The organism is Flavobacterium sp. CYK-55 (genome assembly GCF_018413465.1).
In the GTDB taxonomy this organism is placed as follows: domain Bacteria; phylum Bacteroidota; class Bacteroidia; order Flavobacteriales; family Flavobacteriaceae; genus Flavobacterium.
On the sequence record NZ_JAHCDK010000005.1, the window covers coordinates 57672 to 173014 of the forward strand.

At 40.0% G+C, this 115343-nt stretch carries 87 protein-coding genes, 2 tRNA genes and 1 pseudogene (2 of these 90 cut by a window edge); 55 read left to right on the top strand and 35 right to left on the bottom strand.

Translation table 11 applies throughout. The annotated features are described in order from the left end of the window. The 3 genes from KIH23_RS07530 to KIH23_RS07540 form a co-directional block, all read right to left on the bottom strand. A protein-coding gene (locus KIH23_RS07530) for a LytR/AlgR family response regulator transcription factor (RefSeq protein WP_213212650.1) crosses the window boundary here: on the bottom strand, nucleotides 1-99 show its start. It extends 600 nt beyond the left edge of the window; only the first 99 of its 699 coding nucleotides appear in the window; its start codon is at nucleotides 97-99; its stop codon lies beyond the left edge, outside the window. Further along, nucleotides 96-1127, bottom strand: a complete 1032-nt coding sequence (locus KIH23_RS07535) for a sensor histidine kinase (RefSeq protein WP_213212652.1) — start codon at nucleotides 1125-1127, stop codon at nucleotides 96-98. Before KIH23_RS07535 ends, KIH23_RS07530 begins: the two co-directional genes overlap by 4 nt. A gap of 440 nt (nucleotides 1128-1567) precedes the next feature. Further along, nucleotides 1568-2746 (bottom strand): acyl-CoA dehydrogenase family protein, encoded by a 1179-nt coding sequence (locus KIH23_RS07540; protein WP_213212653.1) that lies wholly within the window; start codon nucleotides 2744-2746, stop codon nucleotides 1568-1570. Between the two features lie 252 nt (nucleotides 2747-2998). On the opposite strand from KIH23_RS07540, the gene KIH23_RS07545 reads away from it, so the two are divergent. Next, nucleotides 2999-3340, top strand: coding sequence for a PadR family transcriptional regulator (locus KIH23_RS07545; RefSeq protein WP_249684842.1), 342 nt, complete (start codon nucleotides 2999-3001; stop codon nucleotides 3338-3340). Nucleotides 3341-3355: 15 nt separating this feature from the next. Here KIH23_RS07545 and KIH23_RS07550 read toward each other — a convergent pair whose 3' ends face one another. Next, the gene (locus tag KIH23_RS07550; RefSeq protein WP_213212655.1) at nucleotides 3356-3517 is read right to left on the bottom strand and encodes a hypothetical protein; all 162 of its coding nucleotides are present in this window, start codon (nucleotides 3515-3517) and stop codon (nucleotides 3356-3358) included. 72 nt (nucleotides 3518-3589) lie between these two features. Between KIH23_RS07550 and KIH23_RS07555 the strand changes: the two genes are divergently transcribed. From KIH23_RS07555 to KIH23_RS07570, 4 genes are all read left to right on the top strand, one after another. Then, the gene (locus KIH23_RS07555; protein WP_213212657.1) at nucleotides 3590-4471 is read left to right on the top strand and encodes a hypothetical protein; all 882 of its coding nucleotides are present in this window, start codon (nucleotides 3590-3592) and stop codon (nucleotides 4469-4471) included. 130 nt (nucleotides 4472-4601) lie between these two features. Continuing rightward, complete coding sequence (locus KIH23_RS07560) at nucleotides 4602-5228, top strand: response regulator (protein WP_213212660.1); 627 nt, start codon at nucleotides 4602-4604, stop codon at nucleotides 5226-5228. Next, a complete protein-coding gene (locus KIH23_RS07565; protein WP_213212662.1) occupies nucleotides 5229-6941 on the top strand; it encodes a sensor histidine kinase in 1713 nt (570 codons plus the stop codon). Between the two features lie 156 nt (nucleotides 6942-7097). Continuing rightward, nucleotides 7098-10097, top strand: coding sequence for a tail fiber domain-containing protein (locus KIH23_RS07570; RefSeq protein WP_213212664.1), 3000 nt, complete (start codon nucleotides 7098-7100; stop codon nucleotides 10095-10097). Nucleotides 10098-10101: 4 nt separating this feature from the next. On the opposite strand, the gene KIH23_RS07575 is transcribed toward KIH23_RS07570, so the two are convergent. The 3 genes from KIH23_RS07575 to KIH23_RS07585 all read right to left on the bottom strand — a co-directional run bounded on the left by KIH23_RS07575 (nucleotide 10102) and on the right by KIH23_RS07585 (nucleotide 12330). Further along, nucleotides 10102-10818, bottom strand: coding sequence for a tRNA1(Val) (adenine(37)-N6)-methyltransferase (locus tag KIH23_RS07575; protein WP_213212666.1), 717 nt, complete (start codon nucleotides 10816-10818; stop codon nucleotides 10102-10104). A gap of 376 nt (nucleotides 10819-11194) precedes the next feature. Continuing rightward, entirely contained in the window at nucleotides 11195-11719 is a 525-nt protein-coding gene (rimM, locus tag KIH23_RS07580) for a ribosome maturation factor RimM (RefSeq protein WP_213212668.1), read from the bottom strand. A 14-nt stretch (nucleotides 11720-11733) separates the two neighbouring features. Then, a complete protein-coding gene (locus tag KIH23_RS07585; protein ID WP_213212670.1) occupies nucleotides 11734-12330 on the bottom strand; it encodes a 30S ribosomal protein S16 in 597 nt (198 codons plus the stop codon). Between the two features lie 217 nt (nucleotides 12331-12547). Here KIH23_RS07585 and KIH23_RS07590 point away from each other — a divergent pair, with 217 nt between their 5' ends. The 3 genes and pseudogenes from KIH23_RS07590 to dnaE all read left to right on the top strand — a co-directional run bounded on the left by KIH23_RS07590 (nucleotide 12548) and on the right by dnaE (nucleotide 18098). Beyond that, complete coding sequence (locus KIH23_RS07590) at nucleotides 12548-13042, top strand: DUF6252 family protein (protein ID WP_213212671.1); 495 nt, start codon at nucleotides 12548-12550, stop codon at nucleotides 13040-13042. A gap of 118 nt (nucleotides 13043-13160) precedes the next feature. Continuing rightward, nucleotides 13161-13400 (top strand): annotated as a pseudogene (locus KIH23_RS07595) (RNA recognition motif domain-containing protein); the annotation flags it as partial. A gap of 147 nt (nucleotides 13401-13547) precedes the next feature. Continuing rightward, nucleotides 13548-18098: a DNA polymerase III subunit alpha gene (gene dnaE, locus KIH23_RS07600; protein WP_213212675.1), complete on the top strand. Its 4551-nt coding sequence runs from the start codon at nucleotides 13548-13550 to the stop codon at nucleotides 18096-18098. Between the two features lie 21 nt (nucleotides 18099-18119). Here dnaE and KIH23_RS07605 read toward each other — a convergent pair whose 3' ends face one another. Beyond that, complete coding sequence (locus KIH23_RS07605) at nucleotides 18120-19487, bottom strand: O-antigen ligase family protein (RefSeq protein WP_213212677.1); 1368 nt, start codon at nucleotides 19485-19487, stop codon at nucleotides 18120-18122. A gap of 135 nt (nucleotides 19488-19622) precedes the next feature. Continuing rightward, nucleotides 19623-20603, bottom strand: a complete 981-nt coding sequence (locus KIH23_RS07610) for a hypothetical protein (RefSeq protein ID WP_213212679.1) — start codon at nucleotides 20601-20603, stop codon at nucleotides 19623-19625. 248 nt (nucleotides 20604-20851) lie between these two features. Between KIH23_RS07610 and trxA the strand changes: the two genes are divergently transcribed. Continuing rightward, nucleotides 20852-21169: a thioredoxin gene (gene trxA, locus KIH23_RS07615; RefSeq protein WP_213212680.1), complete on the top strand. Its 318-nt coding sequence runs from the start codon at nucleotides 20852-20854 to the stop codon at nucleotides 21167-21169. Nucleotides 21170-21211: 42 nt separating this feature from the next. Here trxA and KIH23_RS07620 read toward each other — a convergent pair whose 3' ends face one another. After that, nucleotides 21212-23077, bottom strand: coding sequence for a tetratricopeptide repeat protein (locus KIH23_RS07620; RefSeq protein ID WP_213212682.1), 1866 nt, complete (start codon nucleotides 23075-23077; stop codon nucleotides 21212-21214). Between the two features lie 101 nt (nucleotides 23078-23178). Then, a complete protein-coding gene (locus tag KIH23_RS07625) occupies nucleotides 23179-23883 on the bottom strand; it encodes a LytR/AlgR family response regulator transcription factor (protein ID WP_213212690.1) in 705 nt (234 codons plus the stop codon). Between the two features lie 147 nt (nucleotides 23884-24030). Between KIH23_RS07625 and KIH23_RS07630 the strand changes: the two genes are divergently transcribed. Beyond that, a complete protein-coding gene (locus tag KIH23_RS07630) occupies nucleotides 24031-26013 on the top strand; it encodes a hypothetical protein (RefSeq protein ID WP_213212692.1) in 1983 nt (660 codons plus the stop codon). 3 nt (nucleotides 26014-26016) lie between these two features. Here the strand turns inward: KIH23_RS07630 and KIH23_RS07635 are convergent, their stop codons facing one another. Both KIH23_RS07635 and KIH23_RS07640 read right to left on the bottom strand, forming a co-directional pair. Then, nucleotides 26017-28005 carry a tetratricopeptide repeat-containing sensor histidine kinase gene (locus KIH23_RS07635; protein ID WP_213212694.1) on the bottom strand — a complete coding sequence of 663 codons (1989 nt, stop codon included), beginning with the start codon at nucleotides 28003-28005 and terminating at the stop codon, nucleotides 26017-26019. After that, nucleotides 28002-28706, bottom strand: coding sequence for a LytR/AlgR family response regulator transcription factor (locus KIH23_RS07640; protein ID WP_213212696.1), 705 nt, complete (start codon nucleotides 28704-28706; stop codon nucleotides 28002-28004). The genes KIH23_RS07635 and KIH23_RS07640 overlap by 4 nt, the downstream gene beginning before the upstream one ends. Before the next feature lie 144 nt (nucleotides 28707-28850). Here KIH23_RS07640 and KIH23_RS07645 point away from each other — a divergent pair, with 144 nt between their 5' ends. Continuing rightward, nucleotides 28851-32942 (top strand): tail fiber domain-containing protein, encoded by a 4092-nt coding sequence (locus KIH23_RS07645; protein WP_213212698.1) that lies wholly within the window; start codon nucleotides 28851-28853, stop codon nucleotides 32940-32942. Here the strand turns inward: KIH23_RS07645 and KIH23_RS07650 are convergent. Together KIH23_RS07650 and KIH23_RS07655 are read right to left on the bottom strand one after the other, a co-directional pair. Further along, nucleotides 32929-34878: a sensor histidine kinase gene (locus tag KIH23_RS07650; RefSeq protein WP_213212700.1), complete on the bottom strand. Its 1950-nt coding sequence runs from the start codon at nucleotides 34876-34878 to the stop codon at nucleotides 32929-32931. The two genes, KIH23_RS07645 and KIH23_RS07650, sit on opposite strands and share 14 nt — an antisense overlap. A gap of 3 nt (nucleotides 34879-34881) precedes the next feature. Continuing rightward, the gene (locus KIH23_RS07655) at nucleotides 34882-35583 is read right to left on the bottom strand and encodes a LytR/AlgR family response regulator transcription factor (protein WP_213212702.1); all 702 of its coding nucleotides are present in this window, start codon (nucleotides 35581-35583) and stop codon (nucleotides 34882-34884) included. Between the two features lie 144 nt (nucleotides 35584-35727). Between KIH23_RS07655 and KIH23_RS07660 the strand changes: the two genes are divergently transcribed. The 6 genes from KIH23_RS07660 to KIH23_RS07685 all read left to right on the top strand — a co-directional run bounded on the left by KIH23_RS07660 (nucleotide 35728) and on the right by KIH23_RS07685 (nucleotide 42603). After that, nucleotides 35728-37404: a T9SS type A sorting domain-containing protein gene (locus KIH23_RS07660; RefSeq protein ID WP_213212704.1), complete on the top strand. Its 1677-nt coding sequence runs from the start codon at nucleotides 35728-35730 to the stop codon at nucleotides 37402-37404. Nucleotides 37405-37478: 74 nt separating this feature from the next. Then, a complete protein-coding gene (locus KIH23_RS07665; protein WP_213212706.1) occupies nucleotides 37479-38174 on the top strand; it encodes a hypothetical protein in 696 nt (231 codons plus the stop codon). 6 nt (nucleotides 38175-38180) lie between these two features. Next, nucleotides 38181-40700: a tail fiber domain-containing protein gene (locus KIH23_RS07670; RefSeq protein ID WP_213212708.1), complete on the top strand. Its 2520-nt coding sequence runs from the start codon at nucleotides 38181-38183 to the stop codon at nucleotides 40698-40700. 52 nt (nucleotides 40701-40752) lie between these two features. Further along, the gene (locus KIH23_RS07675; RefSeq protein WP_213212709.1) at nucleotides 40753-41682 is read left to right on the top strand and encodes a DUF58 domain-containing protein; all 930 of its coding nucleotides are present in this window, start codon (nucleotides 40753-40755) and stop codon (nucleotides 41680-41682) included. An 84-nt stretch (nucleotides 41683-41766) separates the two neighbouring features. Further along, nucleotides 41767-41840, top strand: a tRNA-Asp gene (locus KIH23_RS07680). 277 nt (nucleotides 41841-42117) lie between these two features. After that, complete coding sequence (locus KIH23_RS07685; protein ID WP_213212711.1) at nucleotides 42118-42603, top strand: hypothetical protein; 486 nt, start codon at nucleotides 42118-42120, stop codon at nucleotides 42601-42603. 98 nt (nucleotides 42604-42701) lie between these two features. On the opposite strand, the gene KIH23_RS07690 is transcribed toward KIH23_RS07685, so the two are convergent. Both KIH23_RS07690 and KIH23_RS07695 read right to left on the bottom strand, forming a co-directional pair. Continuing rightward, nucleotides 42702-43826 (bottom strand): glycosyltransferase family 2 protein, encoded by a 1125-nt coding sequence (locus KIH23_RS07690; protein ID WP_213212713.1) that lies wholly within the window; start codon nucleotides 43824-43826, stop codon nucleotides 42702-42704. Next, nucleotides 43823-44761: a hypothetical protein gene (locus KIH23_RS07695; RefSeq protein WP_213212715.1), complete on the bottom strand. Its 939-nt coding sequence runs from the start codon at nucleotides 44759-44761 to the stop codon at nucleotides 43823-43825. The genes KIH23_RS07690 and KIH23_RS07695 overlap by 4 nt, the downstream gene beginning before the upstream one ends. A gap of 51 nt (nucleotides 44762-44812) precedes the next feature. Between KIH23_RS07695 and ruvC the strand changes: the two genes are divergently transcribed. The 13 genes from ruvC (at nucleotide 44813) to KIH23_RS07760 (ending at nucleotide 54837) form a co-directional block, all read left to right on the top strand. Next, nucleotides 44813-45367 (top strand): crossover junction endodeoxyribonuclease RuvC, encoded by a 555-nt coding sequence (gene ruvC, locus KIH23_RS07700; RefSeq protein WP_213212859.1) that lies wholly within the window; start codon nucleotides 44813-44815, stop codon nucleotides 45365-45367. A gap of 44 nt (nucleotides 45368-45411) precedes the next feature. Further along, nucleotides 45412-46272, top strand: a complete 861-nt coding sequence (locus tag KIH23_RS07705; RefSeq protein WP_213212717.1) for a hypothetical protein — start codon at nucleotides 45412-45414, stop codon at nucleotides 46270-46272. Nucleotides 46273-46309: 37 nt separating this feature from the next. Then, entirely contained in the window at nucleotides 46310-47443 is a 1134-nt protein-coding gene (hemW, locus tag KIH23_RS07710) for a radical SAM family heme chaperone HemW (protein WP_213212719.1), read from the top strand. Nucleotides 47444-47451: 8 nt separating this feature from the next. Next, the gene (locus tag KIH23_RS07715; RefSeq protein ID WP_213212721.1) at nucleotides 47452-48222 is read left to right on the top strand and encodes a cyclase family protein; all 771 of its coding nucleotides are present in this window, start codon (nucleotides 47452-47454) and stop codon (nucleotides 48220-48222) included. Between the two features lie 12 nt (nucleotides 48223-48234). After that, a complete protein-coding gene (locus KIH23_RS07720; protein ID WP_213212723.1) occupies nucleotides 48235-48636 on the top strand; it encodes a GNAT family N-acetyltransferase in 402 nt (133 codons plus the stop codon). Between the two features lie 14 nt (nucleotides 48637-48650). After that, nucleotides 48651-49022, top strand: a complete 372-nt coding sequence (locus KIH23_RS07725; protein ID WP_213212725.1) for an MmcQ/YjbR family DNA-binding protein — start codon at nucleotides 48651-48653, stop codon at nucleotides 49020-49022. A 173-nt stretch (nucleotides 49023-49195) separates the two neighbouring features. Further along, a complete protein-coding gene (locus KIH23_RS07730; RefSeq protein WP_213212733.1) occupies nucleotides 49196-49606 on the top strand; it encodes a response regulator in 411 nt (136 codons plus the stop codon). A 6-nt stretch (nucleotides 49607-49612) separates the two neighbouring features. After that, entirely contained in the window at nucleotides 49613-50155 is a 543-nt protein-coding gene (locus KIH23_RS07735; protein ID WP_213212735.1) for a heme NO-binding domain-containing protein, read from the top strand. A 1-nt stretch (nucleotide 50156) separates the two neighbouring features. Then, the gene (locus KIH23_RS07740; RefSeq protein ID WP_213212737.1) at nucleotides 50157-52478 is read left to right on the top strand and encodes a PAS domain S-box protein; all 2322 of its coding nucleotides are present in this window, start codon (nucleotides 50157-50159) and stop codon (nucleotides 52476-52478) included. Continuing rightward, complete coding sequence (locus KIH23_RS07745) at nucleotides 52475-52795, top strand: Hpt domain-containing protein (RefSeq protein WP_213212739.1); 321 nt, start codon at nucleotides 52475-52477, stop codon at nucleotides 52793-52795. The genes KIH23_RS07740 and KIH23_RS07745 overlap by 4 nt, the downstream gene beginning before the upstream one ends. 11 nt (nucleotides 52796-52806) lie before the next feature. Continuing rightward, nucleotides 52807-53508 (top strand): LytR/AlgR family response regulator transcription factor, encoded by a 702-nt coding sequence (locus KIH23_RS07750; RefSeq protein ID WP_213212742.1) that lies wholly within the window; start codon nucleotides 52807-52809, stop codon nucleotides 53506-53508. Nucleotides 53509-53637: 129 nt separating this feature from the next. Beyond that, on the top strand, nucleotides 53638-54057 hold the full coding sequence (locus KIH23_RS07755) for a hypothetical protein (protein ID WP_213212744.1): 420 nt from the start codon (nucleotides 53638-53640) through the stop codon (nucleotides 54055-54057). 423 nt (nucleotides 54058-54480) lie between these two features. Then, nucleotides 54481-54837, top strand: a complete 357-nt coding sequence (locus KIH23_RS07760) for a hypothetical protein (protein WP_213212746.1) — start codon at nucleotides 54481-54483, stop codon at nucleotides 54835-54837. A 225-nt stretch (nucleotides 54838-55062) separates the two neighbouring features. Here the strand turns inward: KIH23_RS07760 and KIH23_RS07765 are convergent, their stop codons facing one another. Further along, nucleotides 55063-56163, bottom strand: a complete 1101-nt coding sequence (locus tag KIH23_RS07765) for a DUF4407 domain-containing protein (protein ID WP_213212748.1) — start codon at nucleotides 56161-56163, stop codon at nucleotides 55063-55065. A 136-nt stretch (nucleotides 56164-56299) separates the two neighbouring features. Here KIH23_RS07765 and KIH23_RS07770 point away from each other — a divergent pair, with 136 nt between their 5' ends. Further along, nucleotides 56300-57544 (top strand): glycosyltransferase family 4 protein, encoded by a 1245-nt coding sequence (locus tag KIH23_RS07770; protein WP_213212750.1) that lies wholly within the window; start codon nucleotides 56300-56302, stop codon nucleotides 57542-57544. Between the two features lie 168 nt (nucleotides 57545-57712). On the opposite strand, the gene KIH23_RS07775 is transcribed toward KIH23_RS07770, so the two are convergent. Continuing rightward, the gene (locus KIH23_RS07775) at nucleotides 57713-59101 is read right to left on the bottom strand and encodes a dipeptidase (RefSeq protein ID WP_213212751.1); all 1389 of its coding nucleotides are present in this window, start codon (nucleotides 59099-59101) and stop codon (nucleotides 57713-57715) included. A gap of 163 nt (nucleotides 59102-59264) precedes the next feature. On the opposite strand from KIH23_RS07775, the gene KIH23_RS07780 reads away from it, so the two are divergent. Then, nucleotides 59265-59346: transfer RNA gene (locus KIH23_RS07780), tRNA-Leu, on the top strand. Between the two features lie 28 nt (nucleotides 59347-59374). Here KIH23_RS07780 and KIH23_RS07785 read toward each other — a convergent pair. The 5 genes from KIH23_RS07785 to KIH23_RS07805 form a co-directional block, all read right to left on the bottom strand. After that, a complete protein-coding gene (locus KIH23_RS07785) occupies nucleotides 59375-59734 on the bottom strand; it encodes a nuclear transport factor 2 family protein (protein ID WP_213212753.1) in 360 nt (119 codons plus the stop codon). Further along, a complete protein-coding gene (locus KIH23_RS07790) occupies nucleotides 59735-60595 on the bottom strand; it encodes a pseudouridine synthase (protein ID WP_213212755.1) in 861 nt (286 codons plus the stop codon). It lies immediately after the preceding gene. A 47-nt stretch (nucleotides 60596-60642) separates the two neighbouring features. Beyond that, nucleotides 60643-61599 (bottom strand): geranylgeranylglycerol-phosphate geranylgeranyltransferase, encoded by a 957-nt coding sequence (locus KIH23_RS07795; protein ID WP_213212757.1) that lies wholly within the window; start codon nucleotides 61597-61599, stop codon nucleotides 60643-60645. A gap of 24 nt (nucleotides 61600-61623) precedes the next feature. Then, nucleotides 61624-62562: a mevalonate kinase gene (locus KIH23_RS07800; protein ID WP_213212759.1), complete on the bottom strand. Its 939-nt coding sequence runs from the start codon at nucleotides 62560-62562 to the stop codon at nucleotides 61624-61626. Between the two features lie 88 nt (nucleotides 62563-62650). After that, entirely contained in the window at nucleotides 62651-63766 is a 1116-nt protein-coding gene (locus tag KIH23_RS07805) for a diphosphomevalonate/mevalonate 3,5-bisphosphate decarboxylase family protein (protein ID WP_213212761.1), read from the bottom strand. 92 nt (nucleotides 63767-63858) lie between these two features. Here KIH23_RS07805 and KIH23_RS07810 point away from each other — a divergent pair, with 92 nt between their 5' ends. Beyond that, a complete protein-coding gene (locus tag KIH23_RS07810) occupies nucleotides 63859-64335 on the top strand; it encodes a TspO/MBR family protein (RefSeq protein WP_213212763.1) in 477 nt (158 codons plus the stop codon). 37 nt (nucleotides 64336-64372) lie between these two features. Here KIH23_RS07810 and KIH23_RS07815 read toward each other — a convergent pair whose 3' ends face one another. From KIH23_RS07815 to KIH23_RS07860, 10 genes are all read right to left on the bottom strand, one after another. Continuing rightward, nucleotides 64373-67039, bottom strand: a complete 2667-nt coding sequence (locus KIH23_RS07815; RefSeq protein WP_213212765.1) for a T9SS type A sorting domain-containing protein — start codon at nucleotides 67037-67039, stop codon at nucleotides 64373-64375. A gap of 48 nt (nucleotides 67040-67087) precedes the next feature. Then, nucleotides 67088-68326 carry an NAD(P)/FAD-dependent oxidoreductase gene (locus KIH23_RS07820; protein WP_213212767.1) on the bottom strand — a complete coding sequence of 413 codons (1239 nt, stop codon included), beginning with the start codon at nucleotides 68324-68326 and terminating at the stop codon, nucleotides 67088-67090. Beyond that, the gene (locus tag KIH23_RS07825; protein ID WP_213212769.1) at nucleotides 68323-69006 is read right to left on the bottom strand and encodes a glycerophosphodiester phosphodiesterase; all 684 of its coding nucleotides are present in this window, start codon (nucleotides 69004-69006) and stop codon (nucleotides 68323-68325) included. The genes KIH23_RS07820 and KIH23_RS07825 overlap by 4 nt, the downstream gene beginning before the upstream one ends. 60 nt (nucleotides 69007-69066) lie before the next feature. Continuing rightward, nucleotides 69067-70752 carry an alpha-amylase family glycosyl hydrolase gene (locus KIH23_RS07830; RefSeq protein ID WP_410505129.1) on the bottom strand — a complete coding sequence of 562 codons (1686 nt, stop codon included), beginning with the start codon at nucleotides 70750-70752 and terminating at the stop codon, nucleotides 69067-69069. A gap of 1 nt (nucleotide 70753) precedes the next feature. Continuing rightward, nucleotides 70754-73141, bottom strand: coding sequence for a TIM-barrel domain-containing protein (locus KIH23_RS07835; protein ID WP_213212771.1), 2388 nt, complete (start codon nucleotides 73139-73141; stop codon nucleotides 70754-70756). A 6-nt stretch (nucleotides 73142-73147) separates the two neighbouring features. Continuing rightward, nucleotides 73148-74986, bottom strand: coding sequence for a glycoside hydrolase family 13 protein (locus KIH23_RS07840; protein ID WP_213212773.1), 1839 nt, complete (start codon nucleotides 74984-74986; stop codon nucleotides 73148-73150). Nucleotides 74987-75125: 139 nt separating this feature from the next. Then, on the bottom strand, nucleotides 75126-77429 hold the full coding sequence (locus KIH23_RS07845; protein WP_213212774.1) for a glycoside hydrolase family 65 protein: 2304 nt from the start codon (nucleotides 77427-77429) through the stop codon (nucleotides 75126-75128). Between the two features lie 65 nt (nucleotides 77430-77494). Beyond that, nucleotides 77495-78151, bottom strand: a complete 657-nt coding sequence (gene pgmB, locus KIH23_RS07850; protein WP_213212777.1) for a beta-phosphoglucomutase — start codon at nucleotides 78149-78151, stop codon at nucleotides 77495-77497. A 10-nt stretch (nucleotides 78152-78161) separates the two neighbouring features. After that, nucleotides 78162-79520, bottom strand: coding sequence for an MFS transporter (locus KIH23_RS07855; RefSeq protein WP_213212779.1), 1359 nt, complete (start codon nucleotides 79518-79520; stop codon nucleotides 78162-78164). 165 nt (nucleotides 79521-79685) lie between these two features. Next, a complete protein-coding gene (locus KIH23_RS07860) occupies nucleotides 79686-80711 on the bottom strand; it encodes a LacI family DNA-binding transcriptional regulator (RefSeq protein ID WP_213212781.1) in 1026 nt (341 codons plus the stop codon). 230 nt (nucleotides 80712-80941) lie between these two features. On the opposite strand from KIH23_RS07860, the gene KIH23_RS07865 reads away from it, so the two are divergent. The 20 genes from KIH23_RS07865 (at nucleotide 80942) to KIH23_RS07960 (ending at nucleotide 112071) form a co-directional block, all read left to right on the top strand. Beyond that, nucleotides 80942-84043: a SusC/RagA family TonB-linked outer membrane protein gene (locus tag KIH23_RS07865; RefSeq protein WP_213212782.1), complete on the top strand. Its 3102-nt coding sequence runs from the start codon at nucleotides 80942-80944 to the stop codon at nucleotides 84041-84043. A gap of 21 nt (nucleotides 84044-84064) precedes the next feature. Continuing rightward, nucleotides 84065-85618, top strand: coding sequence for a RagB/SusD family nutrient uptake outer membrane protein (locus tag KIH23_RS07870; RefSeq protein ID WP_317197028.1), 1554 nt, complete (start codon nucleotides 84065-84067; stop codon nucleotides 85616-85618). A 17-nt stretch (nucleotides 85619-85635) separates the two neighbouring features. After that, the gene (locus tag KIH23_RS07875; protein ID WP_213212785.1) at nucleotides 85636-86820 is read left to right on the top strand and encodes a hypothetical protein; all 1185 of its coding nucleotides are present in this window, start codon (nucleotides 85636-85638) and stop codon (nucleotides 86818-86820) included. Between the two features lie 52 nt (nucleotides 86821-86872). Beyond that, entirely contained in the window at nucleotides 86873-89764 is a 2892-nt protein-coding gene (locus tag KIH23_RS07880) for an alpha-amylase family glycosyl hydrolase (RefSeq protein WP_213212787.1), read from the top strand. Between the two features lie 112 nt (nucleotides 89765-89876). Next, on the top strand, nucleotides 89877-92696 hold the full coding sequence (locus KIH23_RS07885) for an AsmA family protein (protein ID WP_213212789.1): 2820 nt from the start codon (nucleotides 89877-89879) through the stop codon (nucleotides 92694-92696). 106 nt (nucleotides 92697-92802) lie between these two features. Next, nucleotides 92803-95100, top strand: coding sequence for an NADP-dependent malic enzyme (locus KIH23_RS07890; RefSeq protein ID WP_213212791.1), 2298 nt, complete (start codon nucleotides 92803-92805; stop codon nucleotides 95098-95100). A 61-nt stretch (nucleotides 95101-95161) separates the two neighbouring features. Then, on the top strand, nucleotides 95162-95743 hold the full coding sequence (gene ruvA / locus KIH23_RS07895) for a Holliday junction branch migration protein RuvA (RefSeq protein ID WP_213212793.1): 582 nt from the start codon (nucleotides 95162-95164) through the stop codon (nucleotides 95741-95743). Nucleotides 95744-95800: 57 nt separating this feature from the next. Then, nucleotides 95801-103075, top strand: coding sequence for a cell surface protein SprA (gene sprA / locus KIH23_RS07900; protein ID WP_213212863.1), 7275 nt, complete (start codon nucleotides 95801-95803; stop codon nucleotides 103073-103075). Between the two features lie 49 nt (nucleotides 103076-103124). Beyond that, nucleotides 103125-103505, top strand: coding sequence for a glycine cleavage system protein GcvH (gcvH, locus tag KIH23_RS07905; RefSeq protein ID WP_213212794.1), 381 nt, complete (start codon nucleotides 103125-103127; stop codon nucleotides 103503-103505). Next, entirely contained in the window at nucleotides 103474-103872 is a 399-nt protein-coding gene (locus KIH23_RS07910; protein WP_213212796.1) for a VanZ family protein, read from the top strand. Before gcvH ends, KIH23_RS07910 begins: the two co-directional genes overlap by 32 nt. A gap of 78 nt (nucleotides 103873-103950) precedes the next feature. Next, entirely contained in the window at nucleotides 103951-104694 is a 744-nt protein-coding gene (deoC, locus tag KIH23_RS07915) for a deoxyribose-phosphate aldolase (RefSeq protein WP_213212802.1), read from the top strand. Between the two features lies 1 nt (nucleotide 104695). Beyond that, nucleotides 104696-106813 carry a gliding motility protein RemB gene (locus tag KIH23_RS07920; protein WP_213212804.1) on the top strand — a complete coding sequence of 706 codons (2118 nt, stop codon included), beginning with the start codon at nucleotides 104696-104698 and terminating at the stop codon, nucleotides 106811-106813. A 98-nt stretch (nucleotides 106814-106911) separates the two neighbouring features. Continuing rightward, nucleotides 106912-107814, top strand: coding sequence for a heme o synthase (gene cyoE / locus KIH23_RS07925; RefSeq protein WP_213212813.1), 903 nt, complete (start codon nucleotides 106912-106914; stop codon nucleotides 107812-107814). A gap of 1 nt (nucleotide 107815) precedes the next feature. After that, entirely contained in the window at nucleotides 107816-108403 is a 588-nt protein-coding gene (locus tag KIH23_RS07930; protein ID WP_213212816.1) for a heme-copper oxidase subunit III, read from the top strand. Between the two features lie 43 nt (nucleotides 108404-108446). Next, entirely contained in the window at nucleotides 108447-109472 is a 1026-nt protein-coding gene (locus KIH23_RS07935) for a cytochrome c oxidase subunit 3 (RefSeq protein WP_213212818.1), read from the top strand. Nucleotides 109473-109493: 21 nt separating this feature from the next. Beyond that, entirely contained in the window at nucleotides 109494-109844 is a 351-nt protein-coding gene (locus KIH23_RS07940) for a cytochrome C oxidase subunit IV family protein (protein WP_213212820.1), read from the top strand. Nucleotides 109845-109925: 81 nt separating this feature from the next. Further along, nucleotides 109926-110564 (top strand): hypothetical protein, encoded by a 639-nt coding sequence (locus tag KIH23_RS07945; RefSeq protein WP_213212822.1) that lies wholly within the window; start codon nucleotides 109926-109928, stop codon nucleotides 110562-110564. A 4-nt stretch (nucleotides 110565-110568) separates the two neighbouring features. Continuing rightward, nucleotides 110569-111255 carry an SCO family protein gene (locus KIH23_RS07950; RefSeq protein WP_213212824.1) on the top strand — a complete coding sequence of 229 codons (687 nt, stop codon included), beginning with the start codon at nucleotides 110569-110571 and terminating at the stop codon, nucleotides 111253-111255. Then, on the top strand, nucleotides 111255-111833 hold the full coding sequence (locus KIH23_RS07955) for a DUF420 domain-containing protein (RefSeq protein ID WP_249684845.1): 579 nt from the start codon (nucleotides 111255-111257) through the stop codon (nucleotides 111831-111833). Before KIH23_RS07950 ends, KIH23_RS07955 begins: the two co-directional genes overlap by 1 nt. A 10-nt stretch (nucleotides 111834-111843) precedes the next feature. After that, a complete protein-coding gene (locus KIH23_RS07960) occupies nucleotides 111844-112071 on the top strand; it encodes a hypothetical protein (RefSeq protein WP_213212826.1) in 228 nt (75 codons plus the stop codon). Here KIH23_RS07960 and KIH23_RS07965 read toward each other — a convergent pair whose 3' ends face one another. Then, nucleotides 112072-113463, bottom strand: a complete 1392-nt coding sequence (locus KIH23_RS07965) for a DUF4403 family protein (protein WP_213212828.1) — start codon at nucleotides 113461-113463, stop codon at nucleotides 112072-112074. It abuts the gene before it with no gap. Nucleotides 113464-113652: 189 nt separating this feature from the next. Between KIH23_RS07965 and KIH23_RS07970 the strand changes: the two genes are divergently transcribed. Both KIH23_RS07970 and KIH23_RS07975 read left to right on the top strand, forming a co-directional pair. After that, entirely contained in the window at nucleotides 113653-115095 is a 1443-nt protein-coding gene (locus KIH23_RS07970; RefSeq protein ID WP_213212830.1) for a TolC family protein, read from the top strand. 9 nt (nucleotides 115096-115104) lie between these two features. Then, nucleotides 115105-115343, top strand: partial view of an efflux RND transporter periplasmic adaptor subunit gene (locus KIH23_RS07975; protein WP_213212832.1) — the start only. It continues 1060 nt past the right edge of the window; 239 of the gene's 1299 nt are visible here — the first part of the coding sequence; the start codon lies at nucleotides 115105-115107; its stop codon lies off the right edge, out of view.

Sequence of the window (115343 nt, forward strand, 5' to 3'; positions counted from 1 at the left end):
AAACGTTTTCTCGAGCTGAATATAATCTAGTCGCGCACAAAAACTTTCAATGACTTGAAGCGCCAAAGGCTCGTCATCTATGGCAATAGCTCTAATCATGACCAGTGAATTTTTAAATCAACTTCATAACGGTCGGGCAAGTCGGCTAGTTGTAGGCTGTGTTTGTTGGGATAAATCAAGTCGAGTCGTTTTGATGTGTTTTCAATGCCTTGTTCGGTGCTTCCGTCTTCATGAATGGGTATGGACACTTTTTGATTGCCCACAAACATGCTGAAATCATCGTCGGTAATCTTAATGCGGATGTCAATATGCCAATTTTGCTCGCTGTTCACGCCGTATTTAAAGGCATTTTCAATAAACGGAATCAGCAGTAAAGGCGCGATGAATTTATCAGAGGTATTGCCGGTTACTTCAAAAATCAAGTTGTTGGGTTCTGAAATTCTGAGGCGTTGCAGTGCGATGTAATCGGCGATATAATCAATTTCACTTTGCAGCGGAACACGATCAGAATCACTGTGCGTGACCACATAACGCATCATGTTTGAGAGTTTGATGACAGCATCGGGCGCGGCGTCAGATTTTTGTATCGTCAGCGCATACAAACTGTTGAGTGTATTGAACAAAAAATGAGGATTGATTTGTGCTTTAAGATACGATACTTCGGCTTTGAGTTTTTCTTCATAAATATCGGTGAGTCGGTTGTTGATGCGAAACAAAAATGACAGTAAAAACACCAAAAGAAATTTAAAGAAGTCGCTACCGATGGGCATGTTCAGCGGTTGATGTCGAAACGGGAAATGGCTGTGCGGCGAATGTATTGGTAAATGATGTGGCTCGAAGCTAAAAAACAAAAGTTTGTTGATTCCGCTCAAAGCCAGGTAAGACAAAACAACACACAAGAAATACATTTTTTTTCGGTCGGTAAAGTATAATCGCGGAATAAGCTGGTAGTAATTGACATAAAAAAAGAGCACAAACAAAACATAACTCGTAAAATCTCTTTGAAAACCTCGGATGTGCAAAAAGTCAAAAGCCCAGCTAAAATCAGGTGAAGAGAAAATCGGAATGCATAAAAAGGCCAAAATGCCAAAAAAATGCAACAGTATAGTTAGGGTTTTCTGATTCATATTTGTTTTAAGTTGGTCAAAGCTAATTATAATATAATTGCTTCTGAAAAAATTGCGGCCATTCCAGCGTTTTTATCGGTAAAAGCGATGCTATTCTTGTGAAAATCAGCTAAATGTTTACCTACAAAATCAAGTTAAATACCGCAATAATTTTCAAGAAAACAAGCGAATATATAGTTTTGAATCAGAAAATAATCGTTCTTAAAATTTTGCTGTAAGCCTCGGTTCAAGGAATTAATTTGGGACATAAAACCAGAGCCTGCTTACAGCATACATACTCAATCTTTTTAGGTTCTGTATCGCAGGCTAAAACGATTAAACGATAGTTCTATTTGTTATGGGGAAAAAGGGGAGTTGCTTTTTACAGGCGCTCCCTTTTTTATTGGGTACAAAAAAAGCTTCCCGTTGTGAGAAGCTTTCTTTTTGAATATTTGTTTGTATTATTTGAATGCCGGATAACCCGTAATATCTGCTCCGGTAATGAGCAAGTGAATATCGTGGGTTCCTTCATAAGTAATGACCGATTCAAGGTTCATACTGTGACGCATGATAGAGTATTCACCGGTAATGCCCATTCCGCCTAAAATTTGACGCGCTTCACGTGCGATGTTGATGGCCATATCTACGTTGTTGCGTTTGGCCATTGAAATCTGAGCGGTAGTGGCTTTACCTTCGTTTCTTAGAACTCCTAATCTCCAAGTAAGCAATTGTGCTTTGGTGATTTCGGTGATCATTTCGGCTAATTTTTTCTGTTGCAATTGTGTGGCAGCAATCGGTTTTCCGAATTGTGTGCGCTCTTTGGCATAACGAAGCGCCGTGTCATAACAATCCATCGCAGCACCAATCGCGCCCCAAGCAATACCAAAACGAGCTGAATCTAAACAACCCAGTGGAGCGCCCAAACCTGATTTGTTCGGCAGCAAGTTTTCTTTAGGAACTTTTACGTTGTCAAAAATAAGTTCACCGGTAGCCGAAGCACGTAATGACCATTTGTTGTGCGTTTCAGGTGTGGTAAAACCTTCCATACCGCGTTCTACGATTAATCCGTGAATACGACCTTCTTCGTTTTTAGCCCAAACAACGGCTACTTGTGCAAACGGAGCGTTCGAAATCCACATTTTGGCACCATTCAATAAGTAATGATCGCCCATGTCTTTAAAGTTGGTAATCATACTGCCCGGATCAGAACCGTGGTTGGGTTCGGTCAGTCCGAAACAGCCCATCCATTCGCCAGAAGCCAATTTCGGGAGGTATTTTTTGCGTTGCTCTTCGTTTCCGTATTTCCAGATTGGGTACATGACTAATGACGATTGTACCGAAGCTGTTGAACGAACGCCTGAATCGCCACGCTCAATTTCTTGCATGATGAGTCCGTATGAAATTTGATCTAAACCGGCACCGCCATATTCTTCGGGAATATATGGTCCGAAGGCTCCAATCTCGGCCAATCCGCCAATAATTTGGGTTGGGAATTCGGCGCGTTGTGCATAATCTTCAATGATTGGAGAAACATCTCTTTTGACCCATTCGCGGGCTGCATCGCGCACCAATTTGTGTTCTTCGGTAAGCAATTCATCTAAAAGATAATAATCTGGAGCTTGAAATAAATCTGGTTTCATATCGGTTGATATTTATTTTTTATCGGCGCAAATGTACGCAGAAAAATACTTTCTGCAAGGCTACGAAAGCGATTTCGCTATAACTTTTTCAGGTTTTATCAACGGATTTAAAAAATTTATAAACTGTTTAAGATGTTGATTTGCAGGTTTGTAAATAATATTTTACTTTTTTATCGAATAAAAATTTATGCATAAATGTTTAATGCATAATATTCTTATGTATATTTGCGTTGTACAAAACAAATGCCCGTTATGATATTTTCTTCAGAACTCATTAAAGGAACCTTAAAAACCATTGTGCTCAAGCAGCTCGAAGCCAACCATCGGATGTATGGCTACGAGATTACCCAACGTGTAAAAGAGCTTACTTCGGATAGAATTCAAATTACCGAAGGCGCGCTTTATCCGACTTTACACGCCCTGGAAGCTGAAGGCCTGGTCACCGTAGAAACTGAATTTGTTGGCAAACGCATCCGAAAGTATTACAGTTTGAGCCCAAAAGGGAAATCTAAAATCGATGAAAAAATCAGCGAAATGGCTGAGTTCATTGAAACGATGAAATTTCTTTTAGACCTCAGACCACAAACGCTTTAAGCTATGTACTTATTGTCAGACGATCAAATTGAGTTTGTTCGGCGGGATATCCTGGCGCAAGGAATCCGGAACGAAGGTTTGCAGCAAGATCTGCTCGATCACATTTGTTGTGTGGTTGAGCACGAACTTGCCGCAGAGGATGATTTTGAAGCTTTTTATCAGCAGCGGATCAAGCATTTTTACAAACGGGAACTTAAGGAGATTGAAGAAGAAACAATCGCCCTGCTCACCTTTAAAAATTTTTATGTCATGAAAAAAATAATGTTGCTCTCAGGCGGAGTGCTCACCGCATTGTTGGTGGTTGGACTCACACTAAAATTTATGCATTTACCCGGTGCAGCTGTTATGTTGGTCTTGGGTGTTGCTTTGCTGAATTTTGTTTTTCTGCCGTTGCTTTTCACGCTTAAAATCAAAGAAAACAAAACGCTGCGCGAAAAGGCTATTTCCGGAATTGCTACCCTTTGCGGGATGCTCATGAGTATTGGGCTCATCTTTAAAGTCATGCATTGGCCGGGTGCCAACATGCTCATTATAACCGGATTTGGCGCTTTGTTGCTGGTTTTTTTACCGGTGTATTTCTTTACCGGAATTCGTCAGGCCGAAACCAAAGTCAATACCATTGTTTCATCGGTGATTATCTTAAGTGCGGCCTCGCTGATTCTGATATTGGTACGTTCGCCTAAAGCTTCACAAGATGTTTATGCTGCCACCACCGAATCTATTTTGCGCAGCGAACAAATTCTGCAAACACAAAAACAGCAAAATCAAAAATGGGTCATCAGCGATACGGCCGATGTTACCGGTAATGAAATTTACGATGTGTGTCAAGACCTTAAAAAATACCTGATTGAATGTGAAACCGGAGGCGCCGAGTTAGATACAGCCCAAGGGAAATACATTACAGAAGGTTCGGCTGAAGATTATTTTGGCGCTGAATCAAAAGCAGCGCTCAATTTGCAAAAAGTACAAAAGGCCATTGCTCAATACAATGCTACAGCGCCTAGTGGAAGTCTAAAACTCGACGATTTATCAGAGGTTCAAAAACAACGCTTACCGGATGTGCTCAATCGCTTGATTCAAACGCAGATCATGGTTTTGCAAAACAAAATACTTCAGCAAAAAGTGCAGTAAACAAGGGTTGATAAAGCTTTTTTAATGCCGATTGAATATAGCCTCTCTGAAGTGGGAGGCTATTTTATTACGCGCAATGGCGTATTTCACAATAAAAAATCTATCTTTAATATTGCTGAAAAATAAACAAATGAAACGTCCGATTGCTCTGGTTGAAGATGACCGCGATTTACGCGAAGCTTTGTCGCTCATGATTCAGTATACCGATCACTATGAATTAATTGCTGCTTTTCAAAATGCTGAAGAGGCAATTCAAGGCATTCCTGACTTAGCCATTGATGCTGTTTTGATGGATATTAATTTGCCCGGTAGCAGCGGAATTGAATGCGTGCGCAAACTCAAATTTGATCATCCGAAACTTTTGTTTTTGATGTGTACCTCGTTTGAAGAAGACGAAGTGATTTTTCAGAGCCTTAAAGCCGGTGCCAGCGGATATATTCTCAAAACCGACGGTCCGGCCAAAATCATTAAAGCTTTAGACGAACTTTTTGATGGCGGAAGCCCGATGACTGGGAGCATCGCCCGAAAAGTAGTGGCCAGTTTCTCGCAGTCGGCAGCCAAAAACTTATCGGTGGAAGAACTCACCCGCCGTGAGAAAGAAATTCTCGATTCTTTGGCCCAAGGCAAAATGAACAAAGAAGTCGCTCGCGAAATGGACATCAGTTTAGGAACTGTGCGCAAACACATACAACATATTTATGAAAAACTCCATGTCAATACGCGGGTTGAAGCAGTTAATCTATATCTGAAACGATAAATGAAAAGTTTTTTTGCGTGTTTATTGAGCTTGTTTTTTCTGTCACTTTGGAGTCAGAAGACAAACCATACACAGCAGCAAAAAATCAAAGAAGCGTTTTTAAAAGCCGAACTTTTTTTAGAAAAAGATGAGATGGATGTGGCGCAGAAATGGCTTAATCATTCCCAAGATTTGATTGATTTTCAAGCAACCGATACCATGACTTGTTACATCAGCAGCCTGCAATCGGAAGTTTTTTATTATACCGGATTGTATGAGTTCGGAAAAAGTCAAGCGCAAAAAAGCATTGATGCCGCGCGCAAAATCAACGATCCTTTACTCATGGCTGATGGTTATTTCTTTAGAGCCATTAATCAAATTGAATTAAAAGAATACACCCGGGCAGAACACAGTTTGCATTTGGCCAAAAACAATTATCCGAATCAGCCGCGCAAAGTACTCAAAACAATCATTAAACCCGATCATATTGCCAATAATTTAGCACAGGTAAAACTCAAAATTCACCAATCTGATTCGGCGTTATATTATAATCAGAAAGCCTATTTATACGCGCAAAAAACCAACAGCCGTCGCGGAATTCCTAATTGTGAACAAACCTTTGGCGAGATTTATTTACACCAAAATAAGCCCGATAGCGCTCGATATTATTTTAGCAAAAGTATAGCTTCGGCACGCAACAGCGCCTATTTTGACATTGAACTCATTGGTTACGGATTTTTAATGCAATGCAATGCCGAATCGGCGATGACCGATGATTATTACTATCAACTCGGATTGCAACTCATGCAAACCAAGACCATCAATTTGGCTTTTAGAAGATTGTTTTTTGAAAAAGCTTTGCTCGTTTACAAAGGCCATCAGCCTGAAAAAGAAAATTATATTCTCAATCAAATTATTCGACTCAATCAGCAAACGTCTGATTTGAACAACTATTTTTTGCAAAGCATTACCAAAGATTACATCAAAAACGAACGCAAAATTCTTTCGCTTGAAGTGCAAAGGCTTAAGAAAGAAAAAGATATTGTTTTGTTTCAGCTTTTGATGGCGATTTTCTTTGTTTTGGCGCTGATTTTAATCGTGGTGATTATTCGCCGACGCAACAAAGTCAACCTCACTTTATTACATCAGAAAAATGAAATCAGCAAAGATCTGCACGACGATATCGGTAGCGGTTTATCGAGCATATTGATTCACTCAGATTTGCTGCAAAAGCAAACAGCGCATGAGCCGAATCTCAAATTGCTTTCAGAGAAAATCAACCAAACGGCCTCTGATATTTCACAGCGCGTGAGCACTTTTGTTTGGTCGCTTAATGAACAGCAAAACACGCTGGGTAATTTCACGGATTACTTTGTACAGTTTGCCGAAAATTGGTTTGAAGGCACCGAAGTTGATTTTGATTTTCAGCAACAACTAGGCGCTTTGGCCGATCATAAAATAGACGGAAAAACACGTAAGAATTTGTTTTTGGCGCTCAAAGAAATCCTCAACAATTCGCTCAAACATGCGCAATGTTCGCATGTTGAAGTGGTTTTTTCGGCACAGCGCAATAAACTATCAATTGCTATTTCTGACAACGGAAAAGGCATTACGCGTGAAAACCAATTTGGCAACGGATTGCAAAACATTCAAAACCGCATCGAAGATTTGGGTGGAAAAGTAACCTACGTTCAAAGATCAGGTTTTCAAGTATCCATAGAACTTCTTTTGTAGTTGTATACGCGCTTTGGCGTATGTTTTTATTTAATTATCGGTCAATAGCTCAAAAAATCAGTTGAACAACACTTTTGTGTACGCTCAATATCGTATTGTGTCAAAGCCCTGAAAAAGAGAATTTTACTTCATTCTCAAAACAGGACACAATTAGGTATGAACTTTAGAATTTTGCTCTCCGTATGTGCGCTTTTGTGTGCGTTTTCCCTTCGTGCACAAGTGGGTGTTAATACCACCACACCCAACGCCCAATTAGAAATCAAATCCAGCAACGAAGCTGCTCCGGCCAATATCGACGGATTAATCATTCCCAAAGTCAACGTTTTTCCGGCTACGAATCCTACGGCGGCACAACAAGGAATGATGGTTTATTTAACCACTGCATCAGGAACTGATTTGCCCGGATTTTATTATTGGGATAACACAACAATTGATTGGAAGCCAATCATGGGAGCTAATGTCGGAACGCTCGATCAAGCCTATGATTTTGGCGGTGCCGGAAACGGAAAAACCATCACGGCCGATGCCGGAGCTGTAACCATTAACGGAACTGACGGTTTGGTGGTAAACGGTACCTATAACTCAGGAACATTGGCGCCAACTGGTGCCGGAACCAAAATGTTTTGGAATCCTAGAAAAGCAGCCTTTAGAGCTGGTAGAGTGACTGCCAACGAATGGGATGATGTGAATTTAGGATTTGAATCTGTTGCTTTTGGAAATCAAACTACTGCAAGCGGTTCGTATTCATCGGCTTTTGGTTGGTCTTCTGAAGCCAGCGGATCTGATGCTACCGCGTTTGGATTAGGTACTAAATCAGCCAATGCCCACACCTTTGCTGCTGGTTTCATTACCCAAGCTAATGGATATCTTTCAACCGCTTTTGGGGATTCGGGTATCGCCTCTAGTTACGGAGAAACTGTTTTTGGAATTGGTGCCACCACCTATACTCCTTCAACGAATGGAGTCAATCAATTTAGAGCAGCCAACAGCACCGATCGACTTTTTGTCATCGGAAATGCCATTGACACCAACGCCAATTTTTTTGTGGATACTGCCGAACGCAGTGACGCCATGATTGTTTTAAAAAACGGACTTACACGTTTGCCATCTACCACCAACGCGATGATTTCTGCTGCTGATGGAAAGGCAGTGGTGACCAAAGAGTATGTGCAGTCAAACAGTTGGTCGCTCACCGGAAATTCTGGAACCAACCCAGCCACCAATTACATCGGAACCGCAGATAATCAAGATTTGGTCTTTAAACGAAATAATTCTGTTTCGGGAAGAATTTCTAGCCTCAATACTTCTTTTGGTCTTCTTTCATTGGTGTCGCCTAATCCTGGCGCCACCCAAAACACTGCTTTTGGAAATAGTTCGTTGAGTGTAATTACTGATGGTATCCAGAATGCCAGTTTTGGATATAATAGTCTTGATGCCAACACTATTGGTTTTGGGAACTCTGCTTTTGGTTGTTTTTCATTGACACAGAACAGCACCGGAGGAAGAAACTCGGGCTTTGGTCGAGCATCTCTGATTACAAATACGACCGGTATACATAATTCAGCGTTTGGTTTTCAAGCAGATGTTTTGAGTGGCAACCTTGATAACGCCACAGCCATAGGTGCTTATGCCGCTGTGGGGGCCAGTAATTCAATGGTTTTGGGGAGTATCAACGGTGTCAACTTTGCTACTGCCTCTACCAATGTGGGTATCGGAACCACCACGCCAGCTAGCCGTCTTCACGTAGTAGGCAACATCCGTATGGTCGATGGTAACCAAGCGGCAGGTAAAGTTTTAACTTCTGATGTTAATGGAACCGCAACTTGGCAAAATGCCTCGAACAATGCTTGGGGATTGCTTGGGAATACAGGTACGAACGCTACCACTAATTTCTTAGGAACTATTGATAATGTAGATTTGGTTTTCAGAAGGAATAATATTTCATCTGGTAAAATAGGGCTAAACAATACTTTTTTTGGCGTCAATAGTGGAGTAGTAAACACAGGCGATTACAATACTTTTATCGGGGAACGTGCCGGTTTCGCCAATGCAACGGGGCAAGACAACACTTTTCTGGGAAGATTGGCCGGCGCCAATGGCACATTTGGAGATGACAATTCCTATATAGGTTATGCCGCAGGATTAAACAGCACCGGAAATAGCAATATTATTTTTGGTGCTTTTGCCAGTCAGAATACTACTGGGAATTTTAATGTATTTGTCGGAAATCAATCGGGAAGCACTAACACCACTGGAGCTCGAAATACACTGCTTGGGTTTAACGCCGATGTAGGTGCAGCGAATTTGACTAATGCCACAGCAATAGGAAATCTAGCACAAGTTAATACCAGTAATTCGCTAGTTTTGGGTAGCATAAATGGCGTTAACGGATCTTTGGTGTCTACTAATGTAGGCATTGGAACTACCGCGCCAATTCGCGCTTTGCATGTTTCTACCGGAAGCAGCGGCGGCACACCACTGGGCAGTTCTGATATTGTTTTGGAAAGCAACGGTCCAACGTACCAACATTTTTTAACGCCATCCACGAGTGAAACCGGCATTTTGTTTGGCTCTAATCTCAATGCCATACATTCAGGCATCATAGCCAATAACGTAGGAAGCACACTCGGTTTACAGTTTAGAGCCGGAGGAAATACTACGCGCATGACCATCACTTCGGCAGGTGACGTTGGCATCGGAACCGCAGCACCGGGCGGACAGTTTGAACTTTCGCTTAACGAAGGTCGCAAACCCACTTCAAATACCTGGACAATTCCTTCAGATGCGCGGCTCAAAGAAGTACATGGTACCTATCAAAAAGGGTTGTCAGAGATTCGTCAGTTGAGAACTGTTCGCTATCATTATAAAAATACCGATAAAAAAACATTTGATCCCAAAGTACTCAGCAAAGAGGCGTTCGGGTTCTTGGCACAAGAAGTTCAGCCGTTATTCCCGGAAGCTGTCGGTACTGATGCTGATGGTTATTTGAACTTTGATTTGCATCCGATTCTCATAGCTTCCATCAATGCTCTTCAGGAACTCGACATGCAAAACCAAAAGCTGCAACAAGAAAACGAATTGTTGAAAACCCAACTTGCGGTGCAACAAGAAAAGTTAGATTACATTCTTTCAGAGATTGAAAAAATAAAAAAATAAGTAGTTAATGTTTGAGAAGGAAATCCCGGGTCAGCTGTATATATTCATTGGTATAAAGCTGTCTCCGGGTTTCTAAAACCAGTTCATCAACTTCAGGAATTCTCTGCGCATCGCGACCCAAAGCCAATAAACTGCGTTTGGTTTCGCTTTCGGGTGTTCCTTTGACGCGGGTTATTTGATACGGATACAACGCATTTTCAGCCGCCAATTGCAAAAACTTTTCTTCTTCTTTAAACGGAATAACCACCGCCAAGATGCCCACTTCTGAGAGCAAAATTCCCGAAGCTTCGCACAAATCTTCAAACGGCAACGAAGCATTTTGACGGGCCAAGTCACGGCTGGCATTGCCCGACGAAACTTGCTCGGTATAAAACGGCGGATTCGAAACAATCAAGTCATATGCTTCGTCTTGCAAGTCGTCCATAAAATCATCGAGCGACGCATGAAAACAAAACAAACGATCATTCCACGGTGATTGCTCAAAATTTTCTACCGCTTGTTCAAAAGCGTCGGCATCAATTTCGAGCGCATCAATTTGTTCAGCATCGCAGCGTTGGGCCAGCATCAGCGCAATGAGTCCGGTGCCGGTGCCAATGTCGAGAATGTTGTAAGGTTGGTGCTCCAGCGGAGTCCACGCGCCGAGTAAAACGCCGTCGGTACCCACTTTCATGGCGCAGCGGTCCTGTTCTATGCTGAATTTTTTAAACTGAAATGTACTCATGGTTTTATTTTTTTTGGGCGTGCCCCTGCGGGTCGGGCGCTACGCGATAAGTCCTCGTTGCACTGCGGGCTTACTGCTGCGATCCCTCACGCGGGCTCGTCTTAAAGTCAAATTTTTGTGGTGAACAGGAAGCCCTAGCCCTGATGATTTAGCTTCGCTCAGTTCGGCCTTGCCTCGGGTGATATTAAGAGGAGCAAGTCCAGTGGACTTGAGGTATCTTCAAAATGTATCATTTTAAACAAATATTTCAGGTTACACTAAACCCCTAGCCCTGATGGTAGCGGCAGCCCGCAGCGCAGCGAGGACTACAGCGAACAGCAGGTTCCCGGCTTCTGAAAAATCTTAAAATCCTAAAGTCTTGGAGTCTTAAAATCCATTAAAGATACATCTCAATGAGGCCTTCGGGAACATCGAGCAGGATGTTTTTGGCCGAGCGATCAACCTTGATGATGAAGTGATCGACCATCGGAATCAAAATCTCTTGGCCTTCGTGCTCAATTTGAAATAGCGGTTGGGCGGTATTGTCGAGAATTTTCTGAATCGTGCCTACTTTTCCCAGGCGCTGATCGGTAACGGTAAAACCAATCACTTCGTGAAAATAAAACTTGTTGCCGGTGAGTTTGGGCAACATCTTAAGCGGAAGGTAAACCTCGGCGCCCACCAATTCATCGGCTTCTTGCTCGTTTTTTACGTCTTCAAAACGCACGCGCAACAAATCGTTTTTATGCAACAAACTATGCTCAATAAAAAATGGAACCAGATGGTTGTTGAGTTCAACAAACACTGATTCCATGTTTTCGTATAGCTCGGGCTCGTCGGTATCCAAATAGATTAAGACTTCGCCTTTGAAACTAAATTTTTTCGCGATTTTACCTAAATAGAAACAATCTTCTTTACGCATTATCGCAGCAATAATTACGCTTCAGCTTCTTCAGAAGTTTCTTCTGCAGCAGCAGGAGCCTCTTCAGCAGCAGTTTCTTCTGCAACTACTTCAGCAGCTTCTTCAGCAACCGCTTCAACAGCAACTTCCTCAGCAGCCTCTTCAGCTACAGCAGCAGCGGCAGCTTCAACAGCAGCATTAGCGCGTTTTTCATTTACTTCTTTTTCTGCTTTCAAAGCTTTGGCTCTAGCATCGGCTTTCGCTTTTGACAAACCATCTTTTTTAGCATCCACTTTAGCTACTTTTGACTCTAACCAAGCCGCCAATTTAGCATCAGCTTGCTCTTGTGTTAAAGCTCCTTTGCGAACGCCTCCGTCAAGGTGGTGTTTCAACAAAGCACCTTTGTAAGAAAGGATGGCTCTGGCAGTATCAGTTGGCTGAGCACCATTGTGTAGCCATTGTACTGCGCTTTCCAAATTCAAATCAATGGTGGCAGGGTTGGTGTTCGGATTGTAAGTACCCAATTTTTCAAGGTATTTACCATCTCTTTTTGAGCGGGAATCAGCCGCTACTACCCAGTAAAAAGGTTTTCCTTTTTTACCGTGTCTTTGTAATCTAATTTTTACTGACATAATCTTAAGTGATTAAAATTGAGGTACTCGACCTCGGTTAAATGAGGGCGCAAAGATAAAATTATTATTCAATAAATCTAATGGTTTTTTGTTTTTTATTTTGCTCAATGTTGGAGGCTTTTTGCCTGAATTTGAGCTTGCTTATTATTTTTTTAAAATAAAAGTCGGTTGTATAACTTAAAAAGCTATTTTTGTTTTTCAAAATTCAAAATCAATAATGAAAAAATTTCTTTTTTTATTCACCATAATTGCCTCGATGGTGTCTTGCGGAGAAGATATTAGTGTCAGTAATTACGCGGTTTTCCGAGGAGATAAAGACAACGGAGCTTGGCAAGGAGGAAACGCAAAAGCCATACTTGAAATCGGAAATAAGCTCACCATTCAAGCTTCGACTTTGAACGAAACCGTAGCGATTAAAATCCCGGCGCCTACTACGCCCATCAACCCAAAAAATGCTGCTACTTTTGTTAAATATCCATTGGGAACTACTTTGACAAGAAAGGCAATTTATACCTTTACAGACAATTCAAACTTATATACTTATGAAACCGGTATTGGTTCGGGTGACGGAGAAGTAGTTATTTCACAATACGATGGAAATACCATTTCAGGAACATTTCGTTTTAATGCGGTCAATACCGATCCCGATTCATTAGAGCCGGAAATGGTCAATTTTCAGAACGGAGTTTTTTATAAAGTTCCGCTAGAATAACAAGTCTTAGAATACAAAACAAGAACCATCATAAAAGTGATGGTTTTTTTTATGTTTGTTTCCCGAGAATTCCAATGTAAATAGGCTATCTTTGCCCTTGAAATAAATTCTAATCTCTATGACTATTTTTGTCGCCAGCCTTCCGTTTAGTATTCAAGAATCAGATTTGCGCGCTTCATTTGAAGCTTTTGGAGTTGTCGAGTCAGTTCGCATTGTTACGGATAAACTCACGGGTCGAAGCAAAGGATTTGGTTTTGTTGAAATGCCCAACGAAGAACAAGCTGCTCAGGCCATAGAACAGCTTAACGGCGCCACGGTTCAAGGTCGTTCAATTGTTGTAAACCCTTCAGTTGCCAAAAATTCATAAGGCAATAAACCTAAATAACCCTCAAAGTCCGAGTAGCTGACACGTCAATTACTCGGACTTTTTGTTGATAACTTGCGCTCTTTTTTTAGATTGAATCGACTAAATTTGAAGTCCGTTTTTTGATTAAATCAGCGCTGCATGTACCTAATATTTGATACCGAAACTACCGGACTTCCCAAGCGTTGGGACGCGCCTATTTCTGATGTAAACAATTGGCCGCGTTGTGTGCAAATTGCTTGGCAACTGCATGATGAAAACGGAAAAATCATCTCGCATGAAGATTACCTCATTCAGCCGGAAGGTTTCAACATTCCGTATGATGCCGAACGCGTGCACGGAATCTCTACCGAACTCGCACAAGCGCAAGGAGTACCGCTTGTTGAAGTTTTAGAAAAATTCAACATCGCATTAACACAAGCCAAATTTATTGTGGGTCAGAACCTGGGTTTTGATGTCAACATTATGGGTTGCGAATTTTATCGCATGGGTGTAAGCTCACCCATGGCGCAAATGCCGGTGCTTGATACTTGTACCGAAGTCACGGCCAATTTGCTCAAATTACCCGGTGGGCGTGGTGGTAAATTCAAATTGCCAACCCTCACAGAGTTACACGATTATTTATTTGGTGTTCCGTTTTCAGAAGCGCATAATGCTACTGCCGATGTTGAGGCAACCTCACGTTGTTTTTTAGAATTGGTTCGTCAAGGTATTTTTACGACCAAAGAACTCGATGTTTCTGATGATTATCTCGAGCAATTCAAACTCAAAAATCCGCGACCTATTGAAGCCATTGGCCTCAAACATCTCAACTTAAAACAAGCGTCAGATGTTTTGCGTCAAAAAATGGGCGGCGCTTCAGTGGCTCCGGTTACGCCCAAAGATGTTTCTCAAAATAAGCAATTGCTGGCTGACACGGCCTTTGCACATTTGCACAACCACACCCAGTTTTCGGTTTTGCAATCTACCATCAGTGTGCCTGCGCTGGTCAAAGCGGCCATTGAACAAAAAATGCCTGCAGTGGCCATTACCGATCACGCCAACTTGATGGGCGTTTTTCACTTTGTGCGCGATATCATCAACCACAACAAATCAGCCGAAGCCAAAAATGCTGCGGCGGTTGAAAAAGGCGAAGAACCGACTGAGCAAACCATCAAACCTATTGTGGGTTGTGAGTTTTATGTGTGTGATGATCACCGAGATAAATCCAGAAAAGACAATGGCTACCAAATTGTTTTCTTGGCCAAAAACAAACAGGGCTACCACAATTTGGCCAAAATGTCGTCAATTGCTTATACCGATGGTTTTTATTATGTGCCCCGTATTGATCGTTCTGTCATAGAAAAATACAAATCAGATTTAATGGTGCTCACCGGAAATTTATTCGGTGAAGTGCCCAACAAATTGCTCAATTTAGGCGAAAACCAAGCCGAAGAAGCTTTGCTTTGGTGGAAGCAACAATTTGGCGATGATTTGTATGTTGAACTCATGCGCCACCAACAAGAAGATGAAAACCGCGTCAATGAAGGATTGATAGCTTTGGCCAGAAAACATGAGATCAAATTAGTAGCTACCAACAATACTTTTTACATCAAAAAAGAAGACGCCAATGCGCACGATATTTTATTGTGTGTGCGCGATGGTGAAAAACAAAACACCCCAATTGGCCGTGGCCGTGGCTATCGCTATGGTTTGCCCAATCAGGAATATTATTTTAAATCGGCCGATGAAATGAAGTCGCTTTTTAGCGATTTGCCCGAGGCGATTACCAACATCACTGAAATCATTGACAAAACCGAAATCTACAATTTGGCCCGCGAGGTTTTGTTGCCCAAATTTGAGATTCCCGATGATTTTCGTGTGGCCGAAGACGAGCAAGACGGAGGCAAGCGCGGCGAAAATAAATACCTGCATCATCTGACTTATGTCGGTGCGAAACGTCGCTATACAGAGATAACTTCTGAAATTCAAGAGCGCATTGACTTTGAATTGGCAACCATTGAAAACTCGGGTTATCCCGGTTACTTTTTGATTGTGCAAGACTTCATTGCCGCAGCGCGCCATATGGGCGTTTCGGTAGGGCCGGGTCGTGGTTCGGCCGCAGGCTCGGTGGTGGCTTATTGTTTGGGCATTACCAATATTGACCCAATGATGTACAACTTGCTTTTTGAGCGTTTCTTGAATCCGGATCGTGTGTCGTTGCCCGATATTGATATTGACTTTGACGATGAAGGTCGCAGCAAAGTCATGGATTATGTGATCGACAAATACGGTTCAACCCAAGTAGCACAAATCATCACTTACGGAACCATGGCGGCTAAATCTGCCATCCGCGATACAGCACGTGTACTTGATTTACCGTTGTTTGAAGCCGATAAAATTGCTAAGTTGTTGCCGGGGATGATTCCGTCGAAATGGAGTTTATCGAGGTTTCTCAAAGAAGAAGAACCCGAGATCAAAAAGGTTTTGCGCCCCGAAGATTTTGACCGAGTCAAAGAACTAATTTCGCTGTCTTATGAAGGAAATCTGAGCAGCGAAACCATTCAACAGGCACGCATGCTCGAAGGCAATTTGCGCAACACCGGAATCCACGCTTGCGGCGTCATCATTACCCCTAGTGATATTACCAACTTTGTTCCGGTGGCTACCGCCAAAGATTCAGATTTGTTCGTGACGCAGTTTGACAACTCGGTGGTTGAAAGTGCCGGATTGCTCAAAATGGACTTCTTGGGACTCAAAACCCTAACGCTGATCAAAGACACGGTAAAACTGGTTAAATACCGCACGGGTGTTGAGCTCAATCCGGATGAATTTCCGATAGATGATGTCAAAACCTATGAGCTTTTTCAGCGTGGTGAAACGGTTGGGATTTTTCAATACGAAAGCCCCGGAATGCAAAAATACATGAAGGAACTCAAGCCAACGGTGTTCAATGATTTGATTGCGATGAACGCGCTTTATCGTCCGGGGCCGATTGCTTATATTCCGAGTTTTATCCGCAGAAAAAACGGCGAAGAACCTATTGAATATGATCTGGAAGCCTGCGAGGAATTGCTCAAAGACACCTACGGGATTACCGTTTATCAAGAACAAGTAATGCTTTTGTCGCAAAAACTGGCGGATTTCTCCAAAGGCGATGCCGACGTTTTGCGTAAAGCGATGGGAAAAAAGCAGCGTGACGTTCTTGATAAAATGAAGCCCAAATTCATTGGCCAAGCCGCAGCCAAAGGGCATCCCGAAGAAAAACTCGAAAAAATCTGGAAAGACTGGGAAGCTTTTGCCGAATATGCCTTCAACAAATCACACTCAACTTGTTATGCTTGGGTGGCCTACCAAACCGCTTATTTAAAAGCCAATTATCCGGCCGAATATATGGCGGCGGTGCTTTCGAACAACATGAGCGATATCAAACAAGTTTCGTTCTTTATGGAAGAATGTAAACGCATGGGGCTCGCGGTTTTGGGGCCAGATGTCAATGAGTCGTTCTATAAATTTACGGTTAACGAAAACTACGCGATTCGCTTTGGCATGGGCGCTGTGAAAGGCGTCGGGCTCAATGCTGTTGAAACCATTGTTGAGCACCGCAAAAAAGGCAAATACAAATCTATTTTTGATTTGGCCAAACGTATTGACTTGCGCGCTGCCAACAAAAAAACCTTTGAAAACTTGGCTTTGGCCGGAGGTTTTGATTCATTTGATGGTGTGTTGCGCGCGCAGTATTTTCATATAGATACCGATGGCGTGACGTTTTTAGAAAAGGCAATGCGCTATGGCTCAAAATTTCAAGAAAATGAGAATTCATCGCAGGTGAGTTTGTTTGGCGAAAGCAGCGATGTGCAAATTCCAGAGCCTGTAGTTCCAGCTACCGATGATTGGACGACCATGGAAAAACTCGCCCGCGAAAAAGAAGTTGTGGGTATGTATATATCGGGTCATCCGCTAGATGATTACATGTATGAAATGCGCTATTTCTGTAATGTTCGTCTGAATCAGCTCAAAAGTCTTGAACCTTATGTGGGTAAAAATCTAACTTTTGCAGGCATTGTTACCGGCGTGCAATACCGCACCGGAAAAAACGGAAAAGACTGGGCTATTTTTAACCTCGAAGGATACGATGAGAGTTTTGAATTCAAGATTTTTGATGAAGATTACCTCAAGTTCAGGCATTTCTTGGTGAACAATCAGTTTTTGTTTTTCAGAATCAACGTGCGCGAAGGCTGGCTCAACCGTGAAACCGGCAAGAAATCTGATCCGCGCATATCATTTCAAGAAGTCAAATTGTTGGCCGATGTCTTGCCGACGTTTGCCAAGAAATTATCGATTCAGCTCAATATTCACGAATTGCAACAAGATATGATCGGTTTGCTTGGAAATTTGTTTCAAGCCAACAAAGGGGAACATCAAGTGAGTTTTGAAGTGCTTGAAATCGAGAAAGTAAAAACCAAAATAGAACAACCTGTGCCAACTGCTGTAGTTGCGGTTTCAGCGGTAAGTGTTGAAAGTGATGATCCTGATAATCCAGAGGCAGAAATGCTCATTGAAGAAGAAATCGAAGAATCAACACCACAAGAAATTGAGCAATTTAAAGTAGTGACCAAACTTTCAATGCCGAGCAGAAAACTCAAAATCAAAATATCTAAAGAATTGTTGCAAGAGCTCGATCAGATGCAATTGAGCTACAAGTTGAATTAGGTGTTTTTTGGGATTTGTATTTTAGCATGAATCAGTTTTGGACTTACGGCTGATTCTTGTAAGAGCCAAAGCATAGGCAAAGGCAGGTGCTGCTGTTCGCATAGCAGAATGGTTGATTGTTAACAACCAAAAAGCTAAAAAAACAAACCAGTATGTATTCTGTTTTGATTTTAGAAATAAAAAAAAGGGTGTTGCGATTAAAATTACAATATTCATCAACCCAATGATGCCATGATTGGCCAGAAGCCGAGTTAGTTCGTTATGAGATCTAAACGCGCGAATCTTTTTTTCTTCTTTTATGACAATTCCTTTGCCAAGCCCAGTTCCTAAAATTGGATTTTCGGTAAACATGTTGATTTGTTTTTCAGCAAGACCTTTTCGGTCAAAAACACGCTCTTTTCTGACAATGCCGCGATGATTTTTATTGGTGTAACGCTTGAGCAAAAGGCCATTGGTTTGGATGTTTACCAAAACCGAAGTAAAAATTAAAACTGCCATAAAGTAAATCAATCCTTTTTTGGCTTTTTGTCGCGAGTTATGTCTTGACCCCAAAAAAAGAACCAATAGAAAAACAAGGCTGACTGCACAAGCTGTAATTAATCCACCTCGCGAAAAAGTCATCAGACACAGATAGGTCAAGAACATAAAAATACACAGGTGAACCACTAAAAGTTGTTTGTTGAAATCGAAAATGATAAGCCTGACAAAAAAGACAACCATGCCTAAGCCCAATACGGTTGATACTTGATTTGAGCCAAATCCACCCGAAAACAAAGGATTTGCGCATACTCCTCGGAGGTATATGTCAATGTCAGGGCTAAACAAAAAAACATAAATTCCACAGCTGAGAATAGGTAGCCCAAGCGCAAGTATGATTTTGTTTAAATGTCTTAATGACAGTGACTTGCAGCAAGTGTAAATAGATATAAAACCAAGGCAAATGGGTCCTGATAAATCAAAGACTAATCTGTTGAAATCATATCTGGAAATAGTTAATAAGTTATGATTTACGAACAGACTCGGAAGAAACCCTAAAAGATAAATCCAATACGGAAATGATTTTGTTGACAAACCATCATAAAAAATACCCAAAGCGGCCAATAGTATCAGAGCCCATTTTACAAATTCATACCCCAAAAAGCCATAGGTCATACGCAGCAATACTTCACATCCGACCAAATAGCCTGCAACTTGAAGTATCTCATTGTTTTTATTTCTATTTCTAAAAATATAGGTTAAGCCTAAAGCAACTACAACTATTCCGTAAAATGATCCCAAAAACCTATAACGGAAAAGTAAACCACCCAAGAAAATGTGTGCCAGCAGTAAAAAGTAATAATTGATTTTGTCTGGGAAATAACTTTTTATAAAAGTTTGAATTTGAATCATAGAAACCCAATAGCTCTTTGGTTCAAATATAACCAAACATTCCAAGAATTTAAATTTGCTTAGTGTTTTATGAAGACATTTCTTTTTAGATTCGTTGAGTTCATAAAAAAACCGGACTTTAAATCCGGTTTTCGTTTATTGCAATTTAGCTAGCCAATAAGAGGCATTCAAATGAAGTCGGGCGTGGTTTCCGCCAACTTCAGTCCAGCCAGCATAAAGCGTGTCGCTTGGGTTTCCGGTCCCGTCATCGGCAGGAGAACTATCGGCCAACAAAAATACTCGTCCGTTAAAATAAGTTGCACTTGCAGCCATAATTCCGGTGGTGCTGGTTTTGGCGAGTCCGGTCTTCCAAATCAAACCTTTGGCCGAACTGTTTGCGCTGGTTGTTACTTTGATCGAAGCCCCTGCGCTGTATTTAAGTTGTGTTACCGAACCAGCCATTCCATTCAAAATTGTGTTTGTTGCATCGTTTAACACATTAGAAGATGTCTGAGAATAATTGGTTAATTCAACAGCCAAACCAAACGGATTGACTTGAACAGAATTATTGGTAAACAAATCATTGATAATTACAGGTGAATCTTTACCATCATTATTACGATCTGAATTGGTATGGTCAGCAATTAAAAATAACCCGCCTCCGTTTTTCACAAAGTTAATTATAGCCGTTTTTTGTGCCGCGGTAAAAGCGATGTTGGGTTCGTCAATAACATAAACATCAAACTTTGATAAATCTTGCGCATTGGTGGTACTTCCGTAGGTAATGGCAGCACCCGGAGCTAAGGTTTCTACATAATGCCCTTCAGCAGCTAAGGCAACGCCCCAAGCTGAAATTCCACCACGCCAGTAACTTTCAGGGGTTGATGTTGTAATTGAAGTTTGCGTCGGACTCGGGAATCTTATGGGAGTTCCGCTGGTGTTTTCACAAATCACCCAGTCAGCATTTCCGGCGGTTTGCGCTTTGGTAGCATCAAACAAATAACGTTTAGGTGTTGTTGTTCGAGCGAGTGCTTTTGCATTAGTTGTGTTTTGAGTTTGTTCGGTAGCATCATTGTTACACGAGAACATTAGCCCTGAGAGAGCAATCAAGGCGGCCATTTTTTTTGCTAAATTCATCGTTCTATTTATTATTTGAGGTTATCATTTTTGGGAAAATCCCACCAAATTGTTTAACAGTTTCGCATAAAAAAACCCCACACCAAATCATCTTATTTTTAAATAAATAAAGAAAAATTTGGATTGGGATTACCCAAATATATAAAAATAGTCTGAGTTAATGTCAGAATAATTAAAAGTAATTTTAGAGGCTTTTCTTTTGAAAATAAATCTCTAATTTTGGCAGACAATTCACTAAAAATAATTTTATGGCATTAGCAATAACCGATGCTACTTTTGAAGAAGTAGTATTAAAATCAGATAAACCCGTAATGGTAGATTTTTGGGCAGCTTGGTGTGGCCCGTGCAGAATGGTTGGTCCCATCATTGACGAACTCAGCGAAGAATTTTCAGGAAAAGCTGTAGTCGGAAAAGTTGACGTAGACGCGAACCAAGAATTTGCCGCCAAATACGGTGTGCGAAATATTCCAACGGTTTTGGTTTTTCAAAATGGTGAAGTAGTCGGTCGTCAAGTTGGTGTTGCGCCAAAACAAACCTATGCAGATAGCTTGAACGCATTGATTTAATCAATTCTAAATGACAATTAACCCGGTAAATGCCGGGTTTTTTTATATCAAAATGCTGATGGTTGTTCCATGACCGACGATGCTTTGCACCTCAATCTGAGCGTTGATGGCTTTGGCTAAATCGCGGATAACGTGTAATCCCAAACCAGATTTAATTCCAATAACTTCAGAATCATCATACAAAGCCCTGAATTGGCTATGCTCAGCACCCGGACCATTATCGGTAATGGATATAAACGTTTGGTTATTCTCTTGCCAAGCTTTCCAATGAATGGTCGGATTCTCGGTGTCAACCAGTACTTTGATGGCATTTTCAGTCAAATTGCGAAAAATGGTTTTGAGGTAATTTTCGTCGGTATAAATATAAATCTTGTTGCGATTATCGAATGTGATTGCTACATTTTCTTGGTTGACGAAGTGCTTTTGAATGTCATCAAAAACCGATTCTACAGCAATGATTTTAAGTTGCGGCGCGAAATTTTGCATTTGATCTTTCGTCCATAACAAAATATCTTCCATCGTATTTAACAGATTTTTTGCCGAAGCAATCGTGGTATTTTCGATGCGCTCCTTGGTGGTGGTATCGAGCATTTCAGGATTGTTCTTTTGGAATTCGATAAAGTGAATAAAGCTATTAACCGGGCTTCTTAGATCGTGGTTTAAAATCCCGAGCATTCTCGTTTTTATGTTGTTTGATTCATCTAAATTGGCATTGAGTTCTTGCAGCTTTCGATTTGTTTTTTTGCGATTCCAATTCTGATACCACAACAAGCCTCCAATAATGCCCAACAAGAGTAGCCCTAAAATCAAGAATTGTTTTTGCCTTTCTTTGGATTCGAGTTGCAATTTGTTGATTTTAATTTGTTTGTCGCGGAGTTCAATGGCCCTTTTGTCTTCCAGGTTTTTGATGGTTTCTTTATTCTTTGAATTGAATATGGAATCTTTATACAGCATGGAAGTTTCATAAGAAACTAAAGCACTTTTAAAATCACCTTTTAGTTTGTGCAATTGGGTGAGGCTTGTATAATCATACACCAAATCTCTAGTACTGTTGAGTTGTTTGTGAAATCTAATGGATTCGTTCAAATGGAAAAGCGCACTGTCTAAAAGCGTTTTATCGTTCTGCTTCATCTTGGCTTTTTCAATATAGGAATCACCTAAAAGCCCGCTGCAAAAAGCGATCGTAAGTAAACCTTCTTTTCCGCTGACTGCTGCTTGTAGTGATAATCTACTATAATAAATTGATTTTTCATAATCATCTAAATTATAGTAAACCAGCGCAATCCCAGAAAGTATGCGCGCTTGCAAAGCTTTGTTTTTTGATTTTTTGCTTAAAGCTTCTGCTTTCTTATAATAGAATAATGCTTTTTGTAGTTGGTCTAAGCTGTTGTAAACCGCGGCCGTATTTCTATACACCCAAGCTAGTTCGTTGGTGTTTGCTATTTCTTGGTAAATCTTCGCAGCCTTATTAAAATAATGTAGTGCTTTCGAATAATCTTTCATTCCATAATAAATCGACCCTAAATTGGTCGAAATTTTTGCTATGCCTGCTTTGTTGCCAAATGCTTCATCAATTTTAAGGGCGCGGAAACCGTAATCTAAAGCTTTGGAATAATTGCTAATATTGGTATAAATGGCACTAATACTCTGCAAGGATTTGCTAACAATTTCTGGGTTCTTGGTTTTTAAAGATTGATTATAGTAAAGCAAGGCTTTGTCATACTTTAAATGGGCATTATAAAAAGTTCCCAGATGAAAATAAGCGTTGGCAATTCCATCGTTCCATTTTAATTTCTTGGAAAGCTCAAGTGCCTTGGTCGCATAGTGTAATGATTTTGTAGAATCCGTATCTATGAAATGAAGGCTGATCTTGTTGAGTTGATTCACTTTTGCCGTATCGTTTTTCATTTTGGGCAAGGCCTTCAATAAAGAATCAGCCCAGAACTGTTGCTCTTTTTGGCCGAAAGCAAGCAGGGGAAAGAGCAATAGCCAAAAGTAAAATCTGCTTCTCATAAAAATAATCGGACTTGCTCTTTGTAACTTCTGCCAATCGGCACCAAAGCACCGTTTATCAATTCGAGTTCTAGTGCGTGAATTTTTGTGACAAAATGTTTTTGAACCGCAAAACCGCGATGGATTCTAACAAACGTTTGAAAATCGGGTTCTTTTAGTAAGCTTCCAATATTGAGTAAAACCCGAAATTTCTTCTCTTTGGTAACAATAAGCGTGTAATTCTTTAAGGCTTCTAGGTACAAAATATCGGTCAGGTTTACTTTGGTTTTGGTATGTCCTTCTTTGATAAAAATGGCCCCTTCGCCAATTGTTGCTTCAAAAAGCGCGGCCTTAGCTTTTAATTCTAAATACGCATCAATGCGATGGGCTGTTTGAGAAAACCGTTCAAAAGTTAGTGGTTTTACTATGTAATCTATGGCGTCAAGTTCAAAGCCTTCAACCGCATATTCGGTATGTGAAGTAATAAAAACGCAAGCCGGAATTTCAAGTGCTTTTTTTCTTAAATCGATACCCGAATAGTGTGGCATATCGATATCAAAAAAAGCAACGTCAATCCTCTCGTTCATTAAGGCATTCAAGGCGTCTTTTGATGATCCAAAAACACCCACAACTTCAAAAAAAGGAAATCTCTTCACGTAGGAAAGCACCGTCAATCGGTCGATTTCTATATCATCAACAATAATGCATCTTCTGGATTCCATAAAGCGAGCTATTCCAACAAATTTAACACTTTTTTTAAACCAAATGCGGTTCTATATCCTTTTAAAATGCTGTTGGTGTATCGCCTCAATCTTTGTATTGTTTGCCGAACTAATTTTGAAAAACTTAATACAATCACCTATGGAATTATGATACGTTTTATACTGCTGATCACTTTACTGGCCTATGTGCAATTTGGTTTTTCACAAGTTGGAATTAGCACTACAACACCACAAGCGCAATTGGATATTCGCTCAAGCAACCAAGGGTCACCGTCTAATACGGATGGTCTTTTAATTCCAAAAATCGATGTGTTTCCTGCCACCAATCCGACCGCCAATCAACAAGGCATGATGGTTTATTTGACAACAGCATCCGGCACACAACTTCCTGGTTTTTATTATTGGGACAACATAACAACCAGTTGGATAAGCGTTGGAGCGGAGCAAAATTGGGGTTTGAATGGAAACTCTGCCACCAATGCCACGAACCATTTTATCGGCACCAAAGACAACCAATCGTTGGTCATCCGAACCAACAATACCGAGCGCGTAAAAATCGACAACACCGGAAATATCGGAATCGGGGGCGTGAATCCGGTATATCCTTTAGAATTCAAATCTGTTACGGGTGATAAAATTTGTTTGTACAACACCGGACCGTCAAAGAGTTACGGATTGGGCATTAGCAATAGTTTGCTGCAAATTTTTAGCTCTAATATTGGAAGTAGTATTGGCTTCGGCTACGGAAACAGTGCCTCTTTTACTGAAAACGTTAGGTTTACCGGCGCTGGAAATGTCGGCATCGGAACGTCCAGTCCATTTTCGAAATTGCATATTAAAACCAATGCTACTGGAATGACGCCCAATATCAATGCCTCGGCAGTCATTGAAGACAACCAATACACTTTTTTAAATTTATTGTCTAATCAAGAATCTGGTGTTTTATTCGGCTCGAATGGGGTTTCGACCAGCGGCGGCATCATCTACAGCCCGGCAAGCATGCCCAACTCATTGCAGTTTAGAACAGACAACAATGCGACGCGAATGACCATTTCTGAAGTTGGCAATGTCGCAATAGGTGCATTTAAATCAGCTTACCCGCTACAATTTGCAACCACTTTTGGCGATAAAATATCATTACATGGAGGCGCCGGAACCCATTATGGATTTGGGATTCAAGGAAACTTACTTCAAATTCATTCTGATATAGCCGCTAGCGATATTGCCTTTGGACATGGATCCAGCAGCGCATTCACCGAAAATGTTCGTTTCACTGGCTCAGGAAATGTTGGCATTGGAACACCCAATCCGTTTTCGAAATTGCATATTCAAATTAATGCTACCGGTATGACGCCCAATATCTACGCGCCGGCCATCATCGAAAACAATCAATACACCTTTTTAAATTTATTATCAAATCAAGAATCAGGAATTGTTTTTGGCTCCAATGGCGTATCAACCAGCGGTGGCATCATCTACAACCCTGTAAGTATGCCCAATTCACTACATTTTAGAACAGACAACAATACGACGCGCATGACCATTTCTGAGGTAGGGAATGTCGGCATTGGATCGTTTAAATCAGATTACCCACTTCAATTTGCTACCACTTTAGGCGATAAAATATCCTTATACGGAGGTGCCGGAACCCATTACGGATTTGGCATTCAAGGAAACTTACTTCAAATTCATTCTGATTTGGTGGCCAGTGATATTGCTTTTGGATACGGAACCAGCGGCACTTTTACCGAAAAAATGCGCATCAAAGGTACCGGAGAAGTTGGCATCGGAACCCCGAATCCAACATCAGAACTCGAAGTCAACGGTTTTACCAAGTTGGGATCAAATGCGCCGGCGATCAAGACAGTCAAGCTCACCGGAACCACCGGAGCCACGCAAGGAAATTCCACTTTTATAGCGCATGGGGTGAACAGCAATAAAATTTTATCCGTGAATGTATTGGTAGAATACGCTGCAGGAAATTTTGTTCCGCCTTCTTATAATGCTTCAATTGGCTACGAATACGACTATTACATTACGCCAACGAGTGTGGTCATTTGGACCAAATCAAGTAATTCAGGAACGATTCTTTCAAAACCGATTCGCGTTTTGGTGACTTACGAAGAGTAAATTTTAGTTATTGGATATCAATGGCAAGTATAAGCTGATGGTTGTTCCTTGTCCGACGATGCTTTGCACTTCAATTTCAGCGTTGATGGCTTTGACCAAATCGCGCACCAAATGCAAGCCCAAACCTGATTTGATACCCAGGGTTTGTTCCGAATCAAACAAAGCGTTGAATTGCGCTTTTTCGGCGCCTGGGCCATTATCGGTGATAGTTAAAATCACTTGGTTGTTTTGCTTTTGAGCGCCCCAATGAATGGATGGTTGCTCCGTAGCAGTCAACGAATTAATGGCGTTGCTAGTTAGATTTCTAATGATGGTCTTTAAACAATTTTCATCGGTGTGAGCCAATAAATTCTCATCAATATCATAACGGAATTCAATATTCATATAGCCCGAAAAAACCTTCTTAGTATCGTTAAAAACTTCTGATAATGCTACCGGTTTTAATTTCGGCTGAAATTGCTCCATCTGACTTTTGCTCCAAAGCAAGATGTCTTCCATTGATGATAATAAGTCTTCAGCGCCACTGATGGTTTTCTTTTCAAGGCGAATTTTGGTTTCGGCATCGAGCATTTCAGGGTTTTCTTTCTGAAGATGTAAGAAATGAATCAAGTTGGAAACCGGCGCCCGAAGGTCATGATTCAGTATGCTGAAAAAGCGCGTTTTATTGTGGTTGGCTTGTTCTAAATCTTGATTGAGCAAACGCAATTGAGCATTGTTTTTCTTGCGTTGCCAACTCTGAAAAAAAAGCAAAAACCCAATGAGTAACAATCCGACTACAACAACATATAAAATGAGTTGTCGTTTTTTCTGGTTCTCAAGTTCTAATTTGCGAATGCGCAGTTGCTTGTTTTTGCTTTCAATAATGTATCGATCTTCAATATTTTTGAGTGATTCTTTGGTTTTTGAACTAAACATTTGCTCATAGAAAAGCATTGATTTTTCTTGAAAAACATAAGCTTTTTTGTAATCGCCCAGCAAAACATAAGCTAACGAAAGGTTTCTGCTGGCCTCACTGGCATTCAAGTATTGACTGTTTTTTTCAAAAACCTCTATGGACCGCTGATACAATTCTACTGCTTTTTGCTCGCTTTTTCGATCGCGATTTTTCTTACCTATTTCAAGATAAGCATCGGCCAAATGCTTTTCGACATCGGCTATTTTTACAGAGTTATTTAGATTTTGCTCAATTTCTAAAGCTTGTTCAAGTTCTGTTATTGCCTGTTTAAAATGCCCTAAACCAATATCAATCTTAGCTTGTTTGAGCAAGGCCTCAGCTTTTTCAGGTGCGTTTTTTTGTTGATCTGCCCTAACGATTTCTTGTTTGTAAAAATCAGCTTTGTGGTTCAGGTTGGGTTCGAGTTTGACCGCGTTTTCAATCGGAATTGGCGTTGCCGTTTTGGGTGTCGACTCATTTTGTTGTTCAATTAAGTTTTTGAGGGCTAGGGCTTTGTTTTTATACTCGTTGTATTTTTCAACATTGTTGAACTGAATATAGGCGTTTGAAATATTATATAAAGTAATGTACTGTAGCTGTAAATCTTTGGCTGTTTCAAAAGCTTCCAACGATTGAAATAAGTAATTCAACGTTTGCTCAAAGTTTGAAACCTCTGAATAAGTTCTGGCTAAGCTTCCGTAGAGCTGCCCAAGAATTTTAGGGGTTTTGGTGAGTTTTATAGCTTTGTTATAATATCCGAAAGCTTCGTCATAACGCGACTGATTGGTTGCCACAATACCCATGTTTCTGTACGCGATGGCCATGCCGTCAGGGTAATTTTCTTTTTCGGCCAGTTTTAATGCTTTTTCGGCCAGGGCAACCGAGGTCGCGAAATCTTTGGTCTTGTATTGTACAGCATAATCATTGAGCAGATCAATCTGATTTTTCAAGACGATTTCTTTCTGAACCACTAAATACAATGAGTCTGCTGTAGTGGTCTGAGCCCAGAAACCGCAACTTTTAAGTAAGATCAATCCGCAAAGTATTTTCTGTATCATAACAAATCAGTGACAATGTCTTTATAGCTTCGGCCAATGGGGATAATCATTCCGTTTTCAAGTTCGATTTCGAGAGGCTTTTTGTGTTTAACGTATGATTTCTGAACCGCATAACTCCGATGAATTCTAATAAAAGACTGAAAATATGATTCTTTGAGTAAGTTGCCTAAACTAGATAAAACACAGTGTTTTTTATTGGGCGTGATGATTAAAGTGTAATCTTTGAGCGCTTCGAGGTACAAAATTTCCTGAATTTTAATACGGGTTTCTTTGTGTCCTTCTTTGATGAGCACTGTGTCAGTTCCGGCACTTTTTTCAAACAAAGCAGCCTTGTTTCGCACATCAAAGTATTGTTCAATACGCGCTATGGTTTGTGCGAAACGGTCTTGCTTAAGCGGCTTGACAATAAAGTCTAAGGTTTCAAGATTAAAGCTCTCAGCCGCGTGTTCCGGATGTGCTGTGATGAATATACAAACCGGAACTTGGCTCATGATTTTTCTAAACTCCAAACCATTGATGCCCGGCATGTCAATATCTAAAAATAAAACATCAGCATCAGTTGGAATGCCATTTTGCAAAGCTTCATCAGCCGAGCTGTAAACACCGTTGATTTTCAAACAATCATGCTTGCGGGCATGCGCCATAACGGTGAGTCGATCAATTTCGTCGTCATCAATTATCAAGCACTGATATAAGCTCATTTGTAGGTGGTTTGCCCAAAAATACAAAAAAATAAATACGTTAAAAGGGCTTTCTGTCTACGCTCGTCTATTTAAAATGACGCTCGTCTATTGACGGTTTTAGAGCTCGTTTGAAGTACTCAATTTTGCCTGAAATATTAAATTATGAAAACAAGGCTGCAACTTTTATTCATAGTTTGTTTTTGGGCGCAAGCTATCTTTGCACAGGTCGGAATCAACACCACCACACCCAATGCCCAACTTGAAATCAAATCGAGCAATCAAGCCGCGCCGGCTAATACCGATGGCGTTCTTATTCCCAAGATTGATGCTTTTCCGGCTACTAATCCAACGGCTGCCCAACAAGGCATGATGGTGTATTTAACCACCACTTCTGCCGGAAAATCGCCAGGCTTTTACTATTGGAACAATCCAACGGCAACTTGGTTGGCTTTGGGCGGGGTCGATGACGATTGGTCAGGAGCCGGAACCGGTGTGATGAAGTCCAACTACAATACTGATAAAGTAACCATTGGCCCGGGCACAGGAACCGCTTCAAAACTCGATGTAGTTACCGGCAGCGAAGCCGGATTATTCAACGGTTTAAAAGTCAAAAACAACAATACATCTGCTGGAGGAATCACTTATGGAGCAACCATTGAGAACAACGCCGCCGGAACGAATCCAAAGTATGGCGTTTACAGCTCCGTTTCATCAGATGGCACCGGACCCAAAACCGCTTTGTTGAATGCTGTAGAAACCAGTGGTTCACAAACCCAATCTACCATCGGTATTGAAAACATTGTCAATGCGCCCGGAACCGGAGAGCGCACCGGAATTGACAACCAACTTTTTAGTTTGGATCCGCTCAATACAAGTGATGTTGCCGGTGTGAAAAACTATTTTGAAGACAGCAATAATGGTAAAACACTCGGTGTTTCAAATCAGTTTGACGGGGCAGCCGGCGCCAATGTGGCCACGAATGAAGTAACGGGTTTGAAAAACCAATTTGACAATGCAGGTATGTCGCCCAAGTTTGGCAGCCGTAATATTTTTAGTGCCTATTCTGCAGGTGAACAAGTTGGGGTAGAGAATCAGTTTTTGAGCCCCGATGATTCCTTTCAGTACGGCAGCAAAAGTACCTTCAATAGCACAGGAAGCACCGCGCCTAAATTTGGTTCTTTTACTGAATTTCAGCCCAATGTGTCCTCGGTTAAATTTGGTACTTACAACCATTTTCTCAATTCCTCAAATACGAATTATGGCGTGTACAACTACTTTGAGTCTTATGGTAAGAACAATGTTCATTATGGTTTGGTCAATCGTTTTGAAGCAGATAGCGGAGGAGTTGTTGGCATCAGCAATGAGATAGTAGCTTCCGGAACTGCCACAGTAACCGGTTTTTCCAACTATATGAATGCTCCCAATGGGGCGTATGGTATTATCAACGACATTACCGATTCTACTACAGATAATACACAGTATGTGATAGGAAACTTTACCAACATTGTCGGAACCGGCCTGACCAATTGGTATGGCAGCGTTGTGCAGACAGACAATTACGGCAATGCCGCTTCAACCGGAGATTGTTATGGTTATTCAGCCCAAATAGACAATCCTGCGGGCACCGGAACGAACTATGGGATTTACTCGATTGTTCCCAACAATAACAAAAGCTATAGCGGTTATTTCTTGGGAAGGGTTTCCATTGGTCTCGGGGGAGGAGTTTCGGGAGCCAACAATTATATCATGCCGCTACAACGCGGAACCAACGGACAAATCATGCAAACCGACGGTTCGGGCAATGTAACCTGGCAAAATCCAAGTGCAGTTATTGGCAATAATTATTGGTCAACTACCGGAAATTCAGGAACTAATGCTAGTACTAATTTTGTTGGGACTACAGATAATATTGATTTGGTTTTCAAAAGAAATGCAACGGTTTCAGGAAAAATAGGGACAAACGCCACCAGTTTCGGGTTATCAGCCTTGGCTACAGCTAGCACAACTTTATTTAATAGTGCCTTTGGTTCTAATGCGTTAAGTGCCAATACTACAGGTGATAATAATGCGGCATTTGGAAGTAATTCTTTGAACTCTAATACAACGGGCAGTTTAAATTGTGCCTTTGGTGATAGGGCATTGTCATTCAATACAACGGGCCAACAAAACACGGCATTCGGAACTTTATCATTGTATGCTTCATCTACTAATAACGGATTGTCGGCTTTTGGATATTCTGCACTCAACAGTAATACAACTGGCTCAGATAATGCTGCTTTTGGCTTTCGTGCTTTGCGAAATAATACAACAGGAAGTTTAAATTCTGCTTTTGGCTATAATGCACTCAATACCAATACTACAGGAAGTGGGAACTCCGCTTTTGGGCGTTATAGTTTATCTTCCAACATAACAGGAATAGGAAACTCTGCCTTTGGTAGTGGCTCGCAGTTTTATACCTCAACTGGATATAATAATTCTTCTTTTGGGATAAATAGTTTAATGAGCAATACTACAGGAAATTTGAATTCTGCTTATGGTGCTTATGCTATGACAAATAATACAACGGCTTCCGCCAATTCTGCTTTTGGCTCGTATGCCATGTCTGCTAATACAACAGGTAATTTCAATTCTGCTTTTGGTAATTCGTCGCTCAATGCCAATACTACTGGTGCACGAAACTCGGCTTTTGGAAACACTTCATTGAACGCCAACACCACGGCAAATGACAATGCGGCTTTTGGTTATAACTCGTTACTTTCTAATACTACAGGAAATAGTAATTCTGCTTTCGGATCTTATTCTTTACAGACCAATAACGCTGATGGCAATTCAGCTTTTGGTTACAGCGCTTTAACTAATAACACGCTCGGCTCTGAAAATAGTGCATTTGGGTATACGGCACTTCAAAACAATACCACCGGAAACTCGAATTCAGCCTATGGTTATCGTGCACTGGTGAGCAATACAACTGGTAATTTTAATGTGGCTTTTGGTCTCGAAGCGCTCCAGTCGAACACAACTGCAACAGCAAATGTAGCTTTTGGGACGCGTTCCCTATTTTCAAATAGTACCGGAGGGGCTAACATTGCAGTAGGGTCTAGTGCAATGTATTATAACGACACTGGAAGTATTAATGTTGCCATTGGAAGTTCGGCAATGTACTCAAACCGAACCGGAAATCGTAATTCAGCTATTGGGGCTTCTGCTTTGTATCAAAATCTGACAGGTTCAGATAATGTTGCGATAGGTGATTCCTCTATGAATTTAAACACAACAGGTCTCAACAATACAGCTATTGGCTCATCGTCTTTGTACAGTAATTCATCGGGCGGTCTCAATTCAGCTTTGGGGTTTGAATCGTTGCGCAATAATTCAATTGGTACTGAAAATGTCGCGAGCGGTTATCGGGCTTTATACGCAAATACTACCGGAAACTACAACACGGGTATTGGGTCTCAGGCTTTGCGTGACAATACGAGCGGAATCAATAATGCTGCTTTGGGCTATTCTGCACTTGCAGCCAACCTAACCGGAGTTCAAAATACTGCCATCGGTGTTGAGGCTTTGAAAGTTTCCACCGCCAACAACAACACGGCACTCGGATACCGAACCGCTTATCAACAAACCGGCGGAACCCGCAACGTGGCCATCGGTTCACTCGCCTTATCAGGTTTGACCAACAACAGTTTTAATACAGCGGTAGGAAGTTCAACCTACATTACCGGAAATTTCAGCAATTCAATGGCTTTGGGCGATGGGGTAACGATAACGGCCAACAATCAAGTGCGTGTGGGCGATGCCGGAATTGCCAGCATTGGTGGTCAAGTGGGTTGGACTACTTTATCTGACAAGCGTTTTAAAGAGGATGTGAAAGAAAATGTGCCGGGCCTAAGTTTCATCAGCAAACTCAAACCGGTGACTTATCACGTTAATTCGAAAAAAGTCTATGAATTTACCCATAAAGGTCAATCCGGAGACGAAAAAGCAACTTACTTAAATCAACAGCAAAGCGCCGTGTATTCAGGATTTTTGGCACAAGATGTCGAGGCAGTGGCGCTATCTATAGGTTATGAATTCTCTGGTGTTGACAAACCCAAAAATGACAGTGATTATTACGGATTGCGTTACGCAGAGTTTGTCGTTCCGCTGGTCAAAGCTGTTCAGGAACAACAAGAAGTCATTGAACAGCAACAGCATCAAATTAAAAACCTTGAGGCCAGATTAGCCAAATTAGAATCGCTCATAAAACCTTAACAGCCGTTTCATACAGGGTAATGGTTGTTCCCAAGCCTTTTTGAGATTGCACTTGAATCTTATAACCGATAGCCCGGGCCAAATCGCGAATTAGATGCAGCCCTAAACCCGATTTAATGCCAATGACCTCGCTTTCATCATACAAAGCTTTGAACTGTAATTGGTCGGCACCCGGGCCATTATCGGTGATGGAAAAAAAAACTTTTCCGTCTTGCTCAAAAGCCGCCCAAACAATTGAAGGATTTGAGGTTTCGCTGAGCGCTTTCAAAGCATTTCCCGTCAAATTTCGGATGATTGTTTTTAAATAATCTTTGTCGGTAAAAACTTCAAGATTCTGCGGGTTTTTAAATTCGATTTTTATTTTTTCTGAAGCAAAATAACGCTGCGTGTCCTCAAAAATTTCTCGGACCAAAAATTGGGTATGCCTTGGCTCAAAACGCTCCATTTGGCCTTTGCTCCAAAGTAGTAAATCTTCCATAGAGTGCAGCAGATTTTCTGCCGATGTTAATGTGGTTTGCTCAATACGGCTTTTGGTAGCTTCATCCAATAAATCAGGGCTGTCTTTTTGCAAGTGTAAAAAATCAATCAAGTTAGAAACCGGGCTGCGCAAATCGTGATTCAAAATACTGAAAAACCTAGTTTTTATTTGGTTCGCTTGATCTAATTCTGTGTTTAAAGCTAACAGTTTTTGGTTGTTTTTCTTTCGGATGTGGTTCTGATATAACAGCAAACCTCCGATGCAAAGCAGTAGAAAAATTCCACCAAACAAAAACCATTTTTGTTTTTCTTTTTGCTCGATGACCAATTTGTTGACTGCAATTTCCCGGTCTTTCTTGACTAATTTTTCCCGGTTTTCAAGTTCAGCAATTTTGTTTTTGTTGTCTTGTGAATACAAAGAATCGCTTAACTGATGGTATTCTTTTTCGGTTTGATATGCTTTTGGATATTGACCCAGCGCGGCATACACTTGAGCGATTATTTTTTGCGATTCAATTAAATTGGTAATGTTGTCCGAGCGTTTTGATTTTTCAATAGCTTGTTCTAAATAATTTTGGGCTTGCAGCAGATATTTTTTTTTGAGCGCAGAATTGACTTTTTGAGCAATTGATTTTTCAAAATAAATCTTCCCGATTTGCCCCAAATTATTCATCGACATAATGTTGTCCGGGCTGATTTCGTTCCAAAATTTTTGGGCTTTTTCACGAGTCTGTAGCGCATCGTCTCCTTTTTTTATATTGGCCCAATTGGTCAATGTCCAAGCCGAACCAATGCTATAATTGATTTTTTCTGAAAGCACATATGAACGCGCAAAATATTGGTCAGATAAATTATCGATTCCCATCATGCTGTAGGTTTCGCCCAACGTAGCATAGGCTAGACTCAAAATTCTTTCGTCATTGATTTTCTGCGCACTAGCTAGTGATTTTTTGCTAAACTCCAGTGCCTTTTCATAATTCTGCTGATCGAGATACAGCATGGTCATGTTTCGGTAATTCTGCTCTAACAATTTTAAGTCATTGATTTTTTGGCAAATCTCAATTGATTTTAAACAATAGGCTGCTTGTTGTGTAAAATCGGCTTTGTATTGATAAACCAACGATTGATTGAAGTAGAAAAAAGCCAAGTTTTTATATGATTTGCTCGCTTTTGTGCGTTGAATGCCTCGGCTGATAAACATTTGTGCCGAATCAACTTCAGCCAATCCCAAATAAGCAGTAGTGATGGCGCGAAGTGCAGCTTCAGTGGCTTCTTCCGGTTTGCTTTCTGTTGATGAAAGCAGGCTTTTGCATAGTTTTAAAGAGTTTTCAAAATCTGAAACCTTGTTGTATTCAATAGCTTTATTGGCTTGACTGAGCCAATATTCCGTATTTTTTTGGGTTTGCTGCGCCGATGAAAAAAGCGAAAAGGCAAGTAAAAAAAGGGCAAAGTGTTTCATAAATTAAAGCAAACTAAGATTTTCTTTGAAGGCATTGCCCAACGGAAGTTTGATTTGGTTGGTCAAAACCAATTCACTACTGCCAATGCGTTGCACAAATTGTTTTCGAACCGCGTAACTTCGGTGAATACGCACAAATGAACTAAAATGTTCTTCTTTAAGCAAATTACCCATGCCCGAAAAAACACAATATCGCTTTTGTGGCGTCACCAAAATGCAATAATCCTTGAGCGCTTCAATATATAAAATGTCGTAGAGTTTTACTTTTACTTTTTCATAACCGTCTTTGATGTAGATAAAGTCATCGCCAAAACTACTTTCGTACAAATGCGCTTTTTGCTTGATTTCGAGAAATTCCTCAATGCGCGCCACAGTCTGAGCAAACCGTTCTTCGCGCAAAGGTTTTACAATGAAGTCTAAAGTTTCGAGTTCAAAACTCTCAGCGGCATGCTCCGGATGCGAAGTGATGAACACACACACCGGAATATCCATGAGTTTTTTCCGAAGTTCTAATCCGCTCAGCAAAGGCATATCGATGTCTAAAAAAAGAATGTCAATAGGTTGTTTTTCAGCCACAGCAAAAGCAGATTGCGCCGATGAAAAATGACCAATGATGTTCAGAACCGGAAACTTTCGGGCGATAGAAATAACTTTTAGCCGCGCTACTTCGTCGTCGTCAACAATCAGACAATTGAACTTTCTCATGCAACCAAAATAGGAAAAAAAACCAATATTCGTCTATTAGTTGGCCTGTTCGTCTAGATTTTTTAAATGCGTTTTAGTGCAAGAGTAATTTTGAATCACAATAGACAAATCAACTGTCCAATTCAAATTTTAATCAATTCAATCATGAAGAAAATTTTACTCTTTTTAATTTTTATGCTTCCTCAGTGTTTTACAGCTCAGAACAATTTGGGCAAATCGATCACAGCTATATGCGGTAACGGCATTGTTGAGGAAGGTGAAGAATGCGATGGAACGCCCGGTTGTACCAGTAGCTGTACTTTAATTCCCGCCGGAACTTTTTTTGTAGAGCCACAGTACGGTGTTCGTTATGTAGTTCCTCCCGTGAGCACATTAAAAGTTTTTAACAGAAGTATTAAGTTCAACCCAGACACCAATGAGTTTTGGATGGCTTCTAACTATTCCCCTCAAGCTGGGTTGTCATCTTACGGAGGTTCTAGTTTTGTGGATGCCAATGGCGTGAACAGCAATCAAAGTTATGTAGATTATCCGCCGAACACACCTCTCGAAACAGATTTTCCCTTACCTATTGTCGGCGATTATTTCATCGGCAATTTAAAAGGAGGTGGACTAATCAACGGTGCAACAGGTGTTGCCATTAGAAATTTGAACAATCCGGCAGCGTCGGTGAGAAGAATCGAATCCGCCGATGTGGGAGAGAATGATTTGAAAATATTTGCCGCAGCGATGCAGACCGACGGAAAAATTCTCTTAGCTGGAAGATGTTTGTTCTCACAAGGAAGAATTATTGTAATCAGACTCAATCAAGACTTAAGCTTTGACACTAGTTTTTTTACCGTTGGGTATCGCAAATTCAGTTTCGGAACCGACTGTCAGGCCAGAGCCATTGGTCTGCAATCTGATGGAAAAATTGTGGTATCCGGCCATAGAGTAGCACCGGGATCTATAGGTATCATTTTGAGATTAAATACTGACGGCACGCTTGATACAACTTTTGGTGGCGGCGGAACCAAGACCTTTAATTATCAGGTGGAAACACAAAACAATTCATTTCTGCTCACCGATATCACAGAGGTTTATTCGATGTACATTGATATGTTTGATCACATTTATTTATGCGGCAGGGGTAGTGCTCAGAATTTATGGGCCGGTAAATACATTCCGGCAATGTGTGCGATGTTGCCCAATGGTGCAGATTGGTTGGCCATGCGCGACCTTGACCATACAACTGAGAATTCAATTTTGAATGTATCAGGCGTTGCCTATAAAATTAGTTTTTCTGAAACCACCGGGATGATTTATCTGGCGGGTCACTCGTCAAATGGAATTGCAGATATTGGCTTGTATCTACAGCGATTTGACTCTGTTGCTGTGGTTGATTCTAGCTTTAGTTTTCAGTCAGAATCTCAAGTGTCTTATTATAACTTAAGTTCGTCATCAGATGTCATTCATGATATGGCAATTCAAAATGACGGCAAAATAGTACTGGTAGGCACTAGTAATGGCAATGGATTTTATACCAGAATTATGGACACATCTCTAAGCGCGCCATCATTTGAAACCAAAAATGAAAACATTGTTTTGTCGCCCAATCCGGTTTCAAATAGTTTAAATCTTCAATTTGAAAATAACCTAAACCAAGAACTTAAAATTTTGATTATAGATGTTCTTGGCAAAGAAGTGTACTCAAATTCTAATCCGGATTTCAATGCTCAAAATAGCATCACCATAAATAATCTGGATGTCTTATCAAACGGAATATTTTTTATAAAAATAATTTCCAACACCAATACTCAAACTATAAAGTTTATCAAGAGATAATTGTACTGGAAGTAATTTTTCGCAACCATGGCTTATCAATAAAGCCATGGTTGCATTTTTAACAATTGACAATAATGAAAAAAACAACACTTATATTATTCTTGGCAATCACCTCGATTTCATTCGGGCAAAAAAAGTGGTTTTCAACCTATCAAGATTCAATAGCTTTGGTTAAAGATGCTAAGGCCATCACGGAAAAATTCACGAGCGACTTAAAAAAAATTGATCCTACGATAAAATTTGACATCAAAACCATACTCAACACCACACCTTATTTAATATTTTTCTATAAAGATGCAGCCAACATTCCGTTGTGGGAGCAAGTAATTCCTGAGCAAAAACAATTTTTCTACCAATTGGCCGGAAACGAAACCGAGGGCAAAAAAATATTCGGATTATTTTTTAACGGATTTTATTTGCCTCACGAGTTAGGTCATGCTTTTGATTACATTCTTCACGGTGACGTCAAAAATTCTTATGAAAGTGAGTATTTAGCCAACACCATTGGATTTTTATGGTGGAAAAAGCAACATCGCAATCAGGAATTAAAAAAATGTTATGAGTACGCCAAAAAAATGTGGGCACAACTTCCTAATCCTGTTCCAGAAGGAAGCACGGTAGAAAAGTATTTTGCTGAAAATTACGAACAAGCTACTCAAGATCCATTCGTTTATGGCTATTTACAATTCAAACAATTCATTGACCTATACGAAAGTAAAAATCTGCCTGATTTTGATACATTCATCAAAAATGAACTGAATAAAAAATAAAACACAATGATGAAGTTTGTATTTATTTTGGTTGTGTTTGCTTTTACGTCACTCAAAGCGCAAGTAGGCATCAATACAACGGTGCCCAACGCTCAACTTGAAATTAAATCAAGCGACCAAACCAATCCAGCCAATAACGACGGAATATTGATTCCAAAAGTAGATGCTTTTCCGGTGACCAATCCGACCATTGATCAAGAAGGAATGATGGTTTTTTTAACTACAGATGTTGGAGCCAACTTAAAAGGATTTTATTATTGGGATGATGCAATTACAGCTTGGATTCCTATTGCTAAAGACCAGCGCGCTTGGAACATCGCCGGAAATTCAGGCACAAATGCAGCAACACATTTTTTTGGAACTTCAGACGATGTCGATGTGGTTTTTAAACGAAACAATCTTCAATCGGGTTTGCTCTCCAACTCTAATACTTCTTTTGGAGCAAGTTCATTAAATAATGCAATCAACACTGGAGCGTTTAATTCGGCTTTTGGTGTAGGAACTTTATTCAACAATACTTCAGGGTTTCGAAATTCAGCTTTCGGATTTTGGTCGTTGCTCAACAATACAACTGGATATGCCAATACGGCATTTGGTGTGAATACACTTCGCGAAAACACCATCGGTTATGGCAATAGTTCATTCGGGCATGAAGCTTTAAACTCTAATACAACAGGAAATTACAACACCGCTCAAGGATTCCAATCGTTATATCTAAATACAACTGGTTCTCAAAATGTAGCTACTGGTTTATTGACTATGTATTCCAATTTAAGTGGTACCAATAATGTAGCCGCAGGAACATTGGCTTTGTACACTAATACGAATAACAACAACAATGTAGCTATTGGTAATCGTTCGCAATATTCATCAACGGTGAACAACCAGACCAGTGTGGGTTCCTATTCCTTATTTAATACGACAACTGGAATAGAAAATAATGCTTTTGGTTTTGAAGCTTTGTATGCAAATACTACTGGAAATTATAATACCGCTCTGGGGCAAGTGGCTTTACGATCGAATGTGTCCGGAAATGAAAACACAGCCATCGGTAGTTATTCGCTCAATTCAAATACGCTTGGAAGCAATAATACAGCTCTTGGAACGAGTGCGTTGCGCAATAACACCACGGCCAATTCCAATACAGCCATTGGTTGGCGGTCAATGTGGTTGAATACAACTGGTTATAATAATACTGCTGTAGGTTCGGGCTCACTGAATTCCAATACAACCGGTTATGCTAATGTTGGGGTTGGTTTCGATGCTTTACGAAGCAACACAACCGGAGTCAACAATACCGCTTTAGGAACCAATGCATCAGGAAATTCAAATGGCAATTACAACACTGCAATTGGTGATGCCGCTTTGTATTCTAATACTTCTGGAGGCGCCAATACAGTTGTCGGAACTTTTGCTATGTCGGCAGGAACAAATACGGCCAATAATAATGTTGCTGTGGGCTATTTATCGGCACAAAACAATTCGACTGGATACAATAATACAGCAGTCGGAACACTTTGTTTGCGCAATAATACTTCGGGTTTTTTGAATGTTGCGTTAGGAATGAACAGTATGCTTAACAACAATAATGGATGGGCCAATGTGGCTTGCGGAGCTGAAACCTTGCAAAATAATACGGTCGGAATAGGCAATACGGCTATTGGTTATCGTGCCAATTATTCGAATATTTCCGGAAACGACAACACAAGTCTTGGCAATCAAGCGATGTTGAGTTCGACATTAGCCTCAGGGAATACTGCTGTTGGCTCTTTTGCATTACAAGCCAATACCGTAGGCGATTTAAACACCGCCTTAGGTAGAAGCAGTTTGTATTCGAGTACTTCCAACAGAAATACTGCCGTTGGGGTAGCCAGTATGGAAACCAATACAACCGGCGAAGGAAACACCGCGATGGGCGCTTTTGCTTTGCAATTTAATGTCACCGGAAACAACAATACAATTATTGGAAGACAAGCGGGCGGAAGTGCTGGTTTCAATCCATCTAATTTTGGTTCTTTTGGTTATGCTTCAGGTTATGTTGGGATGAATAGCAATACTATAGAAATTGGGAACACGAGCATCAATTGGATAGGCGGACAAGTAGGCTTTTTTAATTACAGTGATGCCCGAATTAAAAAAAACGTTCAAGCCAATGTGCCCGGATTGTCTTTTATTAAAAAACTACGTCCGGTAACCTACTATTTTGACCTCCACAAACAAAATGAAATTGTTTACAAAGGCGTTGAAACAAGTGAATGGGAAGGCAAATACGATCTAGAAAAACAACTACAAACCGGCTTCATTGCTCAAGAAGTTGCCAAAACAGCACAAGGCTTGGGTTATGAATTTAATGGAGTGCAATCGCCCAAACATGAGAAAGATTTATACAGCATTCAATATGCCTCTTTTGTAGTGCCGCTGGTCAAAGCCGTTCAAGAGCAACAAGAAATTATCGAAGAGCAAAATCAAAAAATACAATCACTTGAAAACCGCTTAAAAGCCATTGAGTCGATGCTGAAAAAGTAAACACTATGATAAAGTTGGCTCGTCAAAACCAACTTTTACTATCTTTGGCTTCATGGTAAAAATCGAACAACAAAAAGAGCTTATCTCGGGTTTTAAGCATCTCGAACTTCTGGCGCATCAAGTGGTCGAAGGTTTTATTTCGGGTATGCACAAATCGCCATTTCACGGATTTTCAGCTGAATTTGCCGAGCATAAAGTCTACAACACCGGCGAAAGCACCAAGCACATTGATTGGAAGTTATATGCCAAAACCGATCGCCTCTATACCAAAAATTTTGAAGAAGAAACCAATTTGCGCTGTCATTTAATTGTGGATAATTCTTCGTCGATGCATTACCCAAAACTCAAAGATGGTCAGCCTTTTTTTGAGAGCAAGATTGGGTTTTCAGTATTGGCTTCGGCGGTGCTTATGAACTTGCTCAAAAAGCAACGCGATGCTGTCGGACTCAGTGTTTACTCTGATAACTACGAATATTACGCCCCCGAAAAAGGCAGCGACCGTCACCACCGAATGATCCTGGACAAACTCGAAAATATGTTGCAAAAACCTACCGTAACCAAAACCACCGACACGGTTACTTTTTTGCATCAAATTGCCGAGAAAATCCACCGCCGTTCAATGATTATTTTGTTTACTGATATGTTTCAAGGCGGTGATGATGCGGCTTTGTTTAATGCTTTGCAACATCTCAAGCACAACAAACACCGCGTGGTGCTTTTTCATGTGATTGACAATAAAACCGAAGTTCAGTTTCAGTATGACAACGCTCCGCGCAAGTTTATCGATCTCGAAAGCGGCGAAGAAGTCACTCTATTTTCAAACAACATACAAGAACAATACGAGTCGGGCGTGCATGAATATTTTAAAAAGGTATCCCAAACTTGTGCGCAGAACAAAATAAAATACGTTCCGGTGAATGTGGGTGCTGATTTCGAAAAAATCCTCACAACATACCTAATTGAAAAACAATCTTTTAGGTAGAAATAAATAAATAAGGCAAATATTTTTACCGATTCTCTTGCAGGTTTAGATTTCTGTAGTATATTTGCATCCGCATTACAGCGAGGTCTGGTAGTTCAGTTGGTTAGAATGCCGCCCTGTCACGGCGGAGGTCGCGGGTTCGAGTCCCGTCCAGACCGCTAAATTTGGTTAAAGGTTTTCGGAAACGAAAACCTTTTTTTCCGAAAAAGCATTTAAGACAGTTGTGTTGTTTTCGATACACTTCTAACAGAGTGTATCAGGTTTAGTAGTTAGACCAATGAAAAGCTTTCCACTTTTGTGGATAGCTTTTTTCTTTTTAAGGCCATTGCTAACCGCCACAAAACCCAAACTATTTTTTGAAGTTGTAAACAGAAGTCATTTAAAATAAAATTGTACTTTTAGTCCGGTTTTAAAAAACATGGGCAAACTTTAGGTATGAAAAATAAAGGTTTATCGCTTTTGCTACTCTTGCTGACCTTGGCTTCGTGTCAATACTTCAACCGTCCAGTGCCCGATGCCGATGCTTTGCTAGAAAAAGAACTCAAATCCATCAATTGGAACCAAGTTGACGAATGGCCCGGCTTTGATAACTGTGATTCACTGACTGATAAAACCCAAAAAAATGAGTGTTTTCTCAATCAACTCAACCAACTCGTACAAGAAAAACTCAATACCGATACCCTCGCGATTTTATATCCTGAAATTGATACGCTTCAGCTCAAAGTAACCGTATTGCCCAACGCGAGTTTTGAATTTGCCACACAAACAACGCAAACCAATCCCTATAATACTCAGGCTTTAGACAGCATTTTTAAAGCGCGCTTGGTTGATTTTCCAAAGGTTCATCCGGCCATCAAACGCGGTCTTCCGGTTAAAACGCAGTTTGTTCTTCCGGTAATTCTCAACGTCGAGAAGAAGTAGTTTTTATTTTTTCAGAAGCTATTCCGGCTGTACATTTTATCTTTTGCGCTGAACCCCAGCACAAAAGGATGCCATTCCCATCCGGGCTAGGGCAGCCGTTACACTTTGTAATCTCGGCCTTTCCAGCGGTATGTCCCGGTTAATGAAGCCAAAGCCACCACCGTTGAAAACAGCGGATATATCAAACTGGCCGGCAGCCAAAGCCACATCGTTTTACCCGTCAAAAACCGATGCGCCGGTGTTGTCATCAAGTAATCGGTGACTATTTTGATAAGCCAAAGGGCCGCCGTCATTTCGGGTGATATCCATCCTAAATAGCCTAAAATAACTGCGAGGAGTAAAGCTAAGTTTGCTGCAAAAGTCATCAGTGCCAAATCGCGCCCAAAAAGGCTGGTGTAGTTTGAGGCTTTGGCAGCCCAACGAATTCTCTGACTCAGCAATTGAGCCCAACTTTTTTCGGTTTGTGTTCTCACTATGGCTTGTTTTGCCTTGACATAATGCACTTTTTCAGGAAATTTCTGCGCCACTTTTTGCAACAAAAACACATCGTCGCCACCGGGCTGATGCAGTGAGCCTTCAAAACCACCTAAATCGTTGTATAACTTTTTGGTATAACCCAAATTGGCGGCATTGGCCATAAATGGCAACCCAAAACCAAAACTTCCTATGGTGACGGCTTGTAAACTGGCCAAATCCAATTGCTGAAACTGTCCCAAAAAACCACGCGCTTTTTCATACATCACAGGTGCTGCTATCATCTCGGGTTGGTGTTTCTGAATGTAGGCATCCAAGGTGTTGAGCCATTCTTTCGGGAGTGAACAATCAGCGTCTGTGGTCAAAATCCAACTGCCCACAGCAATCGGAATCGCTCTGGCAATCGCATCTTTTTTAGGTGAACCCGATCGGCGGATGTTCTCTAAAAGCGTTACATGATACAAACCATGGTTCATTCTCCACTGATAAACGATTCGGTCTGAACCATCGCTTGACGCATCGTCCACCAAAATAATTTCAAACAATTCCAACGGATAGTTGAGTTGTCCCATGCTTTGCAAAAGGCGCGGTAAATTTTCGGCTTCGTTTCTAAAAGCAACCACAATTGAAAAATGCGTTCTGGGTTGGGTTTTGCCCGCTTCAAAAGGACGAATGTTTCGGTAACTCGCTATCAGTTGCCAGAGCGTTACGGCATAAATCAACACGAAAATCAGTAAAGCAATGCTCATGATTTGGTTTTAAAATTCAAGACAAAATAACTTCCAATCACCACCGGAATTACCACGTTTAAAAACCACATCAGCGCAGTAATCAAAACCGGAATCCAATCATTGATGCCCAATTTACCAAAAAAAAGTACAGCCATACTGCCTTTGAGCGCAAAATCCAGAAACTGAAAACTCGGTAGCGATGAGGCCAACAAATAAACGCTGGTGATGCCCGCCATGAGCAATAAATAAGGCTGGTCAACGCCAAAAATCAAGAAGAAAAAATAGTATTGATGTGAAAAAACCAAATATCGTCCGAGCCCGAGCCAAAAGTTTTTGCGGTGAATTTCTTTGGGAATTTCGTTGATTTTTTGCCACAATTGCTGGATTGAATATCCGCGAATGGTGAAGTTTCTGCTCAAAAATAAAAAAGTGGTGATGATGGCTAACCCGACGAATAATCCCACGACCATTACATTTGATATTACTTGAAAATAGGCATTAAAACAAAGCAATCCCAAAAGGCCAAAACCAATGGTGAGCAGCATTTGAACGCCGTTGCAAATTAAATTCAAAAAGACAATTTTTTTGGTTTGCGTTTTTGGGTAAAACAAAGCTTTCCCGGCATATTCACCGAGTCCGTTGGGTGTAAAAATACCGGCTGTGAGCGCACCCAAAACCTGAGCTGCCGCTTGCCCTAAACTGATTTTTTCAAATGAACTTACCAAAGTTTGCCATTTGAGAATCTCAAAAAAACGATTGAGAAAACTCAGCAAAATCAAAAATAAAACACTTGAAATCGAAAGGTTTTGCTCAAACAAACGAACCACATTTTCACGGCTCAAAGCCGAGTTTTGATGCAGTTGCCGGTAAATAAAGTAAAACGCACAGCCCACAATCAGAACTTTGATTGAAAAGGCCAAGAATTGTTTAGCTTTGTGAGCAACTGCTGTCATGGGCGCAAAAGTAAACATTTTGCATTGCCTTTGACTTTTAAAGAATCAATTGTGGGCAACGAGCGCATTATTTTAGGGATTGACCCCGGAACCACCATCATGGGTTTTGGACTCATCAAAGTGGTCAACAAAAAAATGGAATTCATCCAACTCAACGAATTGATTTTGAGTCAATACGACGATCATTACCTCAAACTCAAAAAAATCTTTGAGCGCACCATTGAACTCATTGAAACCTACAATCCCGATGAAATAGCCATTGAAGCACCATTTTTTGGCAAGAACGTGCAATCAATGCTCAAACTGGGCAGGGCGCAAGGTGTGGCGATGGCGGCGGGTTTATCGCGCGAAATTCCGATTACCGAATACGAACCCAAAAAAATAAAAATGGCCATTACCGGCAACGGAAACGCCAGCAAGGAGCAAGTAGCCAAAATGCTGCAACAATTACTCGGACTCAAAATTTTGCCCAAAAATCTTGATTCTACCGATGGTCTGGCCGCAGCCGTTTGTCATTTTTTTAATTCAGGAAAAGTAGTGGCCGGAAAAAGTTATTCGGGTTGGGATGCCTTTGTCAAACAAAATGAAGAGCGAGTCAAAAAGTAGCATTGATTTTAATACTTTAGCACAAACTTAAAATATCTGTTAGAATGAAAATTAATTTTTTATTTGCCTCTTTATTTTTGATGGTTGCTTTTGTTTCTTGTTCAACAGAAAGTAGCAGTTCATCATCATCTTCAAATGCTAATAATACGGGTCAATTCAGTGTTGACGGCTCGTCAGCGACCATCAGTACTACGACGGCTCAAATTAGTGAGGATTTTATTGCGATTACCTCTACAACTTCGAGTGGTGATCAACTTCAGTTACAGTTCAATAAATATGGTAATCTAACAGCTGTTTACCTTGATGATGCTGAGGGTAATTCATTTGCGAGCTATAAGTACTATGTTGCTAATTTTTTCACTTTTAATTTAGAATCTTACGATGAAAGTTCAAAAAGGGTAAAAGTCAATTTTACTGGAAAGTTATACGCTGATAGTGGTGACTTGGGCTCAGATTATAAAACCATCAGCGGGAGTTTTAATGCCATTTGTGCTCAAAGAACTCCGTTGGTTGCCGGTTTAGATGTTCAATGTAAAATCAATGGGAATCAATGGTACAAAACCTCAGGGTACTATTCTGAATCAGGAAGTCTTGCTTTGACGAATTGGTTTAGTGATGATGCTTTCATGGTGAGCACTACGGTTAATGACAATATACCGGTGGCCACTTATACTTTTAGCCCAACAAGCACGCATAAATTTGTATTGTCAAAGTTTGATACCAATGACTTGGTTTATAAGCAATACAACGCTACTGGGAGCTTCACGGTTACCGGAAATCAAATTTACAATGAGTTTTTGGGTCAGAGAATAATTACCGGAACCTTCAGTTTTACAGCTGTTAATCCAGAAAATGCCGCTGATCAAATAACGGTTACAAACGGAACTTTCAAACAACTCTTTTAGATTAATTTTCTTGAGAATAAATATATTTGCCAGATTTATGTCTGGCATTTATATTCATATCCCTTTCTGCAAACAAGCATGTCATTACTGCGACTTTCACTTTTCGACTTCACTCAAAAAGAAAGGCGAAATGGTTCAGGCGTTGGTGCAAGAAATTTATTTACGCAAGTACGAACTGTCAGAATCAGTAATTGAGACGATTTATTTTGGCGGCGGAACCCCGAGTATCTTATCGACTGTTGATATTCAACAAATTATTGAGGCAGTTTACCAAAATTTCCCCGTAGCCAAAAATCCTGAAATCACGCTTGAAGCCAACCCGGATGATTTGTCTTTGGCGGTTTTACAATCGTATAAAGAAATCGGAATCAATCGGCTCAGTATTGGTGTGCAATCATTTTTTGACGATGATTTAAAGCTGATGAACCGAGCACATTCAGCTGCAGAATCGCTCGCCTGCTTGCAAAATGCTCGGACACTTTTTGACAACATTACCATTGATTTGATCTACGGAATTCCGGGCATGTCGCATGAAAAATGGGAGCAAAACATACAAACAGCTCTTTCGCTCCATATTCCGCATATATCGAGTTATGCGCTCACGGTTGAACCCAAAACCGCTTTGCACAAAATGGTTTCTTCCGGCCAAGTAGCCCAACCGAGCGATCAATCAGCACAAGAACATTTTTTGTATTTAGCCGATGCGCTTCAAGCCGCGGGTTTTATTCATTATGAAGTGTCCAATTTTGCGCGCGAAGGATATTTCTCGAAGAACAATTCGGGGTATTGGTTGGGCAAAAAATACCTGGGCATTGGTCCATCGGCACATAGTTATGATGGACAGAAACGCAGTTGGAACATCGCCAACAACTCTTTATATATCAAAGCGATTGCGCAAGGAGAACTTCCTTCAGAATCTGAAACGTTGACTTTTGAAGATCGATACAACGAAACCATCATGACCGGTTTGCGGACTATTTGGGGCGTTTCGCTGGCGCGGATTGAATCAGAATTTGGATTAGAAACTTTGTCGCATTTGCAAACCCAAGCCCAAAAATACCGCGACAACGGCTGGCTCGAAATCAAAGAAGGTCAGCTTGTAACCACGCGCGCCGGCAAGTTTATGGCTGACGGAATTGCCTCAGACTTATTTTTGCTACATTTGAAATAAAACACACCTTGAAAGCAACTTTTGAACACCGCGGAATCACGCATCAAGTGAATTTGGCTGAGCCGATTGATATTTCTATTTCGCTGACCAACACCGATGAAAATCCAATTGCTTGGTATATAGAAAAACCCGTTATTGAACCCGTGCGTTTTGGCGATTGGGTCGGGAAAGTCTCAGAAGGAAGCTCGTCGACCAACTTCAACAACATTCAATTCAACCCGCACGGACACGGAACGCATACCGAATGTTTGGGCCATATTACGCGTGATTTTTACAGCGTGAATCAGGCTTTGAAAACTTTTTTCTTTGTGGCTGAACTCGTTTCGGTTACACCCATTGCGCAGGATGAAGATTTTATCATCAATCGCGATCAGCTCGAATCGGCTTTAAACGGAAAATCGCCCGAAGCCATTGTGATTCGTACTTTGCCCAACTTGGAGAATAAAAAACAACTCAAATATTCAAACACCAATCCTCCGTATTTGCTGGAAGAAGCTGCTTTGTTTTTGCGCGAAATCGGCGTCAAGCATTTGCTCATTGATTTGCCGAGTGTTGATAGAGAAAGCGACCAAGGAAAACTGTTATCGCACAAAGCATTTTGGAATGTTCAAAATGTTCATCAGCTCAATGCCGATGCGCGTCATGATTGCACGATTACCGAAATGATTTTTGTGCCCGGCATGGTGGCTGACGGCGGTTATTTACTCAATTTGCAAATCGCTTCATTTGAGAATGATGCTTCACCGTCTAAACCGGTTTTGTATAAAATTCAATCTTAAAATTGTAATGAAATGGTGAGCGTATCTACCGATAAAACCAAGTTGGATGTTGCCTTTGTTCAAAACTTTCTCAAAGATATTTATTGGGCAGCCGGGCGAACCACTCAAGAAGTACAATGTACGATTGATCATTCGGTTTGTTTTGGATTGTATTTAAACGAACAGCAAATTGGCTTTGCGCGCGTCATCACTGATTATGTGGTTTTTGCTTATGTCATGGATGTTTTTGTGGACGAACAACACCGCGGTTGCGGATATTCTTCGGTTTTGATGGATGCTGTGATGAAAGAACCGCAATTGCAACAAGTCAAAATCTGGCGATTGGCCACGCGCGATGCTCATTTTTTATATGAAAAATTCGGATTTACGGCTTTGGCTTATCCAGAGCGAATGATGGAAAAAGTAATCAAATAATTAGTTTTCAGATCATGAATTTAGAAACCTATTACCAATATTGCCTTGCCAAAAAGGGCGTTACCGAACATTTTCCGTTTGATGAAGATACTTTGGTTTTTAAAGTTTCCGGGAAAATGTTTGCGCTTACTTCGCTCAAAGAATGGGAAAACGGAAATCCGGCGCTCAACCTCAAAAGTGATCCTGATTATGGCGCTGAATTGCGCGCTGAATATGACGACATTCAGCCGGGCTATCATATGAGCAAAATTCATTGGAATACCATAAATGTAAATGCCGGCGTGCCTGACCAACTCATTAAAGAACTCATTGCGCATTCGTATGAGCAAGTGGTTAAAGGGCTCACTAAAAAGCAACGCGAAGAGCTTTCAAGGTTAAACGAATAAATGGCTTATCAACTATTGCAGCTTGATTATTTAACGGCATTTTTAGGCTCAAGCAAAACTCATTCGTCTATACTTTAGGTCTATTTAGCTACAATTAAGTGAAGTTTATCGAAAAAAAATAAATCACTTTGTTTTTGACTTAAATTTACGCGATTCGAACCCTTTTTTTAGCCATGAAATCATTAAAAATACTGTTTGTTGAGGATGATTTAATTGAGGTGATGAAGTTTCACAGAGTACTTGAAAAACTTCAGTCAGATCATCAGGTAATAGAGGCCAGTAATGCTGAATTTGCACTAAATATTCTTCGCGATCAGCAGTACAAACCAGATATTATCATTCTTGATTTGAATATGCCCAAAATTAACGGAATAGAGTTTTTAAATATCTTAAAAAAAGATGCTCTATTTAAGTATATTCCGATTATCATTCTCACTACTTCAGCCAATCAACGCGATGTAAAAGAGTGTTTTGAGATTGGTATTGCGGGCTACTTATTAAAGCCTTTGAAGTATGACGATTATGTTTTAATCATCAAAGGGCTCTTGGATTATTGGTCGCAAAACATATTGATTTCAATTTAAATTTTCATGTACGGAATCGTTAATAAAGCCATAGAAGAGTTGGTAATTGCAAATTTTGGACATGAAAAATGGCTGTCTGTCAAAAAAGCAAGTGGGGTTGAACAGGATTTTTTTATTAGCAATGAGCCTTATGATGATGATGTGACTTTTAGATTGGCTCAAGCGGTTTCAATTGAAATGAGTATGTCGTTAGAAGAAGTTTTGATAGCTTTTGGTCAGTGGTGGGTAGTAAAAACCACACAAGACAGATATGCCGATCTAATGCAATCAGGAGGCGATAACCTCAAAGAATTTCTTTTAAACTTGCCAATGTTTCACAACCGGGTGATGTTGTTGTATCCCAAATTAACACCGCCTGAGTTCAGAATTACACATGTAACAGAATCTGGTTTATATTTGCATTATATATCTCAGCGTCAAGGATTAATAGATTTTGTCAGAGGTTTGATTGAAGGCTTGGGAATCATCTACAAAACACAAATATCTATCGAACTAATTCAACAAAATACACAAGGAGAGCCATATGAAATTTTCAAATTGAGTTGGTAATATGGGCACTTTTAAGTTTCAATTTGGTTTAGCAGATTTTAATAAAATCTTTCCGTTTTATCTTTTATTGGATCAGCAATTCAAGTTCAAAGGCTTTGGAACAAGTTTGTCTAAGATAATTCCGAATTTAAAAGAAGGGCGGTCTTTTTCAGAGTTTTTCTATCTGAAAAGACCTTTTCTGTCAATTCTTGATGAAAGTTGCTCAGGTCAATTAACGGATCAACTAATCATAATAGAATCAATTGAGAGTGGTTTAGTATGTTTAAAAGGTCAGTTTGAAAAACACAATGAGTTTTGGTTGTTTATAGGCTCACCATGGTTTTCGTCGATTCAGGAAGTTAATCAAAAAGGCTTGAATTTAAGAGATTTTGCGATTCACGACCCTTTGATGGATTTGCTTCATGTACTCAAAACCCAAGAAATTACTAATGCTGAATTAAAAGATCTTCTTAAAACCATTAATGAGCAAAGAATTAATCTTAGAGAAGATAAAGATGAACTCAACAAACTTTCATTGGTAGCCAGTGCCAATAAAAATGGCGTTGTTTTTACAAATTTAGACGGAACAATTTTCTGGACCAATGAAGCTTATTTAAAATTGACTGGTAATGAAAAGGAAGAAGTTATTGGCAAAACCCTCATTGAAATTGGCAAAACGGACCAGACCGATAAAAAAAACTTAAAAAAAATGCTCAAGGCATTCAACAGCTTCAAAACTTTTGACTGCAAAGTGCTGCACAAAAAGAAAAATCATCATTTTTTTTGGTCAAGAATGAAAGGGCAGTGTGTTTTGGACGATTCGGATCAGCCTTCGCATTACTTCGTTATTGTTGAAGATATTACCAAAGAAAAAGAATTTAACGATAAACTCAAAGAATCTGAAAACCGTCTGTATTCATTAATTATCAATCTGCAAACGGGTATTTTGCTTGAAGATGAAACGAGAAAAATCCTCTTAATGAATCAGTTTTTTTGCGATTTGTTCGGAATCACCACACCGCCCGAATTGATGATTGGTCTTGATTGTACTAACTTTGCCGAGCAAGCCAAATCTTATTTTAAAACCGAAGCTACATTTGTTAGCAGAATAGAAGAGATTTTAGAAAAGAAAGTTATGGTTATTGGCGAGACGCTCGAACTTGTTGACGGTAGAGTTGTTGAAAGAAACTATACTCCGATTTTTATTGATGGTAACTACAAAGGACATCTTTGGAGCTATGAAAACGTTACGTTAAGAGTTAAGTATAGAGAAAGCCTCGAATCAGAGAAAGAAAAATACCGTGCCATAATTGATAACATGAATATAGGCCTTTTAGAAGTTGATAATAATGATATTATTCAATTGGCTAATCAGCGTTTTTCAGTAATGTCGGGTTATTCGCCCCCAGAGCTTATAGGTAAAAAAGGCGCTCAACTGTTTCTAGATTCAAAACAAGAGCAAATCATCAAAAAACAAACACAGAATAGAATGTCTGGGTTGTCAGGTTCTTATGAAATTACCATCAAGACCCAACAAGGAGAATCTCGGGATTGGTTGGTAAGTGGCGCACCCAATTACAACGAAAGAGGAGAAGTTATAGGCTCAATCGGATTGCACTTTGATGTAACCGAGAATAATATTTTTAAAAATCAAAAAGAAGAGTTGCTCAAAAAGCTTGAATCCCAAAACGAATACCTCAATGAATACGCACAAATTGTATCGCACGATTTAAAGTCGCCTTTAAGAAGTATTCATTCATTGGTTTCTTGGATTAGAGAAGAAAATCAAATCGGGTTCAATACAAATACCCAAAAATATTTCTCTTTGATTGTTGAGAAAGTCGAGAAAATGGATTTTCTAATCAATGGTTTGCTGTCTTACGCCAAGATTGATGCGGATATAGAAATCAAAGAATCCCTCAATTTGAGCGAATTGGTCAATAATGTGGTCAACACAATCTTTGTTCCTGATCATATTGAATTCAAAATTGGAGTTTTACCTCAGATACATGCCAATAGAATCAGAATGCTTCAATTGTTTCAAAATCTGATAACCAACGCGGTCAATTATAATGATAAACCCAAAGGATGTGTAGAGATCGGGTCAACTGAGCATGAAGATTATTATGAAATTTATGTAAAGGATAACGGTCCCGGAATTGCCGATGAATACAAAGAAAAGGTTTTTAAAATTTTTCAATCGTTGCATGAAAATCGCGAATCTACCGGTATCGGATTGTCAATCGTAAAAAAAATTATTGAAAGCCAACAAGGTAAAATATGGATCGAAAGCCAACCAGGTCAAGGAGCTGCTTTTTATTTTACCTTAAATAAAAAACAATGAAAGAAGTACCCAATCTATCATACATTGATCAATTAGCCCACGAAAATCCATTATTACGTGAGCGGCTCATCGGAATTATAAAAGATGAATTTCCGACAGAAGTGCAAAAATACAAGCTTGAAAATCACCAATCTGATTATTTTTTGATGTCAGAGAGTGTTCACAAACTGAAACACAAGTTTGCGCTTTTAGGATTAGAAAAAGGTTATCATTTAGCAGCTGATTTTGAAGACGAATTGCGCGCTGGATCGAAAAATTTGCAGTCTGATTTTGAAGATGTTTTGAAAGTTATTGAGTTGTTTTTGAGTAAAATTTAAGATTAAGAAAGATGAAGTGTATTATTATAGATGATGAAGTTTTATCAAGAGAAATTCTAAAAATAATGATCCAAAAGATTCCTATATTAGAAATCAAAGGAGAGTTTTCAAGTGCTATTGAGGCAATGAAGTTTCTAAATAGCCAAAAAATGGATTTGATTTTCTTAGATATTCATATGCCCAACTTTACTGGGTTTGATATGATTCAAACTATTAAAAATATTCCTCAAGTAATTTTAGTAACCACTGATGAGCATCTGGCAATTGATGCTTTTGGATATGATTGTATTACCGATTATTTGGTAAAACCACTCATGTTTGAACGTTTTAAAAGATCTATTGAACGTGTCTTAAAAAAAAGAGAAAGTAATTTTCAAATTACACCCATTCAAGAAAAAAAGAGCAAAGAAATTTATGTAAACATCAATAATCGCTTGGTCAAAATTGACATTTCCAAAATAAATGCTATACAAGTAAAAGGTGATTACATCGATATCAAAACCGAGGACGGGAAATTAGTAGTGCATACAACTTTAAAAAAAATAGCCGAAAAACTCCCGGCTCACATCTTTCTCAAAATTCATCGGTCACACATCATCAATATTGAAAAAATTATTGATATTCAAGACAACAGTGTTTTAATCGGTAAAGATGTAATTCCGATAAGCAAAAAAAACAAACCAGATTTGTTAAAGTCACTCAACTTGCTCTAACAGATTTTAGGTTTCAAAAATTACTTTATCGATACAATTTGATTCTTCATCGACGGTAAATTTTATTTCGACGAAAAAAAAGATCGTGCATTTGCAGACAAAATAAATTTGTAGCAAATAAACTATGTTATGCCCCAAGGTATTACGAATTCAGCAGAGTATAGCAATGCTTTAGGCTTTGTAGCAGATGATTTTTTTTGTATTAAGGTGTTCGGTGCGCCTACTTTTTTTTCGTTTGATTCAGTTTTAAAGGTCAAGTTTGTTAAACAAAGAAATAACCTTGTCAATTTAATTTTTTTAAATCTATCGATTTTATTCTTAGGCGCTTTGTTTTATTTTAAGATAGTTTCCCCAGTATTAAAAGCAGTTCTGTTTTTCATGTCAAGTTGTTTTATTTTGCTGACTTTTCAATTAAAAAAATATAGTTACGAAGTGATTGTTTTTACTAAGACAACTAATTCTACAAGAATAAGAATCGCACAAAAGCAGAAAGGACAAGCAGTTGATATTGTTGGATTTATCAGTCTAGCAATTGATAAAAAATCATAAAAGAATGCAACCCATGGAAATCTTAAAAGAAATCAATTGCCATTTTTGTTTCTTCGGGTTAATTACAAATCTGAAGGTTTTCTTTTACAAATTACACAACAGAGAGACCTCAATGAGCCAAATTAGTACTATTGAGTTAGTTAAGATTAATCGCAAAACTGGAATCAATATTTTATTCTTTTTTCTTGTTATTGAATTGTTTGAAAACACCATCTCAAAAATATACTTAGTATTTATTGTATTGTTTTACTCGTTTTTTTTAATGATTAATTCTTATTCATTTTTGTTTAAAATTGAATTCAAGGACGGCTCAGCTTTAACGTTTCCTGTTAAAAAGAATCAATACAGGAGGGTTGTGCTTTTTATTAAAAGAATTGTTGATTACAGTCACAGTTTTGCTTTTGACATATAAAACAAATTGCTATGAAGAAATCCTTTTTTGTTTATGATACCTCAAAAGCGTTCTCCATTTTTATGAAGTATAACTTTGAGAATTCGGTTGAAATAAAATCATGCGGATACAAGAAAAAGTTTTGTATTGACAACCCTGAATTATACGACGCGTTTTTCTTTATCATCAATAGTGTAGAGGATTTTATTTTGCTAAAAAATTCGTGCGGAAGACTGAGAAATATTTTTGTCAGTACACCGATTAAAATGCTTGAGTTTAAAATTAGTCACATAGCTGATCAAGACCTAATCATGTTTGATTATGCTCAAACAAAAGTTGAAGTTTTGCGAGAGATCAACAGCACATTAATTGACAAAAAGATCCTATAATCTCAAATTTAAAAGTATAAAACGAAATAAGTTTAAACCTTTTGATCATCAATTTAAATTGAGTTAAGTATTAGTAAGTTGTTTCACTAAATTATTTGGTTATTTCAAACAGAAGCTAGTGAGTTTTTGTTCATTCCCCCCCAAGGGACAAAAACATAGAAATGAGTTGTTTTAATAATTGATGATTAATAAAAAAGTCGACAAATAACTTGTCGACTTTTTGATTTATAAAGTTTTTTTCTGTTTCTCTACAAAACCGGAGGCTTGCAGCTCTAACAATTCGGTTGCCTTTTTGCGTTGCAAATCATAGAGTTTTTTGTCTTGCGCAATATCTGCGTAAACTTTGTCATGCATCTCAGCGTTTGTGCTCACGAGTAACTTCCGTTGGTGTTGATCTTGTGCCAAAGTACTTTTGAGTGCTGCTTCAATATCTTCAAGTTTGATGTCATATTCACCTTTGCCCGACATCAGTTTGGCTAAAATCGGTGCGGTTTCAATAGCCAAGAACAACAACATAATAAACAATGAAGGCAACAACGGAAGTTTGTTCAAAGCATTGATGCGTGCCATGAGTCCGTCAAAACCATCAATTACAGGTTGGGTTTGCGTGACTTTTTGCTCTTGGTTAGCCTGAAGTGTTTTGATTTTTTGCTCGCGCTCAGCAATGCGTTTTAGGTTGTTTTGGCGTAAAGTGTCGAGTTCCGTTTTGGCCAAATTGTGTTTGGCAATTTTTTCTTTAAAAACTGGGCCTTTGCCTAATTTCATTGTTCCTTTGGTGCCTTCAGCTTCTGAAATATAAGTGTCATACAAGGTGTTGACTTCTTTTTCTTTTGCCGTAATTTCAGCTTGATATTGCTCGATTTCCTTTTTGTTTTTGTCAATATCGCTCTGAAAATAACCGGCAATTTCTTTTTTATTGTTGAGTGTCATCGCGTTTTTCTCGCGCAGTAAAACCGTATTGATTTCTTTTTCAAAGATTTTAATTTCAAGCGGTTTTGAAATAACCACCGCAATAATCATGGCCAACACAATTCGCGGAGAAGCTTGCTTGAATTCGGCCCAAAAGTGGTCGCGTTTGCGTAGGGTGGATACAATAAATCGGTCGAGATTAAAAATAAGCAATCCCCAAACCAGGCCAAAAGCTACAGCCGAATAGGGATTGTCAAAAACAGTGTACAGCGCATAAGCAGCCGCCAAAAAAGCCATAACTGCAGTAAAGAAAACGGTGGCGCCAATTCCGGCAAATTTAGTTTGTTCGCCCGCAGAACAGCCTTTTAATAACTGACGGTCTGCCCCCGAACACAGTAGGAAGAATGATTGTAACATGATGATTGATTTGTGGCCGAAGCCTGATTTTGATGATGATGGTTACAAAGTTAACGCCAAAAATGGCATATTGATATAAATCAGGAATTTATTTTACAGCTCTGCGCCGAAAATTGTAATTTCGGCAGGCAGAATCATGAAACAAAAGCGACCATTACTCATTATTGGGCTCGTCTGGCCCGAACCGCAATCATCGGCGGCCGGCTGGCGCATGCAACAACTTGTGGATTTTTTCTTGCGCGAAAACTACCAAATTACTTTTGCGAGTGCCGCAGCTCAAAGCCCGTATAGTTTAGATTTGGCCAAAATGGGTGTGCAAACCCAAGCTGTTTTGCTCAATGATGAAAGCTTTGATGATTTTGTGCAGCAACTCAATCCTGAAGTGGTTTTGTTTGATCGTTTTATGATTGAAGAACAATTTGGTTGGCGTGTGGCCGAACATTGCCCTAACGCATTGCGAATACTCGATACCGAAGACCTCCATTTTTTGCGTCTGGCCCGACAAAAAGCCGCAGAGCAAAACCGCGTGTTTGAGGTGGATGATTTATATTCAGATACTGCCAAACGTGAGCTTGCGAGTATTTTGCGCTGTGATTTATCGCTGGTGATTTCAGAATTTGAATATGATTTGCTGATAGATCAATTCAACATCAGTGCTGATTTGCTGTGTTATGTGCCGTTTTTAACAGATGAAATTTCTGAGGCTGAAATGCACTCATGGCCGAGTTTTGATGCGCGTAAAAACTTTGTATTCATTGGCAATTTGATGCATCCGCCCAACTGGGATGCGGTAGTGCAGCTCAAAAAAAATATCTGGCCCAAGCTCAGCAAACAATTGCCCGAAGCTTCACTGCTCATTTACGGAGCTTACACACCGCCCAAAGCAGAACAATTGCATCAGCCTTCTGAGCGATTTTATATCATGGGCAGAGCAGATTCGGCGCTGGAAGTAATTGCCGAGGCAAAAATTATGTTGGCACCGATTCAGTTTGGTGCGGGCGTAAAAGGTAAATTGCTTGAAGCCATGCAAGCCGGAACGCCCAGTGTCACCACAACCATCGGGGCCGAAGCCATGCACATCAACAACCGGTGGAATGGTTTCATTGCTGATGAAGATGATGCGTTTATCTCGGCGGCGGTGCGTTTGTATACCGATGAATCACTTTGGCAACAAGCGCAAAAAACAGGTATTGAAATGCTACAGGCGCGATACAACAAAAAGAAGTTCGAAGCGATTTTAAAAGACCGCATAGAGGCTTTGTTTTTGAACTTAAAAGCGCACAGACAAAAACACTTTTTAGGGCAGATCTTGCAACACCACACGCTGGGCAGTACGCGTTATATGGCCAAATGGATCGAGGCCAAAAATAAAAACACCTAATTTTAAAAAGCCGCTGATTTTGCGTTAAGGATGGAAGCGGCATCCTCGTGCGCAGCGCGAGATAAAGCGTACAGCCTGACCGACACCCTGGCAAATTTTACTTTTTAGGAAGGTTTTCGGTGGCGGGAACGCCCATAAAAAAATCCGCCACAGTGGACGGATTTGAATTTATTTTGACATTTCGGTGAAATACTTGTAAAACAGCGGGATGGTCTCGATGCCTTTTAAGAAATTGAAGATGCCGTAATGCTCGTTGGGCGAGTGAATGGCGTCGCTATCAAGCCCGAAGCCCATGAGGATGGTTTTGGCTTTGAGTTCTTTTTCAAACAAGGCTACAATCGGGATGCTTCCGCCTGAGCGCACCGGAATGGCCGGAACACCATAGGTTTCTGTGTAGGCTTTGTTGGCTGCTTGGTAACCAATGCTGTCAATAGGCGTTACATAGCCTTGACCGCCGTGGTGTGGTTTTACTTGGACGCGAACCCCGGCCGGAGCAATGCTTTCAAAATGTTGGGTGAATAGTTGGGTGATTTCTTCCCAATCTTGATGCGGCACCAAACGCATCGATATTTTGGCGTAAGCTTTACTGGCAATCACGGTTTTGGCGCCTTCGCCGGTGTAGCCGCCCCAGATTCCGTTGACATCTAAAGTCGGGCGAATCGAGTTGCGTTCGTTGGTCACATAGCCTGCTTCGCCGTAAACATCGTTGAGGTCGAGCGCTTTTTTGTATCGTTCAATATCAAAAGGTGCTTTGGCCATTTCGGCTCTTTCGGCAGCGGTGAGTTCTTCGACTTTATCGTAAAATCCGGGAATGGTAATGTGGTTGTTTTCATCGTGTAAGGAAGCAATCATTTTGGCCAAAATGTTGATCGGGTTGGCCACCGCGCCACCGTATAAACCCGAATGTAAATCGCGATTAGGGCCGGTTACTTCAACTTCAACATAGCTCAAGCCACGTAATCCGGTAGTGATAGACGGTTGTTGGTTGGAAATCATTCCGGTGTCAGAAATTAAAATGACATCGCATTTGAGTTTTTCTTGGTTGCGCTCAACAAACCAACCGAGGCTTTTACTGCCGACTTCTTCTTCGCCTTCAATCATAAATTTGACGTTGCAAGGAAGCTCGTGGTTGCGCACCATGTATTCTAACGCTTTGACATGCATGTACATTTGACCTTTGTCATCACAAGCTCCGCGGGCAAAGATGGCACCTTCGGGGTGCAATTCGGTTTTTTTGATGACAGGTTCAAACGGAGGAGAATCCCAGAGGTCCATTGGGTCAGGTGGTTGCACATCATAGTGGCCGTAGACGAGCACCGTGGGTAGGTTAGGGTCAATGGTTTTTTCGGCATAAACAATCGGGTATCCGGGGGTGTCGCAAATCTCGACGTGTTCACAACCGGCTGCTTCGAGAGAAGCTTTGACCGCATCGGCCGTGTCAATTACATCTTGGGCATAAGCCGGATCGGCACTAACCGATGGTATTTTGAGCAATTCAATGAGTTCATTGATGAAGCGTTCTTGGTGTTGTTGAACGTAACTTTTTATAGAGTCCATGTAAACGAGAATGTGTTTAGGCCAAATATACAAATATTCAAAAATGAGGCGGTTAAATTTTATAAACAAACCCAGTGTTTTTGCGTCAAAAACAATTCTGAATTGAATCGTGAAATAGTTTTGTTTTTTAAAATATATATCTATATTTGCAGCCACAATTGCCGCGGGTGTGGCGAAATTGGTAGACGTGCCAGACTTAGGATCTGGTGCCGTAAGGCGTGTAGGTTCGAGTCCTATCACCCGCACAAAGCCTCTCAGTTTTGAGGGGCTTTTTTATGAGCCGTGGTAAACGCGCGAAAAAACGATTTTTCCGTTTTTGATTTCTAAAACTTCTGCCACCAGCATGTTTGGGTCGCCGTCGGCCATACGGGTATATTCCATAAAAACGCGCTCATCGTTGGCTGTGAGTGAAGTGACTTGATATTGCAACGACGGAATTCGGTCAAAAGCATCTTGCCACCATGCACGTAAGGCCGATTTCCCTTGAATGAGTCCTTGGGTTTCAGGCTGACGAATTTTGAGTTTCGGGCTGAAGTGTTGCGCGTGGTCATCATACAGATGCAACAACTTTTCTAAGTCATGCGTGTTAAAAGCTTCAAACCATTGTGTGGCTATGACTTCGTTGGGATGCATTTATGAATTTTTGAGGTTGATGATTTCCTGTTGTGTCAGAAAACGCCAGTTGCCACGCGGAAGATTTTTCTTGGTAAGTCCGGCAAATGCAACGCGATCTACTTTGAGTACATTGTATTTAAAATGTTCAAAAATACTGCGCACCACTTTTACGTTGGCTGTTCTGAGTTTCAGTCCGATTTCGGTTTTGGGTTCGTTATCAATGTAACTGATTTCTTCTACATACAAACGATGATTGTCGAGTGTGACACCTGAAGCAATTTTTTCTAAATCTTCAAATTTTAAGTTTTTATCGAGGCTTACCTGATAAATTTTAATTGATTTTTGATTAGCTTGATTGAACTTGACAATCATATCGTTGTCATTGGTGAGCAACAACAAACCGGTAGTGTTTTTGTCCATTCGGCCAATGGGTGCTAAAGCCGCATTGGTGGCTGAACGAACCAAATCAAGTACGTTTCGGTTTTCTCCACTCTCGTCAACTGAAGTCGTAAAGTTTTTTGGCTTATTGAGCAAAATGTATTCTTTTTTACCCGGAGTGAGTTGGGTTCCGTCAAAAATAACCACATCGCCGGGTTTGACTTGATGTCCCATTTCAGTAATGACTTCGTTGTTGACTTTTACGTTGCCCGACTGAATGTAAATATCGGCTTCACGACGCGAACAAACACCAGAATTGGCAATGTATTTATTCAAACGAATCAAATCTGAATCTTTGCTTTTGGCTGTCGGGGTTGCTGCTTTTGGGGCAGTTGTATTTTTTTTCTGAGAACGCTTTTCCATAGGTGGTTTGGGCGAACTATAAGCAGATTTAGTTGGTCGTTTGCTAGGTCGTTTGTCTGAGCGATTGTTTTGGTTCATGACGAAATTTTCGGCAAAGATAGCTTTTATTTCGGGCCGCGCTGATATTAAATGGTTTGCAGCAGTCTTTTTCCGTGAATCAGAACCATCGGATCAATGAGCACAATGCAGCAAACGCCAGCCACAATTAAAAACTTGAGCAGGTTGTGCAGTAGCAAATAATCTTCACGCTGCTGGCTTTTCCAGAGTTTTAAACAGAAGAAAATCATCACCATAAAACCGGCATAGAAATACAAATCCATATACCCAACATCAAAAATATTGACCAAGAAATACACTGGAACAATAGTCAGTATCAACAATAAAGTAATGGCTGTTTTAGATGTTTTTTCACCAAAAAGTACTGGTATGGTTCGGTAGCCGTTGGCCAAATCTCCTTTGATATTTTCTAAGTCTTTGATCATTTCGCGCACGAGCAAAAGCAAAAACAAAAACACAGCATGACTAAAAATAACCGCAAAATCATTTCGGTGGTTTTCAAGTTCGTAGAGCGGAAGTCGGTAATAATAAAAAAGTAAGATGCCAAAAAATGGATAAATCGCCAAAAATGATGCGATCAAGTTTGAGAACATCGCGTATTTTTTTCGTTTGTGCGAATAAAGCCAAATCATAAAAATGTAACTCGCAAAGAACAAACTCGCGCGCCACGAAACCAAGAAAGCCAATAAAACCGACAGAAAATTTAAAGAAAAATAAACCTGCAATTTGGTTTTTTGACTCACCAATCGATCAAGCATTGATTTGTTGGGGCGATTGATCAAATCTTTCTGACTGTCGTAAAAACTATTGATGATGTAGCCCGAAGCAATGGCCATTGATGAAGCCAAAACCACTACAAATAATCTGTAATCGAGTAAAATAGACAGCGCGCTTTTGCCCGGCGCCAAAATAAAAATGGCCGATAAGTATTGCGCGATAACAATAATAGGAATGTTGTAGCCGCGCACCACCGAAAACAAACTGACAATTTTCATCAGAAACAATCGTTTTCTTCGGCTGAGCATAAGGGGAATTTTCCGGAGTTGATTTTAGAATTGGTAAACGACCTCTAATTTGTAATCTTTGAGCGAAGCTTTGGCTTTTTCTAAATCTTCGGTAAAACCAAGAATATAGCCGCCGCCGCCAGAACCGCAAAGTTTTAAATAATAATCGTTGGTGTCAATACCTTTTTGCCAAATGCCGTGAAATTCTTCGGGAATCATTGGTTTGAAATGGTTGAGTACCACTTTTGAAAGTTTTTTGGTGTTGGAGAAAAGTGATTTCATGTCGCCACCCAAAAAGTTCTCAACGCAAGCATCGGTATATTTGACAAACTGATTTTTGAGCATGCTTCTAAATCCTTGATCTTTGAGGTTCTCCATGAAAATGTTGACCATTGGAGCGGTTTCGCCTACAATGCCTGAATCGAGCAAAAACACGGCGCCTTTTCCGGTAAGACTTTGAGTTGGAATTCCGGTAGCTTCAATGTTGTCTTTAGAATTGATCAAAATCGGAATGCTCAAATAACTGTTGAGCGGGTCAAGGCCGGAGCTTTTTCCGTGGAAAAACGATTCCATTTGACCAAATATATTTTTGAGTTGTAAGAGTTTCTCACGGGTAAGATTCTCTAAAACAGTGATTTTATTTTTAGCGTATTTGTCGTAAATCGCAGCTACTAAAGCACCACTACTGCCCACGCCATAACCCTGCGGAATACTTGAATCGAAATACATGCCTTGTGCAATATCAGCTTTCAAGGCCTCAATTTCAAACTGAACCAATTCAGGTTGCTCTGATTGCAAAGTTTCTAAATGTGAGGCAAATCGTTGAAGATTTTGATTGGAACGAACCGCATCAGCCGAAGTGTTTCCGTCTAATTTAAGCGCTCCGTTGTAGAAGTTATAAGGAATTGATAAACCTTTTGAATCTTTGATGATTCCGTATTCTCCGAAGAGAAGAATTTTTGAGTAAAAAAGTGGTCCTTTCATTCTTTTTAGACAATTAGCAACTCAATGGATATTATTCTTTATGGAGCAATAACGCTATAGGTAATATTATGTTGTGGTCATGACTGAACTAGCCAATACGTTGACTTCCATCGCCAACAACGTCACAAATATACTGACCATTTTGACAATAGCCAACTAATTCGTTCTGAATAAATTGTAAAACTTCTTCGCGAACGTTTTCGGGATATAAAATATGTACGTTGGCGCCTGCATCTAGAGTAAAACCTACCGGAATTTTGGTTTGATTTCTAAAGTTCCAAATACGATTGATCACTTCTAAAGTATTGGGATGCATCAAGATAAAATACGGAACCGAGGTCATCATCATGGCGTGCAAAGTAAGCGCTTCGCTTTCTATAATCGTGATGAATTTTTCTAAATCGCCGTTCTGTAAAACGGTTTTTAAAGCCGAGAGATTTTCATGGGCTTGTTCAAATCTTTTATGAGCAAACGCATGTCCGTGCATTAAATCATGTCCGGCGGTACTCGATACTTTTTTCTCGCCGCGATCCACGAGCAAAATGGTGTCTTGATAATTTTTAAAGTTCGGATGAATCGCCTCTGAAAATGCCACGCCGAATAAATCAGAACTGTCGTGAATTTCGGTGTGTTTTCCCCAAACCACGGCTTGACCTTTGATGCTTCGGCATGCGCTTCCGGAGCCCAATCGCGCCAAAAACGATGCTTTTTTATAAAAATAATCATCGGTCGTTTCTGGGTTGAGTGCGCGTTCTAAGCTCATGATATTCATCGATAAGGCAGCCATTCCTGAGGCCGAAGAAGCAATGCCCGAGCTGTGCGGAAAGGTATTTTGAGTGTCAATGCTCAGATGAAAATCTTTGAGATAGGGGCAATAGATTTCAATGCGCTCTAAAAACTTTTGAATTTTGGGTTTGAAATCTTCTTTGGGTTGCCCTTCAAAAAGCAAATCAAAAGCGAAATTTTCGTCTGGAATTTTTCTTTCAAAAGCCACAGAAGTAATCGTTTTGCAATTACTCAAAGTAAAACTCAACGACGGATTGGCCGGAATCTGGCTCATGGGCAAACCATCAGTATCCAAATGATTTTCTAATTTCCCCCAGTATTTGACCAGTGCAATATTACTCGGTGCGCTCCAACAAAACTCAGCTGATTTTATATCAGAATCAAATCTTGGAGCCATAAAATCCTTTTGTGTGTGCATCGATTATTTTTTGCCAAAGATACTTTTTTTCACAACGGTAAAAAACCAACAAACAAGTTGTATTGAAATCTGTACTTTTGAAAAAAAATCATATGAATCGATATCTTAAAATTGCTGTTTTTGTAGCCACTTGTCTTACCGTTGGATATTTTTCCGGCATGGCTACACGCAGTTCTGTCACTACTTGGTATCCGCTTTTAGAAAAACCCTTTTTTAATCCGCCGGCTTGGATTTTTGCACCCGTTTGGAGTTTGCTCTACATGTTTATGGGTGTTGCTGCCGGCAAAGTTTGGCAAAGAGTTGATTTTGAAAAGCAAGCGGTTCAAAAAGCACTTCTTTTCTTTTGGATTCAACTTGCGCTGAATGCTTTATGGTCTGTGCTGTTTTTTTATTGGCAAAACCCTTTTTTGGCCATGATAGAATTGTTGCTGCTTTGGTTGATGATTTATGAAACCTACCTCAAATTTAAAGGCATTGACAAAGTTTCGGGTTATTTAATGTTGCCGTATTTGGCTTGGGTATCTTTTGCCGGATTGCTCAATGCGTCTATTTGGTGGCTCAATAAATAAAAAATCTCATCTTTTTGGGATGAGATTCTTAAAGATTTTATTGTACAACTAACTTCTTGACTTGTTTGAAATCGTTTTGCGTTGTAATAGAAACCAGATAAACACCTTGCGATAAATTTGAAATATCAAGTGTTTGCTGACTATCTTTTATGTTTGTTTTGCGATAGACGGTTTTTCCTAACAAATCGGTTAACTCAATTTCTTTAATAAGATCAGTTGTTTTTGAAAGCTCAATCTGTATCAAACCATTTGCAGGGTTCGGATAGATGCTCCAATTTTCATCTGTAAACTGATGGTTGGCCAAAGCATTTACGAAAGTAGTTTTGGCTTCTTCGGTTATAATCGGCGGATTGGTATCAAAGAAGATGCTCGCCAAATTACTGATAACGGTATTGACTTGATAACCCGGACGCGGTTTGATCAAAAACACCAACTGACCTTTGCTCAATTCTTCACTCTGTGATTGTGGTTTTAGTTGAATATTATTAAAACTCCATGACAATTGATTGTTGATTCTTTGCATGGTGTAATTATGCGTAGCACTCACCATACGTAGAGTTTGCTCGTCAAGTAATTCACTTAAAATATCTACCACGCGTACGTTAATAGCATTGGCTGTTCCGGTATTTTGAAAACGAATGGTATATTGAAGATAATCTGAATTGTCAAAATCTGAAATCAAAATTTGACCGCCATGAACTTCCATTTTGTCGTTCGGATCATAAGATGCGACAACTGCTTCAGTAAGTGTTTGGGTATTATTGTCAAGATTAGCATCAGAAGCAGCAGTAGATATTTGTACAGAGTTGGTTACAAAATCCCAGATATTGACCGTTGGAATCGTTGGTACACTCAAAGCTACATCAATCGTTTTGGTTTGAAACGGCGCCAAATTTGTAAAATCATAGCTAAACCCTGTCGGGGTATAAACAAGACCAAATTGCGAAACACTACTGATGGTCAGAAGAGGATCTTTAGTAAAAGTTATGGTTCCAGAAACAATGGAATTTCCGTCGTTTTTATAAATAATACGCACCACATAGTTCATGCCCGGAACCGGAGCGTTTACTGAACTCAATCCTACAGAAGGCTCTACATATGCTCCGCCTATAGGTATAATCGGAAAATATATAGTTTGTACACCTTGATCAACAGCAACATTCAAATTGCTATAGGTAGCCGAAGAAGTATAATGTGTTGCATATTCTGGGTAAACCTGATAGCTAAAATCATAACTGTTGGCCGGGTTTGAATCGAATAAATCATATTTGCCCGTTGGCGAACTCACATGAACCACCTCTGAGGTATCGTTTATCTGATAGTCAAAAGTTCCATGTGGATAATTAAACTCATTGACATCTTTCACACCGTTATTATCTAAATCAACAAAAGCTATCAATTGGAGTTTGTCTGCGCAAGCTGTTCTACCAGAACCGGGTTGATCAAAATTAGTTTGGGTTAACCTGATGTATCCGGGTTGATTGCTAAAGTTGGTAATCAATAGCTTATAGTACTGACCGGCAATAGCGTTAGGGATACTTAAAGTTTCAACATAATTAGCACTGTAACTACAATCGGTAATGTTTCCGAACGGATAAAAAGTTGGGTTACTACTATTATTTGGGCAAGTCGGACAATCAACAAAATCAATTTGACCACAATTGTCAACATCGGTAAAAGGACCCCAAGCCACAAAGTCAACATCCATATTATTTCCGGATGGATTACCACTCGTGTCAAAAGTTGTGTTTTGGAAAATCTGATATTGAAGCGGACCTGATTCGGTTACTTTTAAGGTAATATACTTTGGATTAGGAGCAGAGCCCAAACAAGCAACTTGACCCGTTGAAAAAACATTGGTTACATTTTCAAAAATATAGGGGTCATTCGGATTGCTACCACAAAAAAGTTCACTGTTAGGGCAGTCGCTTACTGATTTTATACACAGATCAAAAGTTGAAATTTGTAGCGATGCTGTATTGCTCCAAGTGCGGATGTAATATTCTTGTCCTGCTGTAAATGAAGAGAAATCCATTCCACTGGTGCCGGCGTTGGTACAACCAATGTAGGCTAAGTTGTCCGGGCTACCCATATATACCGCCATTGAAATAGATGAATTTCCGATAATAGTTACAACATGTCTAGTGTTTGAAGCTGTAAATTTATACCAAACATCATTGATGGCCGCGCCACAGGTTGGATCAGCAATGCTTGAATTTGACGCTCCAGAAATCACACATGAATTGACATTAAAACAAGTCACCCCTGAATTGACTGCCAATTGAATAGCTTGTCCCGGATTGTCATTAAGTGAATGTGTATAAAAAACCGGAATACTTGCGCCTAAAATCCAATCGCTCTTAGTATCATCACTACAAACTGATCGAACGTAAAAATAGTAAGCATCTCCCGCAACTAAATTTACTGCTGTATATGATGTTGTTGTGGTTGTTTGACCTATTTGTTCAGCTGCAGGCGCATTGTTATTGCCTTGCACAATAACTTCCCAAGAAGTAGCACTATTGTCAGACCAAGTTAGCTGAACATTATTACTTCCGCTCACATAGGAATAATTAAAACCGGTAGGAGCTGAACAAAGAAGTGTAGTTTTGTTTTGTGTTGGATGAATATTGTTGGAACTTGCTTGTGTAAAAGGCAAAAAAAACAAGCTCAATAATAAGGTAAAGAGTAATCGGTTTTTCATAGCGGTTGGTTTTAGTCAACCAAATATATTGATTTTTAAATAAGTAAATCAAATATTTTTAGCCACGATAAATCCTCCGGTCCAAGCATTTTGAAAGTTAAATCCGCCGGTAATAGCGTCAATATTGAGAATTTCGCCCGCAAAGTATAAGTTTTCGTGCAGTTTACTCTGCATGGTTTTAAAGTTGATTTCCCTCAAATCGATTCCACCCGCAGTCACAAATTCTTCTTTAAAAGTGCTTTTTCCATTCACTTGAAAAACGCCGCCGAAAAGTTCTTGAGCGAGTTTTTTGATTTGATTTTTATTGAGGTCGGCCCATTTTTCATCCGCGTTAATTCCCGCAGCAAAGGTGAGTTTTTCCCACAAGCGATTGGGCATTCTGATATCAATAGGCAAATTATTTGTCAAGGCAAACGGCGATTGTTTAGCAACAACTTTTTTAGCTAAATCTAATTTAAAAGTTTTGAGTACATCTTCGGTGCTTTCAAAATCAAGGCCATTGAGCCAATTCACTTCAAGCGCAAATTGATAATTTTTGTCGGCCAAAATACGAGCGCCCCATGCCGAAAGTCGCAAAATACCCGGTCCGCTCATGCCCCAATGCGTAATCAGTAGCGGGCCCGAAGCATCAAGGTTTGTGCCTTTGACCTTTACTTGAGCCAAAGCCGAAAGCCCCATAAGCTCTTTAATGCGCGGATCTTTGATGTTAAACGTAAACAACGACGGAACTGGAGCAATAATAGAATGCCCCATTTTTTCAAGCAATTCCCAGATTTTCGGATTGCTTCCGGTAGCCATCACCAGTTGGTCACAGCTAAAATTTTGGTTCGGCGTATCAATCTTCCAATGTTTTTCTGATTTAAAAATCGACTGTACACTTTGTCCGGTCAGGATGTCAATTTTGTTATTTTTGGCCGCTTCTAAAAAACAATCGATGATGGTTTGTGATGAATCTGAAGTTGGAAACATGCGGCCATCATCTTCAATTTTTAAGGCAACGCCGTGTTTTTCAAACCATTCAATGGTATCGCCCGAGCAGAATTGATGAAACGGTCCGCGGAGTTCTTTTTCGCCACGCGGATAAAACCGAATCAGCTCATCGGGAACAAAACAAGCATGCGTGACATTGCAGCGTCCGCCGCCCGAAATGCGCACTTTTTCAAGTACATTTTTGCCGCGTTCCAGAATCGCAATTCGCTTTTCAGGTTTTAACTCAGCGATGTTGATGGCTGTAAAAAAACCAGCGGCACCTCCGCCCACAACAATTATATCGTAATGTGATTTCATATTCTATCCGGAAAATCGGTGATGATGGCATCAACGTTTAAACTTTTCATGCGTTCAATATCGGCGCTTTCATTAACGGTCCAAGTGTGAATTTGATAACCGTTTTCACGAATTTTCAAAACCGTTTCATCAGTTAGATAACGGTGGTTCGGATGGATACTCAGCGCCTGAATGCTTTGGGCAAAATCAATGGCCGCGTCAATATTTTTTTCGGTCAAAACACCCAACTGAATATCAGCATTCATTGCTCGGACAAGCTTGAGTATATTCCAATCAAAACTCGAAACCAAAATATTTGAATCACTTCTTCCGGATTTTATTTCCTGTGAAATTAAACGAACAACGGCCTCAGTAGCTTTTGAATCTTTAATTTCAATGTTGATTAAAATTTCATTCGGACATTCGCTAAAAACTTCAGCCAAAGTGGGAATCTCGTGTGTTTTGTCAATGGTCAGTTTTTTTAAATCAGCCGAAGTATAATTTGAAATAGCACCCAAACCGTTGGTCATTCTGTCTAAAGTTTCATCGTGAAAAACAACGACACAACCATCAGCGCTCAAATGAACATCGAGTTCAATACCGTGAACACCTAATTCAAAAGCCTTTCTAAATGAAACGATGGTGTTTTCAGGCAAATGTCCGGCGGCTCCGCGATGTCCGATGATGCGTGGTTGATTCATACTTTTAACTAAGCGGTAAAACTAAAAAACACCGCTGAATGTTGCGGCGTTTTCAGGGTTTTATTTTTGTGCTTCGAGCAGCAATAAATCAAATTCGGTGTTGAATTTTATTTTTCCGTTCTTTACCATAGCGGTTTTACCCGAATAAGCATCTTTTACAAGAGTTCCGTTTTTAAAGATTTTACCGGTTGGAATTTCTTTTTCGCCTGGTTTGAGTTCAAGGGCAATCACCACTTTGTCTTGGATTTTTCCTAGGCTGTAGGTTCTTGAAAACACATAAGGTTTTTCAGAGATTTGCTCATGAACACCAGCTCCAACCGACGCATGTTTTTTTCTGAATTGCCCGAGTTTTTGCCAGTGATTTAAGATTTTTTTCGTATCAGGATTTGAAGCCACATCGTCCCAATTCATGAACGAGCGCAAAGTAGCATCGCCTTCGGTGCCCGGAACCACCAGTGAGCGCGCCGTTTCATCGCCGTAATAAATCTGAGCAATGCCTGGAGAAAGCAACAGTCGGTTGGCGCTTTCGTAGGTTTTTTTGCGGTCGGCATCAAAAGGTTTACCATCGTCGTGTGAGGAAAGATAATTCAAAACGCTATAGCCTTTAAGCGGACCTTGAAGCTGTTGGTTGTATTTAGAAAACATGGCTTCATAACCGAGTTGCGCGGCATTCCACTTGAATTCAAAATTGATCAGACTGTTGAATCCGTGTTTGAAATAGTTGACTTTTTGGTCGCCAAAATCAAAATCTTGACCACCGCTGATGCCGTAATTGTATACTTCGGCAATGGTGTAAAACGAGTTGTTGTCAAGAACTTTGGTTGGATTGTTTTTCTTCCAGAGCGCAAAAGCGTAATCACATTGTGTTTTGAAGTCAGACCAAACGGCCTCACCAACATGTTTTACCGTATCGGCGCGGTATCCGTCAATGCCAAACTCGGCAATGTAATCAGTGAGCCATTTGATGATGTAATAACGAGGCGCGCGCGGATATCCGGTTCTTTTAAAGAAAGCATCCAGTGAAGCCATTTCTTGGTTGTATCGTCCTTCGTTTTTCCATTTTTCAACTAAAAAAGCAGGCAATTCTACCGGTTGATTGCTTTCGGTTAATACATCCGGCAGATTTTTAACCAAAGTACAAGCCGTGGTATTTTCATAGTTGTCGTATTTGCATTGCGGGCCCGTGCGCACCCAATCAGAAGGCCAAACGGTATCAACTTCGGTCACCGGTCCGGTATGATTGATCACGCCGTCGAGCATGATGCGGATTCCTTTGGCGTGTGCTTTTTTTACCAGTTCGGCTAAATCTTTTTTAGTGCCGAAATTGGGGTCAAGCGCTGTCCAATCGCGCGTCCAGTAGCCGTGAAAACCATAAGTAAGCCCGGTGCCTTCGTCCACTCCGTCGTGAATCTGCTCTACGATTGGAGTAAACCAAATAGCATTGATACCCAATTTCTCAAAATAACCTTCGTCTAATTTTTGAATAATGCCGCGCAAGTTTCCGCCTTCAAATCCGCGGAGTTTTGCCGTGGACTTGGTTCTGTTTAAATAGATTTCTTTTTTAGGGTTTCCGTTGCAAAACCGATCGGTCATCAAAAAATATAAATTGGCACCTTCCCATACAAAAGGCATTTTGGTCTGAGCGATTTTTTTAGTCGGTTTTTTCTTTTGGGTCTGTGCTGAATTCATGGCGGGCTGTAACAGGATAAGTCCGATAAAAAACAGAGTTATTTTTTTGATTATCATTTTAAAACTGAATTTGAATTTCTATTGTCGAACCTTTGTGCCACAACATCGGGATTTCGGCTTTATGCCCTGACATTTTAGCTGAAACTTCTTGACCATCCACCGTAATTTTTTTGATATTCATAGGCATATTGTGGATGGTTAATGTGGCTTTTTTATCTGTAGTTTGATAGTTTTTACCCAGTTCGTCGCTCAAAGTAATGCGCATGCTTTGCGCGGTGTTTTTGGCCGAAAATTTCAACAATTCATAGGCGCCTTTTTCAAAGGCTTGAGGCGTTTTTCCGTCGTCGTTATAGGCTTGTCCGTCTGAAGTTGGCACCGCCTCATCGTAATAATAATGAATCATCAAATCACTGAACGAATATTGTGCGCTGTTGGCAAAAGTTCGGGTCATCGGCACAAAACTTCCGCCGGCTACAAATACCGGAATATGATCTGCGCCAAAGTTCACGTTCTCAGTGCTGTTGCTGCTGTATTTTTGTTCGGTATAAAAATCAAACCAATGGCGCTTGTCATTCGGAAATGTAATCGAACTACTCGTTACGCCGGCTTGGCTGATGGGCGTTACCATAAAAGCATGGCCCCATAAATAGCTTTTGTCTGAAATGCTTTGGGTTGATGCGTTTTCAATCATCACCGGACGCATCAGTGGCATACCGGTTTGGTTGTTTTCAAAAGCGAGCGTGTAGTTATAAGGCATCAATTGATAGCGCAACTCAACCAGTTTTTTGGCTTGAGCCATGGTGGCGATATCTTTTCGGGCTACTTCTGAGGCTACGTCTTCTTGGGCATGTGGTCTGAAAATCGGCTGAAAAACACCGTATTGCAACCAACGCAAATAGAGTTCGTTGTCAAAGTAATCGCCGGCAAATCCGCCCAAATCAGAATGCATGTAACCCAAACCTTGTAAGCCCATTTGCAAAGAAATTTCCATTTGGCTTTTTAAACCATCCCATGAACGACTTACATCGCCGCTCCACGGAATCATCCCAAAACGCTGTGAGCCTGAATAACCCGCGCGCATCAAGATAAACGGTCGCTGATTGGCAAAATCTTTTTGATAGCCTTCGGCAATGAGTTGGGCCCATTGATGTCCGTATACATTGTGCACCACATCGGCTTTGCCCGCCGCAGTAATAGCTTTGGACGGAAACACTTCGGGTTCGCCCAAATCGCCCCACATACCGCCAACACCTTGTTTAATCAGGCGTTTGTATACATTCCAAAACCAGTCTTTGCCTTCGGGTTTAAACACATCCACCAGCGATGTATTGCCAAAGTAAAAATCCCAAGTACAGGGTTTACCGGTTTTGTCGGTAACCAAGATTTTTTTATCTACGGCTTCGCGCCATTTGGATGAAGTGGTCAAAATAAACGGCTCGGTAATCAGAATCGTTTGAACGCCTTGGGCAGACAAATCTGAAATCATTTTTTCAGGGTTCGGAAAATTGTCTTTGTCCCAATCTAGATTGCCCATCGTACCTTGAACTGTTTTGCCAAACCAATATAAATCAAGGATGATTCCATCCACCGGAATTTGATTTTCTTGGAATTTTCTAATGGTGTTTTCTACCTCATTTTGGTTGTGATAGCCAAAACGCGACGCCAGATTTCCAAAAGCCCAACGCGGTGGCAAAGGTTGTTTTCCGGTGAGGCCGGTATATTTCTGGGTTAAATCAGTTAGGCTATTGCCCACCATAACTTGATAGGTTTTTCGGCCTGAGATGGTTTCATAACGGAGCGTGTTGTTTTTTTGGCTGTCTAAATCGAGGTAACCGATGGCTGAATTGTCAAAGTGAACGGCATAATAACGGTTGTTACTTTTTGAAGCCAGCACAAGCGGAATACAAAAATTCATGAGTTCAGCGCGGGTTCCGTAACCATAATGCGCTCGGTTGTAAAGCTGCAAACGGTTTCCGCGGCGGTTCATGCCCAAAGCGCGCGCGCCGCCACCGTAGAGTTGGTCATCGGCTTCAATGTTCAATGAAATGGTTTGGGTGGAGTCGTTGACTTTGGTAAATCCTTCTTTTTCAGAGAGTATTTCGGAATTGTTTTGCAGATAATGTATCTGAAACGGCGTCTTGTCAATGGCTAAATTGAGCTGTCCACACTGCAAAGACAATTTGTTTTTATTGTCGGTAAACTTGACTTTTAAACCTGGTTTTTTGGCCGACGGAACCACTGCGTATGAATGGCTGTCAAAGCGCTCTCCGGTTGGGATAAACGAGGTTTCGACCATGCTTTCGGTGTAGGGCTCAATTCGGTAAGCGCCATCTGAAGTTTTGATTTCAAGGATGTTTTGCGACCAAGTGTGCGAGATATATTTTCGCGAAGCATTTTGCGCGATGGCTACGCACGAAACGAGTAAAAAGGCAAGTGTTTTTTTCATAGCTAATTATTTCAACTCAAGAATAAGCACTGATTTGGCATCGATGTTTATTTCAGAGCCCAATTCATAACGTTTTTGGTTGAGTACATCATAAACCGCGGTGTGATTTTGAATGCTCTCTTGAAAACGACTGGTTTTGACACTTTGCGCTTTGTTGCTGTTGTTGACCAAAACCATCACGGATTGATCATCGGTATATCTGAAATACACATAAACATTGTTGTCAGGCAAATAGTGTTTCATTTTTCCGAAGTGAACTGCCGGGTTGTTTTTACGCCAATTCAGAAGTTTTGCGGTAAAGTCAAAAAATCGATTTTGTTCAGCAGTGCGTCCCGTTGCGCTAAAAGCATTGTTGGTATCGCCTTTCCAACCACCCGGAAAATCGCGACGAATATCAGCATCGCCTTTGTTTTTATCGCCGCTCATGCCTATTTCAGAACCGTAATAAATCTGTGGAATTCCACGAACGGTAGCCATGATGGTCAAGGCCATTTGATATTTCTGAAAATCGTTTTTGTAAAGTTCATTAAAACGAGTGGTGTCGTGGTTTTCAATAAAGGTGAGCAAATTGTTTGGGTTGGGATACAAAAAGTCATTGGTGAAATTGTTGTAAATCCTGATGCCGCCTTTGTCCCAAGTTGCTTCGTTTTCGTTGAATACCGAAGATAAAACATCTTGCAAAGTAAAATCCATGACGCTCGGCAAATACGAGTTGTAACTTTCAATCGCGCCAATTTTACTGTCTTTTTGCCAATAAGCCATTTGCGCTTGGCTGTACATCCAGACTTCGCCCACGATATTGAAATACGGATATTCATCGGTAATGGCTTTGGTCCATTGAGCGATGCCTTGTTTGTCATTGTAGGAATAAGTATCTACGCGAAAACCGTCTAAATCGGCATATTCAATCCACCAAAGTGCGTTTTGTGTAATATAATTGAGTAACAACGGATTCGACTGATTCAAATCGGGCATGCTTTTAACAAACCAAGCGTCTACACAAAGTTTTTTGTCAGCTTCAGAAACATTCGTATCAAACTGTGAAGTCATGCGGTAGTTGCACTGGGCAAAACCCGGAAACTGATGAATCCAATCATACGAAGGCAAATCTTTGAGCATCCAATGTTCGGCGCCCCAGTGGTTGGTTACGTAATCCATGATGAGTTTGATGCCTTTTTCATGAGCTGCTTTCGATAGCGCCACGTATTCTTCGTTGGTTCCGTAGCGGGCATCAATTTTATAAACGTCTGATTGACCGTAGGTGTGGTATGAATATTTGGCATCGTTGTCTTCGCACAGCGGAGTGGGCCACAAAGCAGTAACGCCCAATTGTTGCAAATAATCTAAATGATTGATCATACCTTGAATATCGCCGCCGTGTCGTCCGCCGGGATTGGCTCGATCGGCTTTTTCGGTGAGCGATGGGCTTGAATCATTGGCCGGGTTTCCGTTGGCAAAGCGGTCAGACATGATGAGGTAAATTACATCAGAGGCATCAAAACCTTTGCGCAAACGCGAATTTTCGCGGCGTTTTTTGAGCTCATAACTTTGGGTAAAAGCGGGTTTTTTGGCGCCTTCAGCAGTAAAGTTGATATCAAAAGTTTGGGCCGGTAAACCTTGGGTATCTACCGTTACGAAAACATAGTTGGGATTTTCGGTTTTTTGGATGTTTTTAATAACGACTCCGTTTGAAGTGCTCACCTTGTATTGGCTGATTTTGGGGCCGTAACACATAATTTGCAGATCAGCATGTTGCATGCCGGCATACCAAAAAGGCGGCTCGATTTTTTGAAGTTGTGCGGTGGCCGAGGCAGCCAGCAATAAAAGAAAAAGGAATTTTTTCATATAGGTTTTGGTTGATGTTTGTTGGCTGTTTTTTTGGGGAACGAGACCCGCGTCAGGGATGGGAGCGATATCCTTTTGATGCCGCTTTTGGGGCGGCATCAAAAGATAAAGCGGACAGCCCGACCCGCAGGGTGACGCCCTAAACCGTTACCAAACCGTTGGGCTCGACCGTTACTTCACGGCCGTTGACCACCACGGTGATTTCGCGATCGCCTTCTAAAGCGAATTTGGTTTGATTTTGCTGTACCGACACCTCTAAAATTTGGTGGCGGAAATTGATTTTAAACGAATAGCCGTTCCATTCTTTAGGAATGCGCGGGCTGAAATGCAATTGGTTGTTTTTGACACGCATGCCGCCAAAACCTTCAACAATGCTCATCCAAGTGCCGGCCATTGAGGTAATGTGCAAGCCTTCTTTGACTTCTTTGTTGTAATCATCTAAATCGAGACGCGAAGTTCTGAGGTAGAAGGTGTAGGCCATATCCATTTTGCCTAAAATGGCTGCTTGAATTGAGTGAACACAAGGTGAAAGCGAGCTTTCGTGTACCGTAAACGGCTCGTAAAAATCAAAGTGTTTTTCGAGTTCTTGCATGCTGAAGTGATCTTCAAAGAAATAGAATCCTTGCAAAACGTCGGCTTGTTTGATATAAGGTGAGCGAAGGATTTTATCCCAAGACCATTTTTGGTTGATCGGGCGTTGTTTCGGGTCCAAATCGGCCACACGCACGAGTTCTTTGTCTAAGAAACCGTCTTGTTGCAAATATACTTGATGTTCTTCGCTGTATGGGAAATACATGTTCTGAGCGACTTTTTCCCAGCTTTGTAATTCTGTTTCTGAGATGTTGGTTTTTTGTGCGATGCGGGCATAGTCTGAAGCGTAATCAGCAGCCACTTTGCGCACTTGCTCAGCGGTATATTCTAAGCACCATTTAGCAATATAATTGGTGTAGAAGTTATTGTTGACATTGTTCTCGTATTCATTCGGACCGGTCACACCCAACATCACGTATTGGTTTTTGGCCGTTGAGAAATTCACGCGTTGTTGCCAGAAGCGCGCGATGCCGATGAGTACTTCGAGTCCTTTTTCAGGAATGTATGAATAATCGCCAGTGTAACGGTAATAGTTGTAAATGGCAAAAGCGATGGCGCCGTTTCGGTGGATTTCTTCAAAGGTGATTTCCCACTCGTTGTGGCATTCTTCGCCGTTCATGGTAACCATCGGGTAAAGCGCTGCGCCACCGGTAAAGCCTAATTTCTCAGCATTTTCAATGGCTCTGCCGAGTTGGTTGTAGCGATACGTGAGTAAGTTGCGCGCCACTTCTTGGTCTTTGGTGGCCATATAAAAAGGGATGCAATACGCCTCGGTATCCCAATAAGTAGAGCCGCCGTATTTTTCGCCGGTGAATCCTTTCGGGCCGATGTTCAGACGCGAATCTTTGCCTGAATAGGTTTGGTTGAGCTGAAAGATGTTGAAGCGAATGCCTTGTTGCGCTTTGACATCGCCGTCAATCGTAATGTCTGACATTTCCCAGATTTTGCCCCAAGATTGAATCTGTTCAGAAAGCAAAGCGTCAAAACCTTTGGCTAAAGCTGCAGCAATCACTTTTTCAGCCGCTGTTTGGGTGTTGTCGTGGTTCATTGACGCGGTATAACCACCGATTTTCTCGATGGATGCCGTGGCGCCTTGAGCCGTTTGTACCGTATATTGGAATTGTATTTTTTCGTGGTTGGCCTCGACGATTTCGGTGGCGTTTCCGGTGGCGCTTGCGTTGAGAAACACACGGTTATTCATAAACGCGGTCGCAATGAAATGTGTTTTAAAAGTGCGCGCGGTTACAAACGCAGAGTCACCTTGGTGTTTTACTTCAAGCGGTTCCCAGAATTTTTCTTCCCAATTGGCGTCTTCGTTGGTTACGCCGGCATCGAGATAAGGTTTGAAAACGATGGTGGCCGATTGGTTGAGCGGAGTAATTTCAAAGCGAATCAATCCGGCTTCGTCTAAAGTTTGCGACAAAAAGCGACGAACGTTTACGGCAATTTCAACACCGTTTTGGAGCGTGGCATCAAACGAACGATGATACCAGCCTTCTTTCATGTTGAGTTCACGACGGAAACGTTTGACTTCTTTACATTGATTTAAATCAAGCACTTCGCCGTTGATGGTGATGTCAATGCCAATCCAGTTGGGTGCGTTGAGTACTTTGGCAAAATATTCCGGATAGCCGTTTTTCCACCAGCCCACTTTGGTTTTGTCCGGGTAATATACGCCTCCGATATAACTTCCTTGAAAGGTAGAACCTGAGTAGGTTTCTTCAAAATTGGCTCGCTGTCCCATGGTGCCGTTGCCCAAACTGAAAAGGCTTTCAGATGATTCTACTTGGGCGGCATCAAATCCTTCTTCAATAATAGACCAATTATCTGGTTGAATGTAATCCTGATTCATTTTTCTCTTCTCTAATTTTGTTTATGCTTGTGGTTTGTTTTTGGGTGTCGATGATGGGTCGACGGTTATTTTTTGATTAATGATTCTATAAAACTTAAATCCATATAGGTAAAGTCTTTAAACGTGTATTGTGCTTCGTGCAAGATGTTGTGCTCGCCGATGCCCACGCTGGTCATTCCGGCAATGTTGGCGGCTTGAACGCCGGCTACTGAATCTTCAAAAACAATGGATTGTTCATTGGCGATACCGAGTTTGCGCGCTGCTTGCAAGAAAACTTCAGGGTCGGGTTTGGCATTGCTCACATCGTTGCCGTCAATGATCACGTCAAAATATTCCATGATGCCCGTTTTTTCGAGTATCGGGCGTGCATTTTTACTTGCCGAACCCAAAGCAATGGCTTGATTTTGTTCTTTTAAATATTGTAATACAGGCATTACGCCGGGTAAGATTTCGCTGTAGTTCATATGGACGAGATACGAAAGATAATCTTCGTTTTTTTGAACCAGCCAACGGTCTTTATCGGCTTGCGAAGCTTCGATTTTTCCGAGTTCGAGAATTAAATCTAATGAGCGAACGCGGCTCACGCCTTTGAGATGTTCGTTGTGTTCTGGGGTGAATTCTATTCCGAGCTCGGCAGCAATTTTTTGCCAAGCCAGAAAGTGATATTTGGCTGTGTCGACAATAACGCCGTCGAGGTCAAATATGAAAGCTTTTTTATTCATGTTTTGGGGTTTATCCTTTAATAACTTTTGGGTCGGTAATCAAGAAATTGCACAATCCGCCAATAACCAGTGATGAACCGGCTAAAAGCATCGGTGCGATGGCTCCGTCGCCAAATATTTTTGAAAATAAATTCACACCGCCCAAGGCTGCAATGATTTGCGGAATGACGATGAACATATTGAACAAGCCCATCATGAGTCCCATTTTGTCTTCATCAACTGAGCTCGAAAGCATCGCATAAGGCATGGATAAAATACTGCCCCATGAAAATCCGATGAGTATAAATGACAGGTTTAAATAAGACGGATTCGGTAAAAAGCTCATGCTCAAAAAGCCCACGCCACCGGCAATGAGTGAGAACATGTGTACATATTTTCGGTTGATTTTTAAGCGCGAAGAATAAAAGGTAAGCAATAAGGCAAAGGCCATGGATGAAAGGCCGTATAATCCCATGGCTGAGCCTACTGAATCTGATGCCGATTGATAAGCTGCGTTGAGCTCGTCAAATTTGATTTTCTGAGCAGCATCGGTCATGTTGAAATTGTTTTGCATGGGCGCTGGCGCTTTGAAAACGTGTTCGGTCAAAGCCGGAGTAGCCATACTCCACATGGTAAAGAAAGCAAACCAACTAAAAAACTGAATGATACCTAATTTGAGCATCACACCAGACATAGACTGATAGGCTTCTTTGATATCTGAAAAGAAACTGTTTTTTTGTTTTTTTGTTTTGAATTCTTCAAGATCTTTGGGCGGATATTCTTTGGTAGTAAGCACTGTATACAATATACTGATGAGGAACACCAAGGCGCCCACTCCAAAAGCAACTTTTACATTTTCTGGAATTTCTCCCATGTTAGAAGATTCTGAAAAGCCTAGTTTTTTGACCATCCAAGGTAGATTTGAGGCTACCCAAGTTCCGATACCAATAATGAGTGTTTGCAGAATAAATCCGTAGGAGCGTTGTTCGTCGGGAAGTTTATCGGCTACCAAGGCTCGGAATGGTTCCATACTGATGTTGATGGAAGCATCAAGGATCCATAAGAAACCGGCCGCAATCCACAAGGCAGATGAATACGGAACAAAAAATAAGGCAAACGAACTCAAAATGGCTCCGATGAGAAAATAGGGTTTTCTGCGGCCAAATCTCGGAGACCAAGTGTGGTCACTGAGGTAACCAATAATGGGTTGTACTATGAGTCCTGTGAGCGGAGCGGCTATCCAAAGGCCGGGAATATCGTGCGGTTCTGCTCCGAGGGTTTGAAAAATTCTGGACATATATCCACCCTGAAGTGCAAATCCGAACTGGATGCCGAGAAAGCCGAAACTCATGTTCCAGATTTCCCAGAAACTTAATCTACGCTTTTCCATATCGTAATTTAAAAAATGAACGATAAGCGCTGGGCTTATCAAAACTTGTTGTTTATTTTCGAAGTAAAGTACAAGCTTTGATAGCGGGTGTAAATATAAAGGATATTTTGATTACTGAAAATAAAAGTGAAAAATTAACGCACTCACATTCAGTAATGTCAAGTTTTATTTGAGCGGAAGCGTAGATTCTCGCAATACCAAATGGGTTTCTATCACTTCGGTTTTGTAGTGCTCTTCATCTTCTTCAGATTCTAAACGCTCAATGAGCATTTGCGCTGCTTTGTTGCCCATTTTGATGCCGTTCTGGCTCACCGTAGTGATGCTTGGCGAAGAGTATGTTGAGATGATTCCGTCGGTAAAACCAATCACGGCTAATTCTTCTGGAACTTTGATGTTGAGCTTTTTGGCGGCTTTGATGGCCGTTACAGCAAAGAGTTCATTCACGGCAAAAATAGCTTCGGGCCTTTGACTGGCGATGAGTTCTTCAATGGGCTCGGTACAGTTTTCAATGTCTTCGATTTTGATGATCAGATTTTCATCAATTTTAATATCGTTGCTTTTGAGCGCTTTGAGATAACCGTCGGTACGCAATTTTCCAACACTCACATAATCAACTGTGGTAATCAATCCGATTTTTTTATAGTCGTTATTGATTAAATCGTGAACGGCGTTGTATGCGGCTAAGTTATCATCGATGATGACTTTATCACACAAAATATCGTTGGTTACGCGGTCAAACATCACCACGGGCATACCTTGATTGATGACTTCAGTAATGTGATGAAAGTCTTTTTTGTGTTGGGTTTCTTTTGATAATGACATGATAAAACCATCAATGCTTCCGTTGGCGAGCATCTCCATGTTAATGACTTCTTTATCAAAAGATTCGTCTGATAAACAGACAATTACGTTGTATCCTCTTTCGTTGGCTATGTGTTCGATTCCGCTGATGACCGTTGCAAAAAAATGATGTACAATTTCAGGAATAATGATGCCGATGGTCTTGGTTTTTTTGTTTTTCAGACTCAGTGCAATCAAGTTGGGTTTGTAGTTGTATAACTTGGCAAAAGCCTGTACTTTTTGCCTCGTATCTTCACTAATTTCTGGACTGTCACGCAGAGATTTTGATACGGTTGAAATAGAAACATCAAGCTCTTTGGCAATTTGTTTCAGGGTAACTTTTCTCTTCATAAAGGCTTTTTAATGGCGAATGTTGTTTTCTGAATAAAGGTATATTTAATTTTGGTTTATCGAAATTTTATCCATAAAAAATTGAGCTAACCCGAAAGTTTTCAACACGAAAACGTTTTCGGCTGGACAATTAACAGCTGTGTAGAAAGGCAATTGAAAATTTTACTTAAATTTAACTTTTCGAAGTAAAGTGCAAGCTTTATAAACTTATTCTAACTTAAACAAAATGTATGAAAACAATTTACACTAAGTTGTTATTTTTTATGCTTTTGCTTCCGCTGAGTGTTTTGGCTCAGGCCTCGCTTGAAGGGGTTGTTACCGATAAGGTTTCAAAACAGCCGATGCCGGGAGTAAATGTAATGATTCAGGGTACTCAAATGGGTACTCAGACCGATTTTGACGGTAAGTTCAAATTGGTCAAAATCAAAAAAGGAGACAAAATTATTTTCTCTTACATTGGCTACAAAGAACAAATCTTAACTTATGAAGGTCAAGCCACACTAAATGTAGTCATAGAAGAAGAATCAAACCAATTGCAAGAAGTTGTGGTTCAGGTAGGTTACGGTACTGCAAAGAAAAAAGATGCCACCGGTTCAGTGGCTCTTGTTACTTCTAAAGATTTTAATAAAGGAGCTATTGTTTCAACCGATCAATTATTGGCCGGTAAAGCTGCAGGTGTAAGAATTACCAATGACGGCGGTGCACCTGATTCGGCACCAAATATTCGTATTCGCGGTGGTGGTTCGTTGAACGCAACCAACAACCCGTTGATTGTTATTGATGGTGTTCCAATCAGTGATTTAAATCCTGCGGGTGTTAGTAACCCATTTACTTTGGTTAATCCTAGTGATGTTGAGAGTTTCTCCATTTTGAAAGATGCATCAGCAACCGCTATTTATGGTGTTCGTGCATCAAACGGGGTTATTTTGATTACCACTAAAAAAGGAACTTCCGGTGCGCCTCAGTTTAATTACACGGCAAGTGTTTCAGTATCTAAAGTGACCAAAACTTTAGATGTTATGAATGCTTCGGATTACACTAGGTTTATCAAACAATATTTTCCAACACAAACCAATAAGTTAGGGATTGACGATCCAAACTCGGTCGCTCTAGATGATTTGTCAACCCCGCAAATTGAAGGAAGGATACTGTATGACACTGATTGGCAGGATGCCATCATGAGAACGGCTATTTCAACAGACCATACCTTTAGTGTTCGCGCTAATTTGTATAAAAAAGTTCCATTTAGATTCTCATTGGGATACAACAACACACAAGGGGTAGTCAAAACGAGCGATTATCAGAGGTTTTCGTATTCATTTAAGTTAACCCCTAAGTTTTTGAATGATGATTTGAAAGTGGATATCAATGCCAAAGGAACATATTCTGATAAAAATGCTATTGATGACAATGGCTCTATCGGGAATGCGCTAAGTATGGATCCGACCAAACCAATTTATGGTAATGTTCTAAATAATCGCTTTGGTGGTTATTATCAAGAGACGCTTTTAGAAACAGATAGTAATGGAAACTCTCATTATAATTTAACAGGAGCCTATAATCCGTTGGCAATGTTACAACAAAGAACCAGACCTGAACGTGTAACGCGATTTTTAGGAAATGCTGAGTTCGATTATAAAATGTGGTTTTTGAAAGATTTAAGAGCGGTAGTTAATTTAGGTATTGATGCTTCAATTTCTAGAATTGCCGAATTCTTTTCAGACAATTCTTTGGCTACCTATAAAACTATTCCTGGAACTGATCCGAATATTAGTTATGTTTTTAATCCAGGTTTGAACTTTGGAGAAAACCAAACCTCAACCAATAAAACGATGGATGCCTATTTGGTGTACACCAAAAATTTATCGGGTTTTATAACCCGCATAGATGCTCAAGCAGGTTATTCATATCAGAATTTTGTTACTGAAGGGAACAAGCAGCAATACATATATGACGCAAGCACAGGCATAAGAACACCTGAAATTAACCCTGAAAACAAAGACAATAGCTATTATTTACCTTTGAACTTACAGGCGTTTTTTGGGCGAGCAAATATAGATATCAAAAACAGATACTTGCTGACAGCAACATTAAGGGCTGATGGTACTTCACTTTTTTTACCAAGCAAACGATGGGGTTATTTCCCAGCGGTTGGTTTGGCATGGAAAGTAAAAGAAGAATCTTTCTTGAAAGAAGTTGATTTTTTTCAAGATTTAAAATTGCGTGCGAGCTGGGGTAAAACAGGTCAAGCAGGAATCACAGGAGCTGTAGGGTATTTCCCAACTAGGCCTTTCTTTCAAATAGGTTCTAACACAGGACAGTATTTGCCTGGTTACACAACTTATACTGCCAGACCCTATAATCCTGACATCACTTGGGAAAAAACCACTACATACAACTTAGGGTTGGATTTCGAAATTTTTAAACGAGGAGTCCTCTCTGGTTCTGTAGATGTGTTTAAGCGTAAAACAGATGATTTGTTAGCTACTGTTCCAGTATTACCGGGTCAAAGCACTGCATCTTCAGAATTCATTAGCAATGTAGGTTCTATAGAAGGCGAAGGTTTTGAAACTGCCCTCAATGTTAAGATTTTTCAGAAAGAAAATTTCACTTGGGGCATAGGTGGTAATATCGCTTATACATACAATACTGTCAAAACTTTGGAAGGAGTTACTCAAGTTCAAGATAAAGATACTGGTTTAAATCAAACTGGGGTTTTCTTGGCTCAGTCAGCAGTAGGGCATCAGCCTTATTCTGCTTGGGTTTATGAGCAAGTATACGATACCAGCGGGCAACCTATTGTCGGAGCTTATGTAGACCGTAACAACGATGGTAAAATCACCAATGATGATCGTTACTATGTTGCTCTTCGTCCTAATTGGACATATGGATTTAATACCACGATAACTATTGAAGACTTTGATTTTGCAGCTAATTTTAGAGGTCAAATCGGAGGGCAAATTTATAACTTAAAAACATTGACAAATGGTTACATTGAAAGTGCTATTCCACAGAATGCAGCAAGTTTGAATAATGTTTTAAATTTTTATAACGGAGCTGCAAACCCACTATTCCAAAACTTTCAAGGTAATGCGACGTTTAGTGATTATCTGTTGCAAGATGCCACATTCTTGAGATGTGATAATATTTCTGCAGGTTACAAGATCAAGAAATTTATCGAAAAATCGACTTTGCGCATCTCTGCTTCTGTGAATAATGTATTTGTATTGACCAAATATTCAGGTCAAGATCCAGAGAACTTTAGTGGAATTGACAGAACATTCTATCCAAGACCAAGAACATTTACATTAGGTGTTAATCTTGATTTTTAATAAAATAGCCTTATGAAAAAAATGAAATTAATTACAGGATTATTTTTTGTAGTATTACTATTGAATAGTTGTACACAAGATTTGAATACTGATCCAGAAAATGAATTGACATTAGAAGAATTGCTTACACGTGATCCAAATGCTATTCAAGGATTGGTTTCTAAAATATATGGTTCATTTGCATTGTCAGGAGCAAATGGACCCGGTGATACTGATACCCCAGGGGATGATGCCGGTGAATCACCGTTTCTACGCGGAATTATCAATTTAGAAGACTTTACCGCTGACGATATGAAGAATCGTTGGGGTGATAATGGTCTGGACCAATTGACAACTTGTACTGATTGGGATGAAAACAATAAGTTTTTCAGATATTTATACAACCGTGTATACTACACAGTGCCTCAGTGTAATAATCTAATCTCAGTATTGAATAATGTGAGCTTGAACAATAAAGAGCAGTATATTGCCGAGTTGCGTTTCTTGCGTTCACTGGCGTATTATTATCTAATTGATTGTTTTGGTAAAGGTGTTTTGGTTACAGAAGATACTTCGAATTCAGTTCCAGCTCCTCAAGCAACTCGTCAACAATTGTTTGCTTTTGTAGAGTCAGAATTATTGGCTGTTCAGGGTTCGCTTCCACAAACTAATGAGTATGGTCGAGCCAATAAAGCGGTTGCCAGAATGTTGTTGGCTAAATTGTATTTGAACGCTGAAGTATATACTGGAACTCCAAAATACACCGACGCATTGGTTCAAATCAAAAAAGTAATTGATGAAGGCGGTTATACACTTGCGCCAAATTTTGTAAGCCTTTTTTCTGCAGACAACAATGTTAGTCAAGCTAAGAACGAGATTATTTTTCCATTAATCGCTGACCCTTTAACCAGTCAAAGTTACGGGAATACTACATATTTGGTAAGTGGCAGTTTGAGCAGTGACACGATGACTATTGCCGACTTTGGAGCTACCGAAGGATGGGGTGGTCACCGCGCTACCAGTGCTTGGTATGGTTTGTTCGGCTCAAGCGCTTCAGATCTTTCAGCTTCTACTGATGATCGCGCTCATTTGTTTTGGACCAATGGTCACAGTTTTGTAATGAATGATTACAAAACATGGTCAGATGGTTTTCCGTCTACTAAGTTTAGAAATAGCAATGCTGAGACAACATTGGCAGCTGCTACTAAGTTTTCAGGAACCGATTTTCCTCTTTATCGATTAGCCGATGCCTATTTGATTTATGCAGAATGTGTTCTACGTGGTGGCGGCGGAAGTACTACTGAAGCACTCGGATATGTCAATGATATTCGTAATAGATCACATGCAACTCCGATCAATGCAAGTCAATTGACTTTAGATTTTATATTAGACGAAAGAGCTAGGGAACTCAACTTTGAAGGGCACAGACGTACAGATTTAATTCGTTACGGAAGATTCACAGGTGGTACGTATTTATGGCCTTGGAAGGGCGGTATCGCCGAAGGAACAGCAATTCCGGATCATTATGATTTGTTTCCAATTCCGCTTAAAGCGATGCAAGTTAATCCAAACCTTACCCAAAATCCGGGTTATTAATATTTAAATTTCACAAAATGAAAAAAATATCAATTATTTCAGTTTTTGCGGGCTTATTCATGGGGTTGGTCTCATGCGAAAACGATACCGACCCGGTAGCCAGTGCGCAGGGACTTCTGTTGCGTAAAGATGCAGCCGTGGTAACTCCTTCTGAGTTAAATCCAACCATTGATGCAAACAGTTGTATAAAGCTCGATTGGGAAAAAGCCAACAATGGCGTTTCTACGGCATCAACTTATCAAATTATCATCTCAGATCACGATGTTCCTTTTATTCCCGATGGTGAAGGAAAAAATGTTGTTGTGTTTAATTGGGTAACACCCGAAAATCCTAACAACAGAACATACAAGGCCTTGAATTCAGAAGTCAATAATTGGATGAATCAATTGCCTTCATTCAATTGCGGAACGATGAATATTGATTTTAGAATTCGATCATTGTTAGGCAATAACGAAGAAAATAACAACAACATCGTGCAATATTCAAATCCGATTACGGTTGCTATTAAAGGTTATCCTAAAGATCCTTTGATTTTTGCCTTGGTAAAAACAGGAGCTAGCCCTGAAAGCTCTGCAAAAATTGTTACCTCGGCTTATACGACAAATACAGATTATGAAGGTTTTATGTATCTTGAGGCGGGTGATTATAAATTTTATCAACCTGATGCTTGCGGAAGTTTTGCCTCTGCAACTGTATTTGGTATCAGTGGCGGTAATTCCGGAACGCTTGAATCAGGAGGAACTACTTCATACAACGTACCCACTGCAGGTCACTATTTTGTAACAGTCAATGGACAAGACAGCAGCTATAAGATTTTGCCGTTCAACAATGCTTCGGGCACCAATGTTTTTGGAATATTCGGCAACGCAACCAAAACTTTTGGATTCTCAACTACAACGCCTATGGATTATGATTTTTCAACTAAAAAATGGAAAGTCACCCTTAATTTAATTGATGGTAGAAAATTTAGTTTTAAAACAGGCAATACAAGTCCTGTGGCCGCTGTTTTAGTAGGTACGGGTGCAGCAAGTGTTTCAAATTCAAATGCATTAACCACCTCAGCAGCACCTATTGATAATACAGGTTCTGTTAAAGCGCCGGGGACTTATGTAAATGACAACACAAAAACCAAGTATGATATTGAATTAGATTTAAGTGTTCCAAGACAATATTCCTATACGCTCAAGGTTAGTCCTAATTAAAAAATCAAATTAAGAAGGCTGTCATTTGGCAGCCTCTTTTAACTTAATTCATATGAAAAAGAATCTTTTATTGACATGGTTTATAGCGATGTTTACCATGGTAGCATCGTCACAAGTAACTATTTCTCCGACTTCGTTTAATGTGACAGATCAAATTACCATTACGGTTTCATTTGCTAGTGCTACGTGTAATACCATGGGAACCAATCCGGCCAAAGTATACATGCATGCCGGTATTGGGAATGATGCTAATGCATTTGGTTTTTCAGTAGTAGGAAACTGGGGTCAGGACGACGGTGTTGGCCTCATGACCAACAACGGTAACGGAACTTGGAGCATGACCTTAACACCAAGTACTTATTTCAATTTAAGTGCAGCTCAACAATCTGGAGCTACCAAAATGGGTATGGTATTCAGAAATGCAACCGGTTCACAAACACTCAAAAAACCAACGGCTTGTTCTGATTTTATTTTCAATGTTGGTATTTTTCAATCTACTTTGATTTCACCAGCGCTCAATAGTGCCACGATACTCAACTCGGGTTCAAATCTTTCTATTCAAGCTTCTAATACCAACGGTGCAGCGAGTTATAATTTAAAGGCGAATGGCGTGAGCATCAGTACTGCACCGAACACTTCTTTTTTCTCGTTTAGCCATACCGGAATCACCCAAAATCAAAACTATGAACTAGAAGTAACTCAAGGAACTTATGTTCAAGTTAAAAAGTTTTCGGTAATTATTAATCCGGGAACTATTTCTGAGGCCATGCCATCAGGCACTCTTGAAGACGGCATCAATTACGATCCGTCGGATGCTACCAAAGCAACTTTAGTACTCAATGCACCATTTAAGGATTTTGTATACGTAGCCGGAAGCTTTAACAATTGGCAACCCAACGGAAGTTATGCCATGAAAAAAGACCCGGCTTCGGGTAAATTTTGGTTGCAACTTACAGGTTTAACACCTGATCAAGCATATTCGTTTCAATATTGGGTTTGTGATGTAACCAGTCGTCCAACCAATTCTCCTGCCATTGTCAAAACAGCCGATCCGTTTTCAACTTTGGTATTGTCGCCTTTTGACGATCCCGAAATTGCATCTTTAGGGGTTTATCCGGGCCTTCCGTCTTATCCAACAGGACAAGAACGCGAGGTATCTGTGTTGCAAACCGGACCAAACGCATATTACAATTATACTTGGAGCAGTGCTACCACCAACTTTGTAAAACCGCAAAAGAAAGACTTAGTCATTTATGAGGCGTTGGTTCGTGACTTTGACGCCAACCGAACCTATCAAGATTTAATCAATCGTATTGATTATTTCAAAAACTTAAAAGTAAATGCAATTCAGCTCATGCCGGTGATGGAGTTTGAAGGAAATATGAGTTGGGGTTACAACAGCGTTTATCACATGGCACTTGACAAACGTTATGGGCCACCAGCTAAACTTAAAGAGTTCATTGATTTGTGTCACCAAAATGGGATTGCAGTAATTCTTGACGTAGCCTTGAACCACGTTTTTGGGCGTTCACCTCTGGTGCGTATGTGGATGACTGATACCGATGGTGACGGTTGGGACAACGGTGTAACCTCTGAAAACCCATACTGTAATCAAGCAGCCATGCACTCATACAACGTGGGTACAGATTTGAATCACTTTAGAGAACCAGACAATTTGACCAATGTTTATGTAACCAGAACCATCAGACATTGGATTCAAGAATATAAAATTGACGGTTTCCGTTGGGATTTAACCAAAGGGTTTACCAATGCTTGTCCGTCAAATGTTTCTGGAGGACAAGATGCTTGTACCAATAACTACCAAGCTGATCGTGTAGCTAAGCTCAAATGGTATGCAGATAAACAATGGGAATTAGATCCGAACTTCTTTGTGATTTTTGAGCACTTGGGAACAGGAGGTTCATACAATGAAGAAGTTGAATGGGCCAATTACCTTAAATCAGGTAACACAAAAGGAATCATGCAATGGCGTAAAATGACTGATGCATACGCGAATTTGGTTAAAGGTAATGCTACCAATTTATCCGGAATAGCCGATGCTTCAGAACGTTTTGTAGGTTATGCCGAGAGTCATGATGAAGAGCGTGTGCTATACAAAGCTACTACAGAAACGGGTCAAACTCAAGGAGATTTGAATAAAGCACTTTTGAGAGCCTCAGCTATGGGCGCGGTTCATATCCTAGTTCCTGGGCCTAAAATGATTTGGCATTTTGGTGAATTAGGTTGGGAAAAATCACTCTGGACATGTAATAATGGCAATGTTTCATTCAGCAATCCGGATTGTAAACTCGATACCAAACCACAGCCTCAATGGACTGATAACTGGTTAGGAAATGCCAATAGAAGCGCTATTTATAACAATTGGGCGCGACTCATCAACCTCAAGAAAACCGAAAATGTTTTTGAAAATGGTTCTTATGCTTGGAATTTTAGCTCTATCGGGCATCCGCGTCTCGATATTTGGACCAGTACCACTCAGACTTCTAATTTAAGTTATGTTTATGTGTTGACCAATTTTACCAACAACACTTATAATATAGCCGGCGGATTTCCATTTACTGGAACTTGGTATAATATGATGGATGACACCTCATTTAATGTAACAGATACCAATATGAGTATCAGCATTGAGCCGGGCGGGTTCAGAGTATTTGGTAACAAGGCTTCTACTTTGAGTGTTGACGCTATTGACATTTCAGAGGCCATTGCCGTTTATCCAAACCCAACACAAGATTATTTCCAAGTAAATACAGCTATCACAAAAGCACAAGTATATTCAATTACCGGTCAAATGGTTAAAGAGTTTTCAGCTAAAGCAAGCGGAGAACAGTTTGGCATTTCGGAACTCAAAACGGGGATTTACTTGGTTAAAATAACCGATAACTTTGGGCGAGTTAAAACCACACGTCTGATTAAAGAGTAAGTTAGAGTTAGTTAATATTTTATTTTTGAAAAACCTTCCTTTTGGGAGGTTTTTCTTTTGTAAATCAAGGTCTAATATTTTTTCAGCACAAGTAAAATCTTACCTTTGTGTCATGGAAAAAGAAAAAAAGAGCAAAATAGTCAAAGGCTTCAAGATTACGGTTCTTACCTTTTTGGGTATTTTATTGTTGATGTTTTTGTTGCCTATTTTGTTTCCGGGCAAAGTAGCCGAGGAAGTCAAGAAATTTGCCAACGAAAAACTAGATGGAGAACTCAACTTCTCAGAAGCTGAGTTGTCTTTTTTCAATCATTTTCCATCGTTGACCCTGACGCTCAAAGATTTTAAACTCAATGGGTCGGCCCCTTATCGCAACGAAACTTTGGTGTCGGCAGGTGAGATTGCCTTCGGGATCAACGTCAAGAGTTTGATTTTTGACAGCACGGTCAAAATTGATAAAATCTTTCTCTCGCATGCGCTGATGAATGTTCATGTAAATGAAAAAGGCGAAGCAAATTATAATGTTTATGTTTCAGAAGCCGAAAAGCCCACCAGCAAAGATTCAAATACTTCGCTCAAGCTAGAGAAAATTTCTATTGAAGACAGCCATCTCATCTACAACGACCAATCGGTCAAAATGCTCGTTGATGCCAAAGGTTTTAATTATATTGGTAAAGGTGATTTAGACCAAGCCATTTTTGATATATATACTGAAGCCGAAATAGATTCACTTAACTTGACCTACGATCACAAACAATATTTACTGAACAAAAAGGTCAAAGCCGACCTAATTACCAAAATCAATACTAATTCATTGGCGTTTGTTTTTGAACAAAACAACCTCAAAATCAATAAACTTCCGGTTGAGTTTACGGGCAAATTTGACTTTCTCAAGAACGGTTACGACATGGATTTCAGTATCAAATCAACCGATAGTCGTTTGAATGATTTCTTTACCGCGCTTCCGCCCGAATACGTTACTTGGCTCGAGAAAACCAAAGTCAAAGGCTCTACTGATATCGGTCTTTCGCTCAAAGGGCAATACATCGCCTCGCAAAACAAAAGTCCTGATATGAATTTCAATATGAAAATTCGCGATGGGCATATAGAATACAAAAATGCACCATATCCGCTTTCGAACATTTTCTTGAATTTTGACACCAAGATTCCGGCTTTGAATCCTGACCGTATTCAGGTAAGTGTTGATTCATTGTTTTTTAATGTCGGAAAAGACTATCTCAAAGCGATTGTCAAAGCGCGAGGGCTCAAAAAGCCGGTTATAGAAGCCAATCTGCAAGCCTCGCTTGATTTGAAAAAACTCGATCAAGCCGCCGGTTTACAAAACATGGATTTAAGCGGATTGCTCAAAATGAATGTTATTTCAAAAGGCGTCTACAACAAAGAGCAATCGATTTTTCCGGTGACTAAAGGAACTGTTTTGCTCAAAAATGCGCGCATTCAAACGCAATATTATCCAAAACCTATTACCAATATCAACTTGTTGGCTTCATTGTTTAACGGCAACGGAACTTTTGCGCAAACCCAACTCATCATCAATCCGGCTTCGTTTAATTTTGAAGGTAAACCGTTTTATCTAAAAGCTAGTTTTAAAAATTTTGACGATGTTGCCTATAATCTAAAAGCCAAAGGCAGTGTAGATTTGGCGCGTGTTTACAAGGTTTTTCCGATAGAAGGCCTTGATGTAAAAGGTTTTGTCAAAGCTGATGTAGCCTTTAAAGGAACGCAAAGCGATGCCGTAGCCGGTCGTTACAACAAACTTCAGAATAGCGGAACGCTTGAACTCAAAAACATCAGAACCCAAAGCGCATATTTACCCAAACCTTTTGTCATCAATCAAGGTGTATTTAAGTTTCAGCAAGACAAAATGTTTTTCAATAATTTCATGGCGGCTTACGGAGCATCTGATTTTAAGATGGATGGTTATTTGCAAAATGTCATCAATTTTGTGTTGTCTGATCGCGAAGTGCTCAAAGGAAAATTCAATTTGACATCCAATTATATTAAGGTAGATGAATTCATGTCGGGAACGACGAGTGAATCAGCCACAACTAAAACATCAACCACCCAAGCGCCGGCCGCCCAACAAACCGGTGTGGTGGTGATTCCACCGAATTTTGATTTACAGTTTACAGCTCATGCAGCTCAAGTAGATTTTCAAGGATTAAACCTGACCCAATCACACGGAAATCTATCGGTCAACAAAAGCAAACTTTCACTCCAAAATACAGGTTTCAGCATTATTGATTGTCCGGTGAATATGAATGCTGCTTATGTGAGCGAAACACCCACGCGCGCTGCCTTTGACTTTAAAATTAAAGCTGAAGATTTTGACATCAAACGCGCTTATGATGAAATCAAGATGTTTCGCGAGATGGTTTCAGCGGCCGAAAAAGCCCAAGGAAAAGTTTCATTAGATTATGCTGTTTCTGGCAAACTCGACGGCAATATGCAACCCATTTATCCTTCGATTAAAGGTGGAGGTGTCTTGTCGGTTAGACAAGTAAAAATGCGCGGTTTCAGAATGTTCGGAGCTGTGAGTGATAAAACCCACACCGATGCCATTCGCAATCCTGATTTGAGTAAAGTTGACATCAAAACCACGATTAAAAACAATATCATCACCATTGAACGATTCAAGTTTAAAGTTTCGGGCTTTAGGCCGCGCATTGAAGGTACCACCAGTTTTGATGGCAAACTCAATATCAAAATGCGTCTCGGATTACCGCCATTGGGCATCATCGGAATTCCGCTCACAATAACCGGAACCAAAGATGCGCCAAAAGTAAAATTGGGCCGAAAGGGCGAGGATATTGAAGAGACACCATACCAAGACACGCCTCAATCGGAGCAAATTAAAGACGGAGGTCAAATAGTACAACCGGAGCCCAGTACAAATTCTTCATCAACCCATTGACAAACGCCACAAAAGCAAACGCAGCAATAAATAAAGATTCAAGCGTAAAAATTTCTATTTTACACCGAGACTTTTACCTTTGTCGGTCGGAATAAATCCCAACAGCATGAACAGAAACAGCAAACGCAGAGAAGCTTTACTATACCACGCAAAACCTACGCCCGGGAAAATCAAAATAGTTCCCACCAAAAAATACGCAACCCAACGCGATTTGTCCTTGGCTTATTCACCGGGTGTGGCTGAGCCTTGTTTAGAAATTGCCAAAGATGTCAATAATGTTTATAAATATACCTCAAAAGGAAATTTAGTAGCGGTTATTTCAAATGGAACGGCTGTTTTGGGTCTGGGTGATATTGGTCCGGAAGCTTCAAAACCCGTTATGGAAGGCAAGGCATTGTTGTTTAAAATCTTTGCAGATATAGATGGATTTGACATTGAAGTAGGTACCAAAGACATTGAAGAATTCATTCAAACGGTTAAAAATATAGCGCCCACTTTTGGCGGTATTAACCTAGAAGATATCAAAGCGCCAGAGTCTTTTGAAATTGAAAGGCGTTTGGTAGAAGAGCTCAATATTCCGGTCATGCACGATGATCAGCACGGTACGGCAATCATTTCGTCGGCAGCTTTACTCAATGCGCTTGAGTTGGCTGAGAAAAAAATTGACCGCGTTAAAGTAGTCGTTTCAGGAGCGGGTTCAGCAGCGCTGGCGTGTGCCAACTTGTATGTAATGTTGGGTGTTCAACCTAAAAATATTATCATGTTTGACAAAGAAGGTGTTTTGCATACCGGCAGAACCGATTTGTCAGATTTGCAAAAAAAATATACCGCCGGAAAAGCCGGAATCAATATGGCCGAAGCATTGGTAGGTGCCGATGTTTTTTTAGGTTTGTCAGCCGGAAATATTTTATCACCTGAAATGTTACTCGATATGTCGCGTAACCCGATTGTGTTTGCCATGGCCAATCCCATTCCGGAGATTGATTATCAATTAGCCATCGATACCCGCGATGATATCATCATGGCTACAGGTCGTTCAGACCATCCGAATCAAGTAAACAATGTTTTGGGTTTTCCTTATATATTTAGAGGAGCTTTAGATGTTCGGGCCACCAAAATCAACGAAGAAATGAAAATGGCAGCGGTGCATGCGTTAGCAGCCTTGGCCAAAGAAAGTGTACCCGAACAAGTCAACATAGCCTATGGCGAAACCAAATTGGTTTTTGGTCGAGATTATATTATTCCTAAACCATTTGACCCGCGTTTGATTACTACCGTAGCGCCTGCAGTTGCTAAAGCTGCTATGGATTCAGGAGTGGCGTTGCATCCGATTCAAGATTGGGATGAATACCGAGATGAGCTCATGGAACGTTTGGGCTCTGACAATAAAATGGTTCGATTGCTGACCAATCGCGCTAAAACTGATCCAAAACGTGTAGTTTTTGCAGAGGCAGATCATCTAGATGTGCTTAAGGCGGCACAAATTGTACATGAGGAAGGTATTGGCAAGCCTATTTTGTTGGGTAATCGAGAACTCATTTTAGAACTCAAAGAAGAGTTGGGCTTTGATGCAGATGTACCTATCTATGACCCAAAAACAAAAGAAGAAGATGCGCGTAGATTGCGTTATGCCGATATGTTTTGGAAGTCACGTCAGCGCAGAGGAATTTCTTTGCTTGATGCCCAAAAATGGATGCGAGAGCGCAATTATTTTGCCGCAATGATGGTCAATGAAGGCGAGGCTGATGCACTAGTGACGGGGTATTCACGCAGTTATCCGTCGGCGGTAAAACCCATTATGCAACTCATAGGTAAAGCTCCGGGCATTTCACTCATTGCTACAACCAATATGATGATGACCAATCGCGGCCCGATGTTTTTGTCTGATACGGCTATCAATCCAAATCCTACAGCCGATGACCTGGCTAAAATAGCACTTATGACCGCTAAAACAATTCGTATGTTTGGTATGGAACCGGTCATTGCGATGGTGTCATTTTCAAATTTTGGCTCGGCTACTGACTCGAGTGCTTCAAAGGTGCGCGAGGCGGTTTCTTATTTGCATAATTATTATCCTGATTTGGTTGTTGATGGCGAAATTCAAGCTGATTTTGCTTTGAACCCGGATATGTTAAAGGCTAAGTTTCCTTTTTCAAAATTGGCCGGAAAAAAAGTAAATACGCTCATTTTTCCGAATTTGGAATCGGCCAATATTACCTATAAATTGCTTAAGGAATTGTATAAAGTTGATTCAATTGGACCCATTGTCATGGGGCTTGATAAACCGGTACATATTTTTCAGTTGGGCGCTAGTGTTGAAGAAATGGTCAACATGGCCGCAGTAGCTGTGGTAGACGCCCAAGAGAAGATAAAAAAATTAAAGAATTTTAATATTAAATTTTAAGCACAAAGGGCAAAAGGCTAATTAAAGTTTTTTGTTATATTTGGACAGCTTTTAGAAGATAATGATAGCGCATATTCAAGGAAAATTGGTTGAAAAATCACCTACCGAAGTAGTTATTGACTGCGGTGGCGTTGGCTATCAGATTCATATCTCACTGCATACATACAGTTTGCTTCCTCAATCAGATTTTATCAAATTATACACCTATCTTCAAGTTAAAGAAGATGCGCATACGTTGTTTGGTTTTGTTGAAAAATCAGAACGTGAAATATTTAAAATGCTTTTGTCGGTTTCAGGAATCGGAGCCAGTATTGCTCGTACGATGCTCTCATCGCTTGAACCCAAACAAATTATTCAAGCTTTGGCCAGTGGTGATGTTGGGCTTATTCAGTCAGTAAAAGGAATCGGAGGCAAAACGGCACAACGCGCTATACTTGATCTCAAAGAAAAGGTGTTAAAACTATATGATTTAGATGAAGTTTCGACTCTAGCAAGCAATACAAACAAAGAAGAAGCGTTATCAGCACTGGAAGTTTTGGGCTTTAACAAAAAATTGGCAGAAAAAGTTGTAGATAAAATTGTCTTACAAGATGCTTCAGCCAGCGTCGAAGCTATTATCAAACAGGCACTAAAAAATTTATAATACTTGAAAACAAGATACTTTAGCAATTTTTTGACAGTAGGCAAAATCGGTTTTTTGATGCTGTTTATGTTTGCGCACGCTATTGTTTTTGCTCAAGTTCAAGAGCAGGTGCAAGAACAAGAAAACGACAGTATCAAACCCGGCTATTCATCGGGCTCGCTTGAGTTGAGTAATCCGCCAAGCATATTAGAAGCCTATACGTATGATCCGGCAACCGATCGCTATATTTACACCAATAAAGTCGATGATTTTAACATCAATTATCCGATTATTTTAACGCCAAAAGAATACGAACAACTTATGTTGCGCGAGTCTATGAGGGCTTATTACAAAAAGAAATCAGATGCAATTGATGGTAAAAAAGCGGGAACCCAAGAAGCCAAGAAAGATTTATTGCCAAGGTATTATGTCAATTCAAGTTTTTTTGAATCGATTTTTGGCAGCAATACGATTGATGTTAAGCCAACAGGTTCGGTTGAGGTTGATTTGGGTGTTCGTTATACCAAGCAAGACAATCCGATTTTTTCACCGAGAAATCGCCAAAACACCAATTTTGATTTCAATCAGCGCATCAATATGTCGTTGTTGGGTAAAGTTGGAACGCGTTTAAAAGTAACAGCCAACTATGATACACAATCAACCTTTTCTTTTCAAAATCAAATCAAGTTAGAATATACTCCTGATGAAGATGATATAATTCAAAAAATCGAAGTTGGTAACGTAAGCATGCCATTAAGCGGTTCATTGATTCGAGGAGCACAAAGTCTTTTTGGTGTTAAAGCACAATTTCAGTTTGGCGGAACCACGATTACGGGTGTGTTCTCAGAGCAAAAATCACAAACCAAAACGGTAACTGCTCAAGGTGGCGGAACCATTCAAGATTTTGATTTGTTTGGTTTGGATTACGATACTGACCGACACTTCTTTTTATCGCAATACTTCAGAAACAAATATGACAATGCCCTTAAAAGTTATCCTTTGATTGATAGTCGTGTGCAAATAACCCGACTTGAAGTTTGGATTACCAATCGTCAAAACCGAGTAAACAACACCAATAATAACCAACGTAACATTATTGCTTTACAAGATCTTGGAGAATCACAACAAACCGGTTACACCGATGCAGAAATAGTTTCATTAACTCCGCCTCCGGGCTTTTTTAAAGTGCCTGCCGATAGCCCTTCAGACAATAAGAATAACCAATATGACCCCGGACTTATTGACAATGCATCGGGCGGTGCAGGGTTTTTAAATTCAAACATCCGTGAAATTGCAACGGCCAGTTCAGGTTTTAACGTGGTAGTTCCTATTGAAGGGATGGATTTTTCAAAACTTGAGAATGCACGTAAGTTGAATGCCAATGAGTTTACTTTTCATCCGCAATTGGGATATATTTCGCTTCAGCAAAAACTTTCTAATGACGAAGTTTTAGCAGTTGCATATCAATACACTATTGGTGATCAGGTATATCAAGTAGGCGAATTTGGAAATGATGGGGTAGATGCAACACAACCCGGCTCAACCGATCCGATTACCGGACAACCGCAAACCATTACAACACAAGCTCTGGTACTGAAAATGCTCAAGAGTAATTTAACCAGCGTAAACAAGCCGGTTTGGAACTTGATGATGAAAAACATCTATCAGATTCCCGGAGCTTTTCAGCTTGAACAACAAGATTTTAGATTTAATATCTTATATTCAGATCCATCTCCGTTAAATTATATTACACCGGTAACGGGTACTCCATTTCCGGCAAATGATCCTTTGCATCCTGAGAATTGGGTAAATAACAATCCGTTGCTCAAAGTGTTCAATGTTGATCGGTTAAATTCAACCAACGATCCGCAGGTAGGAGGTGATGGTTTTTTTGATTTTTTACCCGGACTCACAGTTGATACACAAAACGGGCGTTTGATTTTTACTTCGGTTGAACCGTTTGGTAAACTCATTTTTGAAAAATTGAAGACAGCCCCAACCGAAGTATACAATAATCCGGATACCTACAACGCCAATCAGTCAAAATATGTTTTCCGCGAGATGTATATCAAAACTCCTGCGGCAGCATTACAAGACGCTTCAAAAAATAAATATGAATTGCGCGGAAAGTTCAAATCATCAGGAGGTGATGGAATTCCGATTGGTGCATTCAACGTTCCGAAAGGTTCAGTGGTGGTTACAGCTGGTGGGCGAGTTTTGTTAGAAGGAGTTGATTATACGGTGAACTACCAAGCGGGTAGAGTTCAAATTTTAGATCCTTCACTACAAGCATCAAATACACCCATTCAGGTGTCGGTTGAGAACAACTCTACCTTTGGTCAACAAACCAGACGCTTTATGGGAATCAACATTGATCACAAGTTTTCTGATAAGCTGACCATTGGCGGAACTTTACTCAAAATGACCGAACGTCCGCTGACACAAAAATCTAACTACGGACAAGAATCAGTCAACAATACTATTTATGGTTTGCATGCCAGTTATGCAACAGAAGTTCCGTTTTTAACCCGAATGGTTAATAAGCTACCTTTTATGGATACGGATGTTCCGTCTAATTTTTCATTCAGAGGTGAGGTTGCTTATTTAAAACCTGATACTCCAAAAGCGGATCAGTTTGACGGGGAATCAACTTTATACCTGGATGACTTTGAAGGTTCACAAACCAATATTGATTTGCGTTCACCTCAATCATGGTTTTTGTCATCAACTCCTTTGGTTGATACGCAGTCAAATTCTTTTGATGGAGAAACACCAAGTCCGTACATTTTTAATGGCGAATCAACCACACTAGATTATGGTTTTAAAAGATCTAAACTGAGTTGGTATTCTATTGATCCTATTATTTACACCAAACCGGGAGGTATTTCAACAGATGATATTTCTTTAAATAAAACCCGAAGAATCCTGACTCGAGAAGTTTATCCCAATACTGATATAGCCCCGGGTCAGATACAAGTTATTAATACATTTGATTTAACTTATTACCCAAAAGAACGCGGTCCGTACAACAATAGCACAACCGTGGCCAATGCACCGCAATCTAATTTTGGGGGGATTATGCGTTCATTAAACTCAACTAATTTTGCACAAGCCAATGTTGAGTTTATTCAGTTTTGGATGATGGATCCGTATACAGGTCACGCGGGACTTCCGGCCACTTCTAACGTTGGTAAATTGTACTTTAATTTGGGGTCTATTTCAGAAGATATCTTAAAAGACGGAAGAAAACAATATGAAAACGGCTTGCCAGAATCAGGCTCTAATCAGTTGACAATTAACACTATTTGGGGTAAAGTTCCGGCTTCTCAGTCACTTATTTATGCATTCGATTTAGATGGCGCCAATCGATCAGCACAAGATGCCGGTCTAGACGGTATGAACGATGTTGAAGAGGCAACCAAATACGATCAGTACGCCGGCGAAGCTGATCCGGCAGGTGATAATTACACCTATTTTTTACAAGCCAGTGGAGGTGTTATTGAGCGATACAAAAACTACAACGGTACGCAAGGTAACTCTCCAATTTCTGTTACCGATAACAACCGAGGCAATACCACTATTCCTGATATTGAAGACATCAACCGCGACAACACCATGGATACCTTTGATGCGTATTTTGAGTACAGCATTGATATCAAACCTGATATGGCCGTTGGAAACACCAGATTTGTAACAGATGTTCGCGATTTAACACAATCAGGACAGCCGGAAACCCCGGGTTCGAGTTTTGGAGAAACCTCTCCGACGCGTTGGATTCAATTTAAAATTCCGGTTTCAGAGTGTGAGCGAATTATTGGTAGTTTGACCAAAGATGATTTTACTTCTATTCGTTTTATGCGAATGTTCGTTACCGGTTTTGAAGATGAAATTACACTTCGTTTTGCTTCACTCGATTTGATTCGCGGAGATTGGAGAAGATACCAAGTAGCATTAGATCCAACAGATCCTAATTTTGCGAATGATCCTACTGTGTTTGAGACCCAATCAGTTAATGTGCTTGAAAATGGTTCGCGTACACCGGTTAAATATGTAACACCTCCTGGGGTAGTTCGAGAACAATTATATAACAATAATACCATTATCAACCAAAATGAGCAATCACTTTCGTTGAGGGTTTCAGGTGCTGACGGACTAGAGGCTGGCGATTCCCGTGGTGTTTTTAAGAATATCAATGTTGATATGCGTCAGTTTAAAAAGCTCAAGATGTTTATTCACTCTGAGGCTTATCCGAACGATTCATCACCATTGCAAGACAATGAAATGGTAGCATTCATTAGATTTGGGAATGATTTTACCGAGAATTTTTATCAGGTAGAAGTTCCTTTAAAAGTTACCCAGCCCGGAGCTACCTCTGCAGAGGCTATTTGGCCTGAAGCAAATGATTTGAGCATTCCGCTTGATATGTTGACGCAAATTAAAATATTGATGCGTCAAGCCACACCGTTGGGTCCTAATGAAATTTTCTACAAGTATGATGATGAGTTAGATGCTTCATACACCAGACGTATGCGAGTTGGTGTGCGCGGAAACCCGAATTTTGGATTGGTGCGCAACATGATGCTCGGAATCAAAAATAATACTACTGTCGGAACAGACCCTTCAGGAAATCCGCTTAGTGCCAGACCGATCAAAGGCGAGGTTTGGTTTAACGAATTGCGTTTAGCACAGATGGACAATTCAGGAGGTATGGCCGCCATCGCCAATGCAGATACTAATTTGGCTGATTTTGCAACCATTTCGGCTATGGGTAAAATGAGCACAGTTGGTTTTGGCGCACTTGAGCAAGGTCCAAATGAGCGAAGCCGTGAAGACATGCAGCAATATAGCGTAGTGGCTAACCTAAGTTTAGGTAAATTGATGCCTAAAAAATGGCACATTAATTTGCCGTTTAATTATTCAGTAAGCGAAGAGGTGATTACTCCATTGTTCGACCCGTTTAACCAAGACATCAAACTGCAACAAGTTTTAGATATTACCGAAAGCTCTTCTGAACGCGCTATCATTAAAGACCGTGCGATTGATTACACCAAACGCAAAAGCATTAATTTTATAGGAGTCAAAAAAGAGCGATCGCCCAATCAGAAACAGCATTTTTACGATCCTGAAAATTTAACCTTATCGTATTCATTCAACCAGGTTGAAAAGCATAATTTTGAGATACAAGATTTCCTTGATCAACAAGTAAATACAACCGCTGATTATACATTTAATTTTCAGCCTAAATCAGTTGAGCCTCTAAAAAATACCAAAATACTCAAGAAGAGTTCTTATTTAAAAATGCTCAGCGATTTTAATTTTAACTACTTGCCCAGCAATATTTCGTTTAGTTCAAGTATTATTCGCCAGTATAACGAGCAGCAATTCCGACAAATTGATGTAACTGGAATTCCGCTTGATCCATTGTATCGTCGTAATTACTTGTTTAATTATCAGTATGGTTTTGGTTACAATTTGACCAAATCGCTTAAGATAAACTACACAGCATCGTCTAGTAATATCGTTCGCAATTTTATTGATGAAAACGGTTTTGTTGACAACAGCGTGACTTTGTTTACGGACTATTGGAATACCGGCGAGCCCAACACGCACAATCACCAATTGGTCGTAAATTATGAGTTGCCGTTAAATAAGCTTCCGTTTTTGAGTTTTGTAAAATCAACCTATTCATACACCGGTGATTACAATTGGCAACGCGCCTCAGAAGCTATGTCGCAAGTTGAAGTTGACGGAGTGTCTTATCGTTTGGGGAATACCATTCAAAATGCAGGTTCGCACAAGCTTAATACAGCTTTGAATATGGATTCTTTTTACAAGTACATTGGTTTGACCAAGAAAAAAACATCGCCGCCTAAATCAACTGCGCCTCCAAAACCGGGTCAAAAAGTAGTGAATACTGCACAGCCGGCTGCTAATCAAAATAGTCTATTCAAAGATGCATTGATCAACACCCTTACCTGTATTAAGAATATCAATATCAATTACTCTGAAAACAGAGGAACAGTTTTACCGGGATATTTACCCGGCCTGGGATTCTTTGGCACATCAAAACCAACACTTGGATTTATTTTTGGTTCACAAGCTGATGTTCGTTATGAGGCGGCTAAAAGCGGATGGTTAACAACCTATCCTGATTTTAATCAGAGCTACACTCAAGTCATCAACAGAACCTTGAATTTGACGGCTAATGTTGATTTGTTTCCTGATTTTAAAATTGATTTAGCAGGCGATAGAACATATGTACGCAATTTTTCTGAACAATACGATGTGTCTGAAGACGGAACCTATAATTCTCGTTCACCATTCAGTACCGGAAATTTCTCAATATCAACGGTTTTAATCAACACGGCTTTTAGTCAAAGTGATGAGAATTATTCGGCCGCTTTTGAAAATTTCAGAACCAACCGTCTAACCGTTGCCAACCGTTTGGCTGAGAATTATTATGGCGGAAATGTGCCGAGATACGGTGATGCTTTACATCCGATTCCAACCGATACTAATGATCCGCAGTATGCAACTTATGTAGCCAATCAAGGCTATCCTATTGGTTTTGGCAAAAACAATCAATCGGTTTTGATACCTGCTTTCATGGCTGCTTATGCGGGCTCAAGCGCTTCAAGTGTGTCATTAAATACCTTCAGAGATTTTCCGATTCCAAACTGGACAATTAAGTATACCGGTTTAATGCGTTATAAGTTCTTTAAAGATAACTTCAAACGACTCTCATTACAACATGGTTATAAGGCTTCTTATACCGTAAATTCATTCAGGTCAAATTTTGAATATGACAAGAATCCAACCGGGACCGATTTAGGAGGTAATTTCAACAATAAAATAGTTGTTTCGAACGTGAACTTGGTTGAACAGTTTAATCCACTGATTCGTTTTGACATGGAGATGAAAAACTCTGTGAAGGTATTGGCTGAACTCAAAAAAGATCGCTCTATGTCTTTGAGTTTTGATAATAATTTACTCACAGAAGTGCGTGGAATGGATTACACACTAGGTTTAGGTTATCGAATCAAAGACGTTATTTTTTCATCCAAATTGGCCGATAATCCAACCGGAATTATCAAAAGTGACATCAACATTAAAATTGACGGAACCTACAGAAACAGCAAAACGATTGTTCGCTATTTAGATTATGACAACAATAAACTTTCGGGCGGTCAGAATATTTGGTCGGTTAAGGTGAGTGCTGATTATTCGTTTAGCAAAAACTTGACTTTGTTGTTTTATTATGATCATCAGTTTTCAAAAGCAGTTATCTCAACCTCGTATCCAATTACCAACATCAGAGCCGGATTTACGCTTAGATATAATTTCGGAAATTAAAATAATCTAAAAAGAACGATCTAATATTAAACTTGTAAAATATACAAAAATGAACATACCTGCAAACTTAAAGTACACAAAAGACCACGAATGGATCTCACTTGACGGCGATATTGCCACTGTTGGAATCACTGATTTTGCTCAGAAAGAACTCGGTGATATTGTCTATGTTGAAGTAGAAACCTTAGATCAAACCCTTGATCAAGATGAGGTTTTTGGAACTGTCGAAGCGGTTAAAACTGTTTCAGATTTGTTTCTGCCTATGGCGGGTGAAATTGTTGAATTCAACGATTCGCTTGAAACCAATCCTGAAGTGGTAAATTCTGATCCATATGGTGCAGGTTGGATGATAAAAGTAAAGGTTTCGAATACGGCAGACTACGATCAACTATTAGACAGTGAAGCATATTCAGCGCTTATCGGAGCGTAAAAATATTTTCTTAATTGCAGCCGTAGGTTGGACTTCATTTACTACTTACTTGAGTTTGAGTGAGGTCAAAGTATTGCCGGGCTTTGAAATAGAAAATGCTGATAAAGGCGTTCACTTTATTTTTCATTTAGTGTTTACGATTTGTTGGTATTTGTTCCTGAATTTTGGATATGGTTTTCGATTCAAAATTTTGAGAATAGCCTTTTTACTTTCGCTTTTTTATGGAATAGCCATTGAGTTTTGTCAAGAGTATTTAACCACTTACCGTTCAGGAGACCCGATGGATGTTTTGGCAAATAGTGTCGGAGCTCTATCGGCTGTTATTGCGATGTTTATCTTGCAAAAAAGCTTAAAATTAATTCAATAAAAAGATGCCCGCTTCGGCGGGATTTTCTATTTTTATACCCTAAATTTCGGCTATTTGCCCAGCTTTTTCATCTAGATTATGAATATCAAACAATACCTTGATTCGACTTATCTCAAAACAGCACATCAAGCAGGTCTTTCAGAGTCAGAAAATTTATTGGTCAACCAGCGCTACATTCAAGAAGCCATAGATGAAGATTTTAAGCTCATTATGATTCGGCCTAATGTTGTTGCCGTGGCACGCCAAATGGTTGATGCAGCAAATTCAAAAGTTTGTGTAGGGACCGTTATTGATTTTCCACTCGGGCAATCTGCTTTAGATGACAAACTCAAAGAAGCTGAGCAAGCTATTGAAGACGGTGCTGATGATTTGGATTTTGTTTGCAACTATGAAGCTTTTAAAAGAGGGGAGGTTGATTTGGTTCGTCAAGAAGTTTTGGCTTGTACAAAATTAGGGCTACAGAATCATAAAATGGTCAAGTGGATTATTGAAGTTGCGGCACTTAATCATCAGCAGATTATTCAACTTTCGACTTTGATTAAAAAAGTTGTTCTTGATCATTTTAAAGAAGATCAGTACAACTCTGTTTTTGTGAAATCGTCCACCGGATTTTATCTCACCGAAAATAACTTGCCCAACGGAGCTACTTTAGAGACCATAATTCCGATGTTAGAGAATGCTTCTCCGCTACCGGTTAAAGCAGCCGGCGGAGTGCGTACCTTTGATGAAGCTGCCGCTATGATTCGTTTAGGGGTTAAACGCATCGGGACTTCTGGAGCTAAGGCTATAGCTGATGGACAAGTGGCAGACACATCTTATTAATATGAAGAAAAAATTACTCGCGATATTTGTTTTTTGGCTCTCGATAGGAGTAACGGCACAAGAGATTACTCAAATTAAAGAGCAGTATCCCACTTTTCCAGCTTGTAAGGCTCAAACCGGAAAATCACTTGAAGATTGTTTCAATACACAGTTGCAAGATTATATCTATCAACACTTTGTAGTGCCTGAAGATTTAAAGAGTTCCGGCTTTATCGGTAATGTCATTGTTTTGTTTGAGGTTAGCAGTACAGGTGTTTTTAAGACTTTGTATGTTGATGCCGCCGATGAAAGACTGCGGACAGAAACCCAAAGAATTTTTTCAAACTTGCCTCAGGTTGAACCAGCACTATATAATGGCCAACCTAATTATGCAAAGTATACCGCCAAAATTGCGATTCCGCTCAAAAGTGCTGCCCAGATTGCAGCCGAGCAAGAGCAACAACGCTTGGCCGATGCCCATAATTATTCGCTCAACAAAGACAAGGAACTTACCGAATACGACAATGTTCGCTATCACAAATTCAACAATCCAAAATTTGAGAGCGCGCTGAGTATACCTTTTTCACATAGTTATTACGCTTGGTTTGATGCTGCCGTTAATCAATTGGGCAGTAATAACCATACTGCCATTAAGCCTTTGAGTTATGCGGATGTAAATAGGTATTATAAATTTCGTGAAGAAAATCAAAAGCTCTTACTCAATAAAACATCGTGGTGGGGAAAAAAGTTATTCAATGAAAACTTCGCCGAAATTCAAGGTGATGGTTATTGGTTTGCCTTTAATCCGATTTTAGATTTGCAAATGGGCAAAAGCAGTCCGAGTGAATTTAATAATACTTATATCAATACACGAGCTTTGCAAATTCAAGGTGGTCTTGGAAGACAAATTGTTTTTACTTCAACCATCTATGAAACCCAAGGAAGGTTTGCAGATTACTACAATCGTTATGCAACTTCGATCAAACCTTCAGGGGGCGATCCAGCTGTGATTCCCGGAATCGGTATAGCCAAAAGTTTTAAAGGTGATGCCTTTGATATGCCCATGGCTGAGGCCAACATCACTTTTACGCCGAGTGAAATTTTTTCAATGCAAGCGGGTTATGGCAGAAATTTTATAGGTGACGGATATCGTTCACTCATTACAACTGACGGTGTGAGTCCGTATCCGTTTTTTAAACTCAGCACAACTTTTTGGAAGATTAGGTATACCAACACCTATATGTTTCTCAAAGACATTAGCCCGGAGTTTACAGCTGATAGGACATATGCAACCAAATATATGGCCAATCACTATTTGAGTTGGAACGCAACCAAACGACTCAATCTTGGTTTTTTTGAAACGGTTATTTGGGCCAATACTAACGGCCGTGGTTTTGATATGAGTTTCTTTAATCCGATTATTTTTTATCGATCAGTAGAGTTTGCCTCTTCTGCCAAATCAGGAAACGCCTTGATGGGGCTCACGGCAAAGTACAAGTGGAACAATCAGTTTAATTTTTACGGGCAGTTTTTGTTAGACGAATTTTCATTGGCCGATATTAAAAAAGCTCAAAAAAGTTGGAAAAATAAATACGGATACCAGGTTGGGGTTAAGTACTTCAATGCTTTTAACATAGAGAATCTATTGCTTCAGATGGAATACAATCGCGTGCGACCATATGTGTATTCACACAGTGATCCTTCAACCAATTATGGCCATTCTAATCAGAATATAGGGCATCAATGGGGTGCTAATTTTCAGGAGTTAGTGTTAATTGGGCGTTACCATAAGGGGCGATATTTTGCCGATGCTAAGTTTACCTATGGCGAACGAGGCTTTGATTTTAACACTGTAAACGATAGTTTTAATTACGGAGGAAATATTTACAACAACTACAACATTGGGCGTCCATATGATATTGAGGTCAAAGTTGGGCAAGGCAATAAAACCAAAATTTTTATTGCAGATATCCAAGCGGGCTATCTCATTAACCCGGCAACCAACCTAAAATTGCTCGGTAGTTTTATCTACCGCGATTTTAATCCGATGGCCAACACAATCAGTGTTTTTAAAGAAAGCACTACATGGGTTTCATTAGGTATTCGCAGCGATATTTTTAATTGGTATTTTGATTATTAATCAGAAGAATTTCAGATAAAAAATAACGACTTTTTTATGAAGCTATTCTTGGTCAAATCAATTCTGAAAAGTACCTTTGCGCCGATTTAAAAACATGCATGAGCGCAGTAAACTCTTCATTTTCGATTAAAAAATCTTTTATAGATTTTAAAGAAATTACCAAAGCAGGTTTGGCGATTAGTGTTGTTTTTTCGTCAATTGCCGGTTATTTACTTGGCATTGAAGGTTTTGCAATAAACAACGTTCCGCAATTGATTATGCTTTCAGTAGGCGGATATTGCATGGTGGGTGCTTCAAATGCCTACAATCAAGTCATTGAAAAAGATTTGGATGCATTAATGGATCGCACCAAAAACAGACCTGTGGCTTCAGGAAGAATGTCGCCCAATCACGCTTTGTTTTTGGCGAGTTTACTTACCATCATTGGCTTGGTTTTGCTTTATTTAATCAATCCAAAGTCAGCCATGTTCGGGGCTATTTCTATATTTTTATACACCAGTGTCTATACGCCACTCAAAACCGTTACCTCGCTATCGGTTTTTGTCGGGGCTTTTCCCGGTGCAATTCCATTCATGTTGGGTTGGGTAGCTGCTACGGGTAACTTTGGTATTGAGGCAGGAACCTTGTTTTTGATCCAATTCTTTTGGCAATTTCCGCATTTTTGGGCCATTGGTTGGTTTTTGTATGAAGATTACGAAAGGGCTGGCTTTTTCATGTTGCCTTCTGGAAAAAAAGACAAATCAACGGCCTTGCAAATTTTGCTTTATACTATTTGGTTAATCATTGCTTCGCTTTTGCCTATGTTGGGTTTTACCGGACAGTTATACATAACATCAATCAGTGCGGTACTGGTATTGATTTTAGGTGTTTGGATGTTGTTTTACTCGATTAAATTATACCAATTGCAAACGCCTAAAGCCGCCAGAACTTTAATGCTGGTGAGCGTTTCATACATTACATTGCTTCAAATCATTTATATAACTGATAAATTCTTAAGATAACATGAGCAGATATAATTTAACTCCAGAAGATAAAGCCCGTAATGAGCGTTCATACAAGTTATTGCTGTTATTCGGAATGCTTAGTATCACCATGATGTTTGCCGGACTCACGAGTGCATTTGTGGTGAGTAAATCTCGTGCTGACTGGCTCAAAAATTTTCAAATGCCTACAGCTTTCTACGCAAGTACGGCTGTCATCATTGGCTGTAGTTTGACTTTTCATTTGGCCAAAAAAAGCATCAAGGCCAATCAACGTTCGGCTACATCTCTTTGGTTGTTGACTACTTTAGCATTGGGCTCTTTGTTTGTAGTGTTGCAATTTATGGGGTTCGGACAAGTTATTGGCATGGGTTATTACTTCACCGGTCCGGCTAGTAATATTACCACTACATTCTTGTATGTAGTCACAGTAGTGCATTTGGCGCACTTAGCCGGCGGAATTATTTCGCTTTTGGTAGTAATTTATAATCATTTTAAACAAAAATACAATGCAACTCAAACCCTTGGAATTGAGCTAGGTGCGATGTACTGGCATTTTCTTGATTTATTGTGGGTTTATTTGTTTTTATTTTTATATTTCTTCAAATAAGAAAAAAATGTAAATTTGGGAACTTTTTAACGAATTGACTTATATGGGAGCGACAGTTACTGCAAACAGTGAACACAAAACTTGGGACGGTGCTAATGAACCGTTAGGAGCGAGTTATGGCAAATTAATGATGTGGTTTTTCATCGTATCAGATGCCTTGACTTTTTCTGCATTTTTGGCTGCTTACGGTTTTTCACGATTCAAATTCATTGAAACTTGGCCGTTGGCTGACGAGGTTTTTACGCACTTTCCATTTATGCATGGCGTTTCGGCTCCGATGTATTATGTGGCTTTAATGACCTTTATCCTCATTTTCTCATCAGTAACCATGGTTTTGGCGGTTGATGCAGGTCACCAAATGAAAAAAGACAAAGTAGCCGTTTACATGTTTTTAACCATTTTAGGAGGTTTGGTATTCGTAGGATCACAAGCTTGGGAATGGAAGAATTTCATTCACGGTGAGTATGGTGCCATTGAAACCAAAGGCGGAAGCTTACTTCAATTTGTGGATAATACGGGTAAGCGTGTAAAATTAGAAGATTTTGCGGTCACACTTCCTGAAGAAAGAGAGCAACTTGAGCGCAATAAAGGAAAATGGTTTATGGATGAATCATCACTTCCTACTTATTCGGTAGCTGAAGTTCAGGCTGGTTTTAAAGCACATCCAGAAATCTTAGTTCGCACTGAAGTTATTTATGAAGATACTGAAGCTTCTAAAAATGACCCTAAAATTAACCACCAACTTACTAAGCACAAGCACAAAACTATTTTGACACGTGCCGAATCTGAAGCCCGTTTGGCCAATGCTCATTTGGTTGTAGAAGGTGCTAACCTTAAACGCAACGAATACGGAAGCAAATTGTTTGCAGATTTCTTCTTCTTCATCACTGGTTTCCACGGTTTCCACGTCTTTTCAGGAGTAGTTATCAATATTATCATTTTCTTCAACGTTTTGCTCGGAACTTACGAGAAAAGACGTACCTATGAAATGGTTGAGAAAGTTGGACTTTATTGGCACTTCGTTGACCTTGTATGGGTATTTGTATTTACTTTCTTCTACTTAGTTTAATTTTATTTATAACAATATATCATGTCGCACGAACACGTATCTAATACCAAAAGAATCTGGGCAGTATTCGGATTATTGTCAGTGGTTACAACAGTTGAAGTTATTCTGGGGATTATCAAACCTGAGTCTTTGCACTTGAATCACTTTTTGGGGATGAATTTACTGAATTGGATTTTCATCATCTTAACCGTTTTCAAAGCATACTACATTGTATGGGCTTTCATGCACATGGAGGGCGAGAAGCCATCATTGCGTTGGTCGGTTGTTGCCACAGTGATTTTCTTGGTGCTCTATTTGGTTTTTATTTTATTGGTTGAAGCCAATTACGTCTTTGAAGTATTTAAAAATTCTACCATTAAATGGAATTTTTAACAAGATATTAATGAATGATAAGAGGTGCGCTTTGCGTGCCTTTTTTTATTTTTGCATGCGATAATCCAAGCGCCGCGTAGTATGAAAAAAAAATTGGTTCTTTTTACGCTTTTTATTCTCCCGATTGTAGCTTATTTGTTTTTTGCCACCGGAGTCAATAGTTTCATGTTTTTGCCCACGGTTACGCCTTCTGTTCCGGAACTTGGCTCTTGGACTTCACTTGACGGAAAACCTGTAACACTTAATGATAAAATAACAATTCTTGGGTTTACCGGTGATAATATACTGGATCGAAAAGGCAATTTCTTCAACCTGAACCAAAAAATTTACAACAAAAACAAAGATTTTAAAGATTTTCAGTTTGTAATGCTTGCTCCTGTCGGAACGGAGTCACAAGTTAAAGAAATCTTAGGTTCATTAGACGATATTACAGATGTGTCAAAATGGTTTTTTGTGTTTGCTTCTAAAGAAGATATAAAAGCGTATTATGACCAACTCAAATTAAGAGGTGAGCTTGATGTTCATTACGGTTCTAACAATGTTTATATTATTGACAAAAAAAGAAATTTACGCGGACGTAAAGACAAAGACCAATACAAAGAAGGTTATGACACCTCGTCGCCTTCAGACTTATATAACGAGATGACCGATGATGTCAAAATTATCTTGGCTGAGTATCGATTAGCACTCAAACGCAACAATGCGCAAAGAAAAATATAGTTTTATGCTTAAAAATAAATCTTACATCGGCATATCATTCATCGTTTTATTGTTCGGAATATACGCAGTTCCTAAAATTGTGAACCGGATTAAAAATGGCGATGTCGTTAAAAACGAAAGACTCGATCAAGGAGATAATGCCAGTGGTGAGGTAATTACTTTACAAACTATTGGGCCGGCTCCAACATACAAGCTTACCGACCAAAACGGTAAAACCATTACCAATGAAGATTACAAAGGCAAGGTTTATGTGCTTGAATTTTTCTTTTCAAGTTGCCCAACTATTTGTCCGCGGATGAATCAGAGTATGCTTCAGATTCAAAACAAATTCTTTGGTAATCCAAATTTTGGCATTGTTTCAATTTCAATTGACCCAGAACACGATACGCCAGAAGTACTTAAAGCCCATGCTGAAACCTTGGGTGTAAAGTCGTCAAATTGGCATTTTTTGACCGGTGATAAAACCTATATTTTTGATTTGGCCAACAAAGGGTTCAACTTGTATGCAGGCGAAAATGATAAAGCCAGCGGCGGATTTGAACATTCTGGTTTGTTTGCTTTGATTGATAAAGACGGAAAAATTCGCTGCCGAAAAGATGAATATGGCAATCCTATTCTATACTATGATGGCCTTGACAAAAAGGGTGTTGAAGCCATTCAACACGATATTGCAATTTTACTCAGAGAATAATGAAAAACAATCCATCCTCAGAAATGAATGAAAATTCAAACCAACTTTCAATTGAAAGTAAATTCAATAAATTCATCATTGCAGTCTCGATTATCATTCCGGTGGCAGTAGCAATTCTTTTCAGTGTTAAACTAAAAGATTTCGGAATCGTTGTAGAACCATTTGGTTTTTTGCCTCCTATTTATGCCACTATCAATGGTGTCACAGCAGTAGTTTTGGTGGCGGCTCTTTATGCTATTAAAAACGGAAAACGCAAAGTTCACGAAAAACTCATGACTTTAGCGATTGTGTTGTCTGTCCTTTTTTTAGTGATGTATGTTATTTATCATATGACTGCTGATGCTACTAAATACGGTGGAGAAGGAATCATGCGACCGATTTATTACTTTTTACTGATAAGTCATATTCTGTTGTCCATTAGTGTTATTCCACTTGTGCTTATAAGTTATGTTCGCGCCTTGGCTGAACGTTTTGATCGACACAAAAAAATAGCCAAAATTGCCTTTCCTATATGGTTGTATGTGGCCATTACGGGTGTGATCGTCTACTTGATGATTGCACCTTACTATAATTATTAATCTCGGATATATGCAAAAGTCATCGAAAAGAGGTTTTGCTTTGCTGGTTATTTTAATCTACTCCAATTTATCTTTGGCGCAATGTGCCATGTGTCGAGCAGCCATTGAAAGTGAAGGCAACAAAGTCAAAGCCGAAGCAGTTAACGATGGTATTGTTTACTTAATGCTGATTCCTTATATATTGGTAGCCGTTGGCGGATGGTTTGCCTATAGGCTATTTCGTCAGAAGAAATCCTAATTATAAACCATCCACTGAAACAGAAACTTCGCCATTCACGCGCAAGAAACCAATAATGGCTTTGTTGGTAAGCTGAAATTTCTGAAAATCAATTTCTTTCGTTGTTCCATTGATATAAACGCCGGGCATAGGGCTGTAGTTTTTGAGGTATTTCTGCAAACTGCTCTGACCTTCGGCCAAGTTGGGCGCAATAGAATAACGACAAGCTTGTTGCATTTTTTTCAAAACATATCCTTGAGCAAGCCAATTGGCCGTTTTGAGCAATCTGCTTTTGGTGTCAAGTACGTAATCTAATTGGTCAAAAAACATTTCTTTACTAGCGTTGTTATATTGCGGAAAGCCCGATAAATATATCGTTCCGTTAACACTGCCCAACAAATCAAGGGCAATAATCAGTTTGCCGTCTTTATGCCAAAGCGCTACATTTTGAACGGTTACTTTTTTTCCGTCTGAACCAAATTCCTGACCGGCAAAGTTCTGGGTCATGATTTTTGAGGCTTGCTCATAAGTTGAAACCGCAACAATATTGGCCGAAACATGTTCGGGCATTTTACTTACCGGTTTGAGCATTATTTTTGAGCGATCAAATTTACCAAGAGGTTTGTTACCCATAACAGTTTCCATTTCGCATTTGAGGCCCATATCAAAAGTAACCTGCTCGCGAACCAATTGCGCATCAGTTGTATACAACTCCAGAGGATTGATCCTGAGCCAGCTCTTATATTGCGGGCTCATCTCAAACGGAGTGCAGATTTTGTCAAGCGCATCAAGTACTTGGGGTTTGAAATCCATTGATTTGGAAATGGCAGCATCAATGCTTTTTTCAATTTTTGATTTAAAGAATTTAATGGTCGGATTGATGGCATAAGTAATCGGAACGGCTTTTCCGAGTACGTTTACCGTTGGGCTTTCGTTCCAATCAAGTGATTTGAATTCGGTTTGGGTGCTGAGTTTCCAGTTTGATAAATTTACATCGCTGAGCAAAGTCACCACACCGTTAAAGTTAAATTCTTTAGTGTTGTAAAGAGCAATGCCCAAACGGTCAGTTCCGATGCGGTATTTGATCAGCGCTTTGAGCGGAAGTGTTGTTTTGATTTTACCTCCTACATTTTGCAAATGGATAGGCGCTTGCTTCCAGATTTTGATCTCACAATCGTCATCTTCAATATTGCTGTCGTCATAAATCAATCCGTTGAGTGATTTATTGACCTGATTTTCGATGTCTTGAATTTTGATTTTTACAGGAAGATTGATGTATGAAACCGCAGCGTCATAGAGTAGCGGGGCGGCATCATCCGGTTCGGGTTTGAGTGCTTCAATTTTTTGGGTTGAACTGCATCCGGTCAAAAGTCCAAAAAGCAACAAGACAAAACAACGCAAAAGCTTTTTCATGAAGATTAATTTTCTGAACGCAAAAGTAGTCAAACCCAAAAACAAACTAAAGTCTGTAACAAAAAATAAAGCCCGCTGACTAAAGGTTTCTTGAAAGGCGTTTCTGATTCAGAAATTATGAGATTATCTTGATTTCTCGATTCAGAATTCAAAATGGAATAATACCTTTGTAAAGCTTTCTAATTCTATATGAAAAAGATACTATTTCTCACTTTTTTTGCTTTGATGTTTGAACAGATTTTTGCTCAAACCGTCGAAAAAAGATGGACGCTTCAAGAATGCGTTCAGTATGCTCTAGAGCACAACATTACCATCAAACAATCTGAACTTGATAAGCAGTTGGCTGAAATTGACCAAAAAAGTGCGGTAGGGAATTTTCTTCCTTCGTTCAATTCCTCTGCCAGACACAGTTGGAATATCGGTTTGAATCAAAACATCACTACCGGTGTTTTAGAAAACCAAACCATTCAGTTTACAAGTGTAGGGTTTAACGCCGGAATTGACATTTACAAAGGTTTGCAGAATCAAAATCGCTTGCGCCGATCAACTTTGGCAGACCTCGCTGCACAATATCAACTCAGTAAAATCAAAGATGACATTTCGCTTAACATTGCCAACGCTTATTTGCAAATCTTGTTCAATAAGGAAAACCTCAAAGTGCAAAATCAGTTACTGAGTTTGGACGAGCAGCAACTCAAGCGTGCCGAAGCTTTGGTTGATGCGGGTTCTATTCCTAGAGGAGATTTGCTTGAAAATCAAGCGACCGTGGCCTCAGATCAGCAAAAAGTGATTGTAGCCGAAAATGCGTTATTGATTTCAAAACTCAGTTTGGCGCAACTTTTACAACTTGAAAAAATAGATAATTTTGATATCGCTGATTCAGATTATCCCGCCAATCAAAGTTCAGTTATGCTTCAAAAACCTGAAGATGTTTTTCAGAAAGCCAAAACTTTTCGAATTGAACTCAAAATAGCTGAGACCAATACAAAGCTTGCTGAAAAAGATGTCCAAATCTCACGTGGCGCTTATCAGCCAACTTTGCAAGGTTTTTATAGTTTTAGTACGCGTGCTTCAAACGCTGATAGAATTACCGGAGCACAGCTCAATACCACCAATCCAACCATTGAAAGCGGAAGTTTTGTTACCGTAGATGGTATTACTTATTCGGTTATGCAGCCTAATTTTGAATATTTATTTGGTAAAGCCGAGCCTATGTTTGATCAATTCAGTCTAAACAAAGGACACAACTTTGGTATTCAGATGGATATTCCCATTTTTAACGGATTTGCTGCGCGTAATGCGGTTGCCAAATCAAAAGTGATGCTCGAGAAAACCAAAAACGCACAAAAACTAAGTGAACTTGATTTGCAAAAAACGGTTTATACAGTTTATACTGATGCACAAGGTGCTTTTAAATCATATGAATCTGCACAACGGGCTTTACAATCAAGACAACAAGCATTTGAATACGCTCGCGAAAGATATGCAGTTGGTTTGATGAATAGTTTTGATTTCAATCAGGCGCAAGCACTATATGCCAACGCACAATCAGAGGCTTTACGCACTAAATATGACTTTATTTTCAGAACTAAAATTGTTGAACTTTATTTCGGGATTCCGATTTTTAAATAAAAGCTGACCATGTCAAAAAAGAAACTTTATTATTTTATTGGAGGTGCCATTTTATTGGTTATCGTATTGCTTATTCTCAACAAAAAAGGGATCATCGGAAATCAAGACCACAGTATTGAGGTTGAAACCGCAAAAGCAGCCGAGATGACGATTATTGAAACCGTATCGGCCACCGGTAAAATTCAGCCTGAAATTGAAGTCAAAATATCTTCTGAAGTTTCCGGAGAAATCATCGATTTACCGGTAAA

Excerpts from the sequence above, each read along its gene's own strand:
- KIH23_RS07830 (WP_410505129.1), bottom strand. The coding sequence starts at position 70,752 with ATGATAATCAAAAAAATAACTCTGTTTTTTATCGGACTTATCCTGTTA.
- KIH23_RS07640 (WP_213212696.1), bottom strand. The coding sequence starts at position 28,706 with ATGAGCTTATATCAGTGCTTGATAATTGATGACGACGAAATTGATCGA.
- KIH23_RS07775 (WP_213212751.1), bottom strand. The coding sequence starts at position 59,101 with ATGGACTCTATAAAAAGTTACGTTCAACAACACCAAGAACGCTTCATC.
- KIH23_RS07795 (WP_213212757.1), bottom strand. The coding sequence starts at position 61,599 with ATGCTCAGCCGAAGAAAACGATTGTTTCTGATGAAAATTGTCAGTTTG.
- KIH23_RS07965 (WP_213212828.1), bottom strand. The coding sequence starts at position 113,463 with ATGAAAAAGCTTTTGCGTTGTTTTGTCTTGTTGCTTTTTGGACTTTTG.
- KIH23_RS07740 (WP_213212737.1), top strand. The coding sequence starts at position 50,157 with ATGGGCACTTTTAAGTTTCAATTTGGTTTAGCAGATTTTAATAAAATC.
- KIH23_RS07880 (WP_213212787.1), top strand. The coding sequence starts at position 86,873 with ATGAAAAAGAATCTTTTATTGACATGGTTTATAGCGATGTTTACCATG.
- KIH23_RS07945 (WP_213212822.1), top strand. The coding sequence starts at position 109,926 with ATGAAAAAAAAATTGGTTCTTTTTACGCTTTTTATTCTCCCGATTGTA.
- KIH23_RS07875 (WP_213212785.1), top strand. The coding sequence starts at position 85,636 with ATGAAAAAAATATCAATTATTTCAGTTTTTGCGGGCTTATTCATGGGG.
- pgmB (WP_213212777.1), bottom strand. The coding sequence starts at position 78,151 with ATGAATAAAAAAGCTTTCATATTTGACCTCGACGGCGTTATTGTCGAC.
- KIH23_RS07960 (WP_213212826.1), top strand. The coding sequence starts at position 111,844 with ATGCAAAAGTCATCGAAAAGAGGTTTTGCTTTGCTGGTTATTTTAATC.
- KIH23_RS07650 (WP_213212700.1), bottom strand. The coding sequence starts at position 34,878 with ATGAAACACTTTGCCCTTTTTTTACTTGCCTTTTCGCTTTTTTCATCG.
- KIH23_RS07635 (WP_213212694.1), bottom strand. The coding sequence starts at position 28,005 with ATGATACAGAAAATACTTTGCGGATTGATCTTACTTAAAAGTTGCGGT.
- KIH23_RS07885 (WP_213212789.1), top strand. The coding sequence starts at position 89,877 with ATGGAAAAAGAAAAAAAGAGCAAAATAGTCAAAGGCTTCAAGATTACG.
- KIH23_RS07720 (WP_213212723.1), top strand. The coding sequence starts at position 48,235 with ATGGTGAGCGTATCTACCGATAAAACCAAGTTGGATGTTGCCTTTGTT.
- KIH23_RS07725 (WP_213212725.1), top strand. The coding sequence starts at position 48,651 with ATGAATTTAGAAACCTATTACCAATATTGCCTTGCCAAAAAGGGCGTT.
- deoC (WP_213212802.1), top strand. The coding sequence starts at position 103,951 with ATGAATATCAAACAATACCTTGATTCGACTTATCTCAAAACAGCACAT.
- KIH23_RS07675 (WP_213212709.1), top strand. The coding sequence starts at position 40,753 with ATGGTAAAAATCGAACAACAAAAAGAGCTTATCTCGGGTTTTAAGCAT.
- KIH23_RS07820 (WP_213212767.1), bottom strand. The coding sequence starts at position 68,326 with ATGAAATCACATTACGATATAATTGTTGTGGGCGGAGGTGCCGCTGGT.
- KIH23_RS07705 (WP_213212717.1), top strand. The coding sequence starts at position 45,412 with ATGAAAATTAATTTTTTATTTGCCTCTTTATTTTTGATGGTTGCTTTT.
- KIH23_RS07685 (WP_213212711.1), top strand. The coding sequence starts at position 42,118 with ATGAAAAATAAAGGTTTATCGCTTTTGCTACTCTTGCTGACCTTGGCT.
- KIH23_RS07665 (WP_213212706.1), top strand. The coding sequence starts at position 37,479 with ATGAAAAAAACAACACTTATATTATTCTTGGCAATCACCTCGATTTCA.
- KIH23_RS07860 (WP_213212781.1), bottom strand. The coding sequence starts at position 80,711 with ATGAAGAGAAAAGTTACCCTGAAACAAATTGCCAAAGAGCTTGATGTT.
- KIH23_RS07560 (WP_213212660.1), top strand. The coding sequence starts at position 4,602 with ATGAAACGTCCGATTGCTCTGGTTGAAGATGACCGCGATTTACGCGAA.
- KIH23_RS07565 (WP_213212662.1), top strand. The coding sequence starts at position 5,229 with ATGAAAAGTTTTTTTGCGTGTTTATTGAGCTTGTTTTTTCTGTCACTT.
- KIH23_RS07940 (WP_213212820.1), top strand. The coding sequence starts at position 109,494 with ATGTCGCACGAACACGTATCTAATACCAAAAGAATCTGGGCAGTATTC.
- trxA (WP_213212680.1), top strand. The coding sequence starts at position 20,852 with ATGGCATTAGCAATAACCGATGCTACTTTTGAAGAAGTAGTATTAAAA.
- KIH23_RS07890 (WP_213212791.1), top strand. The coding sequence starts at position 92,803 with ATGAACAGAAACAGCAAACGCAGAGAAGCTTTACTATACCACGCAAAA.
- KIH23_RS07590 (WP_213212671.1), top strand. The coding sequence starts at position 12,548 with ATGAAAAAATTTCTTTTTTTATTCACCATAATTGCCTCGATGGTGTCT.
- KIH23_RS07540 (WP_213212653.1), bottom strand. The coding sequence starts at position 2,746 with ATGAAACCAGATTTATTTCAAGCTCCAGATTATTATCTTTTAGATGAA.
- ruvA (WP_213212793.1), top strand. The coding sequence starts at position 95,162 with ATGATAGCGCATATTCAAGGAAAATTGGTTGAAAAATCACCTACCGAA.
- KIH23_RS07920 (WP_213212804.1), top strand. The coding sequence starts at position 104,696 with ATGAAGAAAAAATTACTCGCGATATTTGTTTTTTGGCTCTCGATAGGA.
- KIH23_RS07660 (WP_213212704.1), top strand. The coding sequence starts at position 35,728 with ATGAAGAAAATTTTACTCTTTTTAATTTTTATGCTTCCTCAGTGTTTT.
- KIH23_RS07790 (WP_213212755.1), bottom strand. The coding sequence starts at position 60,595 with ATGAACCAAAACAATCGCTCAGACAAACGACCTAGCAAACGACCAACT.
- KIH23_RS07785 (WP_213212753.1), bottom strand. The coding sequence starts at position 59,734 with ATGCATCCCAACGAAGTCATAGCCACACAATGGTTTGAAGCTTTTAAC.
- KIH23_RS07730 (WP_213212733.1), top strand. The coding sequence starts at position 49,196 with ATGAAATCATTAAAAATACTGTTTGTTGAGGATGATTTAATTGAGGTG.
- KIH23_RS07870 (WP_317197028.1), top strand. The coding sequence starts at position 84,065 with ATGAAATTAATTACAGGATTATTTTTTGTAGTATTACTATTGAATAGT.
- KIH23_RS07955 (WP_249684845.1), top strand. The coding sequence starts at position 111,255 with ATGAAAAACAATCCATCCTCAGAAATGAATGAAAATTCAAACCAACTT.
- cyoE (WP_213212813.1), top strand. The coding sequence starts at position 106,912 with ATGAGCGCAGTAAACTCTTCATTTTCGATTAAAAAATCTTTTATAGAT.
- hemW (WP_213212719.1), top strand. The coding sequence starts at position 46,310 with ATGTCTGGCATTTATATTCATATCCCTTTCTGCAAACAAGCATGTCAT.
- KIH23_RS07805 (WP_213212761.1), bottom strand. The coding sequence starts at position 63,766 with ATGCACACACAAAAGGATTTTATGGCTCCAAGATTTGATTCTGATATA.
- KIH23_RS07570 (WP_213212664.1), top strand. The coding sequence starts at position 7,098 with ATGAACTTTAGAATTTTGCTCTCCGTATGTGCGCTTTTGTGTGCGTTT.
- KIH23_RS07535 (WP_213212652.1), bottom strand. The coding sequence starts at position 1,127 with ATGAATCAGAAAACCCTAACTATACTGTTGCATTTTTTTGGCATTTTG.
- KIH23_RS07645 (WP_213212698.1), top strand. The coding sequence starts at position 28,851 with ATGAAAACAAGGCTGCAACTTTTATTCATAGTTTGTTTTTGGGCGCAA.
- KIH23_RS07840 (WP_213212773.1), bottom strand. The coding sequence starts at position 74,986 with ATGAAAAAATTCCTTTTTCTTTTATTGCTGGCTGCCTCGGCCACCGCA.
- KIH23_RS07765 (WP_213212748.1), bottom strand. The coding sequence starts at position 56,163 with ATGTTACAATCATTCTTCCTACTGTGTTCGGGGGCAGACCGTCAGTTA.
- KIH23_RS07610 (WP_213212679.1), bottom strand. The coding sequence starts at position 20,603 with ATGAATTTAGCAAAAAAAATGGCCGCCTTGATTGCTCTCTCAGGGCTA.
- KIH23_RS07735 (WP_213212735.1), top strand. The coding sequence starts at position 49,613 with ATGTACGGAATCGTTAATAAAGCCATAGAAGAGTTGGTAATTGCAAAT.
- KIH23_RS07625 (WP_213212690.1), bottom strand. The coding sequence starts at position 23,883 with ATGGAATCCAGAAGATGCATTATTGTTGATGATATAGAAATCGACCGA.
- dnaE (WP_213212675.1), top strand. The coding sequence starts at position 13,548 with ATGTACCTAATATTTGATACCGAAACTACCGGACTTCCCAAGCGTTGG.
- KIH23_RS07810 (WP_213212763.1), top strand. The coding sequence starts at position 63,859 with ATGAATCGATATCTTAAAATTGCTGTTTTTGTAGCCACTTGTCTTACC.
- KIH23_RS07620 (WP_213212682.1), bottom strand. The coding sequence starts at position 23,077 with ATGAAAAACGATACGGCAAAAGTGAATCAACTCAACAAGATCAGCCTT.
- KIH23_RS07855 (WP_213212779.1), bottom strand. The coding sequence starts at position 79,520 with ATGGAAAAGCGTAGATTAAGTTTCTGGGAAATCTGGAACATGAGTTTC.
- KIH23_RS07835 (WP_213212771.1), bottom strand. The coding sequence starts at position 73,141 with ATGAAAAAAACACTTGCCTTTTTACTCGTTTCGTGCGTAGCCATCGCG.
- KIH23_RS07845 (WP_213212774.1), bottom strand. The coding sequence starts at position 77,429 with ATGAATCAGGATTACATTCAACCAGATAATTGGTCTATTATTGAAGAA.
- KIH23_RS07585 (WP_213212670.1), bottom strand. The coding sequence starts at position 12,330 with ATGTCAGTAAAAATTAGATTACAAAGACACGGTAAAAAAGGAAAACCT.
- KIH23_RS07770 (WP_213212750.1), top strand. The coding sequence starts at position 56,300 with ATGAAACAAAAGCGACCATTACTCATTATTGGGCTCGTCTGGCCCGAA.
- KIH23_RS07815 (WP_213212765.1), bottom strand. The coding sequence starts at position 67,039 with ATGAAAAACCGATTACTCTTTACCTTATTATTGAGCTTGTTTTTTTTG.
- KIH23_RS07550 (WP_213212655.1), bottom strand. The coding sequence starts at position 3,517 with ATGCTTGATCCGCTGCTGATAAAAAGCTTCAAAATCATCCTCTGCGGC.
- KIH23_RS07545 (WP_249684842.1), top strand. The coding sequence starts at position 2,999 with ATGATATTTTCTTCAGAACTCATTAAAGGAACCTTAAAAACCATTGTG.
- KIH23_RS07950 (WP_213212824.1), top strand. The coding sequence starts at position 110,569 with ATGCTTAAAAATAAATCTTACATCGGCATATCATTCATCGTTTTATTG.
- KIH23_RS07605 (WP_213212677.1), bottom strand. The coding sequence starts at position 19,487 with ATGATTCAAATTCAAACTTTTATAAAAAGTTATTTCCCAGACAAAATC.
- KIH23_RS07655 (WP_213212702.1), bottom strand. The coding sequence starts at position 35,583 with ATGAGAAAGTTCAATTGTCTGATTGTTGACGACGACGAAGTAGCGCGG.
- rimM (WP_213212668.1), bottom strand. The coding sequence starts at position 11,719 with ATGCGTAAAGAAGATTGTTTCTATTTAGGTAAAATCGCGAAAAAATTT.
- KIH23_RS07575 (WP_213212666.1), bottom strand. The coding sequence starts at position 10,818 with ATGAGTACATTTCAGTTTAAAAAATTCAGCATAGAACAGGACCGCTGC.
- KIH23_RS07970 (WP_213212830.1), top strand. The coding sequence starts at position 113,653 with ATGAAAAAGATACTATTTCTCACTTTTTTTGCTTTGATGTTTGAACAG.
- KIH23_RS07670 (WP_213212708.1), top strand. The coding sequence starts at position 38,181 with ATGATGAAGTTTGTATTTATTTTGGTTGTGTTTGCTTTTACGTCACTC.
- gcvH (WP_213212794.1), top strand. The coding sequence starts at position 103,125 with ATGAACATACCTGCAAACTTAAAGTACACAAAAGACCACGAATGGATC.
- KIH23_RS07745 (WP_213212739.1), top strand. The coding sequence starts at position 52,475 with ATGAAAGAAGTACCCAATCTATCATACATTGATCAATTAGCCCACGAA.
- KIH23_RS07755 (WP_213212744.1), top strand. The coding sequence starts at position 53,638 with ATGCCCCAAGGTATTACGAATTCAGCAGAGTATAGCAATGCTTTAGGC.
- KIH23_RS07555 (WP_213212657.1), top strand. The coding sequence starts at position 3,590 with ATGAAAAAAATAATGTTGCTCTCAGGCGGAGTGCTCACCGCATTGTTG.
- KIH23_RS07630 (WP_213212692.1), top strand. The coding sequence starts at position 24,031 with ATGATACGTTTTATACTGCTGATCACTTTACTGGCCTATGTGCAATTT.
- KIH23_RS07865 (WP_213212782.1), top strand. The coding sequence starts at position 80,942 with ATGAAAACAATTTACACTAAGTTGTTATTTTTTATGCTTTTGCTTCCG.
- KIH23_RS07760 (WP_213212746.1), top strand. The coding sequence starts at position 54,481 with ATGAAGAAATCCTTTTTTGTTTATGATACCTCAAAAGCGTTCTCCATT.
- KIH23_RS07825 (WP_213212769.1), bottom strand. The coding sequence starts at position 69,006 with ATGAATCAACCACGCATCATCGGACATCGCGGAGCCGCCGGACATTTG.
- KIH23_RS07690 (WP_213212713.1), bottom strand. The coding sequence starts at position 43,826 with ATGAGCATTGCTTTACTGATTTTCGTGTTGATTTATGCCGTAACGCTC.
- KIH23_RS07695 (WP_213212715.1), bottom strand. The coding sequence starts at position 44,761 with ATGACAGCAGTTGCTCACAAAGCTAAACAATTCTTGGCCTTTTCAATC.
- KIH23_RS07935 (WP_213212818.1), top strand. The coding sequence starts at position 108,447 with ATGGGAGCGACAGTTACTGCAAACAGTGAACACAAAACTTGGGACGGT.
- KIH23_RS07930 (WP_213212816.1), top strand. The coding sequence starts at position 107,816 with ATGAGCAGATATAATTTAACTCCAGAAGATAAAGCCCGTAATGAGCGT.
- sprA (WP_213212863.1), top strand. The coding sequence starts at position 95,801 with ATGCTGTTTATGTTTGCGCACGCTATTGTTTTTGCTCAAGTTCAAGAG.
- KIH23_RS07800 (WP_213212759.1), bottom strand. The coding sequence starts at position 62,562 with ATGAAAGGACCACTTTTTTACTCAAAAATTCTTCTCTTCGGAGAATAC.
- KIH23_RS07750 (WP_213212742.1), top strand. The coding sequence starts at position 52,807 with ATGAAGTGTATTATTATAGATGATGAAGTTTTATCAAGAGAAATTCTA.